Origin of the sequence: Agrobacterium tumefaciens, from assembly GCF_031801495.1 — a bacterium.
In the GTDB taxonomy this organism is placed as follows: domain Bacteria; phylum Pseudomonadota; class Alphaproteobacteria; order Rhizobiales; family Rhizobiaceae; genus Agrobacterium; species Agrobacterium tumefaciens_K.
Map to the genome: position 1 here is coordinate 456,401 of NZ_JAOEGC010000002.1, position 113,544 is coordinate 569,944.

General features: G+C 58.6%; 111 protein-coding genes and 2 tRNA genes (1 of these 113 running past the window's edge). 64 read left to right on the plus strand and 49 right to left on the minus strand.

Annotated features, from left to right (window positions below; genetic code table 11):
• Positions 1 to 428 carry the start of a UDP-N-acetylglucosamine 1-carboxyvinyltransferase gene (murA, locus tag N7578_RS11620; protein ID WP_311110484.1) on the minus strand. 865 nt of this gene lie to the left of the window's left edge, so the window shows 428 of its 1,293 coding nt (coding positions 1–428); the start codon lies at positions 426 to 428; its stop codon lies beyond the left edge, outside the window.
• A 117-nt stretch (positions 429 to 545) separates the two neighbouring features.
• The gene (locus N7578_RS11625; protein WP_311110485.1) at positions 546 to 779 is read right to left on the minus strand and encodes a hypothetical protein; all 234 of its coding nucleotides are present in this window, start codon (positions 777 to 779) and stop codon (positions 546 to 548) included.
• A 155-nt stretch (positions 780 to 934) separates the two neighbouring features.
• Between N7578_RS11625 and N7578_RS11630 the strand changes: the two genes are divergently transcribed.
• Positions 935 to 1,009, plus strand: a tRNA-Thr gene (locus N7578_RS11630).
• 198 nt (positions 1,010 to 1,207) lie between these two features.
• Here the strand turns inward: N7578_RS11630 and N7578_RS11635 are convergent.
• From N7578_RS11635 to N7578_RS11715, 17 genes are all read right to left on the minus strand, one after another.
• Positions 1,208 to 2,419, minus strand: coding sequence for a flagellin (locus N7578_RS11635; RefSeq protein ID WP_311110486.1), 1,212 nt, complete (start codon positions 2,417 to 2,419; stop codon positions 1,208 to 1,210).
• Between the two features lie 264 nt (positions 2,420 to 2,683).
• Positions 2,684 to 3,895: a flagellin gene (locus tag N7578_RS11640; RefSeq protein ID WP_311110487.1), complete on the minus strand. Its 1,212-nt coding sequence runs from the start codon at positions 3,893 to 3,895 to the stop codon at positions 2,684 to 2,686.
• Positions 3,896 to 4,232: 337 nt separating this feature from the next.
• Positions 4,233 to 5,402, minus strand: coding sequence for a flagellin (locus tag N7578_RS11645; RefSeq protein ID WP_311110488.1), 1,170 nt, complete (start codon positions 5,400 to 5,402; stop codon positions 4,233 to 4,235).
• A gap of 343 nt (positions 5,403 to 5,745) precedes the next feature.
• Positions 5,746 to 6,483: a flagellar type III secretion system pore protein FliP gene (gene fliP / locus N7578_RS11650; RefSeq protein WP_311110489.1), complete on the minus strand. Its 738-nt coding sequence runs from the start codon at positions 6,481 to 6,483 to the stop codon at positions 5,746 to 5,748.
• A complete protein-coding gene (locus N7578_RS11655; protein WP_311110490.1) occupies positions 6,480 to 6,986 on the minus strand; it encodes a flagellar basal body-associated FliL family protein in 507 nt (168 codons plus the stop codon). Before N7578_RS11655 ends, fliP begins: the two co-directional genes overlap by 4 nt.
• 28 nt (positions 6,987 to 7,014) lie before the next feature.
• Positions 7,015 to 7,731, minus strand: a complete 717-nt coding sequence (flgH, locus tag N7578_RS11660; RefSeq protein ID WP_311110491.1) for a flagellar basal body L-ring protein FlgH — start codon at positions 7,729 to 7,731, stop codon at positions 7,015 to 7,017.
• Positions 7,728 to 8,264, minus strand: coding sequence for a MotE family protein (locus N7578_RS11665; protein ID WP_311110492.1), 537 nt, complete (start codon positions 8,262 to 8,264; stop codon positions 7,728 to 7,730). Before N7578_RS11665 ends, flgH begins: the two co-directional genes overlap by 4 nt.
• Entirely contained in the window at positions 8,261 to 9,382 is a 1,122-nt protein-coding gene (locus N7578_RS11670) for a flagellar basal body P-ring protein FlgI (RefSeq protein ID WP_422646704.1), read from the minus strand. The genes N7578_RS11665 and N7578_RS11670 overlap by 4 nt, the downstream gene beginning before the upstream one ends.
• Positions 9,379 to 9,864 (minus strand): flagellar basal body P-ring formation chaperone FlgA, encoded by a 486-nt coding sequence (gene flgA, locus N7578_RS11675; RefSeq protein ID WP_311110493.1) that lies wholly within the window; start codon positions 9,862 to 9,864, stop codon positions 9,379 to 9,381. Before flgA ends, N7578_RS11670 begins: the two co-directional genes overlap by 4 nt.
• Before the next feature lie 20 nt (positions 9,865 to 9,884).
• A complete protein-coding gene (gene flgG, locus N7578_RS11680) occupies positions 9,885 to 10,673 on the minus strand; it encodes a flagellar basal-body rod protein FlgG (RefSeq protein WP_311110494.1) in 789 nt (262 codons plus the stop codon).
• Between the two features lie 20 nt (positions 10,674 to 10,693).
• Positions 10,694 to 11,029 carry a flagellar hook-basal body complex protein FliE gene (locus N7578_RS11685; RefSeq protein ID WP_311110495.1) on the minus strand — a complete coding sequence of 112 codons (336 nt, stop codon included), beginning with the start codon at positions 11,027 to 11,029 and terminating at the stop codon, positions 10,694 to 10,696.
• The gene (gene flgC, locus N7578_RS11690) at positions 11,026 to 11,445 is read right to left on the minus strand and encodes a flagellar basal body rod protein FlgC (protein WP_311110496.1); all 420 of its coding nucleotides are present in this window, start codon (positions 11,443 to 11,445) and stop codon (positions 11,026 to 11,028) included. Before flgC ends, N7578_RS11685 begins: the two co-directional genes overlap by 4 nt.
• A gap of 4 nt (positions 11,446 to 11,449) precedes the next feature.
• Positions 11,450 to 11,842 carry a flagellar basal body rod protein FlgB gene (flgB, locus tag N7578_RS11695; protein WP_311110497.1) on the minus strand — a complete coding sequence of 131 codons (393 nt, stop codon included), beginning with the start codon at positions 11,840 to 11,842 and terminating at the stop codon, positions 11,450 to 11,452.
• A 161-nt stretch (positions 11,843 to 12,003) separates the two neighbouring features.
• Positions 12,004 to 12,564 (minus strand): hypothetical protein, encoded by a 561-nt coding sequence (locus tag N7578_RS11700; RefSeq protein WP_311110498.1) that lies wholly within the window; start codon positions 12,562 to 12,564, stop codon positions 12,004 to 12,006.
• Positions 12,565 to 12,568: 4 nt separating this feature from the next.
• Positions 12,569 to 13,975: a flagellar protein export ATPase FliI gene (fliI, locus tag N7578_RS11705; protein WP_311110499.1), complete on the minus strand. Its 1,407-nt coding sequence runs from the start codon at positions 13,973 to 13,975 to the stop codon at positions 12,569 to 12,571.
• 11 nt (positions 13,976 to 13,986) lie between these two features.
• The gene (gene flgF / locus N7578_RS11710) at positions 13,987 to 14,721 is read right to left on the minus strand and encodes a flagellar basal-body rod protein FlgF (protein ID WP_311110500.1); all 735 of its coding nucleotides are present in this window, start codon (positions 14,719 to 14,721) and stop codon (positions 13,987 to 13,989) included.
• A 1-nt stretch (position 14,722) separates the two neighbouring features.
• Positions 14,723 to 15,502 (minus strand): DUF1217 domain-containing protein, encoded by a 780-nt coding sequence (locus N7578_RS11715; RefSeq protein WP_311112481.1) that lies wholly within the window; start codon positions 15,500 to 15,502, stop codon positions 14,723 to 14,725.
• 183 nt (positions 15,503 to 15,685) lie between these two features.
• Between N7578_RS11715 and motA the strand changes: the two genes are divergently transcribed.
• The 29 genes from motA to folD all read left to right on the plus strand — a co-directional run bounded on the left by motA (position 15,686) and on the right by folD (position 43,202).
• Positions 15,686 to 16,558: a flagellar motor stator protein MotA gene (gene motA, locus N7578_RS11720; RefSeq protein ID WP_311110501.1), complete on the plus strand. Its 873-nt coding sequence runs from the start codon at positions 15,686 to 15,688 to the stop codon at positions 16,556 to 16,558.
• On the plus strand, positions 16,555 to 17,514 hold the full coding sequence (locus tag N7578_RS11725; RefSeq protein ID WP_311110502.1) for a FliM/FliN family flagellar motor switch protein: 960 nt from the start codon (positions 16,555 to 16,557) through the stop codon (positions 17,512 to 17,514). The genes motA and N7578_RS11725 overlap by 4 nt, the downstream gene beginning before the upstream one ends.
• 65 nt (positions 17,515 to 17,579) lie before the next feature.
• On the plus strand, positions 17,580 to 18,134 hold the full coding sequence (gene fliN, locus N7578_RS11730; RefSeq protein WP_311110503.1) for a flagellar motor switch protein FliN: 555 nt from the start codon (positions 17,580 to 17,582) through the stop codon (positions 18,132 to 18,134).
• Between the two features lie 27 nt (positions 18,135 to 18,161).
• Positions 18,162 to 19,205, plus strand: coding sequence for a flagellar motor switch protein FliG (gene fliG / locus N7578_RS11735; protein WP_311110504.1), 1,044 nt, complete (start codon positions 18,162 to 18,164; stop codon positions 19,203 to 19,205).
• 128 nt (positions 19,206 to 19,333) lie between these two features.
• Positions 19,334 to 20,416 (plus strand): flagellar biosynthesis protein FlhB, encoded by a 1,083-nt coding sequence (gene flhB / locus N7578_RS11740; RefSeq protein ID WP_311110505.1) that lies wholly within the window; start codon positions 19,334 to 19,336, stop codon positions 20,414 to 20,416.
• Between the two features lie 4 nt (positions 20,417 to 20,420).
• Positions 20,421 to 20,858, plus strand: a complete 438-nt coding sequence (locus tag N7578_RS11745) for a hypothetical protein (protein WP_311110506.1) — start codon at positions 20,421 to 20,423, stop codon at positions 20,856 to 20,858.
• 319 nt (positions 20,859 to 21,177) lie between these two features.
• Positions 21,178 to 22,470, plus strand: a complete 1,293-nt coding sequence (locus tag N7578_RS11750) for a flagellin (RefSeq protein WP_311110507.1) — start codon at positions 21,178 to 21,180, stop codon at positions 22,468 to 22,470.
• A gap of 241 nt (positions 22,471 to 22,711) precedes the next feature.
• Entirely contained in the window at positions 22,712 to 23,362 is a 651-nt protein-coding gene (locus tag N7578_RS11755) for a hypothetical protein (RefSeq protein ID WP_311110508.1), read from the plus strand.
• Positions 23,359 to 24,681: a MotB family protein gene (locus N7578_RS11760; protein ID WP_311110509.1), complete on the plus strand. Its 1,323-nt coding sequence runs from the start codon at positions 23,359 to 23,361 to the stop codon at positions 24,679 to 24,681. Before N7578_RS11755 ends, N7578_RS11760 begins: the two co-directional genes overlap by 4 nt.
• Complete coding sequence (gene motC / locus N7578_RS11765) at positions 24,678 to 25,973, plus strand: chemotaxis protein MotC (protein ID WP_311110510.1); 1,296 nt, start codon at positions 24,678 to 24,680, stop codon at positions 25,971 to 25,973. The genes N7578_RS11760 and motC overlap by 4 nt, the downstream gene beginning before the upstream one ends.
• A complete protein-coding gene (locus N7578_RS11770) occupies positions 25,970 to 27,340 on the plus strand; it encodes a flagellar hook-length control protein FliK (protein WP_311110511.1) in 1,371 nt (456 codons plus the stop codon). Before motC ends, N7578_RS11770 begins: the two co-directional genes overlap by 4 nt.
• On the plus strand, positions 27,288 to 27,854 hold the full coding sequence (locus tag N7578_RS11775) for a lytic transglycosylase domain-containing protein (RefSeq protein WP_311112482.1): 567 nt from the start codon (positions 27,288 to 27,290) through the stop codon (positions 27,852 to 27,854). Before N7578_RS11770 ends, N7578_RS11775 begins: the two co-directional genes overlap by 53 nt.
• Before the next feature lie 283 nt (positions 27,855 to 28,137).
• The gene (locus N7578_RS11780) at positions 28,138 to 28,809 is read left to right on the plus strand and encodes a response regulator transcription factor (RefSeq protein ID WP_311110512.1); all 672 of its coding nucleotides are present in this window, start codon (positions 28,138 to 28,140) and stop codon (positions 28,807 to 28,809) included.
• Positions 28,810 to 28,914: 105 nt separating this feature from the next.
• The gene (locus N7578_RS11785) at positions 28,915 to 30,222 is read left to right on the plus strand and encodes a flagellar hook protein FlgE (RefSeq protein ID WP_311110513.1); all 1,308 of its coding nucleotides are present in this window, start codon (positions 28,915 to 28,917) and stop codon (positions 30,220 to 30,222) included.
• 20 nt (positions 30,223 to 30,242) lie between these two features.
• A complete protein-coding gene (gene flgK, locus N7578_RS11790) occupies positions 30,243 to 31,721 on the plus strand; it encodes a flagellar hook-associated protein FlgK (RefSeq protein ID WP_311110514.1) in 1,479 nt (492 codons plus the stop codon).
• Between the two features lie 3 nt (positions 31,722 to 31,724).
• Entirely contained in the window at positions 31,725 to 32,828 is a 1,104-nt protein-coding gene (locus N7578_RS11795) for a flagellar hook-associated family protein (RefSeq protein ID WP_311110515.1), read from the plus strand.
• Positions 32,829 to 32,862: 34 nt separating this feature from the next.
• Positions 32,863 to 33,207 carry a flagellar biosynthesis regulator FlaF gene (flaF, locus tag N7578_RS11800; RefSeq protein ID WP_311110516.1) on the plus strand — a complete coding sequence of 115 codons (345 nt, stop codon included), beginning with the start codon at positions 32,863 to 32,865 and terminating at the stop codon, positions 33,205 to 33,207.
• Positions 33,204 to 33,653 carry a flagellar biosynthesis repressor FlbT gene (gene flbT / locus N7578_RS11805; RefSeq protein ID WP_311110517.1) on the plus strand — a complete coding sequence of 150 codons (450 nt, stop codon included), beginning with the start codon at positions 33,204 to 33,206 and terminating at the stop codon, positions 33,651 to 33,653. The genes flaF and flbT overlap by 4 nt, the downstream gene beginning before the upstream one ends.
• A complete protein-coding gene (gene flgD / locus N7578_RS11810) occupies positions 33,644 to 34,111 on the plus strand; it encodes a flagellar hook assembly protein FlgD (protein WP_311110518.1) in 468 nt (155 codons plus the stop codon). Before flbT ends, flgD begins: the two co-directional genes overlap by 10 nt.
• Before the next feature lie 48 nt (positions 34,112 to 34,159).
• Entirely contained in the window at positions 34,160 to 34,426 is a 267-nt protein-coding gene (gene fliQ, locus N7578_RS11815) for a flagellar biosynthesis protein FliQ (protein ID WP_311110519.1), read from the plus strand.
• Between the two features lie 160 nt (positions 34,427 to 34,586).
• Positions 34,587 to 36,674 (plus strand): flagellar biosynthesis protein FlhA, encoded by a 2,088-nt coding sequence (flhA, locus tag N7578_RS11820; protein WP_311110520.1) that lies wholly within the window; start codon positions 34,587 to 34,589, stop codon positions 36,672 to 36,674.
• Entirely contained in the window at positions 36,671 to 37,426 is a 756-nt protein-coding gene (gene fliR / locus N7578_RS11825) for a flagellar biosynthetic protein FliR (RefSeq protein ID WP_311110521.1), read from the plus strand. Before flhA ends, fliR begins: the two co-directional genes overlap by 4 nt.
• Positions 37,427 to 37,441: 15 nt before the next feature.
• The gene (locus tag N7578_RS11830) at positions 37,442 to 37,861 is read left to right on the plus strand and encodes a hypothetical protein (RefSeq protein ID WP_311110522.1); all 420 of its coding nucleotides are present in this window, start codon (positions 37,442 to 37,444) and stop codon (positions 37,859 to 37,861) included.
• A 114-nt stretch (positions 37,862 to 37,975) separates the two neighbouring features.
• Complete coding sequence (locus tag N7578_RS11835) at positions 37,976 to 38,533, plus strand: rod-binding protein (RefSeq protein WP_311112483.1); 558 nt, start codon at positions 37,976 to 37,978, stop codon at positions 38,531 to 38,533.
• Between the two features lie 29 nt (positions 38,534 to 38,562).
• A complete protein-coding gene (locus tag N7578_RS11840) occupies positions 38,563 to 38,931 on the plus strand; it encodes a hypothetical protein (protein WP_311110523.1) in 369 nt (122 codons plus the stop codon).
• Positions 38,931 to 39,467, plus strand: a complete 537-nt coding sequence (locus N7578_RS11845; protein WP_311110524.1) for a flagellar basal body-associated FliL family protein — start codon at positions 38,931 to 38,933, stop codon at positions 39,465 to 39,467. The genes N7578_RS11840 and N7578_RS11845 overlap by 1 nt, the downstream gene beginning before the upstream one ends.
• A gap of 176 nt (positions 39,468 to 39,643) precedes the next feature.
• Positions 39,644 to 40,318, plus strand: a complete 675-nt coding sequence (locus N7578_RS11850; RefSeq protein WP_311110525.1) for a WecB/TagA/CpsF family glycosyltransferase — start codon at positions 39,644 to 39,646, stop codon at positions 40,316 to 40,318.
• Positions 40,319 to 40,431: 113 nt separating this feature from the next.
• On the plus strand, positions 40,432 to 42,213 hold the full coding sequence (locus N7578_RS11855; protein ID WP_311110526.1) for a hypothetical protein: 1,782 nt from the start codon (positions 40,432 to 40,434) through the stop codon (positions 42,211 to 42,213).
• An 89-nt stretch (positions 42,214 to 42,302) separates the two neighbouring features.
• Positions 42,303 to 43,202 carry a bifunctional methylenetetrahydrofolate dehydrogenase/methenyltetrahydrofolate cyclohydrolase FolD gene (gene folD / locus N7578_RS11860; protein ID WP_311110527.1) on the plus strand — a complete coding sequence of 300 codons (900 nt, stop codon included), beginning with the start codon at positions 42,303 to 42,305 and terminating at the stop codon, positions 43,200 to 43,202.
• A gap of 40 nt (positions 43,203 to 43,242) precedes the next feature.
• Here the strand turns inward: folD and N7578_RS11865 are convergent, their stop codons facing one another.
• The gene (locus N7578_RS11865; protein ID WP_311110528.1) at positions 43,243 to 44,268 is read right to left on the minus strand and encodes a LacI family DNA-binding transcriptional regulator; all 1,026 of its coding nucleotides are present in this window, start codon (positions 44,266 to 44,268) and stop codon (positions 43,243 to 43,245) included.
• A gap of 290 nt (positions 44,269 to 44,558) precedes the next feature.
• Here N7578_RS11865 and N7578_RS11870 point away from each other — a divergent pair, with 290 nt between their 5' ends.
• From N7578_RS11870 to N7578_RS11895, 6 genes are all read left to right on the plus strand, one after another.
• Positions 44,559 to 45,920: an ABC transporter substrate-binding protein gene (locus N7578_RS11870; RefSeq protein WP_311110529.1), complete on the plus strand. Its 1,362-nt coding sequence runs from the start codon at positions 44,559 to 44,561 to the stop codon at positions 45,918 to 45,920.
• Positions 45,921 to 46,033: 113 nt separating this feature from the next.
• Entirely contained in the window at positions 46,034 to 47,047 is a 1,014-nt protein-coding gene (locus N7578_RS11875) for a sugar ABC transporter permease (RefSeq protein ID WP_311110530.1), read from the plus strand.
• A gap of 1 nt (position 47,048) precedes the next feature.
• Entirely contained in the window at positions 47,049 to 48,209 is a 1,161-nt protein-coding gene (locus N7578_RS11880) for a carbohydrate ABC transporter permease (protein WP_311110531.1), read from the plus strand.
• A 37-nt stretch (positions 48,210 to 48,246) separates the two neighbouring features.
• Positions 48,247 to 49,902 (plus strand): alpha-glucosidase family protein, encoded by a 1,656-nt coding sequence (locus tag N7578_RS11885; protein WP_311112484.1) that lies wholly within the window; start codon positions 48,247 to 48,249, stop codon positions 49,900 to 49,902.
• A gap of 21 nt (positions 49,903 to 49,923) precedes the next feature.
• On the plus strand, positions 49,924 to 51,012 hold the full coding sequence (locus N7578_RS11890; RefSeq protein WP_311110532.1) for a sn-glycerol-3-phosphate ABC transporter ATP-binding protein UgpC: 1,089 nt from the start codon (positions 49,924 to 49,926) through the stop codon (positions 51,010 to 51,012).
• Between the two features lie 202 nt (positions 51,013 to 51,214).
• Positions 51,215 to 51,571 carry a hypothetical protein gene (locus tag N7578_RS11895; protein WP_311110533.1) on the plus strand — a complete coding sequence of 119 codons (357 nt, stop codon included), beginning with the start codon at positions 51,215 to 51,217 and terminating at the stop codon, positions 51,569 to 51,571.
• A 180-nt stretch (positions 51,572 to 51,751) separates the two neighbouring features.
• Here N7578_RS11895 and N7578_RS11900 read toward each other — a convergent pair whose 3' ends face one another.
• From N7578_RS11900 to N7578_RS11925, 6 genes are all read right to left on the minus strand, one after another.
• Complete coding sequence (locus tag N7578_RS11900) at positions 51,752 to 53,116, minus strand: metallophosphoesterase (protein ID WP_311110534.1); 1,365 nt, start codon at positions 53,114 to 53,116, stop codon at positions 51,752 to 51,754.
• Between the two features lie 175 nt (positions 53,117 to 53,291).
• A complete protein-coding gene (edd, locus tag N7578_RS11905; protein WP_311110535.1) occupies positions 53,292 to 55,109 on the minus strand; it encodes a phosphogluconate dehydratase in 1,818 nt (605 codons plus the stop codon).
• A 122-nt stretch (positions 55,110 to 55,231) separates the two neighbouring features.
• Complete coding sequence (gene pgl / locus N7578_RS11910) at positions 55,232 to 55,930, minus strand: 6-phosphogluconolactonase (RefSeq protein ID WP_311110536.1); 699 nt, start codon at positions 55,928 to 55,930, stop codon at positions 55,232 to 55,234.
• A gap of 12 nt (positions 55,931 to 55,942) precedes the next feature.
• Positions 55,943 to 57,418, minus strand: a complete 1,476-nt coding sequence (zwf, locus tag N7578_RS11915; RefSeq protein ID WP_311110537.1) for a glucose-6-phosphate dehydrogenase — start codon at positions 57,416 to 57,418, stop codon at positions 55,943 to 55,945.
• A gap of 140 nt (positions 57,419 to 57,558) precedes the next feature.
• Complete coding sequence (locus N7578_RS11920) at positions 57,559 to 58,845, minus strand: FAD-binding oxidoreductase (RefSeq protein WP_311110538.1); 1,287 nt, start codon at positions 58,843 to 58,845, stop codon at positions 57,559 to 57,561.
• A 10-nt stretch (positions 58,846 to 58,855) separates the two neighbouring features.
• On the minus strand, positions 58,856 to 60,292 hold the full coding sequence (locus N7578_RS11925) for a glutamine synthetase family protein (RefSeq protein ID WP_311110539.1): 1,437 nt from the start codon (positions 60,290 to 60,292) through the stop codon (positions 58,856 to 58,858).
• A gap of 137 nt (positions 60,293 to 60,429) precedes the next feature.
• Here N7578_RS11925 and N7578_RS11930 point away from each other — a divergent pair, with 137 nt between their 5' ends.
• The 4 genes from N7578_RS11930 to N7578_RS11945 all read left to right on the plus strand — a co-directional run bounded on the left by N7578_RS11930 (position 60,430) and on the right by N7578_RS11945 (position 63,503).
• Positions 60,430 to 61,611, plus strand: coding sequence for an NAD(P)/FAD-dependent oxidoreductase (locus N7578_RS11930; protein WP_311110540.1), 1,182 nt, complete (start codon positions 60,430 to 60,432; stop codon positions 61,609 to 61,611).
• 157 nt (positions 61,612 to 61,768) lie between these two features.
• Positions 61,769 to 61,915 carry a hypothetical protein gene (locus N7578_RS11935; RefSeq protein WP_311110541.1) on the plus strand — a complete coding sequence of 49 codons (147 nt, stop codon included), beginning with the start codon at positions 61,769 to 61,771 and terminating at the stop codon, positions 61,913 to 61,915.
• 251 nt (positions 61,916 to 62,166) lie between these two features.
• Entirely contained in the window at positions 62,167 to 63,033 is an 867-nt protein-coding gene (locus N7578_RS11940) for a LysR family transcriptional regulator (protein WP_311110542.1), read from the plus strand.
• A gap of 146 nt (positions 63,034 to 63,179) precedes the next feature.
• On the plus strand, positions 63,180 to 63,503 hold the full coding sequence (locus N7578_RS11945; RefSeq protein ID WP_311110543.1) for a hypothetical protein: 324 nt from the start codon (positions 63,180 to 63,182) through the stop codon (positions 63,501 to 63,503).
• 45 nt (positions 63,504 to 63,548) lie between these two features.
• On the opposite strand, the gene N7578_RS11950 is transcribed toward N7578_RS11945, so the two are convergent.
• Complete coding sequence (locus tag N7578_RS11950) at positions 63,549 to 63,794, minus strand: hypothetical protein (protein WP_311110544.1); 246 nt, start codon at positions 63,792 to 63,794, stop codon at positions 63,549 to 63,551.
• 378 nt (positions 63,795 to 64,172) lie between these two features.
• Here N7578_RS11950 and N7578_RS11955 point away from each other — a divergent pair, with 378 nt between their 5' ends.
• The 5 genes from N7578_RS11955 (at position 64,173) to N7578_RS11975 (ending at position 69,857) form a co-directional block, all read left to right on the plus strand.
• The gene (locus N7578_RS11955) at positions 64,173 to 65,585 is read left to right on the plus strand and encodes a short-chain fatty acyl-CoA regulator family protein (protein WP_311110545.1); all 1,413 of its coding nucleotides are present in this window, start codon (positions 64,173 to 64,175) and stop codon (positions 65,583 to 65,585) included.
• A 151-nt stretch (positions 65,586 to 65,736) separates the two neighbouring features.
• Complete coding sequence (locus N7578_RS11960; RefSeq protein ID WP_311110546.1) at positions 65,737 to 66,834, plus strand: polyamine ABC transporter substrate-binding protein; 1,098 nt, start codon at positions 65,737 to 65,739, stop codon at positions 66,832 to 66,834.
• Between the two features lie 128 nt (positions 66,835 to 66,962).
• The gene (locus N7578_RS11965) at positions 66,963 to 68,120 is read left to right on the plus strand and encodes an ABC transporter ATP-binding protein (protein WP_311110547.1); all 1,158 of its coding nucleotides are present in this window, start codon (positions 66,963 to 66,965) and stop codon (positions 68,118 to 68,120) included.
• Positions 68,121 to 68,131: 11 nt separating this feature from the next.
• The gene (locus N7578_RS11970; protein WP_311110548.1) at positions 68,132 to 69,040 is read left to right on the plus strand and encodes an ABC transporter permease subunit; all 909 of its coding nucleotides are present in this window, start codon (positions 68,132 to 68,134) and stop codon (positions 69,038 to 69,040) included.
• Positions 69,041 to 69,044: 4 nt separating this feature from the next.
• Entirely contained in the window at positions 69,045 to 69,857 is an 813-nt protein-coding gene (locus N7578_RS11975; protein ID WP_311110549.1) for an ABC transporter permease, read from the plus strand.
• Positions 69,858 to 70,173: 316 nt separating this feature from the next.
• Here N7578_RS11975 and N7578_RS11980 read toward each other — a convergent pair whose 3' ends face one another.
• Positions 70,174 to 71,826 carry an iron ABC transporter permease gene (locus N7578_RS11980; protein ID WP_311110550.1) on the minus strand — a complete coding sequence of 551 codons (1,653 nt, stop codon included), beginning with the start codon at positions 71,824 to 71,826 and terminating at the stop codon, positions 70,174 to 70,176.
• An 83-nt stretch (positions 71,827 to 71,909) separates the two neighbouring features.
• Entirely contained in the window at positions 71,910 to 75,626 is a 3,717-nt protein-coding gene (locus N7578_RS11985) for an ATP-binding protein (RefSeq protein WP_311110551.1), read from the minus strand.
• 340 nt (positions 75,627 to 75,966) lie between these two features.
• On the opposite strand from N7578_RS11985, the gene N7578_RS11990 reads away from it, so the two are divergent.
• The 3 genes from N7578_RS11990 to N7578_RS12000 all read left to right on the plus strand — a co-directional run bounded on the left by N7578_RS11990 (position 75,967) and on the right by N7578_RS12000 (position 78,581).
• A tRNA-His gene (locus N7578_RS11990) sits at positions 75,967 to 76,043 on the plus strand.
• A gap of 220 nt (positions 76,044 to 76,263) precedes the next feature.
• Positions 76,264 to 77,841, plus strand: coding sequence for a Ppx/GppA phosphatase family protein (locus tag N7578_RS11995; protein WP_311110552.1), 1,578 nt, complete (start codon positions 76,264 to 76,266; stop codon positions 77,839 to 77,841).
• On the plus strand, positions 77,838 to 78,581 hold the full coding sequence (locus N7578_RS12000) for an RlmE family RNA methyltransferase (protein WP_311110553.1): 744 nt from the start codon (positions 77,838 to 77,840) through the stop codon (positions 78,579 to 78,581). The genes N7578_RS11995 and N7578_RS12000 overlap by 4 nt, the downstream gene beginning before the upstream one ends.
• 91 nt (positions 78,582 to 78,672) lie before the next feature.
• Here the strand turns inward: N7578_RS12000 and N7578_RS12005 are convergent, their stop codons facing one another.
• Complete coding sequence (locus tag N7578_RS12005) at positions 78,673 to 80,070, minus strand: MDR family MFS transporter (RefSeq protein WP_311110554.1); 1,398 nt, start codon at positions 80,068 to 80,070, stop codon at positions 78,673 to 78,675.
• A 193-nt stretch (positions 80,071 to 80,263) separates the two neighbouring features.
• Here N7578_RS12005 and N7578_RS12010 point away from each other — a divergent pair, with 193 nt between their 5' ends.
• The 5 genes from N7578_RS12010 (at position 80,264) to N7578_RS12030 (ending at position 85,641) form a co-directional block, all read left to right on the plus strand.
• A complete protein-coding gene (locus N7578_RS12010) occupies positions 80,264 to 81,262 on the plus strand; it encodes an MBL fold metallo-hydrolase (protein WP_311110555.1) in 999 nt (332 codons plus the stop codon).
• Between the two features lie 180 nt (positions 81,263 to 81,442).
• Positions 81,443 to 82,948 (plus strand): IMP dehydrogenase, encoded by a 1,506-nt coding sequence (guaB, locus tag N7578_RS12015; protein ID WP_311110556.1) that lies wholly within the window; start codon positions 81,443 to 81,445, stop codon positions 82,946 to 82,948.
• A 120-nt stretch (positions 82,949 to 83,068) separates the two neighbouring features.
• The gene (locus N7578_RS12020) at positions 83,069 to 83,470 is read left to right on the plus strand and encodes an MAPEG family protein (RefSeq protein ID WP_311112485.1); all 402 of its coding nucleotides are present in this window, start codon (positions 83,069 to 83,071) and stop codon (positions 83,468 to 83,470) included.
• Positions 83,471 to 83,602: 132 nt separating this feature from the next.
• Positions 83,603 to 84,631 (plus strand): alcohol dehydrogenase AdhP, encoded by a 1,029-nt coding sequence (gene adhP / locus N7578_RS12025; protein ID WP_311110557.1) that lies wholly within the window; start codon positions 83,603 to 83,605, stop codon positions 84,629 to 84,631.
• A 134-nt stretch (positions 84,632 to 84,765) separates the two neighbouring features.
• Positions 84,766 to 85,641, plus strand: coding sequence for a dienelactone hydrolase family protein (locus N7578_RS12030; protein ID WP_311110558.1), 876 nt, complete (start codon positions 84,766 to 84,768; stop codon positions 85,639 to 85,641).
• A 59-nt stretch (positions 85,642 to 85,700) separates the two neighbouring features.
• On the opposite strand, the gene N7578_RS12035 is transcribed toward N7578_RS12030, so the two are convergent.
• Positions 85,701 to 86,651, minus strand: a complete 951-nt coding sequence (locus tag N7578_RS12035) for a LysR substrate-binding domain-containing protein (protein WP_311110559.1) — start codon at positions 86,649 to 86,651, stop codon at positions 85,701 to 85,703.
• 226 nt (positions 86,652 to 86,877) lie between these two features.
• On the opposite strand from N7578_RS12035, the gene N7578_RS12040 reads away from it, so the two are divergent.
• Entirely contained in the window at positions 86,878 to 87,159 is a 282-nt protein-coding gene (locus N7578_RS12040) for a DUF1127 domain-containing protein (RefSeq protein ID WP_311110560.1), read from the plus strand.
• Positions 87,160 to 87,316: 157 nt separating this feature from the next.
• Here N7578_RS12040 and N7578_RS12045 read toward each other — a convergent pair whose 3' ends face one another.
• The 7 genes from N7578_RS12045 to N7578_RS12075 form a co-directional block, all read right to left on the minus strand.
• A complete protein-coding gene (locus N7578_RS12045; protein WP_311110561.1) occupies positions 87,317 to 88,690 on the minus strand; it encodes a glutamate--cysteine ligase in 1,374 nt (457 codons plus the stop codon).
• A 129-nt stretch (positions 88,691 to 88,819) separates the two neighbouring features.
• Positions 88,820 to 89,557: a 16S rRNA (uracil(1498)-N(3))-methyltransferase gene (locus N7578_RS12050; protein ID WP_311110562.1), complete on the minus strand. Its 738-nt coding sequence runs from the start codon at positions 89,555 to 89,557 to the stop codon at positions 88,820 to 88,822.
• A gap of 18 nt (positions 89,558 to 89,575) precedes the next feature.
• The gene (locus N7578_RS12055; RefSeq protein ID WP_311110563.1) at positions 89,576 to 91,081 is read right to left on the minus strand and encodes an inorganic phosphate transporter; all 1,506 of its coding nucleotides are present in this window, start codon (positions 91,079 to 91,081) and stop codon (positions 89,576 to 89,578) included.
• Positions 91,082 to 91,241: 160 nt separating this feature from the next.
• On the minus strand, positions 91,242 to 91,682 hold the full coding sequence (locus N7578_RS12060; protein WP_311110564.1) for an NUDIX hydrolase: 441 nt from the start codon (positions 91,680 to 91,682) through the stop codon (positions 91,242 to 91,244).
• A 208-nt stretch (positions 91,683 to 91,890) separates the two neighbouring features.
• Positions 91,891 to 92,637: an HAD-IIB family hydrolase gene (locus tag N7578_RS12065; protein WP_311110565.1), complete on the minus strand. Its 747-nt coding sequence runs from the start codon at positions 92,635 to 92,637 to the stop codon at positions 91,891 to 91,893.
• Positions 92,634 to 93,980 carry a glycosyltransferase family 1 protein gene (locus N7578_RS12070; RefSeq protein ID WP_311110566.1) on the minus strand — a complete coding sequence of 449 codons (1,347 nt, stop codon included), beginning with the start codon at positions 93,978 to 93,980 and terminating at the stop codon, positions 92,634 to 92,636. The genes N7578_RS12065 and N7578_RS12070 overlap by 4 nt, the downstream gene beginning before the upstream one ends.
• A gap of 103 nt (positions 93,981 to 94,083) precedes the next feature.
• Positions 94,084 to 94,857 (minus strand): FadR/GntR family transcriptional regulator, encoded by a 774-nt coding sequence (locus N7578_RS12075; protein WP_311110567.1) that lies wholly within the window; start codon positions 94,855 to 94,857, stop codon positions 94,084 to 94,086.
• A gap of 266 nt (positions 94,858 to 95,123) precedes the next feature.
• Between N7578_RS12075 and N7578_RS12080 the strand changes: the two genes are divergently transcribed.
• A complete protein-coding gene (locus N7578_RS12080; protein WP_311110568.1) occupies positions 95,124 to 96,398 on the plus strand; it encodes a DUF3422 family protein in 1,275 nt (424 codons plus the stop codon).
• 7 nt (positions 96,399 to 96,405) lie between these two features.
• Here N7578_RS12080 and N7578_RS12085 read toward each other — a convergent pair whose 3' ends face one another.
• Entirely contained in the window at positions 96,406 to 97,305 is a 900-nt protein-coding gene (locus N7578_RS12085; RefSeq protein WP_311110569.1) for a LysR family transcriptional regulator, read from the minus strand.
• Positions 97,306 to 97,416: 111 nt separating this feature from the next.
• Between N7578_RS12085 and N7578_RS12090 the strand changes: the two genes are divergently transcribed.
• From N7578_RS12090 to glcF, 3 genes are read left to right on the plus strand one after another with little or no spacing between them, the layout of a single operon-like run.
• Positions 97,417 to 98,856, plus strand: a complete 1,440-nt coding sequence (locus N7578_RS12090; protein WP_311110570.1) for an FAD-linked oxidase C-terminal domain-containing protein — start codon at positions 97,417 to 97,419, stop codon at positions 98,854 to 98,856.
• Positions 98,856 to 100,058, plus strand: coding sequence for an FAD-binding protein (locus tag N7578_RS12095; RefSeq protein WP_311112486.1), 1,203 nt, complete (start codon positions 98,856 to 98,858; stop codon positions 100,056 to 100,058). Before N7578_RS12090 ends, N7578_RS12095 begins: the two co-directional genes overlap by 1 nt.
• A gap of 17 nt (positions 100,059 to 100,075) precedes the next feature.
• A complete protein-coding gene (glcF, locus tag N7578_RS12100; RefSeq protein WP_311110571.1) occupies positions 100,076 to 101,383 on the plus strand; it encodes a glycolate oxidase subunit GlcF in 1,308 nt (435 codons plus the stop codon).
• A gap of 284 nt (positions 101,384 to 101,667) precedes the next feature.
• On the opposite strand, the gene N7578_RS12105 is transcribed toward glcF, so the two are convergent.
• Positions 101,668 to 102,441, minus strand: coding sequence for a L,D-transpeptidase (locus N7578_RS12105; RefSeq protein ID WP_311110572.1), 774 nt, complete (start codon positions 102,439 to 102,441; stop codon positions 101,668 to 101,670).
• 230 nt (positions 102,442 to 102,671) lie between these two features.
• On the opposite strand from N7578_RS12105, the gene N7578_RS12110 reads away from it, so the two are divergent.
• Positions 102,672 to 103,301, plus strand: coding sequence for a DNA-3-methyladenine glycosylase I (locus N7578_RS12110; RefSeq protein WP_311110573.1), 630 nt, complete (start codon positions 102,672 to 102,674; stop codon positions 103,299 to 103,301).
• A complete protein-coding gene (locus tag N7578_RS12115) occupies positions 103,298 to 103,741 on the plus strand; it encodes a hypothetical protein (RefSeq protein WP_311110574.1) in 444 nt (147 codons plus the stop codon). Before N7578_RS12110 ends, N7578_RS12115 begins: the two co-directional genes overlap by 4 nt.
• A 5-nt stretch (positions 103,742 to 103,746) precedes the next feature.
• Here N7578_RS12115 and N7578_RS12120 read toward each other — a convergent pair whose 3' ends face one another.
• On the minus strand, positions 103,747 to 104,790 hold the full coding sequence (locus N7578_RS12120; protein ID WP_311110575.1) for a YeiH family protein: 1,044 nt from the start codon (positions 104,788 to 104,790) through the stop codon (positions 103,747 to 103,749).
• An 82-nt stretch (positions 104,791 to 104,872) separates the two neighbouring features.
• Between N7578_RS12120 and N7578_RS12125 the strand changes: the two genes are divergently transcribed.
• Positions 104,873 to 105,790, plus strand: coding sequence for a LysR substrate-binding domain-containing protein (locus tag N7578_RS12125; RefSeq protein WP_311110576.1), 918 nt, complete (start codon positions 104,873 to 104,875; stop codon positions 105,788 to 105,790).
• A 49-nt stretch (positions 105,791 to 105,839) separates the two neighbouring features.
• On the opposite strand, the gene N7578_RS12130 is transcribed toward N7578_RS12125, so the two are convergent.
• From N7578_RS12130 to N7578_RS12155, 6 genes are all read right to left on the minus strand, one after another.
• Complete coding sequence (locus N7578_RS12130; RefSeq protein WP_311110577.1) at positions 105,840 to 106,220, minus strand: CopM family metallochaperone; 381 nt, start codon at positions 106,218 to 106,220, stop codon at positions 105,840 to 105,842.
• Between the two features lie 62 nt (positions 106,221 to 106,282).
• Positions 106,283 to 106,657, minus strand: coding sequence for a hypothetical protein (locus tag N7578_RS12135; RefSeq protein ID WP_311110578.1), 375 nt, complete (start codon positions 106,655 to 106,657; stop codon positions 106,283 to 106,285).
• A gap of 42 nt (positions 106,658 to 106,699) precedes the next feature.
• A complete protein-coding gene (locus N7578_RS12140) occupies positions 106,700 to 107,464 on the minus strand; it encodes a hypothetical protein (protein ID WP_311110579.1) in 765 nt (254 codons plus the stop codon).
• Positions 107,465 to 107,528: 64 nt separating this feature from the next.
• Positions 107,529 to 107,774 (minus strand): DUF2798 domain-containing protein, encoded by a 246-nt coding sequence (locus N7578_RS12145; protein WP_311110580.1) that lies wholly within the window; start codon positions 107,772 to 107,774, stop codon positions 107,529 to 107,531.
• 171 nt (positions 107,775 to 107,945) lie between these two features.
• Positions 107,946 to 108,215 (minus strand): type II toxin-antitoxin system RelE/ParE family toxin, encoded by a 270-nt coding sequence (locus N7578_RS12150; protein WP_311110581.1) that lies wholly within the window; start codon positions 108,213 to 108,215, stop codon positions 107,946 to 107,948.
• Positions 108,199 to 108,426, minus strand: a complete 228-nt coding sequence (locus tag N7578_RS12155; RefSeq protein ID WP_013635548.1) for a type II toxin-antitoxin system RelB family antitoxin — start codon at positions 108,424 to 108,426, stop codon at positions 108,199 to 108,201. The genes N7578_RS12150 and N7578_RS12155 overlap by 17 nt, the downstream gene beginning before the upstream one ends.
• Positions 108,427 to 108,586: 160 nt before the next feature.
• Between N7578_RS12155 and hisS the strand changes: the two genes are divergently transcribed.
• The 3 genes from hisS to hisG are packed head-to-tail and all read left to right on the plus strand — an operon-like array spanning position 108,587 to position 111,924.
• Positions 108,587 to 110,101, plus strand: coding sequence for a histidine--tRNA ligase (gene hisS, locus N7578_RS12160; RefSeq protein ID WP_311110582.1), 1,515 nt, complete (start codon positions 108,587 to 108,589; stop codon positions 110,099 to 110,101).
• Between the two features lie 3 nt (positions 110,102 to 110,104).
• Positions 110,105 to 111,226, plus strand: coding sequence for an ATP phosphoribosyltransferase regulatory subunit (locus N7578_RS12165; RefSeq protein WP_311110583.1), 1,122 nt, complete (start codon positions 110,105 to 110,107; stop codon positions 111,224 to 111,226).
• Positions 111,223 to 111,924: an ATP phosphoribosyltransferase gene (gene hisG, locus N7578_RS12170; protein ID WP_311110584.1), complete on the plus strand. Its 702-nt coding sequence runs from the start codon at positions 111,223 to 111,225 to the stop codon at positions 111,922 to 111,924. The genes N7578_RS12165 and hisG overlap by 4 nt, the downstream gene beginning before the upstream one ends.
• A 69-nt stretch (positions 111,925 to 111,993) precedes the next feature.
• On the opposite strand, the gene N7578_RS12175 is transcribed toward hisG, so the two are convergent.
• Entirely contained in the window at positions 111,994 to 112,440 is a 447-nt protein-coding gene (locus N7578_RS12175; protein ID WP_311110585.1) for a DoxX family protein, read from the minus strand.
• Between the two features lie 168 nt (positions 112,441 to 112,608).
• Positions 112,609 to 113,031, minus strand: coding sequence for a hypothetical protein (locus N7578_RS12180; RefSeq protein WP_311110586.1), 423 nt, complete (start codon positions 113,029 to 113,031; stop codon positions 112,609 to 112,611).
• Positions 113,032 to 113,544 lie beyond the last annotated feature (513 nt).

Here is a 113,544-nt window from a genome sequence, read left to right on the forward strand (position 1 = left end):
AGCGCCTGCAGGCCGTCGATGAAGAGATCGACAGGACGGGTGCCGATGGCGCAACCGCCCGGCAACGAAACGCGCGCTCTGCCTTCACGTGCCAGCAACGGGCCGATGACCCAGAAGCTTGCGCGCATCTTGGATACCAGCTCATAGGGAGCGGTCGTATCGACGATGGTACGGCAGGTGAAATGAATGGTGCGGGAATAGGCTTCGCCCTGGCTTTCGCGACGGCCATTGACGGAGATGTCGACGCCATGGTTGCCGAGGATACGGACGAGCTGCTCGACGTCCGCCAGATGCGGCACGTTTTCCAGTGTCAGCGTATCGCTGGTCAGAAGCGAGGCGATCATCAACGGCAGTGCGGCGTTTTTAGCTCCGGAAATCGGTATGATGCCATTGAGTTTATTGCCACCCGTAATTCTGATGCGATCCATTCGTCCCTACGGGCGTGCGCCCGCCTTTCTTTGCGTGCCTTGTGCGGAAAGTGCGCGTCTTTAGCCGAATTTCCGCGGCGTTTCAATTTTTTGCCCTTCCGGGCGTTTTACAATTCTCTATGACGATGATTCGTCCGTTTTTGCGGCGGGCAGACCATTCGTCTCATCCGCATCTCCGGCGCGTCGCGCCCGTGCCTGCTGTTTGCGCCGTTGGAGGTTTTCACGAAGCTTTTTCGCGGCGCGGGCTTTTCTTTCCGCTTCGCGTTGCTTCGCCGTATCGCCCGGCCCCGCCTGCTGTTTGCCGCTCGCAGGCGCGTGGTGCGGTTCGTTGTCTGTCTGATTGTCGTTCATGGGCTGAGCAATAGCCGAAAATTGAAGTTTTCAACAGAGGGTGACGTTTTTTGTCCCTCTCATTGATTTAGTCGCAATTTGCGACTTGCGCTCGCCAGATACCTATGGCATTAGGCGCCACGCTTGATGTTGAAGCAAACGCTTCGGCACCGGATGCTGCTATAGCTCAGGGGTAGAGCACTCCCTTGGTAAGGGAGAGGCCGAGAGTTCAAATCTCTCTAGCAGCACCATTTTCCCCAATAAATCAAAATCTTATGTAGAGCCTGTGTTCTGCCGCGTGTCCGCGTCTGCCTAACCGCTTACGCGTTTTTTTGCGTTTGCTTGTCCCAAACGCGAAAACCGCGCTTCGATGAAGCGCGGTTTCCGTATCCGAGATATTCTGTTGCTGCCAGAGCGGGACGAAACCGCCCGTAGCCATTGGGCGCCGCTTACTGACGGAATAGCGACAGGATATTTTCGGAGCTGCTGTTTGCGATGGAGAGCGACTGGATTGCCAGCTGCTGCTGCGTCTGGAGAGCCTTGAGGCGTGTGGATTCTTCGTTCATGTCGGCGTCAACCAGACGACCGATACCGCTGTCGATCGAGTCTGTCAGCTTGGAAACGAAGTCTTCCTGAAGGTCGATACGGGTCTTGATCGAGCCGAGATCGGAAGCCGCGCTCGTCATGGTTTCGAGTGCAGTGTCGACCATGGTGATCAGGCCGTTGAGCTGATTTTCCGTGGTGTTACCGTCGATGATGAAGGTCGAAACCGTCGTCTGGCTGGTCGATGCCGCCGTGTTGGTGGTGTCAACGGCCCAGGTTGCGCTGCCCGAGTCCGTCGCCGCGACTTCCTGCGTTGGAACCGTCGTCTGGTCAACGGCTGCAACCCACTTGTCGTCGCCGACCTTGACGTAGTTGGCAGCAACGTAGCCAGCCGTGCCGGGGGTGCCGACGACTGTCGCGCCGGTCGCGACCTTGCCGCTGGAGTCGAAAGCTGCGCCGTTGGCGATGACCTGCTCGGTCGTGTAGGTCTGGACGTTAGCGGACGTGACCGTACCGCCAATGTTGATGTTGAGGACCGCGCCATCGCCTTCGATGTTGTTCAGCTTGTCGAGGATACCGGACTTTGCACCGGCGGTCGTGTCGAAGAGAACGTTCTTGTCGGTAAAATCATACTCGACCTTCTTGACGGAAACGCCACCGGAGGAGTCGCGGACGAAGGAGGCGACGACGTTGGCGGAGGTGTTGACTTCAGCCTTCAGCCAGTTTTCACCGGAGAAGGAAGCGGCTTCGGAAATGCTCGTCAGCTGCTGCTGAAGCTGGGAAATTTCTTCCTGGATCTTCGTCTTGTCGACGCCGTCTTCGGTTGCTGCAACCAGCTTGTTCTTGATTTCCTTGACGACTTCAACAGCCGATTCCATGCCGGAGTAAGCGGTGTCGATCTTGGCGGCGCCGAGGCCGAGGGCGTCCTGCACGGCGGAAAGTGCGCCGTTGTCCGACCGCATGGTGGTCGCGATCGACCAGTAAGCGGCGTTGTCGGATGCGGTTGCAACGCGCAGACCGGAAGAGACGCGCCCCTGTGTTTCTTCCATGCTCTTGTCGATGGAGCGCAGCGTCTGGAGAGCCGACATTGCTGCGATGTTGGTAAGAATGCTCGTCATGGTAAGTGCCCCTTGATTGGCTAAAGGAAAAGGGACATTCCGGATTTCGCCGGTGAACGAAAGAGCGGCCTGATGCCTGTTAACCTCTGCTTCGTCTTGGTTAACCAATCGTTTCGATGGGGCTTTTGTAAGTCGCGATTGGTTAACAAAAACTAAAGCGGGGGATGGAAAAATTAATAAACGGGCGCGTGGCAGCGTAAAAAATTAAAAAAGGGCCGCGCTTGCGAGAAGCGCGGCCCTTTTTTCGTGATGTGACTGTTACGATTAACGGAACAGCGTAACGATGTTCTGCGAGTCGCTGTTTGCGATGGACAGAGCCTGGATTGCCAGCTGCTGCTGCGTCTGCAGAGCCTTGAGGCGCGTGGATTCTTCGTTCATGTCGGCGTCAACCAGACGGCCGATACCGCTGTCGAGCGAGTCGGTCAGCTTGGAAACGAAGTTTTCCTGGAGGTCGATGCGGGTCTTGATCGAGCCGAGATCGGAAGCCGCGCTCGTCATGGTCTGATAGGCCGTGTCGACCATGGAGATCAGGCCATTGAGCTGGTTCTCGGTTGTGGTGCCGGTGATTGTGAAGCTCGAAACGGAAACGTTCGGAGTGGTCGCAACTGCCGTGTTGGTGGTGTCAACGGCCCAGGTTGCGGTGGTCGAGTCCGTTGCGGCGACTTCCTGCGTTGGAACCGTCGACTGGTCAACGGCTGCAACCCACTTGTCGTCGCCGACCTTGACGTAGTTGGCAGCAACGTAGCCAGCCGTGCCGGGAGTGCCGACCACTGTCGCGCCGGTCGCGACCTGACCGTTGGTGTCGAAAGCTGCGCCGTTGGCGATGACCTGTTCGGTCGTGTAAGTCTGGACGTTAGCGGACGTGACCGTACCGCCAATGTTGATGTTGAGGACGACGCCATCGCCTTCGATGTTGTTCAGCTTGTCGAGGATACCAGCCTTTGCGCCGGCGCTCGTGTCGAACAGGACGTTGGTGGCGTCGAAGTCGTAAGCGACCTTCTTGACGGAAACGCCACCGGAGGAGTCGCGGACGAAGGAGGCGACGACGCTTGTGGAAGTTCCGACGTCGGCCTTCAGCCAGTTTTCGCCGGAGAAGGAAGCGGCTTCGGAAATGCTCGTCAGCTGCTGCTGAAGCTGGGCGATTTCTTCCTGAACCTTCGTCTTGTCGACGCCGTCTTCGGTTGCTGCAACCAGCTTGTTCTTGATTTCTTTTACGACTTCGATTGCCGATTCCATACCGGAGTATGCGGTATCAACCTTTGCGGCGCCGAGGCCGAGAGCGTCCTGAACGGTAGAAAGCGCTTCGTTGTCGGAACGCATGGTGGTCGCGATCGACCAGTAAGCGGCGTTGTCGGAAGCTTCGCCGACGCGCAGACCGGAGGAAACACGGCCCTGCGTGGATTCCATATCCTGGCCGATGGTACGCAGCGTCTGGAGAGCCGACATTGCTGCGATGTTGGTAAGAATGCTCGTCATGATAAGTTGCCCCTTTAATGGCGTACTGAGAAGGGACATTCCGGAGTGTCACCGGGAAAAGGCGTGCAGCGTCATGCCTGCTAACCATTTAATAATTAAGGTTAACTCGCCGTTTCTCTGAGGACTAGCTAACCCCCGTTTAGTTAATGAACACCTAAACGGCAGAGAAAATGATGCATCTTTTGATTTAAATTTTCAACTCTCGCGTGCGCGCGCGTAGCAGATCGGATTTAAGAAACGGTGAAGGCCGCCGCTGTTTCCAGCGGCGGCCTTCATTGTTTTCTGTTCATGCCTTTGGTCGGCCCCCCAGCCCCTGAAGGCTATGAGACTGTACCGATTAACGGAACAGCGACAGAACGTTCTGCGAGTCGCTGTTTGCGATGGACAGAGCCTGGATCGCCAGCTGCTGCTGCGTCTGGAGAGCCTTCAGCTTGGTGGACTCTTCGTTCATGTCAGCATCAACCAGACGGCCGATACCCTTGTCGAGCGAGTCGGTCAGCTTGGAAACGAAGTTTTCCTGAAGGTCGATACGCGAAGACAGCGAACCGAGGGTCGATGCTGCGCTCGTCATGCTCTGGTAGGCGTCGTCAACCATGGAGATCAGGCCATTGAGCTGAGTTGCCGTGGTGTTGGCGTCGATCGAGAAGGTCGAAACCGACGTCTGGTTGGTCGAAGCCGCGGTGTTGCCCGTATTGATGGCCCATGCAGTGCCATCCGTACCGGTTGCGGCGACTTCCTGCGTGGAAACCGTGCTCTGGTCTACAGCCTGAACCCAGGTGTCGTCATCCAGCTTGACGTAGTTGGTGGCGCCGGTGGCAACCTTGCCGTTGGCATCGAAGGTCGCGCCGCTGGCGATAACCTGGTCGGTCGTGTACTTGTTGACGTTGACCGACGAAACGGTGCCGGCGGTGTTGACGTTGACGACGATACCATCGCCTTCGATGTTGTTCAGCTTGTCGAGAATGCCCGACTTTGCACCGGCGTTCGTGTCGAACAGAACGTTGGTGGCGTCAAAGCTGTAGTTTACCTTCTGAACGGATACAGCGCCGCTGTCGTTACGAACGAAGGAAGCGACAACGCTCGTCGTTGCACCGACTTCTGCCTTCAGCCAGTTTTCACCGGAGAAGGAAGCGGCTTCGGAAATGCTCGTGAGCTGCTGCTGCAGCTGAGAAATTTCTTCCTGAACCTTGGTCTTGTCGATACCGTCTTCGGTAGCGGCAACCAGTTTGTTCTTGATCTGCTTGACGACTTCCAGTGCCGATTCCATGCCGGAAGCAGCAGTGTCAACCTTTGCAGCACCGAGACCAAGGGCGTCAGAAACAGCGCCGAGGGCTTCGTTGTCGGAACGCATGGTGGTGGCGATCGACCAGTAAGCGGCGTTGTCAGAAGCCGAACCAACACGCAGGCCCGAAGAAATGCGGTTCTGGGTATCTTCCATGTTGGAGGAGATAGAACGCAGCGTCTGCAGAGCGGACATTGCATTGATGTTGGTGAGAATGCTTGTCATGATATTCGTGTCCCTTGGTTTACGAAATACGGAGTTGGGGACATTCCGGACTTACGAAAATTACCGGTCACAGCGATTCGGCATCATGCCACTCGGCTCCGCGTTTCTTTCGCGACGGAGGCCAAACCCGCTGTGTGTGAGAGGCAATTTCGCAGCCAAGCATTGCCGGTTTCTTAACGCGCTGGGTTTCGCACGCACCGAGATTTAATATGGTTTACATAGGCTTAGGGTATATGGTTAGCCAGAAGCTGACAAAGATGGTTAACGCGTAAAGACCGCGTTGCAGAACAGCACAAAGCAGCCCCACGTCATGCGCGGAGCTGCTTTGCTGCGATCTGAAATGTCAGTTGAACGATCTGACGAGGCTGCCGACGAGCAGGTTCCAGCCGTCGATCAGCACGAAGAAAAGAATCTTGAACGGCAGTGAGATCGAAGTCGGCGGCAGCATCATCATGCCCATGGCCATGGTGATGGTGGCGACGATCAGGTCGATGACCAGAAACGGCAGAATGATGAGGAAACCGATTTCGAAGCCACGACGGATTTCCGAGAGCATGAACGCCGGAACCAGCACACGGTAATCGATGACGTTTTCCGTCATGACTTCCTGTCCGCGTTCACGAGCGATGTCCACGAACAGTTTCAGGTCCTTGTCACGGGTATTGGCCGACATGAAGGTCCGAAAAGGTTCGGCGATGCGGCTCACCGCCTCCTGCTCGTTGATCTGGTTCTGCAACAACGGCTGTACGCCGTCCGTCCAGGCTTTGTCGAACGTCGGCGACATGACATAGAAGGTCATGAACATGGCCATGGACAGCACGATCATGTTGGACGGTGTTGTCGCCAGTCCCATGCCTGAACGAAGGATCGAGAACGCGATCACGAAGCGGGGGAAGCTCGTGACCATGATGAGGATGCCGGGGGCGACCGAAAGGACCGTAAGAAGTCCGAACGTACGGATGATCCATGCAGCCACGGAGCCGTCCACCTGCGTATTGAACAGCTCGGACGGGAATTGCTGGGCGTTGGCAAGACCCGGCAAGACGAGAAGGACGGCGAGGGCTACAAAAAATCGAATCATTCGATGACAAAGGTCCGGAACATGACCTTGGATACGCGCCCCTGGGAGCGCAGGTCAACTCGTTCCTGAATGTCATCCTTAAGATATTGAAAGCCGCGTGGCCCTTCGAGTTGCTGCAGGGACACAGTCCTTACATAGGCGAGGATATCCTGGTGGATATCTTCCGCCATTCCCACCTCTACCGGTCCCTTGAACATGAGCGCCACTTCGAGCCGCACCCAGTTGGTGGAAGGGTAGGCCAGATTGGTCGTGATGGGGTCGAGCTGCACGATGCCGTTGGGTTCGGCAGGTATCTTGGGGATACCTTCTTCCGTGCCTTCGCCGTGGCCACCCGCCGCTGCCTGCTCATGGGCGGTAGCTTTGGCCTTGGCGATGTTCGGTGCAATCATCCCGCCCAAAAACCAGCCGCCGCCACCGCCCAGAACGGTCAGAATGGCAATGCCGACGATGGTCATGACCAGAGGGGAGGATTTCTTCTTGCCCTCTGCCTGTTCGTTTTCCATGGGTCAGTCCCGCTCCCGCATGCCGGCGTCAGATGGGCGAGAACAGGTCGACGACCTGCTGCCCGACCGGGGGTTGCTGCACTTCCGTCAGACGTCCGCGGCCGCCGTATGAGATACGGGCCTCGGCGATGCGCTCGTAGGAAATCATGTTCTGCGCATCGACATCCTGCGGACGAACGATACCGGCCACGTTGAGGATACGGATTTCATGATTGACGCGCACTTCCTGCGAGCCGCTGATGATGAGGTTGCCATTCTCCAGAATGCCGGTGACGACGGCAGCGACGAGCAACGTCAGCTTTTCTGAGCGCTTGGTCTTGCCCTTGCTCTGCGTGTCGGTATCCGAACCGTAGGTGATGCTTGAGTCCGCCTGCGGGTTCCAACCGAGAATTTCGGCATTGGCCTTCCAGTTCAGGCCGCTGGCGTTGGTGCGGTTCCGCTCCGTCTCGTTGTCGAAATCGGCCTTGTCGTTGATCTGGATGTTCACGGTCAGGATGTCGCCGATGTTGAGCGCACGAAGATCCTTGAACAGCGCACCCTGGGAATCGCTCCACAGCGAATAGCCGCTGGCCATGTGCTTGGGCTGCTTCGGATACATGCCCATCTGCGGCGTCTGACTGAACTGCAGACCGCTGCCGATCGGGCTCATCGAAGGCGCGTTGCCGATTTCCTTCAGGGTCTGGTTGTTCTGGCAGCCGGCAAGCAAGGCGAGCGGCAAAAGGAGGGCCGGAATACGCGAGGTCATGAAGGGTCCTTCGAGGTGTTCGGGTCGGTTGCCTGCGACATGATCCCGGCGACGGTGGCCGCTTTTGCGGCGTCCATCTCGCTGAGGATCAGGCCCGACTGGCGTGGGGGAAGCTGCATGATGATCGCTGCCGCGATTTCCTCATGCATTTTCTCGAGCTGGGGTGCGGCCGCATCGGCTTTCATCGTCTTGTAGACGTCAACCAGATTGGCTTTTGCCTGATTGAGGAAGTGGTTGCGGCGCGCCAGCCAGTCCTCGTATTCCGCCTTGCGGTTTTCGAGAACGGTAATGCGTTCGTTGACATCCGCCTGCAGCTTTTCGAGTTCCTGTTTCTGCAGGAGATAACGCTGATCGCGTGCCGCATCGGCGATATTGGTGCAGAAACGCTGGATCTCGTCCTGGGTGCTGAGCTCGGAGACAACATTCTGCTGGCTTTCCGCCCCGGCCGCAGGAAGCAGGAACAGCAGGGAAGCGACCGCCGCGAACCGGCAGAGCTTATCGGAAAGACTGCTATTGTGTTGAACGTTCATCATTGCAGCACGAGCTCCGCCTGAAGGGCGCCGGCGGATTTGATGCCTTGCAGGATGGCGATGATGCCGTCCGCCTTGAGCCCGATGCTGTTAAGACCGGCAACCAGTGTGCGAAGGTCTGGACCTTCCACGATGGCAACCTTGCTGCCTTCCTGCATTGCCATGATATCCGTCTGCGGCTGCATCGCGGTTTCACCACGTGAGAAGGGCGCTGGCTGGATCACCTGCGGCGACTCGGTCACCTGCACTGTCAGCGTACCGTAGCTGACCGCGACGCGGGAAATGCGCACGTCCGCACCGATCACGATGGTGCCCGTCCGTTCGTTGATGACGACCTTGGCAGGCGTATCGGTTTCCACTGTCAGGTTTTCGATCTCGGCCATCAGGCGCGTCAGGTCTGCCGTACGCGGCTTCTGAACGCCGATTTCCTGTGAATCTCGCGGCTCGGCAATCGCGTCGCCATATTTTGCGCGGGCAAAGGCGTTGACGACATCCGCCACTCTTACAGCGGTTGAAAAATCGGGGTTACGAAGCTGCAGAACGAGATTGACAGAATCCTTGAACTTGGACGGCAGCTCGCGCTCGATGATGGCACCGTTGGGAACGCGTGCCGAGGTCGTGACACCCTGTGTCAGCGTTGCGGCATCACCCTGCGCGGAAAAACCGTTGACGATCAGGGCGCCCTGCGCGACGGCGTAGATCTGGCCGTCCGCGCCCGAAAGCGACGTCATGATGAGCGTGCCGCCGCGCAGCGACGATGCGTCGCCAAGCGAGCTGACGCTTACGTCCACACGGCTTCCGGGGCTGGCAAATGGCGGAAGGTTTGCCGTCACCATCACCGCTGCGATGTTTTTCGCGTTGGACTGACCGCCCTGAGTCGTGATGCCGAGGTTCTGCAGCATGGCGCGCATCGACTGCTCGGTGAAGGGCGAAGAGCGCAGGCTGTCGCCCGTGCCCTGCAGGCCCACGACGAGGCCGTAGCCGATCAGCTGGTTGTCACGACCCGCCTGAAGCGACGCGATGTCCTTGATCCGCGAAGTATCGGCCTGAACCGGAAACGCAGACAGGAAGGGGAGGGCAGCGGCCAGAAACGCCGTGGCCAGAATACGCAAGCTTCTCATTTCGCCATCACCTGGATAGTGCCGTCCTTCATCACCGTGCCATTGACGATGACGCCGGAATCGATGTTGCGCACACGCACCACATCGCCCATCGAGCCATCGGTCATTGGTGTTCCGTTGGCCATGAGCGTCATGTTGCCGATCGTGAAGACGAGTTTGACGTTGGTGCCCCTTGTCACGAGCGAAGGCTCGCGCAGGGCGGCAATCGGAATGGTCCGTCCGGGCAGCAAGGTCTGTTTTGAAATCATGCCTTCGACTTCGCTGACGTCGCTGGCGTAACCCGACGAGATGTTGGGGTTGGTCACTTCCACCGGCTTGACCTGATCGGGCGAGATGGTTTCGCCAGGATAGATCGTGCGTGTCGGAACAAGTGCCACCGGCGTCTGCGCCGCAGCGGCCATGGCCGTCAATGAAATGGCGGACGTCAGGAACAAACGGACGAACGCCGTTCTGTAGCTGCTATTCTTCTGGCTAAACCTCATGTCCGCCCGCCTTTCCGTTTTTACTTCAGATTCTTGCTGACAATCGACGCCATTTCGTCGGCCGTGGTGATGACCTTTGAATTCATTTCGTACGCGCGCTGCGCCGTGATGAGGTCGGTGATTTCCTTGACGGCATCGACGTTGGAGCCTTCGAGGTAGGACTGCTTGATGTAGCCGAAGCTCGGATCGTCCGGTACGGCGACCACAGCGTCGCCGGAAGCGGGCGTCTGCGCGAAGAGGTTATCGCCGAGCGGCTTCAGGCCGGCCTCGTTGGCGAAGTTTGCAATTGTCAGCTGGCCGAGTTCCGTGAATTCCGCCGCATTGCCGATACGTGCCGTGACCTGTCCGGTCCGCGTGATGGTAATGTCCTGCGCGTCGGTCGGAATGTTGATATTCGGAATGACGTTATAGCCGTCGATCGTCACAAGATCGCCATCCGCATTCTTGTTGAATGCGCCGGCGCGGCTGTAGAGCGTCGAGCCATCTGCGGCTTCGATCTGGAACCAGCCCTGTCCGATGATCGCCACGTCGAGCTTGTTGCCCGTCTCGATCAGGTTGCCCTGCGTGTGGATGTTACGAACGGCGGACGTCTGCACGCCAAGGCCGATATTCGCGCCTTCGGGAACGATCGCCTGGTTGGCGCGGTTTGGCACGCCCTGCATACGCTCGGTCTGGTACAGAAGGTCGGTAAACTCCGCACGCGCGCGCTTGTAGCCGGTGGTGTTGATGTTGGCGATGTTGTTGGCGATGACTTCCAGGTTGGTCTGCTGGGCGTCCATACCGGTGGCAGCGATGGCAAGAGCTCTCATGTCTTTAACTTTCCCTGGTGCTAGATTTGCATCTTGGTGATGTCGAGGTAAGCCGACACGATTTTGTCGCGGATCGCGATCGCGGTCTGCAGCGACTGTTCGGCCGACAGCATCGCATCAACGACTTCGCGGGTATTCGCCTTGCCCTGAATGCCTTCGAAGGACGAGACTTCCGCCTTTTTCAGGCTGTTCATCGCATCCACGGACATGTTGCCGAGAACACTCGCGAAGCTCATTCCCGTCTGCTGGCCGGGCGATACCTGCTGGCCGCCGAGAACATCGTCGGTCAGCGAGGAGACGCCGTTGACACCACGTGTCAGGGAGAGGGAGCTGATCTGCTTGATACCGTCAATCATTGCGATGCTTTCAGAAGGTCGATGGTGGAGGCAACGAGGTCGCGTGTCTGGCGGATGACCTGAAGATTGGCGTCATAGCTGCGGTTTGCCTCGCGCATGTCTGCCATTTCGATCAGGATGTTGACGTTTGGCATCTTCACCATGCCGTTCGTGTCTGCCGCCGGATTGCCGGGATCGTATTCGTGAATGAAGTCGCCCCGGTCCACGCCGAGCTTCTTGACCGCCACGCGCTCGACGCCGCTCGCACGGTCCAGTTCGGTGCCGAAGGTTACTGTCTTGCGGCGGTAAGGATCAGCGCCGGGAGTGTCGCCGGTCGATCGGGCGTTGGCGATGTTTTCCGAAACGATGCGCAGGCGGGTGGACTGTACTTCCAGTCCGCTGCCGGCGATCTTGCTTGCCGCGCTCAAGGGATCCATGAGTTTACCTCTTTACCGTCATCAACATCATGCGATGGAAGGATTTGACGAGATTGGTGCTCAGTTCGTACTGACGCTTGATCTCGCCGGTCTTGGTCATTTCGGCAGCCAGAGCGACGGTGTTTCCGGACTCCTGCACACCGATTTCGTCATTGGCCTCTGTCTCTCTCAGTTCGACGTTGTCGCTGAGATTGCTTGCGCCGAAATGAGCTGGATGGGTCTTTGCCATGCCCACCTGCTGGCCGGTGGACTGCATGACAGCCTCAAACGGGCTGATGTCCTTCGCGCGGTACTTGGGGGTGTTGGCGTTGGCGATGTTGGTCGCCACGACTTCCTGCCGCACGCTCAGCCATTCCGCTTGGCGGGATGCCAGTTCGAATAGTTGAATCGGTTGCATAGACTTCTCCATTTCGTATGGCCCGAACCTACGGGGCCAATCTTGCGTCAGACTTACGGACGGGACGAAGATGGAGAAGAGACTGAAAAGCTGCCGCTTCATCATCCTTGAAAACAAAAAAGCGCGCCGACGGCGCGCTTTTCAATTCGAAGCCGGACGGTTTATTCCCCGGGGTAATACGTTCTGCCGGAAGATGTTTCGATCAGCCACTCGCCGTCGCGCTGTTCGATCTTGGTCAGCTGCGTGTTGTCGGGCATCGTGGAGCCGATACGGACCATGTACATCCCTGAGCCGTCCTCGATCAGCGCACGACCGTTCGAGACATGCAGCAGCCGGAAGGAGGTCTTGCCCGGAAACGGTTGGTCAGCCCGTGCGGCTGCAAGGTCGTTCTGTTTTTCCTTGCCGTCATCGTTCACGGTTGCCGTCGTCAGCATGTCCGGCAGTTCGGCGGGCGGGATATCAGTCTTGTTCCGGTTGGTCATCGCCAGGGGAGAAACGCTGAAGACTTCGCGTGGTCCCGTATGCGGCAGATCGCGCGTGCGATCTCCCTCCGCGACCTTTATCGCGAACTTGTCCTCATTGAAGAACACGTACCAGGGAAAGAATGCCGCTGCGGCGGCAAGCCCGATACCCGTCCAGGCAAGGATGCGATCCGGGGTGAAGAAGACCTTCTGCACCTGTTCCGGCGCGTTTTCTTCGATGTTTTCCTGTGTCTGTTTCACGGGGTCAGCCCCTCATTCTCTGGTTGGCCTGCGCCTGGGGGTTCTGCGCGCCGCCACGCAGGGCGGTTGCGAGATCGGCGTAGGCATCCTGTGCGGATGGTTCGCTTGGAAGCTGTTTCAGCGTTTCGTAGATGATGGGAACCTGCTTTACCGCCATGTCGAGGTCAGGATCGGTGCCCGGCCTGTAGCCGCCGATAAGGCGAAGATCGCGGGTTTCCTCGTAGCGGTGCACCAACGATTTCAGCCGCGACACGAGTTTTTCCTGATCCGGTGTCCATGCCTTTTTTGCAAGACGCGAGATCGAGGCCAGCGGGTTGATCGGCGGATAACGACCTTCTTCGGCGAGGCTGCGATCCAGCACGATATGCCCGTCGAGGATACCGCGGGTGGAATCGGCGATAGGGTCGTTATGATTGTCGCCGTCGACCAGGATCGAGACGATGGCGGTGATCGTGCCGGTGCCTTCGGCACCCGGACCGGCGCGCTCCAGAAGGCGCGGCAGTTCGGTGAATACCGAAGCCGGATAGCCACGCGCGACCGGCGGCTCGCCGGACGCGACAGCCACCTCGCGGATAGCGTGGGCAAAACGGGTCACGCTGTCGATGATGAGAAGGACGTCGTCGCCCTTGTCACGGAAATGCTCCGCGATCGTCACGGCCGAAAGCGAGGCCATCTTGCGCAGCATCGGGCTTTCATCACTGGTCGCGACGACGGCGATGGATTTCGCCATGTTCTCGCCCATCGTGTCCTCGATGAACTCGCGCACCTCGCGTCCGCGCTCGCCGACGAGTGCGATGACCACCTTGTCGAAGGCATCGGCCTTGGCCAGCATCGAAAGCAGGGTGGACTTGCCGACGCCCGAGCCGGCGAAGATGCCGAGACGCTGGCCGAGGCAAAGAGGCGAGAAGATATCGATGGCCCGCACGCCCGTCTTGAACGGCGTCTCCACGCGTTTGCGCGTCATCGAGGGTGGGGCGTTGTTGGAAATCGAGCGGCGATCCGTACCGGAGGCGAGAGGACCGCCGCCGTCGATCGGTTCGCCGAGCGCATTGATCGTGCGCCCGCACCAGCTGTCGTCCGGTGCCACGCGGAAAGCGCCCTTGCGGATGACCGTGTCATGGATGCCGATCGGCTCACCGGGTTCGATGGGGCATACGTAGCAGATATCCGGCTCCACACGCACCACTTCGCCCAGATGAATACCGGTCGCGCTGCGATGAGCGACGAACTCGCCGAGCCTGACATGCCGCGAGAGGCCAGAAACCGTATAGTGCCCGGCTGCGATCGTGCGGACATGCCCGCCAGGCGCAACGGAAAACTCCGGGCTTGCGTAATGTGCGGCAAGGCTTGCGAGCTGGGCGAGTTTCGGGGAAACGGCATCCGCCGTCAGCAGGGATTCCGGCATTGTCATGCGTCAGGTCCTCAGCGCGCGCCGCCCAGTGTCTTGATACCCTCGCTGAAGGTGGATTCCGTGTCGCGCATCAGCGAAGAGATGCTCTCGAAAGCACGGTTGACCTGGATGAGCTGCGTCATCTGGGAAATGCCGTTGACGTTGGATTCCTCGAGATAACCCTGAACGATACCGACCTCGTGGTTGTTCACGACCGGAACCGGCTGGGCCACGGTGGATACGCCGCTGTTGGGATGACGCAGGAAGCCCTGCGAGAAATCTGCCTGAAAGATGCCGAGGGTGGCAGCGATGTTGTCGTTCTGGCGGATGGCGCCATCAAGACCGACAGTGATGGGGCCACCGTTCGGATTGAGCTGGATGGGTCCGCCGCCTGCGTCGAGAACCGGATAACCACTCGAGGAAACCAGCGCGCCATCCGGACGCATCGTGAAGCGACCGTCGCGCGTCAGAACCTGGCCGTCGGGCGTGTCCAGCGAAAACCATGCATCGCCCTTGATGGCGAAATCGAACGAGTTGCCGGTCTGTTCGAACGCACCCTGCCGGGTGGACAGGTAGTCGTTGCCCTGTGACACGAACGCGATCTTGGCGTTCATGTCGTTACGGGTCTTTGCGATCATCTCATCGAATTTAACTTCGGAGCCGCGAAAGCCGACCGTGTTCACATTCGCCATGTTGTCGGAGATTGTGGTGAGACGACGCTCAAGCGCGATCTGCGAGGAAAGGGCGACGTAAAGTCCGGATTGCATATCATTTGCCTCCGAGTTTCAGGGAATTGATGGAAATAAGCAGGTCCGGCGAAATGCCGTAGCCGCTGGAGGAGCCGAAAACGGCAAGGGGATCGTAGCTTGTCGAGGGATTTTGCATTTCCCACATGATGGTGAAGCGCTCCAGCAGCTTGCCCACCTTTTCAGGATCTTGCAGATCCTTGATATTGATGGTCTTTTCGATCAGCGCGGCCTGTTTGTCGACATCGGTTGCGGCAAACTCGTCGGGCAGGTTGAACGTGGTGCGAAACACCTGCGCCAGCGCGTCGTCGGTCAGAAAATCCATTCCGGACGTAATCGTCGGCGCCATCCGTTCGAAATAGAGGGCAAGCCGCACGCCGGTATTGTCGTCACCGGCTTCCTGCTCCAGCGTCGAGCGCGTGTATTTGCTGACGATGCCGGCCTTCGCCGCTTCGGTCGAGGTTGCGTCGGCGCCATCCGCGGCGAAATTCAGAGACTTCGCCAGATCCGCGTACCGGCTGTCGGACAGCTTGTTGGCGAAAGCATCCTTGTCCGTCACGCCTTCGGTGAGAACCTTGCGGATAAAAGCCTTGGCATAGGCCATGTCTTCGAGCCCGTGGGCCTTCAGTGCATAGTTATAAAGCCGTGTGTCGGCCATGAAGTCGTCGATGGATTTCACGTCGGAAATCTTCGACAGATAGTATTCGGTTTCGCGCGCCACATCCGGTTGCCTGGACACACGGTCGAGAGACTTGCCGATGTCCTGGCTGATCAGTTGGTAGCTGGTGTAGGTCGACGTCACGGGGAATACCGTTCTCTTGTTGATGACAGGGCGCAGATCCGCCTTTGCATCCATTGTGGCGTCGGTTGCTTGCGCGAAGCTGTTTGGTCGGAACGGTCAGGAATGATGGGTTACGGACAGGTTCACGCAAGCCACATTTTCTAGAGATGGTCGCATGGAACACTGTTCGGGCGTGGTCGATCAATGAATATCGTAATTGGACTTATAATCACATTCGGCTGCATCATCGGCGGCTACATGGCAATGGGCGGTCATCTGGACGTTCTTTTTCAGCCTTTCGAACTGGTGATTATCGGCGGTGCCGGTCTTGGCGGCTACATCATGGCAAACCCCATGAAGGTCGTTAAGGATTCGGGCAAGGCGCTGGGCGAGGCCTTCAAGCACTCGGTCCCGAAAGAGCGTAACTATCTCGACGTGCTGGGCGTTCTTTATTCGCTGATGCGCGACCTGCGCACGAAATCGCGAAACGAGATCGAAGCGCACATCGACAATCCCGACGAATCCTCGATTTTCCAGGCCGCGCCGTCGGTTCTGAAGAACAAGGAGCTGACGTCGTTCATTTGTGACTATGTGCGCCTGATCATCATCGGCAATGCCCGTAGCCACGAAATCGAAGCGTTGATGGATGAGGAAATCGAAACCATCCTTCATGACAAGCTGAAGCCGTATCACGCCATCACCACGATGGGTGACTCTTTCCCGGCTATCGGTATCGTCGCGGCGGTTCTCGGCGTTATCAAGGCCATGGGCAAGATCAACGAATCGCCTGAAGTGCTCGGCGGCCTCATCGGTGCCGCACTCGTCGGCACCATGCTCGGTATCATTCTGTCCTACTCGATCTGCAACCCGATTGCGTCACAGGTCAAGATCGTCCGTACAAAGCAGCACCGCCTCTACATCATCGTCAAGCAGACGCTGATCGCCTACATGAACGGCTCTGTGCCGCAGGTCGCACTCGAATACGGCCGCAAGACGATCTCCAACTACGAGCGTCCTTCGATCGATGCCGTTGAGCAGGAAATGATGAATCCTGGCGGCGAAAACAAGGCGGCATGACCATGGCAAAAGCTGCACAGCAAAGAGCACCGGCAATCGATAGCGCGCTTCTGGCAAAATTGACGGGCGGTCTTTCTGACCGCAAGACGGTTGCCAAGATCGGTACGGATATCGGTCGCCTCTATAGCGAGTTTCTTCCGGATATCTTTCACAGCGAAACCGGTATCGCCATCGAGGTGGAATATATCGGGTCCGAATCCGGACTGATGACCGATCTGATCGCCAATATCGGCGAGAACTTCTCGGTCGCCGACTGCTCGCTGCGCAACTGGTGCCCGAATTTCATGATGGCCGTTGGCAACGGCTTTGTCATCGCTCTTATGGAGCGCATGCTGGGTGCTGCACCGGACACCATTGGTGAGCCCGACGAGCGCAGCCTGTCGCACATCGAGATCGATCTTGCGGCCATGGTGCTCGGCCGTATCGGCGGGATTCTCCGCTCCGGCGTCAATGCTCCGGGCGGCTTTGAGGCGACGATCGACCCGCCTTTCAATTCCAACGGCAAAAGCGCTTTCGATGAGCAACTTGCTGGCTTGTACGGCATGACGATCCGGATGAAGATCGACATCGGCAAGGTGTCTTCGGAATTCGTTCTTATCGTTCCGCAGCGCCCGCTGTTGAAAACGTCCATCGTCGCTCCCAAGCCTTCAGCCCAAGCGTTGAAGAAGCAGGAGGAATGGATGGAAATGATTTCGGAGCAGGTGAAGAGATCGCAGGTTACGCTTGAAGCCCGGATCACGCTTGAGACGTTGACGCTGAAGACAATCTCCCGATTGATGGTGGGTGACGTCATTCCATTCCAGGCTGCCAAGCAGGACGACATAGGCGTGGAGGTCAGCGCCAATGGCTCCAAGCTCTACAATTGCGAATTCGGCAAGTCCGGCGAACGCTACATGGTTCGTGTCAAAAACAATGTCAGTACGGATGACGAGATCCTACGACATTTGATGAGTTAAAACTTGGCCCGCCCTTTTCGGGTTTTGGGCAGGCTGACGCAAGTTTCAAAGGGAATAATCAGCGCATGGCTACGAAGAAAACACCTGTGACCGACGATGCGGCGTTGCCGTCACTAGATGACGGTAACGAAATCGATCAGGCTATCGGCGATCTGCGCGGCGTCCTCAAGACGGACGCTGAGGGAGCTCTGTCCGCTTTTGGCGACTTCGGAGATTTCGCGGACGCAGGCGATACTGCGCAGGATACAGATCTGTCGGCCTTCGGCAGCAGCGCGGAAAGTTTCGGAGCCAGCAGCTTTGCAATGGACGATTTCTCGGCGGCGCCGGAAATCGGCGGCATCAAGGCACCGCTTGGCAGCGGGCTGTCCGACAACCTCGATCTCATCATGGACATCCCGATCGATGTCCAGATCGTTCTTGGCACAAGCCGTATGCTCGTGTCGGGTCTGATGAGCCTCGAAGAGGGTGCAACCATCGCCCTGGATCGGAAAATCGGAGAGCCGGTCGAGATTATGGTCAACGGCCGTCGCATCGCACGCGGCGAGATTACGGTTCTTGAAGACGACGATACGCGCTTCGGCGTGAAGCTGATTGAAGTAATGAGTACGAGAAAAGCCTGATCCCTGTGGGGACGGAGAGGAAAGACCATGATGGACTTTGAGGATTTCGGTAACCCGGTGGCAGGGAAGCCGTTGTCTCAGGCCGACAAGGCGGCCGCGGTGCTTCTGGCCATGGGGAAGGGCGTTGCAGGCAAGCTGCTGAAATTTTTCACGCAGCATGAACTGCAGATGATCATTTCCTCGGCCCAGACACTGCGCGTCATTCCTCCCGATGAACTGGCGCAGATCGTTGCCGAGTTCGAGGACCTGTTCACGGAAGGAACGGGTCTGATGGACAACGCCAAGGCCATCGAAAGCATTCTCGAAGAAGGTCTGACACCTGAGGAAGTGGATAGCCTTCTCGGTCGCCGCACCGCTTTCCAGGCATATGAGGCATCCATCTGGGATCGTCTTCAGGACGCCGAGCCGGATTTTGTCGGCAAATTCCTGCTGCGCGAACATCCGCAGACCATTGCCTATATCCTCTCCATGCTGCCGTCCTCCTTCGCAGCGAAGGTTCTTCTCACCATCCCTGAAGAACAGCGCGCCGACATCATGAACCGTACGGTCAACATGAAGGAAGTCAGCCCCACCGCCGCGCAGATTATTGAAAAGCGCGTCGTGAACCTGATCAATGAAATCGAAGCCGAGCGCAATGCAGGTGGTTCGACGAAGGTGGCCGACCTCATGAACGAACTCGACAAGCCGCAGGTCGATACGCTGCTCAGCTCGCTCGAAACGCTCAGCAAGGAAGCAGCCAACAAGGTCAAGCCGAAGATCTTCCTCTTCGACGACCTTATGTTCATGCCGCAGCGCAGCCGTGTCATGCTGCTCAACGACGTTTCCGGCGATGTTCTCACCATGGCGCTGCGTGGCGCCACGGCGGAAATCAAGGAATGTGTCCTGTCGAGCATCAGCCCGCGCCAGCGCCGCATGATCGAATCGGACCTTGCCGTACCGCAGGCGTCGATCAACACCCGCGAAGTGGCGATCGCACGTCGCGCGGTCGCGCAGGAAGCCATCCGTCTCGCCAATTCCGGACAGATCCAGCTGAAGGACGTCACGGAAGACGCACAACCGGCGGCCGCCTGAGCGGAAGCCGGTTGATAACCTGGCAGGTTACCGGAACGGCCGTTGCGATCCGCGGCCCTGGTCGTTAGTTTCCTCATAACGGGCCTGCCGGAATCGGCGGGCCTTTTTTTGATCGCAGGGAACGTGCCGTGTCGGACGATCAGGACAAGGACAGTAAAACAGAAGATCCCACGGAGAAAAAAATCCGTGATGCGGCCGAAAAGGGCAATCTGCCTTTTTCGAGGGAAGTGCCGATCTTCGCCTCGTCGCTTGCCTTTTATTGTTACCTGGTTTTCTTTCTTCCGGAAGGCGCCGGTCGTATCGGTGAAACACTGAAGGATCTTTTCGGCCAGCCCGAGCAATGGAACCTGTCGGCGCGCACGGATGCGATTTCGCTTCTGTTTTTCCTGAGCAAGGCGATGGCATACCTGCTGTTGCCTGCCATGCTGCTTTTCATGGTTTTCGGCCTTGGATCGTCTATTCTCCAGAACCTGCCGTCACCTGTTCTGGAGCGGATCAGGCCACAATGGTCGCGTGTATCTCCCGCAAAGGGTTTCACCCGCATTTACAGCAAGCAGGGTTTTGTCGAGTTCGGCAAATCCATCTTCAAGATCCTGATCGTATCGATCATCATGTTCTTCTCGCTGCGTGGCGAGTATTACAACATCATCGATCTGATGTTCTCCGATCCGCAGGTCATTTTCGTCAAGCTCATCGAAGTCGTCAAAAAAATGATGATCGTTATCCTTTTGTCGACAGCGCTGCTGGCGGCGGTGGACGTGCTCTGGACGCGTCACCACTGGTTCAGCCAGCTGAAGATGACCAAACACGAGGTGAAGGAGGAGTTCAAGCAATCGCAGGGTGACCCGGTGGTCAAGTCGCGCCAGCGCTCGATTGCTCGGGACCGGGCCCGTCGGCGCATGATGAACAATGTTCCGCGCGCCACGCTCGTGATCGCCAATCCGACGCACTTCGCGATTGCGCTTCGTTATGTCCGGGAAGAAAACGACGCGCCCGTCGTCGTTGCCAAGGGGCAGGACCTTATCGCATTGAAAATCCGCGAGATTGCGGAAAAGAACGATATCCCCGTTTTTGTCGATCCTCCACTTGCACGCTCCATGTTTGCGCAAGTCTCGGCCGATAGTGTGATTCCACCAGTCTTTTACAAGGCTGTCGCTGAACTCGTTCATCGGGTTTACGCCAAGAAGTCACCGACATTACGGGTTCAATAACTAAATGAAAAAATGCCCTTTTTCTGAACAGCGGGAAATGATTGTTGCAGAGGCTATCAACCCTATCGCAACGGAATTGCGCCTGCTCGACCCGGCTGATTTGATTTCATTGCTCAGATTCGAGTGCTACGGCAGCATCGCCGACCTCGTGTCCTCAGCCGCGGAGCTTTATTATCATCCCGGCACCATCAATTTTGGTGCTGGCGGCGAATACAGATTGGAATGGGAAGGCGTTCCGGAGATCGTTCTCGATCTGGAACTGAAGCCGAAGGGCGCCACGGTTTATGCGCAATTGACCCTGGCAGCCGAGCATGCGGCGATCGAGATCAATCACATCTCGTTCCAGAACCCTTCTGAAAATCCGGATGAAAATACGGAATTTCTCCGCCGGAGCTTCCAGGAAGCACGTTTCGTGCCCACCCGGCAGGATGAAACTGCCTGATTCTTCACGCGCTTTTCATTGAAAATCCGCTGCGTCTGCCGGAAGGGTAGGCGCAGCGTTTGGCTGCGGACGGCTGTTTCTCGCGTGGAAGAAGCGCTCTAGCTTGCCTGAAGCCTGTCATGTCGATTGAATTAGTTAACGAAATTCAAGGAACGGCTTGCAAATCAGCGTAGTTGTTTGTTACGTATCGTATTAACGATTTGTTAACGAACGACAGGTCGCGATGGCTCGTTTAAGCTGTCGCTGATGCGCATGATGCTTCTGGTCGTTTCCGGCACGGCTCCGGATTTCTCCTGACAGTACAAACTGGGCGGAACTCATGACCAGCATTTTGACCAATGCGGCAGCTATGGCTGCGCTGCAGACACTTCGCATGATCGACAAGAACCTTGAAATGACGCAGGCGCGTGTTTCCTCGGGTTATCGTGTTGAAACTGCGGCTGACAATGCGGCTTACTGGTCCATCTCCACCACGATGCGCTCAGACAATTCCGCGCTCTCCGCGGTGCAGGATGCGTTGGGTCTCGGCGCGGCCAAGGTCGATACCGCCTACGATGCGCTTGAAAGCACCATCGAAGTGGTCAAGGAGATCAAGTCCAAGCTCGTTGCGGCCTACGGCGTCGGCGCCGATCGCGTCAAGATCCAGGACGAGATCAAGCAGCTTCAGGAACAGCTGAAGAGCATATCCGAATCGGCTTCTTTCTCCGGTGAGAACTGGCTGCAGGCCAGCATCAGCAATGGTGGTACGCCCCCGGCGCTGGAGCCGATTACGAAGAAGGTCGTTGCCTCGTTCACCCGAACCGGTTCGGGCAGCGTTAATGTCACAACCGTTAACTACGTCCTCGACGGCAGCGCCATTCTGTTCGACCTGAGCGGCGGAAAACTCGGAATTCTGGATAAGAACGCCGTGTTCGTCCAAGCCAACGAATACGAAGTGACCGAAACATCCACGGATACCGGGGTGACGACAGCGACCGGATACGTCGTTCCAAAACTGACGGATGCCGAGATTGGTGTCCTCAACGCCACGACGGCGGATACGAATGCGGACCCGTCCGTGTATAGCGACGGCACGAACACTTATCTGCGCATGGCCGAGAACGTCTGGGTGCCGGTCACCGACATCGACCCGTCGACTGGCACGGCCACGATTTCACCGGCTTATACCGACACGAGCAATACGCCGTGGTACTACGATACGGCCGGTGCCGAGCTTTCCACTGACAGGTCGCTGAATTTCTCCGTCTCGACACTCTCGCTTGACAACCTCGATGTCGTCGCGGCGGCCATGAGCACGTTTGCTGGCGGCTCCACGGCCTACACCGGCGAGGACGCCATCGACGTCATGATGCAGTTTGTCGACAAGCAGCTTGAGGCGATGACCAGTACCGCCTCCAGTCTCGGTTCGCTGCAGAGCCGTATCGACATGCAGGAGAATTTCGTTTCGAGCCTGATGGACGTGATCGACAAGGGCATCGGGCGTCTTGTCGATGCCGACATGAACGAGGAATCGACAAGGCTCAAGGCGCTTCAGACCCAGCAGCAGCTCGGTATTCAGGCTCTGTCTATCGCAAACGCGAACGCGGAAAACATTCTCCAGCTCTTCAAATGATTGATCGACGTGTGGCTGAACTAAAGGCGCCATAGGGGAAACGGCCTCATCTTCATCCTCGCACAAGTTTGGGCACCTAACGTCATCGCAATGTCGAATAGGCCGCTTTGTGTGAGCTGGCGGAAAATGTCGTTGAAGAGACGGGCAAGGTAGCAAGAATGACGGTGATGCCGCTGAACGGCTTTGATCGCGAGAAACAGGATAAATGCCCGACCTCCGGCGTGATGTGCGGAGGCCGGGCATGAGCGCTTCCATATCGAGATATCTGAAAGACTTCGGCGATGCCCAGCCGAGCAACCTGCCTTTCGGCAGCCCGTCGGACGATGCCGACGTATTCGGTGATTTTCCGGACGTCTCGTCGGATTTTGGCGGTGTCGAAACCGTCGATATCGAAAGCGAAAAGCAGGCCGCCTATGCCAGGGGTCACGAAGACGCTACCAGTGAGCTCACGGAGAAGATGCAGGCTGAACGCGACGCGCTTGTTGCCGCTCATGCCGCCGAACTCGAGACGCTGCGTTCGACCTATCTCGATGAACTGGCCACCCGCGTCGTTTCCCAGCTTCGCGAAGGCGTCGATGCAATCGCGACGAACCTGAGCGAACAGACCGCAGCTATCCTTGCCCCCATCCTCACAGAGGAACTGTCGACGAAAGCGGTTGCTGCACTCGCCGATGTCGTGCGCGCCTCCATGCCGGATGGCGAGGGCGTCACGCTTGTGGTGAAAGGCCCGCAGAGCCTTTTTGACACCCTCAAGGCGCAACCGGGCTTTGACGAGGCCGGCATAAAGTTTACCGAAAACACAGATATCGATCTTTCTGTCGAGGTTGGCGAAAGCGTCTTCGTGACGCGTATGTCGGCCTGGGCTTCCAGCCTTCGCAAGGTGATGAAATGAGTGAAGGCGAAAATCACCACCACGGCAAGAACGAGATCATCATAGTCAAACGCCACAAGGGCGATCATGATGGTGCGCATGGCGGTGCCTGGAAGATCGCCTATGCCGACTTCATGACGGCGATGATGGCATTCTTTCTCGTCATGTGGCTGGTCAATGCCGCGAATGAGGAGACGAAGGCGTCCGTTGCGAGCTATTTCAACCCGATCAAGCTTTCGGACGAAAAGCCATCCTCGAAGGGGCTGGAGAAGCCGGTCGACAAGGAAGAGGGCATCGAGAAAAACGAGCGCTCGGACGTCAAGGCCGAGAAGGTCACCAATGGTTCGGCCGCAGCGACGGGCGAAGATCTGACCTCGCAGACCGGCGAGCAGGCCAATTATTCGGAAGCGGATTTCTTCGAAAATCCCTATTCGGTTCTTGCTGAGATCGCACAGGAAGTCGGGCAGCAGGCGAATGTCAGCGCCAAGGGCGAGGGCGGCGCAGCAGACTCCGGTCCGGCGACAGGCGCAAACGGTGGCGACGCGTATCGCGATCCGTTCGATCCCGATTTCTGGACGCAGCAGGTGAAGATCACCCGAGCGGATCAGCAGCAACAACAGCAGCAGCAGGCCGAGCAAACCGAAAACTCGACCACGGAGAAGCCCGCCGAGGCTGCATCTGCGAACGCTGCGCCTGCGAACGCGGCGGCGGCTTCGACTGCTGCGGCTGCACAGCAAGGCAAGCAGGAAAATCCCTCGAACGAAAAGCCTGTCGAAGTCGCTGTGGCGGTGCCGCAGCAGAGGCCGGACGAGGCCGAGCAGGCTGAGCTTTCCAAGATGGATGCGGCGGCGCAGTCGCAGCCGAGCGAAGAGCAGAAGGAAGAGGCCGAAGATCTTCGCGAGGAAATCGAGAAGCAGATATCGGGCGTCACCGGCAAGCTTGCCGAGGGACTGGTGGTTACGCCTGCCGAAGGCGGGGTTCTGCTGACGATCTCCGATCAGGCGGAAACGCCGATGTTCAATGTCGGCTCTGCCGTACCGAAGCGCGAGATGGTCCTCGCCATGGAGAAGATCGGCAAACTGCTGCAGGAGCGCGGTGGCAGCGTGGTGATCCGCGGCCATACCGACGGACGGCAGTTCAAGAGCGAAGCCAATGACAACTGGCGTCTGTCCATGGACCGCGCCCACAGCGCCTATTTCATGCTGGTTCGGGGTGGATTGACAGAGGACCGCGTGAAGCAGGTTTCCGGCTTCGCGGATCGCAGATTGCAGGTGCCGGAAGATCCCATGGCGGATGCGAACCGGCGTATCGAAATCCTGCTTGAGGCTGATCGGGGGTGAGTGTGACAAGATCCTCCAGACATTGGCTTTTTCTGGTCGTGGCGCTCTGTGGCATGGGGAGTGCGCCTGTAAAGGCGCTTGCCCAGTCGCAGGAGAATCTGACGCCCTATGCGATGCTGCGGTCGCTGCAGTTCGTGCAGGATTCCGTTGCCATGGGCGACCATTCGGCTGCCGAAATGCAGCGTTTTCTGCTGCAGACGATCGATGAACGCCTGAAGAGCGCGCCGTCGGCCATATTCAAGGATCCGCGCAATGTGGATGCCGCGCTGGTCTATGCGATGAGTGGCGGCAACCCGGCAACACTCGAATTGCTTGTCGCGCGCGACGTGGACGGTAATTTCGACAGCCGTGTCGCTGACGTGTTGCGCAAATATTTGTCCGGTAAGGGAACGCTCGTTGCGCAGAGCATCGCGACGATGATCCCGGAATATCGCGGTACGACGCTTGGGGCCTATCTGGCGCTGATTGGCGGTAACGTCACGATCCCCAGGGATCCCATCGCGGCTCTTGGCTTTTACGACATTGCCCGGCTGGAAGCCCCCGGCACGATTGTCGAGGAGGCGGCGTTGCGCCGCTCGTTGGCCATTGCGACGGAAGACGGAGATGCCCGCAGAGGCTTTCTCTATGCGCAACGATATGCACGTCGCTTCCTGCATTCGCCTTATGCCAGCCAGTTTGCGGACCTGCTGGTCGCGTTGGTGGTCAAGCGCTCCGACTCGATCAGCGAGGCTGAGATTCAGGAAACCTTCGCCTTGATGGACATCGAGCGGCAGAAGGAAGCCTATCTGCGCCTGTCTCGCGTGGCTGCGATCGGCGGTAAGGATTCGCTTGCCCGTATGAGCGCGCTGAAGGCCAAGTCGCTGTCTGCGACGATGCCCCAGTCGCCCGAAGCCCAAGCCAATCTCTACGAAAGCCTGTCGAATATCGGCACGCCGGATGTGGTCAGCGCGATCGAGACGATTGGGCAGATTCCAGAATCGGAACTCTCGGAGCGCGACAGGGCGTTGCGGGACGCTGCCAAGGCCATTGCCGACCAGGTCGTGCGGCTGCCATCGGCGGGCGAAGGCCAGCCACAGGCAAAGTCCGCCGAAGAAACGATAACGCCTGAACAGGCGAAGACACAGGACGCTGAAGAAGGCGGGGCGCCAGACGCCGCGGCGAAAAGCATATGGCGTAATGACGAAAACAAGGCTGATGATCAGGGCGAAGAGTTCCGGCAGCTCGTTACGAGTGGCCGAAGCAAGCTCGATGAGATCGATAGCCTTCTGAAGAAAGGCGAGGGGGCTCCATGATCGAGGCAAGCATCAGTACGACGGTCAGTGCACCGTATTCCGATCCGCGTGCAGGCAATTCATCGGTTAAGGACGATGGCCGAGGCGGCAGCTTCGGTGACGCCCTGTCGACGGTCAAGGATGACCGCCACCAGCAGGCGTCGCACTCCAAGGCGGAGACCGACACCAAGGCGTCTGGGCAAAAGCACGACGACCAGCCGGATGAAGGCGCAGAAAAGTCCAACGCTGCGACCAGACGCTCGGCCAGTTTTCTGGATGCCATCGCGGCCGAACGGACCGTGGAGGGCAAGGATGCTCGTTTGCCTTCGGAGTTTCACAAACCGGTAAAGTCCGATCGTACGTTGCAGGAAAACGGCAAGACGGGAAAGAAGGGTAAGGAAGAGGCCGAAGAGAAGGCCGAAACTACCGATGCGGGCAGCATCGACCCGAATTTGACCGTTGCGAAGCTTTTCCCTGCACAGGCTGGTGACACCACCGGCGCGAGAAGTGCTCTGGACGATATTGCGCAAGTGCTGGGCGGCAAGGCTGACACAGCTAAATCTCAGAAGGTCGGGGACGCGAAGGAAAAGATCGATCCTTCCCTCAAGGACATATCGGCTGCGCTCAAGGTAGCCAGCAACGAGGACCAACCTGAAGCCGATAACAGCGGTGATGCATCCGGATTCCGCTTTGCATCCTCCCGATCCGGCGCTGGCCGCTCCCTCGATATGAGCACGGTTCAGCGTGAAGGAAAGGTGGATTTCGAGGTTAAGGACAGTGCTGTCGGCAAGGGTGCCGATACGATAGCCGTGCTCGATTCACGTCGTTTCATCGGTCTGGCTCCTTCCACGAATGCATCTGCATTGACGGGCCTGATTGCCAATGACCCGGAATGGGTCAGCGCCATGCAGCCGGGATCGTCTCTTTCCAACGCTGCGGCGCAGAGCAGCACCGGCAAGGTGGTCCACACCTTGAAGCTTCACATGACGCCAATCGAGCTCGGTTCGGTAACGATGTCGTTGCGTCTGGCTGGCGATGAACTGGCCGTTCACATGACCGTTGAGAGCATGGCGGCGTATAAGAAGCTCCAGGAAGACAGCAAAAGCATTCTGGATGGCCTCAAGGCGCAGGGGCTGACGGTCGATAGCATCTCGATCAGCATCGCTTCTTCCGACAAGAGTGACCAAACTGGCACACAATCCAACAATCAGCAAAACCAGCAGACACAGCAGCAGGGCCATCAGGCCGCCAGCGGTCGCAACCGGGACGAGTCCGGTGCGCGTGGCGGACAGCAGGGCGGCAGGGACGTTTCGGGGGTGAGCAATGAAGGCATGGATGGCGCTGCGGGTTCTTCCCGTGCTGCTGGTGACACTGGCGTATACCTCTAACGAGGCACACGCTTCTGCAACGTCTGGCGCTTGCGAGCGCGAGATTCAGTCCGCCGCCCATAAGTATGGCGTGCCGGAAGGTATTCTCTATTCTGTCGGCTTGACGGAAACGGGACGAAAGGGAAAGCTCGATCCTAACGCTATGAATATAGACGGAAAAACGGTGTTTGCGGCCTCCACTGAAGAAGCGCTGACGACGTTTGAGGCAGCAAAGCGGTCAGGAGCGAAGCTGATTGATCTCGGCTGCATGCAGATCAATCACTATTTCCACGGTGAACATTTCACCTCGCCGCGTGAAATGTTCGATCCCAGGCGCAACGTCGAATATGCGGCGATGTTTCTTCGTAATCTCCATAACAGGCATGAAACCTGGACAATGGCAGTCGCGCGCTATCACGCTGGTCCGAACAACGACCCCGCTCAGAAGAAGTACGTCTGTCGTGTGATCGCCAACCTGGTGGCGACGGGCTACGGGAAATGGACTCGCAATGCGAAAGATTTCTGTGACGGTTGACAACTATTGATTGTATTTTCGTGAGCCCGAAGCGGTAACCCTCATTGTGGCGACAGAAAGACAAGAAAATGGCGATGCAAGTCGCATTTTAACGATTTTTGCGTTTTTTACACAAAAAATTTGTGCCGATGTTGGTTAATACCCACTAGATATAGATCAAATCGGGACAAAATAGTTAATCAATTATTAATTTCTGCCGATGATTTCCTACAGTTGTCGCTGAATCCCTCGATTCGTACCAATGCCGCATTGGAAAACACCACAGTGATTCGGAGGCGGACGAATGATCGTAGTGGTTGATGAGCGCGAGCTCGTTAAGGACGGCTATACATCTCTATTTGGGCGCGAGGGCATTCCCTCGACAGGATTTGATCCGGTCGAGTTCGGGGAATGGGTTTCGACGGCGGCAGAAACTGACCTCGCAGCAGTCGAGGCTTTTCTGATCGGTCAGGGCGACCGCAACTTTTGTTTGCCGAAGGCGATCCGGGATCGCTCGATGGCCCCTGTGATCGCGGTCAGCGATCAACCTTCTCTGGAGGCGACTCTGGCGCTTTTCGACAGCGGTGTCGATGACGTCGTTCGCAAGCCGGTTCATCCTCGCGAGATTCTGGCGCGTGCGGCGGCGATCCGTCGCCGGCTTCAGGTCATCTCGAACTTCACCGATGCGGGTCCTATCCGGGTATTCTCGGACGGTCGCGATCCGGAAGTGGGCGGCGAAGTGTTTCCGCTGCCGCGTCGTGAGCGTCGCATTCTTGAGTATTTGATTGCCAACCGCGGTCGCCGCGTTTCCAAGGCACAGATATTCAATGCCATCTACGGCATTTTCGATGATGACGTCGAAGAGAACGTTGTCGAAAGCCATATCAGCAAGCTGCGCAAGAAGCTGCGGAAGAAACTGGGTTACGATCCTGTCGATTCCAAGCGTTTCCTTGGCTACAGCATTGATTGGCAATGATTTTCGAAAATTAGCATAATCTGTCTGAAACGCGGCGTTTCAGACAGCTTCACGCAAGCCCCAAGCTTTACCTTCTCCCTGAAAGACGACCACGAGGGTTTTTGAATGAGTATTTTCGGCACTATGCGAACCGGTGTCTCCGGCATGAATGCGCAGGCGAATAAGCTTGGCACCGTTGGTGACAACATCGCCAATGCCAGCACGACCGGCTACAAGCGTGCGTCGACATCTTTTTCGTCACTTGTTCTGCCCTCGACATCCGGCAGCTACGCCTCCGGTGGCGTGCAGTCCAACGTTCGTTACAGCATCTCGGAGCAGGGCAACCTGTCCTACACCACGTCGAGCACCGATCTGGCCATTCAGGGTAACGGCTTTTTCGTGGTTCAGGATGAGGCGGGTACGCCTTATCTCACCAGAGCCGGTTCCTTCGTGAAGAACGCTGAAGGATATCTGCAGAACTCGGCCGGCTTCCTTCTGATGGGTTATCCGTACGGTGCAAATGCTCCGGCGGCTGTTGTCAACGGCTTTACCGGTCTTGAGGCAATCAACGTCAACAACTTCGGTCTGACGGCATCGCCATCCACGCAGGGCAGCTTCCCGGCCAACCTCAATCGTGACGATACTGCGGTTGCAGCTGGCTCGCGTCCGAGCGACAACGTCGCAACGGCAACGGTGGGTGCAAAGACGTCGTTGACGGCGTTCGACAGCGGCGGCGCGAAGGTGCTGTACGACTTCTATTACACCAAGACGGCTGACAATACCTGGGAAGTGGCGGTTTATCGTCAGGATCAGGCGACGGACGGCGGCTTCCCCTACACGGCGACGGCACCAGATACGCTGGTGCAGGAAACCGTTACGCTGACCTTCGATCCCACGACAAACAAGCTCCAGAAGGCTGTTGCGGGACCGCCAGCCGTCCCGGCTTCGCCCACCTCCCTTACCATCAACGATGACAACAGCGGTGTTGCGCAGGCGATCAATATCGATCTGTCCGACATGACGCAGTTCTCGTCGGCGTTCACTCCGGGTACCGCAATCCTGAACGGCAACGGTCCGAGCCAGATCAAGGACGTCGAAATCGGCAAGGATGGTGTGGTCACGGCAGTTTACCAGGATGGTGGTCGTACGAACATCTACCAGCTGGCTTTGGCCACGGTGCCGAGCGTCGACAATCTGAGCCCGCAGAACGGCAACGTTTATCTGCCGAGCAACGAGTCCGGGGTTGTCACCATCGGTTTCCCGCAGTCGGGCAGCTTCGGTTATATCCAGAAGGGCGCGCTTGAAGGATCGAACGTCGATATCGCAAGCGAACTCACCGACATGATTGAATCTCAGCGCATCTATACCGCGAATTCGAAGGTCTTCCAGACCGGATCGGATTTGATGGACGTCCTGATCAATCTGAAGAGATAATACTTCTAAAGGACAAATGAATGTCGCTCACGTCAGCAATGATTACTGCGCAGTCGATCTTCAATAACACAGGCAAGCAGACAGACGTTACTTCGAAGAATATTGCCAATGTCGGCAATGCGAACTACGTCAAGCGAACCGCCATTCTCGGCACTACCATGTATGGTGCGAATATCGTCACCAATGGCCGTGCCCAGAATGAAGGCCTTCTTCGGCAGACTATTGCCAGTGCTTCCCTTGCTTCCGCTCAGACAACGGTTTTGAGCGGTCTTGAGGAAATCAAGAGCATTTTCGGGGGCAATGACTACGAAAGCTCCCCGGCGCAATACATGAAGGAGCTCATGGAGAGTCTCAGTGGTTACGCCGCCAAGCCCAGCGATGCTGCGCTGGCTGCGACTGCGGTGAGCTCGGCCGTTGATGTTGCCAATTCCCTGAACAATGCTTCCTCGGAACTGCAGGCTATCCGTCTGCGCGCCGACAAGGAAATCACCCTTCAGGTCGAGAAGCTTAACGACCTTCTCGCCAAATTCGAAGAAGCGAATAACGAGGTCAAGGCGCAGACGGCGATCGGCGGCGATCCCAGTGACGCGCTCGACCAGCGCGAGACGCTGCTGAAGGACATTTCCTCGATTATCGGGATCAATGTCGTCACGCGCGAAAACAATGACGTGGCCCTTTACACGTCGCAGGGCGCGACCCTGTTCGAGGTCGTGCCGCGCAAGGTTACGTTCAAGAGCCAGCCAGGTTATGACGCCAACACGACGGGCAATGCCGTCTATGTGGACGGCGTCGCGATCAAGGCGGGTGATGGCAGCAACACCACGGCGGCTGGATCGCTGGCTGGCCTCATGCAGCTTCGCGACGATTACGCGACGACGATGCAGAGCCAGCTTGACGAGATTGCCCGCGGCCTCATCACCATGTTCGCGGAGAAGCCTGCTGACCCTCTGAGTGGCTTGCCGGATATGCCGGGCCTGTTCACTTACGGCTCTCCGCTGGCGACGACCATTCCGGCCGACGGGGTTGTATCACGCGGTCTCGCCGCCACAATTGCCGTCAACCCCGCGTTAATTATTTCGCAAAGCGGCAACCCGGAATTGTTGCGTGACGGTGGTATTAACGGTATCGCTTACATAAAGAATACCCCGGCCACTGGCGGAACAGGTTATTCGGCGCTGATCGACAGCTATGTCACCGCATTCGACGCGCCCATGAATTTCGACGCGTCGACGCGTATCGATACCAATACAAGCATCCTGAAATACGGCAGCAATTCAATGGGATGGCTGGAACAGGAGCGGTCGGGAGCGACCTCGGCAACCGAGGCGAAGAGTGCGCTCTATGAGCGTTCGGCCTCCTCCTATTCGAACAACACCGCTGTCAGCCTCGATGAAGAACTCTCGCTGCTGATGGATATCGAGCAATCCTACAAGGCTGCCACGAAGCTGGTGACCACCATCGACGAAATGCTGAAGTCGTTGATGGATATGGTGAGGTAAAAGATGAAAACGTCCTTCATTTCATCTCTGGCGATGCAGAACAGCATGCGCACGACGATCCTCAAGGCTCAGCTTGAGATGACGAACCTCAATACCGAACTGACAACCGGCAAGCATGCCGATCTCGGTGTGACGCTCGGGGCAAACACGGCCCGCAGTCTCGATCTCAATCGCGACGTTGCCCGCATCAGCTCGATTGTCAGCGTCAACTCCATTGCCACGCAGCGCCTTCAGGCGTCGCAGCTGGCTCTGGATGGCATGGCGAAGGCTGCCCAGGAAATCCAGAAGGTTCTCGTTCCCAACACCAGCAGCGAGCAGCCGACACTTTCCACGGTCGTACAGACGATCTCGAATGCCTTCAATAATTTCACCAGCTTTGCGAACACGGCGGTAAACGGAGAGTTCCTGTTCGCCGGTATCAACACCGACGTGAAGCCGGTTGACGATTACTTTGCTGACGATTCCAAGCTGAAGGCCGCCTACGATGTGGAGCTGAATGCCTTCATGGCGGCCCAGACGCCAGCGGTCGGCAATATTGCTGACCTTTCAAAGGATCAGGTCAGCGCCTTCATGACGCATATCGAAGGTGTCTTTGCCGGAACCACGACTGTAACGAACCCGCCGCACACCGATCTCACGGCTGGCCAGAACTATGACTTCTGGACGACCTACGGTTCGCAGGCGAGCGACGTCAACATGACGAGTCGCATCACCCAGAATGAGGTGGTCGAAACCTCGACGAACAGCAATTCCCAGGGAATTCGCTACTTCGCGATGACGGCCATCACGACCATGACGTTCCTCGACGAGAACGTCGACAGCGAAATCCGCGAGATGGTCGCCACCCAGTCGGTGACGAACATCAACGTCGCGATCAGCGGTATCAATCAGCAGCAGAGCAAGCTCGGTCTGTCCGAAAGCCGTGTATCGAAGGCGAATGATGCGCTGTCTGCGCAGAAGAAGATCATCGAAACACATCTCGCCGATATGGAGGGTATCGATACCTACGAGGCCAAGACCCGCCTCGATCTGCTCCAGCAGCAGCTTGAAATCGCATACAGCCTTACATCGCGTCTGCAGCAAATGAGTCTGGTCAACTACCTCTGATGAACAGAGGTGGCGGCAGATAAAGGATACATGAATGTACCAGTTTTCCTACGCCGAAATCATGGAGGATGGTGTCGCCAACGCGAAGGATCGCGAGCGGCAGGCGTTGACCAAATCGATCGATCTTCTTGCAGAGGCAAAGGATTCATCTTCCCAGCGCCATACGATTGAAGCACTTTTTTACACCCGTCGGGTCTGGATCCGCTTTATCGAGGATCTCAAGCAACCCGACAACCAGCTGGCTGCGGAACTCCGCGCCAATCTGATTTCAATCGCAATCTGGATTTTGAAAGAGTGCGAACTGATCCGGAAGCGTCAGTCGACAAATTTCCAGGGCATTATTGACGTGACAACCATCATCAGGGATGGACTGAAATGAAAAGTACACTTCGGATTTCGCTGAAATCGGGCGAAAAGATTTTTATCAACGGCGCGGTTTTGCGTGTGGACCGTAAGGTAGCGCTGGAGTTTCTGAACGATGTCACGTTCTTGCTTGAAAACCATGTGCTTCAGCCGGAGCAGGCGACAACGCCGCTGCGTCAGCTGTACTTCATCGCACAGATGATCCTCATCAACCCGGAAGGGCGTGAGCAGTCGACGAACATGTTCCGCAAGTCCGTGAGCATGCTTCTGAACTGCTTCCAGCACGAGGAAGTTCTGGCGGAACTCAAGCGTATCGATGCCCTGGTTGCGACCGGCAAGGCCTTCGAAGCGCTCAAGGCGATACGTGGCCTGTACCCGATCGAGGAAAAGATCCTCAACAATCAGGAAATGGCACCGGCAACGATCGAACAGATTCGCAAGGAGATCGCACCATGGCGGTAGATGCAGTCAGCGCAGCGGCGTCAAACCCCTGGGCCAATGCCGGAGCGACCAGTTCCGACAGCAGCGCAGCGTCGCTGAACTATGACAGCTTCCTGAAACTTCTGATCGCTCAGATGAAAAATCAGGATCCGACCTCTCCGATGGATGCCGGTGAGCAGATGTCTCAGCTCGCCAGCTTCTCGCAGGTCGAGCAGACGATCAAGACCAACAACCATCTGAAGAGCATGCTCCAGGCCGAAGCACTGACAAAGGCCTCCGATCTCGTCGGCAAGACGATCAAGAGCGCCGACGACACGGTGACGGGCGTTGTCAAAGAGGTTGAGGTCTATTCGGACGGCGTTGTCGCTATCACCGAAGCCGGTGATAAAGTCCTGATCCAGGCTGGCGTCACCTTCTCCAACGGTCCTATCAAGAGTACAGATACAGCGACCGAATCGGACACTTCCACCGATTCCTGAGATGAAAGGGCGGTATGACGCCGCCTTTCCGAAATAAAGGATGCGACGATGAACGAAGCAGATGCGCTTGATATCATGCAGGCGGCAGTCTGGACGGTTCTCGTCGCAGCCGGTCCCGCCGTTCTGGCGGCGATGCTCGTCGGTGTCATCATCGCCTTTATCCAGGCCCTGACGCAGATTCAGGAAATGACGCTGACATTTGTGCCGAAAATCGTCACCATCATGGTGGTGCTCGGTGTAGCTGCCCCGTTTATCGGCGCGCAGATTTCGCTTTTTTCCAATCTTGTCTTTTCGCGCATCCAGTCCGGTTTCTAGATCGGGCGATTTGCCTGTGCCATTTTCGCGCAAGCTTCAGCCGCTAGTGATGCTCTGAAGCATGGGCCCGAAGAGCGCGAACGCGCTTGCGGATTCTATGCTCCGGAAACGTGCGACGGCTGTTCCGTCGCCCTTCTCATGAAGAGACAGGACGAGATTTATGGCGCAACCACCAGTCATATCATTGCCGAAGGTAAGCCCGAGTACCCGGGATGTCGGCTTCGCACTGGGTATCATCACCATCCTGTGCGTGCTGTTCCTGCCTATTCCGGTGATCATGGTGGATATCGGGCTGGCGTTCTCCATCGCCTTTTCCGTTCTTATCCTGATGGTGGCGCTGTGGATTCAGAGGCCGCTGGATTTCTCGTCCTTCCCGACAGTTCTGCTGATCGCAACGATGATCCGCCTCTCGCTGAACATCGCGACGACACGTGTCATTCTTTCTCATGGGCATGAAGGTCATGACGCCGCCGGCGGTGTCATTGCCGGTTTCTCAAGCCTCGTCATGTCCGGCGATTTCGTGATCGGTCTGATCGTCTTTCTGATCCTGATCACCGTCAACTTCATCGTTATTACCAAGGGTGCCACCCGTATCGCGGAAGTCGGCGCCCGCTTCACCCTCGATGCCATCCCCGGCAAGCAGATGTCGATCGACGCCGACCTTTCCGCTGGCATCATTGATGAAAAGGAAGCCCAGCACCGCCGTCGGGAACTGGAACAAGAAAGCTCCTTCTTCGGTTCGATGGACGGTGCGTCGAAATTCGTACGCGGCGACGCGGTTGCCGGCCTCATCATCACGGCGATTAACGTCTTCGGCGGCATCATCATCGGTTATTTCCGCCATGGCATGCCGATCGGCGAAGCCGCTGACGTCTTCGTCAAGCTCTCCGTCGGTGACGGTATCGTATCGCAGATCCCGGCCCTGATCGTTTCTCTGGCCGCTGGCCTTCTCGTCTCGCGTGGTGGAACCGCCGGATCAACCGATCAGGCCGTTATCAATCAGCTCAGCGGTTATCCGCGTGCGCTGATGGTTTCCGCCATGCTGATGGGCCTTCTGGCCGTCATTCCCGGCCTGCCTTTTCTGCCGTTCATCGTACTTGGCGGCATCATGGCCTTCGGTAGCTGGTACATCCCCCGCCAGACGGAGGCAGAAAACGCCCTGCGCCGTGAGGAAGAAGAAAAGAAGGTCATGCAGAACACGGAAGCCGAAAAGGATTCCGTCAAGCAGGTCCTCAAAACCTCGGAAATCGAGCTGGCGCTTGGCAAGCAGGTCTCGACACGCTTGCTCGGTGCCCATCAGGAACTGGCCTTCCGGGTTGGCAAGATGCGCAAGAAATTTGCGACGCAATACGGTTTCGTCGTGCCGGAGATCAAGGTTTCCGATGACATCATGATCCCGGAAAAGGCCTACCAGATCCGTGTCCATGGCACGACGATCGCATCGAGCAACCTTCGTGTCGGAGATGTTCTGGTGGTGACCGGGGCAGGGCGCAAGCCAAGCATTCCGGGCGACGAAATCCGCGAACCGGCGTTCGGTATGCCTGCCGTGTCGATTCTCGAAACCTTTACCGAAGATCTGAAACGCGAGGGCTTCCACCCGATCGACAACGTCTCCGTCGTTCTCACGCACCTCAGCGAAGTCATCCGCAACAACCTGCCGCAGCTTCTCTCCTACAAGGACGTGAAGATCCTCATCGACAGGCTGGATCCGGAATACAAGAAGCTGGCCGACGAGATCTGCTCCTCGCACATGTCCTACTCCGGTCTACAGGCTGTTCTCAAGCTTCTGCTGGCGGAGCGTGTTTCGATCCGCAATCTCCATCTCATCCTGGAAGCTGTCGCTGAACTCGCACCGCATGTTCGCAAGACTGAGCAGATCGTCGAGCATGTCCGCGTGCGCATGTCGCAGCAGCTTTGCGGCGACCTTGCGGACAACGGTGTGCTGCGCGTGCTCCGTCTCGGCAACAAATGGGACATGGTTTTCCATCAGGCGCTCAAGCGCGATGCCAAGGGTGAAATCGTCGAATTCGATATCGATCCGCGTCATCTGGAGGAGTTCTCCGAGCAGGCGTCCAAAGTTATCCGTGAATTCATGGACCGCGGCCTGCCCTTTGTCCTTGTCACGTCGCCTGAAACACGGTCCTATGTGCGTATGATTATCGAGCGACTCTTCGCGACCCTTCCTGTTCTTTCGCATGTCGAGCTGGCAAAGGGGCTGGAGATCAAGATTCTGGGCGCCATTTCATGATAACCGACCCGCAAGGGACCATCATTGCGTTGTTCCTTGCGATTTGCCGAATTGGCGGCTGTTTCATGACCATGCCGGGCTTTTCCAGCGCACGCATTCCAGGGCAGATCCGCATGCTGCTCTGCGTGGCCGTGTCGATGGCGCTTCTGCCGGTCTTGTGGAATTCGATCTATCCGAATGTTTCCGGCGCAAGCCAGGGCACGATCGTCGGGCTCATTCTCTCCGAAATCCTGATTGGCGCGATGTACGGGCTGATCGCGCGTTTTTACACGCTCGGTCTTCAGTTTACGGGTGCGCTCATTGGTGCATCGATTGGCTTCAGTGCGCCGGGCGGTGCTGACGTCATTGAAGACGTTCAGGAGAACCAGATAGCGAACTTCATTACCTTTGGTGGTCTTCTGGTTCTCTTCATGCTGGATTTTCACCATGTCGTTTTGAAAGCGCTGGTGGATTCCTATACCGCGACGCCGGTCGGCGCGCTTGTCAGTACCCAGAAGATGCTGATTACCCTGACGGATACGCTGCGCGCTTCAACAACCATCATGCTGCGTCTGGCCAGCCCCTTCATCATCTACGGTCTGATGTTCAACGTCGCGGTCGGCCTCATCAACAAGCTGGCGCCGCAAATTCCGGTTTACTTCATTTCCACCCCCTTCGTTCTCGCAGGCGGGCTGTTCATGCTGTATCTTTCCGTCGCAGCCCTCATCCGACAGTTCGTGGATGGCTTTGGGCCGGTTTTCATCGGTTTCTGATCGGGAGGGATTTTCATGGCTTCGGACAAGCGCTCTGACAAACTCAAGCGACTCACGGCCGTGCAGCGCCATATGGAAAAGATGGCCGAGGTCGAGCTGGCCGATACCACGCGCGTTCGCTCGGAGGTGTCGCAATCCATGGATAACGTGCTTGAAGCAATGAGTTCCATGGATCCCCTCCATCAGATGTTCTCCAAACATTACTCGGACCGTTACGGTCGTCTGATCGTCAAGGACCGTCAGCTCGCAGGTGTTCAGCAACTGCAGGAAAACAAGGTGCTGAAAGAAAAGACCAAGGCTGACAGACTTCAGGAAAAGATGCTTGGCGCCCGCGATCTCGAAGATCGTGAAGCCGATGATAATGCCATCTACGAACTCCTTGAAATCATCAACGTTACTTCGACACCAGCCTCCAGCAAGGTTGGCGATTCATAGTCTCTCCCAGTGTTGCACCGGCGTCGTTTTTGAAAACGTCGTTTGGTGTTTCTGGATTGCGCGAACATGCTGCGGTTTTCCGCGGTCGGTTCGTCAGGACGGGAGATCGAAAACGTGGCGATATCGGTAATTAGCGATCTGGTAATGGATGTGGTTCGCGCTGCGGATCCGCAGCAGGTCCAGGTTGCCCAGGAAAAACTCAAGGCCAACAAGGCGGCCTTTGCCGCGACCAGCCTTGCGGATGCGGGCAAGGGTTTTGGTGCAGCGATAGACGTGCTGGATTCGGCAGCTTCCAAGGCGGGTCTCGGAGACACCGATATCCGCGCCAAGCGTACGGAAGTTCCCGAGACATATCGCAAGTTCGAAGCCTCCGTGCTGCAGACATTTGTGTCCAGCATGCTGCCGAAGGAAGCCGAGGACCTTTATGGAAAGGGCAACGCCGGGGAAATCTGGAAGAGCATGATGGCCGAGCAGATCGCGGACGTCATTTCCAGAGACGGCGGTGTCGGCATTGCCGAGCAGGCTTACAAGGATGCTCTGCGAAAGGTCGAGTCCAAAGGGCTGATGGAAGTTTCCGAAAACGATAAGGATCACAATGCCGCGCTGCGAATGGTAGCCGAATTCGAGCGGCAGGTTCTTGGTGTTTCCAACGAAAAGACTGACAAGGCTTGAAAATGAATAACTACAAAGAGGAGACAAGCATGGATCTTATGTCGAACGACCACCGTATCAAGTCCGTTCTCGGCCGTCTTGAAATGATCATTGACAACGAGAACGAGAATATCGGCAAGGATCCGAAGTTTGATTTCAAGGTCTCCAACGCACATAAAAGCCGTTGCCTCTATGAACTGACCATGCTTTTCCGCGACACCCCGCGTGAGGATATCGCTGCCGGTCATCTGGCACAGGTTCGCGGCATCAAGGGCAAGCTCGCCACCAATGCCAGCCGTGTCGAGGCGCATCTGAATGCAGTCCGTGCGGTCGCTGACCTGCTCAAGAACGCGATCCAGGAAGCCGACACCGACGGCACCTACTCGCAGGAACAATTTCTCTACGGCGCAGCTGTCTGATGTTGAAACTTCTTCTTACCGGCGTTTGGGTTTGCGCGGTCACGCTCGGCGCGGTGTATTTCTCCGTTCAGATGGCGACTGCACCCGCGCCGGGAGATGAAGCGGAAGCAAAAAAGGCAAACCTTCAACTGGTGAAGGGCGAAAGCATCACGATCCCGGTCATCAACGATGGTGGGGTGAACGGCTATTTCTTGAGCCGTATTTCGTTGCGGGTCGACAAGGAAAAAATGGCCCAGATCGAGTTGCCGGCGACGCAGCTCGTGACGGATGAGCTGTTTACGCTGTTGGCGGGTTCATCCATGGTCAACATCGCAAATGTGTCCAACTTCGACCCGGAGGCGTTCAAGCAACGCATCCGCGAAGGCCTGAACGGCAAGCTCGGCGAAGAGATCGTCGAGGACGTGCTGATCGAGCAGCTCGACTATCTGTCCAAGGCCGACATCCGTGCCCAGAGTGGCAACGGTTCGCCCCGTTCGATCAAGATCGTTGAAGGCGAAAAAGTCGAAGCCGTACCTGCTGCTGCGGCGGGTCACTGACGCAGGGAACGGTTACCGGTCTGGTTAATGCCCGGTAACTTTGGAACGGGAAATTTGACCGGCTGCTTTCAGTCTAACTTCAACCCACTCGTGTATAAACCGCTGCAAGGCTGATTACTCCGGCGCAACCTTGGTCCGGATGACAGCCAATGTCATCGGGCTTGGGGAGCAGGGAAATGAAGGTCGCTGGAAGTTTTGCGTCGTCCGGATCGCAGCCGCAGGTATACGGTCTGCCGGTATGCGATCTCGATTGGAACGGTGCGCTCGATCTGGTCAGCGAGAGAGCCGGCGGACTTGAAGGCTACACGTTTCTTTCCTTCCTGACGCGTGAAAAGGCCAAGCGTTCGCAGGTGGAACCCGTTTACCGCGAAATTCTTGAAAGCTGTATGCTTCTGCCGCAGGGCAAGGCTATGAACGTAGCGCTCAGAAAGCAGAATGGAAAAGTGTTTCCTGCTGGCGCCGACGAGCTTTCTTTTGTCATGGCGCTTTTGACCTACATGGCGACACCGAGGCGCATCGGCGTCGTCGGAGACAATCCGGCTCAGGTCGGTGAGACGCTCGCCAAGCTGCGCGCTCATGCGCCGTGGCATGATTTCGTGATGATCCACAAATCCATGCCTTGTGCCAAGGTGGACGTGCTTCTGGCCGGAATGCTCGGCGAAAATCAGGAGGAATGGCTGCATTCCAACGTCAGCCGGGAGACGGCGCGTGTCGTCGTTGCTGTCGGGCCGCTTTTCAAGATCCTGTCCTCCGAGCTATCCGGCATGCCGGAAATTTTCCGCAAGCTGCATATGACCTGGCTTTACAGTCTTTGCGCCGAACCCTGGCATATTGCCCTCGGAAAGCACTGACGCGATATCGCTTTATCGCCGTTAACCATTTGTTTGCCACGATCCTTTAACCTCTCGTAAGGATTTGAGAGCTGGCCCCTTCGGGCTGCGATCAGGGCGGCAGGCGACTTCAGATGGTTGAACGCGATTCAGATATGATGGCAGAAGGCCACATCACGGACGGCGAGGCGACGCCTCCCGTTGCCGAGTGGCGCAAGCGTGTCGAACGCCTGCTGACGATCGGTTGCGTGGCAACTGCCACGGCGGTTGGCGCGGGTCTGCCTGTTCTGCTGACCGATGCCGGTTTCCGGGGTTATGTTTCCGAAGCACGGGTCGAAATCACCCAGACAGGTTACGATGCGCCCGATTCCGGACGTTTCCTGACCATGGCCCGCAGAACATTGCTGTCGCCATCCGGGCTTGACAGAATTTCGAGCGATCTGAAGCTCAAGCCGTCGGACGTAATCGGTGTTCACAGCCAGACCGAACTGGGTCTTCTTTACGATCTCCTGACGGGCGCGGCAGCACGGCCGCTTTCTCCGCGTGAAGCACTCAATACCGCGGTTGGAGAAGCAATCCGGCTGGAATTGACCCCCGATGAAAACACGCTGGTCGTCACATCACGGGCCGCGACTGCCGATGCGGCGATGCGGCTTTCCGACTATGTATCCATGCGCGTGATGGCGGACGGCAAGGCTGGCACCATGACACCCGCCATGCGTGAGGCGGAGCGGGCAAGAACCGCGCTCGACAAGGCGGAGGCAGCGGTCAACGGTTTCCAGATGCGCCATGGCGACACGGCGCTGCCGGAAATCCAGCAGCTTGAGCAGCGGCTTCACGATATCGAAAACGCCCGTGGCAGCACTTTGGAACGGCAACAGGCAGCCGAGGCTGATCTGGCGTCTGCGTCAGCGCTCAAGGCGAACGATGTTCTTTCAAACCCGCTCCCGGCCAGTGCGGCATTTTCTGCGCTGGAAGATATACGCCAGCGTTACGCTGCGGCAAATATGAACTTGACCAATGTGTCCATTGACTATGGACCGAAGCACCCGCGCCGTATCGCCGCGCAGAACGCCGTTGATGATGTGCGGAGCCAGGTCGCGCCTGCCCTGCGTCTTGTTCTCGACGGATTGAAGCGGGATGGCGCGCGCCTGGGGGACGAACTTGCGAAAGCCGAGGGCGAGCGAAAGAAAATCCTTGATCGGCTGAATGGCCTGGGGGTTGTTCCGGGCGAATTCTCAAGGCTTCAGGGAGAACTGGAAGCGGCGAGAAACACCTATCTCGATGCGACGGAGCGGCAGGATGCCCTGTCGTCGGCCACGCCTTTGATCGAAACGCGCCTGTCGAAAAAGGCAGGTCCGGGAGAGTTGTCGCGCGATATGCTGCAGGTGGGTCTGCTGGCGGGTGGCGGCGCTCTGGTTGGCCTGCTGGGTGGCCTTTATCTCCTGAGCTATCGGCGGGAAGGCGACGAGGCCGAGGCGGGCCAGGCTGTCCATGACGTAACGCAGGCCAATGTTCCGGCCGAAACCGGGATCACGCCGGTAGAGGAAGAAGCATTTGAGCAGTTCGAGCCGGCCGTTTTCGACGACATCGATGGCGTGGCAACGTCCGAGGAAGACTATATCCATCAGGCCGAGTTCGGGACATCTGGCTATGTCGAGGCCGCAAATGATGCCGACGACCTGCCGCTCGATGAGCGCGTTCGTCAGGTTCTCATGGGCAACCGCATCATCTACGGGCGGGGCGAGGGAGCGCCGCAGATGCCGCCGCTGATGGAGGATGCGCTGTCGGGCCAGTTCGACCATGAACAGGCCGAGGCGGAAGAACTGCTCGAATTGCGCCGCGAACTGGCGCTCCTCAAAGAGCATCTCGCTGACTATGCCGAGCGCCGTGAGATCTATCGCAAAACAGGCTGAAACAGAACGCGTTTCGGTGCATTTCCTCTTGCATTCCTGTGCACCCGGCACCATACGGGGCCACACGTAATCCAGCAGGAGCAGAACGCATGGCAGTTGTGATTGACGGGAAGGCAAAGGCGGCATCCGTGACGGAAGCGGTGCGGGTTTCGGCGGAAGCGCTCGAAATGACAACCGGTGTAAAGCCGGGTCTGGCCGTTCTCATCGTTGGTGATGATCCAGCCAGCCATGCCTATGTGAACTCCAAGAGCAAGATGGCGAAGCAGTGCGGCTTCAACTCCATTCAGCACACGCTGCCGGAGCAAACGACGCAGGCGGACCTACTGGCGCTCGTGGCGGAACTCAACGCCGATAAATCCATCCACGGCATTCTGGTGCAATTGCCTCTGCCAAAACATTTCGATTCCGAAGCCGTGATCCAGTCGATCCTGCCGGAGAAGGATGTGGATGGCCTCAGCATCCTGAACGCGGGCAAGCTGGCGACCGGCGATCTTGAAACCGGCCTGATTTCCTGCACGCCCGCCGGTGCGATGCTGCTTGCACGCGGCATTCACGGCGATGACCTGTCCGGCCTGAATGCCGTGGTGATCGGTCGATCAAATCTGTTCGGCAAGCCGATGGGGCAACTTCTGCTCAATGCCAATGCCACGGTCACGATGGCGCATTCCCGCACGAAGGATCTAGCAGCCATCTGCAGGTCGGCCGATATTCTGGTGGCAGCAGTCGGCCGTCCGGGCATGGTGAAGGGCGATTGGGTCAAGCCGGGCGCAACGGTTATCGACGTCGGCATCAATCGTATTCCTGCGCCTGAAAAGGGTGAGGGCAAGTCGAAGCTGGTCGGCGATGTTGCCTACGACGAAGCAAGCGCGGTTGCGGCTGCGATCACGCCGGTACCCGGCGGTGTCGGACCCATGACGATCGCCATGCTGATGGCAAACACTGTCATCGCGGCGCATCGCGCAATAGGAAAAACCGCTCCGAAATTCTGAGCGGCCTCCCCAGAGCGTTTCCATTTAACAAGGAAACGCTTTACTCCGTGGGGGCTGGTCCTGTGGACGCGCGCACCACGAGTTCCGCCTTCCACAACTCCTGCTGCGGCCGGCTTTCGTTGAACTTGATCTGGTTGATCAGGCGTTCGCCTATGCGGACGCCGGCAGCCCTGAGCGATGAACGGGTCGTGGTCAGCGGCACGGAAAAATTGTCCGGTTTCAGCAGCGGCAGAACGTCATCGTGGGCGATCAGCGACACATCCCGGCCGGGTGTTAATCCACGCTCATTGAGGGAGCGAACGGCGCCAAGCGCCAGTGCGGTACTGGCGCAAAGCACTGCGGTTGGTCGCACTGCCTGTGAGAGAAGTGCTTCCATGCCGAGATATCCCTCCTCATCTGTCATGCTGCCGTGGCGAACGAAATCCGGTCGCAATGGCAGGCCGTGAGAGGCAAGCGCGCTCTCGACACCAAGAAAGCGCCGGTACGTGAAGTCATATCCCTCGGGCCCGTTCAGGATACCGATGCGTTTGTGGCCGAGTTGCAAAAGAAGCCCCGTCGCATCCCTGAACGCGCCTTCATTGTCGACATCGAGAAACGGATAGTTTTCCTCCAGTCCCCATGAACGGCCATGCACGAGAAAGGGAATGGACAGAGAGCGCATCATTCCTATGCGCGGATCGTTTCTCTTCATGTAGGCGAGATAGATGCCGTCAACGCTGCCGCTGGCGGAAAGTCCGCGCAAGGCTTCTTCTTCCCGCTCCAGTTCCGTCGGCATGATGACGAGGTGAAAGCCATTGCGGGCGGCTTCTTCCCCAAGACCGCTCAGAAATTCGCCATAGTGGACGTCGGAGCGATGATGCACGCCGATGGGCATGACAAGGCCGATCGATCCCACCTTGCCCGTCGCCAGCCGTTGTGCAGCGGCGTTCGGCTTGTAACCGGTTTTCTCGGCAGCCTCCATGACGCGGCGGCGCGTTTCCGCACTCACTTCCGGATATCCGTTCAGTGCGCGGCTGACGGTGGTCTGTGAGATGCCGAGCAACTGCGACAATTGTTTGAGATTCATCTTCGCAAGCTCCTCCACCCAATTTTTTGGCGTCCCGGAAGCCGCATCTCTCCTCCGCGACGGCCCAAAACGCTTTGGATTTTTACCAAGCATCGTTGCAGTTCACAATTGAAATCTATCACGAGTTTTCGGTGCAGCGCCTATATTGCGCTGCGCAACAAATACTGTAACGTTACAGTTCGGGAGGGGGCTTGACTCCCTTTCGCTGTCAATGAGATGAATAGGCAGCCAAAGCGCTTTGATTGATTTCAATGACCGCTTAGCGATTTATGTGATGGGAGGTAAATCACATGCATAAGGTTCTTTTGACGACGGTGGCCGCGGTGACGCTTCTGTCGGGCGCAGCCTCTGCTGCCGATCTCAAGTTCGCACCCGGTCAGGATGCCAAATTCAATTGGAAAAGCTACGAGGATTTCAAGGCGGCGCATGCTGACCTTAAAGGCCAGACTCTGACGATCTTCGGCCCCTGGCGTGGCGAAGACGAAGCGCTGTTCCAGTCGGTGCTCGCTTATTTTGCCGATGCGACCGGCGTGAACGTCCGTTACTCCTCGTCGGAAAACTACGAGCAGCAGATCGTTATCGACACGCAGGCCGGTTCTCCGCCGGACATCGCCATCCTGCCGCAGCCGGGCCTGCTGGCCGATCTGGCTGCCAAGGGTTTTCTGGTGCCGCTGGGTGACGATACCGCCAACTGGGTGAAGGACAACTACGGCGCCGGCCAGTCCTGGGTCGATCTTGGCAGTTACAAAGGCAAGGATGGCAACAAGGCCTATTTCGCTTTCCCCTTCAAGGCGGATGTGAAGTCGCTCGTCTGGTATGTGCCGGAGAATTTTGAAGAGGCCGGGTACGAGGTTCCTGAAACCATGGAAGACCTCCTCAAGCTGACGGATCAGATCGTCGCAGATGGTGGTACGCCATGGTGCATCGGCCTTGGTTCGGGTGGTGCGACCGGCTGGCCGGCAACGGACTGGGTGGAAGACCTGATGCTGCGCACGCAGCCGCTCGATGTCTACCAGAAGTGGACGACCAACGAGATCAAGTTCACCGATCCGGCCGTCGTCGAGGCGATCAACGAGTTCGGCAAGTTCGCCAAGAATGAAAAATATGTCAGCGGCGGCGTTGCGGCTGTCGCTTCCACCGATTTCCGTGACAGCCCGAAGGGGCTCTTCGACATTCCGCCGAAGTGCTACCTGCATCATCAGGCATCTTTCATTCCTTCCTTCTTCCCGGAAGGCACGAAGGTCGGTACGGATGCGGACTTCTTCTACATGCCGACCTACGCCTCCAAGCCGGACCTCGGCAAACCGGTGCTCGGGGCCGGAACGCTGGTGACGGTCACGAAGGAATCGCCATCCTCGAAGGCATTCGTGGAATTCCTCAAGACCCCGATCGCGCATGAGGTCTGGATGGCGCAGTCCAGCTTCCTGACGCCTTACAAGGGCGTGAACGTTGACACCTATGCCAACGAACAGATGAAGCGTCAGGGTGAAATCCTGACGACGGCGACTAGCTTCGGCTTCGACGGTTCTGACCTGATGCCGGGCAAGATCGGTGCTGGTGCGTTCTGGACAGGCATGATCGATTTCGTCGGCGGTAAGTCTGCCGATCAGGTTGCCGCGGACATCCAGAAGGCCTGGGACGGCCTCAAGTAACGTCAGTCGGGCTTGGCCCGGTGGAGCATATCCGCCGGGCCTCTTGCCAACGAAACGGCTCCGGCGATCGCTGAAAAACAGGGCGACGCGGATAAGTATAAAGGGAGGGGAAAATGGCTGCCCAACTCGTCTCAGCGATAGGCGTCATGGTTGCCGGTGTTTTTGCCTGTGCCGCCTATTACTGGTTATCCGACAAACTGTTGCAGGTGATCTTTCCTGTACGGTCGGGCGATGTCATTCACGCATCGCGTAACCTCAACCGTCGTGCCGCCGTCAGGCCGTGGCTTTTCATCGGTCCGGCCGTTCTTCTTCTTCTTGTCTATCTCGTATATCCGGTGATCGCGACGCTGATCCTGTCGTTCTATGATCGTACCGGCAACGAGTTCGTGGGCCTCGCCAACTACCACTGGGCACTGTCCGATGCCGGCTTCCGCCAGTCGATCTTCAACAATATCCTCTGGCTTGCCGTCGTGCCTGCGGCCTGCACCTTCTTCGGCCTCGTCATCGCCGTGATGACCGACCGCATCTGGTGGGGCAACATCGCCAAGTCTATCGTCTTCATGCCGATGGCGATCTCCTTCGTCGGTGCGTCGGTCATCTGGAAGTTCATCTATGAATATCGTGCCGAGGGACAGGTCCAGATCGGTCTGCTGAACGCCATAGTTGAATTCTTCGGCGGCAATCCGCAGGTGTGGATTTCCATGCCGTTCTGGAACAACTTCTTCCTGATGGTCATCCTCATCTGGATACAGACCGGCTTCGCCATGGTCATCCTGTCGGCCGCATTGCGCGGCATTCCGGAAGAAACCGTAGAAGCCGCCGTCATCGACGGTGCAAACGGCTGGCAGATTTTCTGGAAAATCATGGTGCCGCAGATCTGGGGCACTATCGCCGTGGTCTGGACGACGATCACCATTCTGGTGCTCAAGGTATTCGATATCGTGCTGACCATGACCAACGGGCAATGGAACACCATGGTTCTGGCCAACCTCATGTTCGACTGGATGTTCCGCGGCGGTGGTGACAGCGGGCGAAGTGCCGTGATCGCGCTCATCATCATGGCGGCGGTCACGCCGATCATGGTCTGGAACATTCGCCAGGCCAACCGCGAGATGGAGGGTCGCTGACATGGATATCGCAAAGCGCATCCGTCGCGTCGGCCTGCCGCGCCTCATCGTTCACGCCAGCGTTTTGTTCGTCGTACTGCTCTGGCTCCTGCCCACGCTCGGCATTCTGGTCAGTTCGCTGCGCGACAAGGATCAGATCACCGTATCCGGCTGGTGGACGGCTTTCTCCAGCTCTGAACAGACCGCAGCCGTTCGTCTGGCGGATGCTACCGTGCAGAAGCAGGACGGCAACCGCTATGTCATTTCCGGTAATGTCTTTGAAAACGGTGCAGGCGGGAAAGTCTCGGCCTTCGGTGTCCGGGTGCAGGAACCGCGCGCATTCAACGCTGGCGAGCCGGCCGATATCGGTGATGGTGAAACGTTGCTCGTCAATGCCGATGGTTCCTACGAATACAGCAAGGCGTCCAGCTTCGAGGGCGCCCGCGGTAAGCGCGTCTATATTTCCGTCGCCACGCCGCCGGTCTTCACGCTCGACAATTATCGTACCGTCCTGACGTCGGAGGGTATCGGCCAGTCCTTCGTCAACTCGCTGACGGTTGCTGTTCCCGCAACCGTGATTCCGATCCTCATTGCCGCCTTTGCCGCTTACGCGCTGTCGTGGATGAGCTTTTCCGGGCGCAATCTTTTGATTGCCATGGTCGTGGGCCTGATCGTCGTACCGTTGCAGATGTCGCTGATTCCGCTTTTGCGGCTCTACAACGAAATCGGCAATATTTTCGGCGTTCCCTCCAAGACCTATGCGGGCATCTGGCTGGCGCATACGGCATTCGGTCTGCCGCTCGCCATATATCTGCTGCGCAACTACATTTCCGGCCTGCCGAAAGAGATCATCGAAAGCGCCCGTGTCGATGGTGCGAGCGACTTTGAAATCTTCGTCAGGATTATTTTGCCGCTTTCTTTCCCGGCGCTAGCCTCCTTCGCCATCTTCCAGTTCCTGTGGACGTGGAACGACCTGCTTGTCGCAATGGTCTTCCTCGGCACACAGAAGGATGAGCTTGTGTTGACGGGCGCGCTGAACGCGCTGCTCGGCTCGCGCGGCGGCAATTGGGAAATCCTTACCGCATCGGCTTTCGTCACCATCGTCGTGCCGTTGCTCGTCTTCTTCGCTCTTCAACGTTACCTCGTGCGTGGCCTGCTCGCAGGCTCGGTCAAGGGAGGCTGACAATTTCATGAACGCACATACCACACAGGACAAGACAATGACCGCTTCGGTGACTTCCGCTTTGACGCCTAACAAGGACTGGTGGCGCGGCGCTGTTATCTATCAGATTTACCCCCGGTCCTATCAGGACTCGAACGGCGACGGCATCGGCGATCTGAAGGGCATTACGGATCGTCTGGAATACATCGCGAATCTCGGTGCCGATGCGATCTGGATTTCGCCCTTCTTCACCTCTCCGATGAAGGATTTCGGCTACGACGTGTCGAACTACGTTGATGTCGATCCGATGTTCGGCACGCTGGCCGATTTCGACGGACTGATCGCCGAAGCTCATCGGCTTGGTGTCCGCGTCATGATCGATCTCGTCATGTCGCACACCTCCGACCAGCATCCATGGTTCGTGGAAAGCCGGTCCAGCCGCAACAATCCGAAATCCGACTGGTACGTCTGGGCCGATGGCAAGCCGGATGGCACGCCGCCGAACAACTGGCTCTCAATTTTCGGCGGTCCGGGCTGGCAGTGGGATCCGACCCGCATGCAGTATTACATGCACAACTTCCTGACCTCTCAGCCGGACCTCAACCTGCACAATCCGGAAGTGCAGGAAGAACTGCTGAACACAGTCCGTTTCTGGCTGAAGCGCGGCGTCGATGGTTTCCGCCTCGACACCATCAACTTCTATTTCCACGACAAGCTGCTGCGCGACAATCCGGCTCTTGCTCCGGAACGCCGGAATGCGTCGACCGCTCCGGCGGTGAATCCGTATAACTTCCAGGAACATATCTACGACAAGAACCAGCCGGAAAACATCGAGTTCCTGAAGCGCTTCCGCGCCGTGCTGGAGGAGTTTCAGGACATCGCCGCCGTTGGTGAAGTCGGCGACAGCCAGCGCGGCCTTGAGATCGTCGGTGAATACACCTCCGGCGATGACAAGATGCAGATGTGCTACGCCTTCGAGTTTCTGGCACCGGATGCGCTGACACCGCAGCGTGTAGCCGACGTGCAGGCGGATTTCGCGAAAGCTGCACCGGAAGGCTGGGCCTGCTGGGCTTTCTCCAACCATGATGTCGTGCGTCATGTCAGCCGTTGGGGTGCGGATGTCGAGGACAACGACGCTTTCGCGAAGGTTCTCTCCTCCCTGCTTATGACGCAGCGCGGTTCCGTCTGCATCTATGAGGGCGAAGAGCTTGGCCTGACGGAAGCGGATATCGCTTTCGAAGACTTGCAGGATCCCTACGGCATCCAGTTCTGGCCGGAATTCAAGGGCCGCGATGGTTGCCGCACGCCGATGGTCTGGGATGCAGGCCATGCGCAGGCTGGTTTCTCCACCGCCGATAAGGCGTGGCTGCCAATTCCCGCCGAGCACAAGCAACGCGCTGTCAGCAGCCAGCAAGGCAACGAGGCGTCCGTTCTGGAGCATTACCGCCGGTTCCTTGCATTCCGCAGGCAGCATGCGGCTTTCGCGAAGGGCGGCATCGAGTTCCAGCCGGTTGAAGGCGACGTGCTGACCTATAGCCGCACACTCGGCAACGAAACCATTCTGTGCGTCTTCAACCTTTCTCCCAGGGCGGCAGAAGCTGTGCTTCCGGAAGGGAAATGGGAAGCCCTGAAGGGGCATGGTTTCACAAGCCACGTGAACGGCAACAGGGTCGAGCTACCGGCATGGGGCGCATTTTTCGCCCGCTACGCCTGACAAGATAGGGAGGAACGCTGCATGACTAGTCTCGTTCTAAAGGATATCCGCAAGTCCTACGGGCAGGTGAAGGTCCTGCATGGCATCGACCTGAACATCGAACAGGGCGAGTTCGTCGTCTTTGTTGGACCTTCGGGCTGCGGTAAATCCACGCTTCTGCGCATGATCGCCGGTCTTGAGGAGATTACCGGCGGTGAGATGTATATTGACGGCCAGCTCGTCAATGAAATCCCGCCATCACGCCGCGGCATTGCCATGGTATTCCAGTCCTATGCGCTCTATCCGCACATGACGGTTTACGACAACATGGCTTTCGGCATGAAGATTGCCAAGGAAAGCAGGCAGGAAATCGACCGCCGCGTTCGCGCCGCCGCCGAAATCCTGCAGCTGACCCAATATTTGGAGCGTCTGCCGAAGGCGCTCTCAGGCGGTCAGCGCCAGCGTGTGGCCATCGGCCGCGCCATTTGCCGCAACCCGAAGGTCTTCCTGTTCGATGAGCCTCTTTCGAATCTCGATGCGGCCCTGCGTGTCGCCACCCGCATCGAGATCGCCAAGCTGTCTGAGCAGATGTCGGATACGACGATGATCTACGTCACCCACGATCAGGTCGAGGCGATGACGCTGGCGGATCGCATCGTGGTGTTGAATGCGGGTCGTGTCGAGCAGGTGGGAGCGCCGCTGGAGCTTTACGAAAACCCCGCCAATCTTTTCGTGGCACGCTTCATCGGCTCACCCGCCATGAACATCATCGCTGCGAAAATCGCCGCGACCGGCGAGAAAACCGTGATCGAACTGGCCGGCGGGAAGACGCTCACTCTTGACCTAGCCACGCCATCGGCCGAGCAGGGCAAGGCCGCGAGCTTCGGTGTCCGGCCGGAAGATCTCAGCCTCGTCACGGGCGATGACTATCTGTTCGAGGGCAAGGTTGCGATTGTCGAGGCACTCGGCGAAGTGACGCTGCTTTATCTGGAGGCGCCAAGCGGACAGGAACCCGTCATCGTCAAGCTGCCGGGCATCGTACCCGTCCATAAAGGTGAAACATTGCGCTTTGCTGCCCCGCGCGAAAAACTGCATCTTTTCGATTCAGACGGGAAAACGTTTCGCCGGTAAGATGGCGTGAACGAGCGATACGGAACAAGCCCGGAATGTACCACGTTCCGGGCTTGTTTTTTGGCCGTAGGCAACAGCCCCGATATGAATTGTTAAAGACTGCGCGTTACTCTCTGGTCGTGTAGTGCGTACAGGAGTATCGAAGTTGCAGAGCGGTGCTGGCAGTTTCAAAAACAGTTATTTGAGCAAGGAAGAATCTTTCATGTACGACCGCGAAGGTCGTTTCCGCATGGAAGACACGATGAACGCGGCGCGGATCGAATATACGGAAAAGGCCGTCATGCACATGGCGGCGCGTCGCTGCGATGTGATCAAGATTTCACAGACGGAAGCGGTACTGGCGCTGCTCACCCAGTACAATCTGCCGAACCAGTTCTACCTGGATATTCCCGATGCCCGCATCACCAAGATCGGCTGTATGCTGCTGCGCGTGAATGCCAACAACACCATCCACGTCCGTTTCCTGAGCATGCTGGCGCAGAAGGAACTAGACCGGATTTTCGTGTTCAGCACACACCCGGCCCACAGGGACCGGAAGCTGGATATCCGCTCGTTCTGATAGGTTGAAGATTGCGAAGCTGCGCGCGTCCATTTCGGTTGCGCGCATGCATTTAGGGCGCCCAAAGCCACGCTCCGACGTGTGGAATCCTTGCATGTGCTTGCCCAGCAATCGATTTCGATTTTCAGGCCGATGCGTCGGGGTAGGGCGGTTTCGCCACCGCCAACCGCCGAGGGTTGCTTAGCTCAGGCTTTCCAGGACGATCTGTTTTAGCTTGATGTCCGGCACTTCAGCGAATTTGAGATCGCTGCGGCCGAAATAGGATTTCTGGTTCATGGCGGACCAGTCGTTGCAGACGAGCTTGTAGCGCTGCTTCGTTTCCGTCTTTTCCGGCATCGCGTAAAGATAATCACCCGTGCGGCTGGAAAGCGGAATATCGCCATCCTGATTGCAGCGTGTGAGAATATCCGCAAGCACCTCGCCATCGACTTCCGTGACCATCAGTTTCCCGTCGAAACGCAGTGATGCGTTGAAATCGTACCGCCGTATATCGCCTTTCGGCAGGCCGGCCCCGAATGAGGTATGGCCGATGAAGCCGACATCCGCTCCGGTCTTCGTGGCGATGGACATGGCTGCGTGCCGCCCGGCCTGACTGACGGTCAATGCTGCCGAGGACTTGCCGACCACGGCCTTTTCTTCATCTGTTAGATGCCGGTCCAGCGTCTGTTCTATCAATGCCCTCAGGGTCTGCGACGCAAGAGCGCCGTTGTCTATGGAAACAGTCTCGACAGCCGGTGCGGTGCCGGGCGCAGCAAAGGTCGCGACGGCCATCGACGTGCACCAGGAACCGGTGTGGACATAGCGCGTGGCGTGCTGCTCATGAACGAAATTCAGATGATCGTGGCCGCCGACGAGCAATGTGCCATCCGGCAGGATTGGCAGGATTTCGCGGTCGGCAACAACGCCCGCGTGGCTGAGAACGATGTTGATTGCATCCTGCCTGACGATTGCCGGAAGGTTGTCCTTCGCCCATGCCGTCGGCTCGGGAATATCCAGCGTGTCCCGCGTCGCCTTGGGGTAGGTGTTGATCGCATTGGTCGCAACACCGGCAACGATGACTTTCCGCTCGCCCACAGTCAGTTCGGCATGGGCCGGTGCATAGGGAGCGCCACTGCGCTTGTCGATGATGTTGCTGAGAACGGTAATGCCGAGTGTGTGCGCACGCGTGACAAAGTTGGCAAGGTCATTATCGATATCGGGTTCGTGGTTGCCGATGTTGATCACGGTAGGGGCAAGTTTGGAAAGCGCCGAGAGGAAGGCCCATTCGATTTCACCTGCCGAGCGTACCGCCACCGCATTGCCGCTTTCGAACAGGTCGCCGTTCAGCAGAATGATGTGGGGTGTTTTATTGGCGACGATGCGTGTTTCGATCGCTGCGAGAAGCTGGCCGATGCGCTCGTAGGCTGAATGCAGGTCGGCAATCACGATGGCGCGTATCGTGGTTTCTTGTGCGATCGCTGCTGTGGCTGCGATCATCACCGGCAGGATGGTTGTCCCCGCCATAAGCTTCAGAACGTCGCGGCGCGTACTGGAGAAAATTGTCATCTAATCTGGTCCCATTCCATCCAGCCGCCTGATCATGTGCGGCTGGGTGAGGAGGGACTATAGGGCAATCATCACAGTTGGATGACAAGTTTTTGTTCCGGCCGTGACAGGTCGGAAGCTGTAGATGTCGGGAGGCATGAAGATGACGGAAGCTCTTGGTTTCCGTCATTCTCGCTCAATGGAAAACGCTGGCGCCCTGATCGGCAGGGCCGGCATTGCGCCGGAAAGTCGCGAACAGTTCGCGGCCCATACCCCACTCATTGCCGGAAAGATCGGCCTGCGCCGGCTCGCGTTTTGCCAGTTCAGCGGCGGAAACGAGAACTTCCAGCGTGCCGGACACGGCGTCGAGGCGGATGATGTCGCCGTCGCGGATGAGCGAGATCGGCCCGCAGTCGGATGCTTCCGGCGTGACGTGGATGGCGGCAGGCACCTTTCCGGATGCGCCGGACATGCGCCCGTCGGTCACGAGAGCCACCTTGAAACCGCGATCCTGAAGCACACCGAGCGGTGGCGTCAGCCGGTGCAGTTCGGGCATGCCGTTGGCCTTCGGTCCCTGGAAGCGGACAACGGCGATGAAATCGCGGTTGAGTTTGCCTTCCTTGAACGCGTCCTGAAGTTCCTGCTGGTCGTGGAAGACGATGGCGGGTGCTTCGATGATATGGCGTTCCGGCTTCACGGCGGAAATCTTGATGACCGACTTTCCAAGGTTGCCGGTGAGCATCTTCAGGCCGCCGGTCGGCTGGAACGGCGTTTCGATGCTGGCGAGAACCTTCGGATCGTGGCTCTGCTCGGGCGAAGGTTCGCGTGTCACGGCGCCGTTCTCGTCGAGTTTCGCATCGATGGTATAGGCCTCAAGGCCATGACCGAAGACGGTGCGAACATCGTCATGGACGAAGCCATGCTTCAGTAGCTGCTTGATGAGGAAGCCCATGCCGCCAGCGGCATGGAAGTGGTTCACGTCGGCCAGTCCGTTCGGATAGACGCGGGCCAGCAGCGGAACGGTATCCGAAAGGTCGGAAATGTCCTGCCATGTCAGGATGATGCCAGCCGCACGCGCCATCGCGATCAGGTGCATCGTGTGGTTGGTCGAGCCGCCGGTCGCATGCAGGCCGACCACGCCGTTGACGATCGAGCGCTCGTCGATCATTTCGCCAGCGGGTGTGAATTCGTTACCCTGCGCGGTGATTGCCAGCGCACGTTTCGTCGCTTCGCGTGTCAGCGCATCGCGCAGCGGCGTGTTGGGGTTGACGAATGAGGAACCGGGCATATGGAAGCCCATGATTTCCATCAGCATCTGGTTGGAGTTTGCGGTGCCGTAGAAGGTGCAGGTGCCGGGACCATGGTAGGACTTGGATTCGGCCTCCAGCAGTTCGGCGCGGCCAACCTTGCCCTCGGCGTAAAGCTGACGGATGCGGGATTTCTCGTCGTTCGGCAGACCGGAGGTCATCGGGCCGGCGGGAATGAAGACGGACGGCAGATGTCCGAAGGACAGGGCTGCTATGACGAGACCGGGAACGATCTTGTCGCAGACGCCGAGATAGACTGCGGCGTCGAACATGTTGTGCGACAGGCCGATCCCCGCTGCCATGGCAATGGCGTCGCGCGAAAACAGCGAAAGCTCCATACCGGGCTGGCCCTGGGTTACGCCGTCGCACATCGCCGGAACAGCACCCGCGACCTGTGCCACGCCGCCTGCTTCCTTCGCCGCGTCGCGAATGATCGCCGGGAACACCTCATAGGGCTGATGAGCCGAAAGCATGTCGTTATAGGCGGTGATGATGCCGAGATTGGCAACCCGGTCGCCGGCAAGGAGATCCTTGTCGGCGGGGGAACAGACCGCAAATCCATGCGCTAGATTTCCGCAGGACAGCATCGAGCGATACACGCCCTTGGAAACCTGCAGGCGAAGCCGCTCAAGATAGGTTTCGCGGTAGGGTTTGGAGCGTTCGACGATACGGGCGGTTATAGCCTGAATGCGGGAATCGGCGGCCATGGGCGTTCATCCTGTTCGTTGGTCGGCAACCGGCCCCTCCTTGGGAGGTGAAAGGCCGGTTGTCGTGTTTCTGTCTTACGTCGCAAGGGCACTTTTACGGGCTGCTCAAAACAGCCTCAGTCTTATGGCGCCCAATAAATGTCGACCGGCGTTTCGGCTCTGTTGAGTACGGCGCGGATCGGCATTTCGTCCTCGTCCTCGGCGGTTTTCGCTTTCTCCAGCGTCGCTTTCTTGGCGGCGCCTTCAATATGCAGCACCAGAAAATTCGCATCGTGAAGACTGGAGAAATTGAACGTCAGCCGTTCTTCTCCGGCGTTTTCAGCCGCCATCGTCAGCACGCCACGCGGTTCGTCCAGATCAAGCGCCTCGTACAGATTGTCGCCGCCGGGAAAGAACGATGCCGTATGCCCGTCCGTTCCCATGCCAAGGATCACCACGTCGAACGGATCGCAGATCGCCTCGGTCTTCACGGTTGCAAGCGTTGCCGCATCTTCGGGAGATGCGGCAGGCTGGAACAACGGGATGAAATAGGCGGCTGCCGCTTCGTTCTGGAGCAGATTATCCGCAACCAGCTTGTGGTTCGAGCGCTCGTTATCGGCAGGAACGAAACGCTCGTCGACGAGCGTGACGCTAATGTTGGGCCAATCGAGCTTGTGACGGGAAAGCGCCTGGAAGAACAGCTTGGGCGTGGAGCCCCCGGAAACGGCGATGCTCGCCGTCCCGCGCTCCTGCGCGGCGCTTGCCAGACGGCTGGCAACGTCCGCCGCCAGTGCCGTCGCCAGGTCGGCTGAGTTATCGAAGATATGCATGGTTTCGCTCATCTCCGTTCACCCTTAGTCGGCATCGTGCCAGGTGCGGCCATCACGCTCGATCAGCGCGATCGATCCGCTCGGACCCCATGTGCCTGCCGTATAACCCTGTACGCCCTGTCCGGTTTCTTCCCAGCTCTTGAGGATAGGGTCGACCCAATCCCATGCGGCTTCCACTTCGTCGCGACGCATGAACAACGTCTGGTTGGAGCGGATCGTATCCATCAGCAGGCGCTCGTAAGCGTCCGGGCTGCGCACATTGAAAGCCTCCGCAAAGCTCATGTCCAGGGAAACCTGACGCAGGCGCATGCCGCCCGGACCCGGATCCTTGATGAGCAGCGACTGCTTTACGCCTTCGTCCGGCTGCAGGCGGATAACCAGCTTGTTGGCTTCGATCTTGCCGGCGGCATCATCGAAGATCGAGTGCGGGATCTGCTTGAACGTGACGACAATCTCGGAAACGCGGGTTGCGAGGCGTTTTCCCGTGCGGATGTAGAAGGGGACGCCAGCCCAGCGCCAGTTGGCGATTTCCGCCTTGATGGCGACGAAGGTCTCGGTGTTGGAAACGCCGCCTTCCAGCTCTTCCAGATAACCCCGAACCGGACCGCCAGCGGAAGCGCCAGCGCGGTACTGACCGCGCACGGTCTGCTTTTCGACATTGCTGGTGTCGATCGGCTTCAGCGAACGCAACACCTTCAGCTTTTCGTCACGCACGGCTTCTGCATCCATCGACGCGGGCGGTTCCATCGCGACAAGGCAAAGCAGCTGCAGGATATGGTTCTGAACCATGTCGCGCAGTGCGCCTGCCTTGTCGTAATAACCGGCGCGGCCTTCCAGACCGACGGCTTCCGCAACGGTGATCTGCACGTGATCGATATGTGCGGAGTTCCACAGCGGCTCGTAGAGCGCATTGGCGAATCGCAGCGCCATCAGGTTCTGAACGGTTTCCTTGCCCAGATAGTGGTCGATACGGAAGATCTGTTCTTCCTTGAAGACGTGACCGATGGTGTCGTTCAGTTCCTGCGCCGAGGCGAGGTCGCGACCGATCGGCTTTTCAACCACGATGCGGGTGGACTTGGTAATCAGCTTGTGTTCGCGGATCTTGTCGGCAATGTCGCCGAAGATGCCCGGTGCGACGGCGAGGTAGAAGGCGCGAACGCGCTCCTTGCCTTCGTCCAAGAGCTTCTTCAGCGTATCCCAGCCGTTTTCGCCCTTGGCGTCGACAGGAACGTAGAAGATACGTTCCAGGAAGCGTGCGACCTGTTCGTCGTCATATTCTCCCGTCTTCAGGTGCTCCTTGAGGGCATCCTGTGCGAACTTGCGATATTCCTCATGGCTCATCACCGAACGGGACGCCCCGATGATGCGGGTCGGGTCGGTAAACTGGCCTTCGATCTGGCGGTGATAAAGAGCTGGAAGCAGCTTGCGCTCCGCCAGGTCACCTGTGCCGCCGAACACGACACAATCAAAGGGGTCAACGGGAATGATCTGACTGCTCATCTCGATTCTCTCGATCTTTAGGGTTGGGGGCATCAATAATCTAATCGATTTAAAAATGCCAGTCTCAGTGGAGCGAAATTGTGAACTTTGATTCTCGAGCCGGAGACTCACGCGGCCTCCGGTGATTTGCAAAAGGTTTCCTAAAATCTGTCCCTAAGCGCAAACCACGAAAGCGCAAGGAAAAGTAGAGGAGCCCTGAACGTTGCTCCGCCTGGAAATGCCGGCACTTTAAGCCTGGCGAACGGAGCAAGCAGATCCTGCCGCCCGAGCACCATGTCGGCATAGAGCTTGCCGCAATAATTCGCGAGCATCACCCCGTGGCCGGAATAACCGCCGATGGACATGACACCCGGCATGACCTCCCTGACGAAGGGTTGCCTTGGCATGGTGATGCCGACGGAGCCGCCCCAGGAATGGGTGATTTCGACATCTTTCAGTGCCGGATAGATTTCGGCGATCTGCTTGCGGATGTGGACGGAGATGTCACGTGGCGAATCGGCCGTGTAGGCTTCGCGGCCTCCGAACAGCAGCCGGTTGTCCGGCGTCTTGCGGAAATAGCGAACCACGAAACGGGAATCGGCGATCGCCTCCTTGCCGGGAATGACGTCCGGATAATCTTCGAGCGGCATGGTCGCACCGATGAAGGAGCGGATCGGCATGATGTGCGCGGCCGTAACCGGTTCCAGATTGCCGATATAGGCGTTCGTGGCAATCAGCGTCTTTTTGGCCGTTATGGTTCCGTAGGGCGTTTCGATGATGGTTTTGCCGCCCGATTGCCGGATGGATGACGCGGGCGTCATTTCGAAAATGTCGGCCCCCGCTGCTTTTGCGGTCCTTGCAAGCCCGACCAGCAGTTTAAGCGGGTGGATGTGGCCGGTGCCGATATCACGCGTTCCGCCGAAATAGTGGTTCGAGCCGACACGCTCTCTCGCCTCCGCCTGCTCCATGAAGGAGATGTGCGGATAGTCATAGCGCTCGTTCATGGCGATTACGCTTTTGCGGTAGTCGTCCTCGTAGGCCGCCTTATGGGAGACGTTGAGCTGCCCCGGCAGATAATCGATGTCGATGCCCCGGTCCCTCGCAAAATCGAGGACATAGTGTTTTGCGCCCTCGGCGATATCGAACAGCAATTTCGATTGTTCGAAGCCGATAATTTCTTCCAGTTCGTCCGGCCAGGAGCGCTGACCGGTGCCGAACTGTCCGCCATTGCGGCCCGAAGCGCCGTCGCCGAAACGGTTCGCCTCAATCAGGACGACGGGGACGCCATTGGCGGCCAGATTGCAGGCGGCCTGAAGACCGGTATAGCCGCCACCGATGATGGCGACCTCCGTTTCCTTCGAACCATCCATGCGCGGATATTCCGGCCGCTCGCCGACGCTTGCCTGATACCAGGAAATACCCGGTGCGATCGGACTTTGCCATGCCATGCCGAAGTCCTCACACGTTGAGAAGCAGGAATTCCCGCTCCCACGGGCTGATGACCTGCATGAAGGTTTCGAATTCCCCGCGTTTCAGGCCCGCATAGAGCCCGACGAATTCATGGCCGAAAACCCGGTCGAACTGTTCTTCGGCTTCGAGAAGCGCCACGGCTTCGAGAAGTCCGCGCGGCAGGTCGATGGAGCCTTCGTTTGCCGTCTCATAGGTGGGCTCGGTCGGTTCGATATTGTTCATGATGCCGAGCCAGCCGCAGCCAAGCGATGCCGCAAGCGCGAGGTATGGGTTGGCGTCGGAGCTTGGCAGACGGTTTTCCACGCGCCGCGCCTGCGGTCCGGAGATCGGCACGCGGAAAGCCGTCGTGCGGTTGTCGTAACCCCAGGCATTGTTCACCGGGCAGGCCATGTCCGGTGTCAGGCGACGGTAGGAATTCACGTAAGGAGCAAGCATCACCAGCGCGTTCGGCACATAGCGCTGCATGCCGCCGACAAACGAGAAGAATTCCTTGGAAGGGCTGCCGTCCTTGTTGGAGAAGATGTTCCTGCCGCTGTCGATCTCCACCACGGATTGATGGATATGCATGGCGGAGCCGGGTTGGCCCTGCATTGGCTTGGCCATGAAGGTCGCATAAATGCCGTGCTTGAGCGCGGCTTCGCGGATGGTGCGTTTGAACAGGAACACCTGGTCGGCCAGTTCGATGGGATCGCCATGGCGCAGGTTGATTTCGAGCTGCGCCGGTCCCTCTTCATGGATCAGCGTATCGATCTCAAGCCCCTGTTTTTCGGAGAAGTGATAGATGTCGTCGATCAGTTCGTCGAACTCGTTGATGCCCGCAATGGAGTAGCTCTGGCCACCGACGATGGAGCGGCCGGAGCGGCCCTTCGGCGGATGCAGCGGATAGTCCGGGTCATCGTTCATGGCAACGAGATAAAACTCGATCTCCGGCGCCACAACGGGTTTCCAGCCCTTTTCCTCATAGAGCGAAAGCACGTTCTTGAGAACGTTGCGCGGTGTGTAGGGCACGGATGCGCCTTCGGCATCCACCACGTCGCAGATGACCTGTGCGGTCGGATCGCTTTCCCACGGGACGACGGAAAGCGTCGACAGGTCGGGCACCAGCTTCAGGTCGCTGTCGCGCGGCTCATACCGGAAATTCGCCGTCTCGTCGGGATATTCACCGGAAATCGTGTGGCGATAAAGCGCAGACGGCAGGGCAAGCGAGGTGTCGCCCGTGAACTTCGCCGTCGGCATCATCTTGCCGCGTGCAACGCCTGCAAGGTCGGGCGTGATGCATTCGATATCCTCGATACCGCGTGCTCTCAGCCACTGCGCAGCTTCGCGCCAGGAGGAAACACCACGGGTTGAGGAAAGGTCGAGAGGGGGTGTCTTTGCCATGGTTGCCGGCTTTTTCGGGCGGAGCATGGTTTTCTTGGGGGGCATGTATCACCGGGTCTCAGTTTCGACTGGCGGCATCATAACCAGAGTTTGGCAATTGGCGAGGGGGAAAGCGCCATCGCGTGCCATTGACAACCGGCTCCGCTTCGAAAAGAGGAGGGAGACAGAACAAGGAATAATCGATGGCTGAAAAATGTGATGTGCTGATTCTGGGAGCGGGAGCTGCCGGCATGATGTGTGCCATCCGCGCCGGACAGCGCGGCCGATCGGTCATCGTTCTGGATCACGCCAAGGCGCCGGGCGAGAAAATCCGCATCTCCGGTGGGGGGCGCTGCAATTTCACCAACATCCATGCTGGCCCGAAGAACTATCTCTCCGCCAACCCGCACTTCGCCAAGTCGGCGTTGGCCCGCTACACGCCGCGCGATTTCATCGCCCTTGTCGAAAAACACGGCATTGCCTGGCATGAAAAGACGCTCGGCCAGCTTTTCTGCGACGACAGCGCCAAGGATATCATCCGCATGCTGCTGGCCGAAATGCAGGCAGCGGGTGCGAAACTGAGGCTCCAGACGGAAATATCGGCGGTTGCCCATGACGGTCAGCGGTTTCGCGTGACGACACCGTCGGGCGTGATCGAGGCCGAAAGCCTTGTCGTCGCGATGGGCGGAAAATCGATCCCGAAAATGGGCGCAACCGGTTTTGCCTATCATATCGCCGAACAGTTCGGCTTGCCGCTTCTGGAGCCACGTCCCGGCCTCGTGCCGTTGACGCTAGATCCTGCCCTGCTGGAAAAGCTTTCTCCGCTTTCCGGTGTTGCGGTCGCCGCCGAGGCTTTCCATGGCAAGACCTCCTTCCGGGAGGCGCTGCTCTTTACCCATCGCGGCCTTAGCGGCCCATCCATTCTGCAGATTTCGTCCTACTGGCGAGAAGGCGATGCGATCCGGCTGAAGCTGGAGCCCGAGATAGACATCCTGTCCCATCTGAAGGATGCCAAACGGGCAAACGGGCGGCAGTCCGCCCAGACAGCTCTTTCCGAAATTCTGCCGAAACGGCTTGCTCAGCATGTTGTCGAGAAGGCCGCGATCACCGGCAATCTCGCCGACATGTCCGACAAGGTGCTGGCGAAGCTGGCAACGGAAGCGCAGGAGTGGCACATCAAGCCCGCCGGTTCCGAGGGCTATCGTACCGCCGAGGTGACGCTTGGCGGCGTGGACACGACGCATCTCGATTCCCGCACCATGGCGGCGAAATCTCTGCCGAACCTCTTTTTCATCGGCGAATGTGTGGATGTGACCGGCTGGCTCGGTGGCTACAACTTCCAGTGGGCGTGGGCGTCCGGCCATGCGGCAGGCGAATTCGCGTGAAGCCGGGGGCTTTAATACCGTGTTAACAGACACGGAGTCATCCTGAGCGAATGCCAGCAAAGCCGGTGTTTCATTGCCGGGCTTGCACATGATGTCACGCTGGACGCCCTCGGAAGAAGGCATGGATCGGTCGAGTATTTCGTCAGGAAAACCGCGTATGAACAGATCCGCACACCTCCACCCTGTCCGTCGCCCTCGGGCGATTGCCGTTGCCCGCGCTGCCAGTGACAACACGCAGGCCGCTTTCCGCCTGGCCATGATTGCAGCCGGTGCGCTTGCCGCACTGTCGGTCCTTCTGTTCTGACCAGCCAGTCAACCTCTTCATCGTTCTGAGAAATCCTGTACAGAATCGCCAGAAGCGCGAGGCTTCTGCCATGTCGGCGTAGAATTTCTCTTCCTGACGTATAGCCTCCCGTCGCGTGCGCGGTTGCTGGTTTTCGATGATGGCGTGTGCTGAATAAAGTACGTGCATGTCACTCTCCTTGGTCGGTGAGAACATGATGAACGTCGTTTTTTGTTTTATCTGCGCAAGATAATGCACTACATTTTTCATCTATGAAAAACGTGACATGGGACGCCTATCAGCTTTTCCTTGATGTTTCGCGATGCGGCGGCCTGACGGGCGCAGCAGCGCAGGCCGGTCTGAGCCCTGCGACCATCGGCCGCCGTATGGTGGAGCTGGAAGAACGACTCGGCAAGGGTCTGTTCCAGAGAAGCCAGACGGGGTACGCGCTGACGCCGGAGGGCAGGGCGCTGTTCGATCGCCTTCAGGCAATGGAGAGTGCGGCGAAAGAGGTGGAGAACTGGCAGAAATCGTCCGCGGCTTCTTCTCTTGTGCGTATCGCGCTCGGGACATGGAATGCGTGGCTGCTGACGGCGAATTTCGCGGCGATCTGCACGGAGCGGGACGATTTTCGCGTCGACCTGTTCATTGCCGAGCAGAGAGCGGCACTGGCCCATCGCGAGCACGATATCGGCATCCGTGCGTTCGAGCCGGAGGAACGCAATCTCGCTGCGATCAAAACCGGCGATGTTGCCTACGCGCCCTACAGGCTGCGGAATGCGGCGGCCTCGGTTTCAGATCGCTGGATTGCCGTGTCGCAGGAGCAGGCGATCTCGAACTACTTGCGATGGCCGCACGAGCAAAAGTCCGACCGTCTGGTCGTGACGGTCAACAGACCGACGGCCTTGCTGGATCTGGTGCGGGCAGGCGCTGGGGTGGCTGTGCTGCCCTGTTTCGTGGGCGATGCGGATGCGCAGCTGATGCGAGACGGCGGGGAAATCGAGGAGCTGCGGCATCGCCAATGGATCGTCATGAACAATGACGATCGCCACCGCCGCGAGATACGCACGGTGGCGGACCGGATGTCCCGCCTGATCAAGGGGCATGCGGATTTGTTTGCCGGACGATTCCAGTCCTGACGTCACAGATCTGTTCTATGGTTGCATTCTGTCAACATAGTCAATTTTTGATTGCATTCAGTCAAATAACCTATAGATTGTTTTTCTGTGAATTAAACTCTTGGGTTGAGGTTGTTATGATAATTTCACCGTCATATGTAAGTGCAATGTCTGCAGCGACGACGCCGGAAGAAGCAGCCAAGATTTTTTATGCAGCAGTGAGCAAGGGTATCGCGTTCGTCGTTGCTGACTCTCTGTCCAAAGCCGTGGCAGCCCACGCGCCGACAGTTGCAGATGCCAGGATTGCCGGTTGGCAAAAGCTCATCGGCGGCGTCGCAATGCAGCTGGCATGGGAATCTCCCGCCATCCTGAAGCCAATCCCTTTGACACAAATTGCCTGCTTCGCGCCGTACGGGCCTGAATTGCAAGGCAATGTGGAGCCGATGGGTGTGAATGTCAGTATTGGCGTCTCTGTGTCGGCAAGTTTCTGATGACTGCGCCCGGCATGCGGTCGCCGCATGCCGGGCTTTTATATCTCAGGCCGCAGAGTTTCCTTGCGCAACGATGACGGGAATAAGAAGATCGCCCCAGTTGCCGCCGCCGCCATGGTGGCGGGCCGAGCGAACCAGTTCGACGGAAACGCCTGCTTCGACAGCTTTCATGACCGCTTGGTTCAGCCTGTGCAGGTCGTTTGCCAACATGCGGATGGCTGCCTGCTGATCCTGGTTCATGGCAGAGGATTGTTCGTCTGCCCGTTCTCTAACTCTCGAAATCGAAGCCATTTTTTCCTCCGTTAATCTGGCTTTTTTTAATTCATTTCACAGGCGGGCGGAGCAGGCCGCCATGTCTCAATTCTTGTTGCCGTTCCATGTCGCCATCGCGGCTCCGTTGTACAGGCACACAATTTTGTAAAAATCAGTCATGCTTCCCTGCAGCCATGTGGCGGTTCGGGACGCTGGCGTCTTTTATTTTTTCCGACGTGCTTTTCTGATGTGAATACTTTTACATTTTCTCGAGCTGCAGCGCCAGAAAAAACATAAAAACAGTGACTTGAAAGATGTTATCCTGTAGCGTGCGTGACAGGGTGGAGCTGTAAAAATGTAAATACTGTAAAAGGGCGCGCCCGGTAAAACTTGTAACAAGTTTGCAAAGGTGAGGATGTGTCCGAGAACAAGATTTTCGCAGGCCCACGCGTACGCCGTGTCCGCAATGGATTGGGCCTGACGCAGACGGCGATGGCCGAAGCGCTGGCGATCTCGCCATCCTATCTCAACCTCATCGAGCGTAACCAGCGCCCCTTGACGGTGCAGCTGCTGTTGAAGCTGTCTTCCGTCTTCAAGGTGGATCTGGACGATCTGCGGGGAGAAGGTGCCGGGTCTGCCGGCCAGCTGAGGGAGGTGTTTGCCGATCCGCTGCTAGCAGGTGAGGTGCCGTCGCAGCAGGAGCTGGTGGAGGTGGCGGATGCCGCGCCGAATGCGGCAAGCGGCATCGTCAAGCTGTACCGGGCGTACAGGGAGCAGGCCAAAAGGCTGACGGATCTTTCGGAACTGCTGGCGCGTGAAGGACATGAGACGGCCCTGTCTGCGACGCGCCTGCCGATCGATGAGGTCCGACACGTGTTTGAAAACAGGTCGTCCTATTTCCACCGTATCGACGTAGCGGCGGAGGCTCTGCACAGGGAGCTGTCGACGGGCGAGGATCTTGCCTCGGGACTGCGTGCCTGGCTTCAGAAAAACCAAGGCATCGTTGTCCGGACGCTTCCGGTTCACGCCATGCCCAATCTTCGCCGACGGTACGATCGCCATTCCATGCGTCTGTTCATTTCCGAACGCCTCTCGCTGCCCGACCAGCTTCGGGAAATGGCGATGGAAACCTGTCTGCTGGCACTGCGGGAGAAGATTGACGGAGAACTGGACGGTCTTGGTCTGGCAGGCGAGGAGGCGCGGCGCATTGCCCGCTTCGAACTGGCGCGGTATGCCGCGCACGCCTTGATCATGCCGTATGGTGTGTTTCTGGCTGCGGCGCAGCGGGCGAGATATGACCTGGATGTTCTGCGTTCCCGCTTCAACGTTTCGTTCGAGCAGGCGGCGAATCGCCTCGTGGCGCTGCAACGGCCATCGGCTGCGGGCATCCCGTTTTTCCTGATGGAAATCGACAATGCGGGCAACCGATTCCGGATGGCGGGTGCGCAGGGCTTTCCCCGCGCGCGCTTCGGCGGGCTCTGTCCGCGGCTCAACATTCACGCCGCCTTTGCACAACCGGGACAGATACTGGTGGAAAAGGTGGAAATGCCTGACGGCGACGCCTTTCTGACGATGGCGCGAACGCTTGAAGGCCCGCAGGTCGGGTTTGGTGAACGCATAAGGCGAACGGCGCTCCTGATGGGCTGCGATGCGGCGCAGGCCGGCGAAACCGTTTATGGCGCGGCGCCGGGCGCAGCTGCTGTTCCGGTCGGGCCGTCATGCAGGCTGTGTGAGAGGCAGGGTTGTCTTTCCCGCGCCGAAGCGCCGCTGACACGGCCGCTGGGGCTGGACGAGATGGTAACGGGACTGAGCGTCTTCGACTTCCAGTAGCTTTTTGCCCGGATTCCCGGTGCCTGGAACACATTCTGTTGAAAATGCTGTGCTGCACATTTCCCGCTTGCTACCGCCAGTTTTCCTTTCTAGTCTCTCCTCAAAAAGGGGATCCCGCGCTCGCTGCGAGGATGCGTAAACAGGAGAAATCATGAAGTACCGTTCGCTCCGCATGACCTTGGCCATGACCTCCGCGCTTGTTGCAGCGGGTTCCGCTATGGCTCAGGAGAAGGTCGTTCACGTTTATAACTGGTCCGATTACATCGACGAATCGATTCTGGCCGATTTCACCAAGGAAACCGGCATCAAGGTCGTCTATGACGTTTTCGACAGCAACGAGCTCGTGGAAACGAAGCTTCTGGCTGGTAGCTCTGGTTATGACGTCGTTGTGCCCACCGCGCCTTTCCTGGCTCGTCAGATCACCGCGGGCGTGTTCCAGAAGCTCGACAAGTCGAAGCTTCCGAACCTGAAGAACATGTGGCCGGAAGTGTCCGAGCGTCTGGCGAAATACGATCCCGGTAACGAATATGCCGTGAACTACATGTGGGGCACGACGGGCATCGGTTACAACGTCGCCAAGGTGAAGGCTGCCCTCGGCGATGTTCCGGTCGACAGCTGGGATATTCTCTTCAAGCCGGAAAATGCCGAGAAGCTGAAATCCTGCGGCATCAACATTCTCGATGCGTCTGACGAAACATTCGCGATTGCCATGAACTACATTGGCAAGAACCCCGACAGCAAGGAAACGGCTGATCTGGAAGCGGGCGGCGACGTCTACATGAAGATCCGCCCCTACGTGAAGACTTTCAACTCCTCCGCCTATATCGATGAGCTGGCCAATGGCGACAGCTGCATCACGATCGGCTGGTCGGGCGATATCCTTCAGGCCAAGAGCCGCGCCGAAGAAGCCAAGAACGGCGTGGAGGTGAACTACGTCATCCCGAAGGAAGGCACCTACATGTGGTTCGACAACCTTGCGATCCCGGCGGATGCCAAGAATGTCGATGAAGCCCATGCCTTCATCAACTATCTGATGAAGCCGGAAGTCATCGCCAAGGCGTCCGACTATGTGCAGTATGCCAACGGCAACCTTGCCTCACAGCCGCTGATGGATGAGGCGGTTTCCAAGAACCCGGCGGTTTATCCGGATGAGGCGACGATGAAGAAGCTCTTCACCATCTCTCCTTACGGACCGAAGGAACAGCGCGTTCTGAACCGTGTCTGGACGCAGATAAAAACCGGTAGCTGATCCGTCCGCTCGCTGGTTGGGGAACGGCCGGCGGGCGCGTTCCCCGGCAGAAACCTCGGTCAGCGGGTCAATGATCTGCTGACGGCTTGCCCGCCTTATTGCAGATCAGTGATTTGAGGGTAGGGCGAATGGCGAAAACTCTGGGGCCGGTAAAGCGGAAATTCAGTCCTTGGAACAGTCCAGATGCTGTTCCGTTCATCCGGTTCGAGAACGTCACCAAGCGTTTCGGCGATTTTGTCGCCGTCAATGACCTGACCCTTGATATTTACGAACGCGAGTTCTTTTCGCTGCTTGGCCCGTCCGGCTGCGGCAAGACGACGCTGATGCGCATGCTGGCCGGTTTCGAGGAGCCGACCGCTGGCCGCATCCTGTTGCAGGGCAAGGATATTTCGGGTGTGCCGCCCTACAAGCGCCCGACCAACATGATGTTCCAGTCCTACGCGCTGTTTCCGCACATGACGGTGGAAAAGAACATTGCTTTCGGTCTGGAGCAGGACGGTCTGCCTAAAGCGGATATCGACAATCGCGTCGGGGAGATGCTGCGGTTGGTCAAGCTGACCGAATTTGCCAGGCGCAAACCCAGCCAGCTGTCCGGTGGGCAGCGGCAGCGTGTGGCATTGGCGCGTTCGCTTGCCAAGCGGCCGAAGGTGCTGCTGCTCGATGAACCGCTTGGCGCGCTGGACAAGAAACTGCGCGAGGAAACGCAGTTCGAACTGATGGACCTGCAGCAGACACTTGGCCTGACCTTCCTGATTGTCACGCACGACCAGGAAGAGGCGATGACCGTTTCAGACCGTATTGCGGTGATGGATAAGGGCATCGTCGTGCAGGTGGCGACGCCTGCGGAAATCTACGAGGCGCCGAACAGCCGCTATGTTGCTGACTTCATTGGTGACATCAACATTTTCGACGCCACGGTGGCCTCGACCGATTCCGCCATTGGCAAGCCCGGAGTGGTGAAGCTGGATTGTGATGGGCTCTCTGTCGCCGTCGAGCAGGAATGCGCGGCCGTCGTCGGAAACCAGGTGGCCTTTGCCATCCGGCCGGAAAAGGTGCGCATCTCGCTTGACCAGCCCGCCGACGTAACGGTCAATGCCGCTTACGGCGAGGTCTGGGATATCGGTTATCTCGGTGACTTTTCGATCTTCATCGTCAAGCTCGCTGACGGTCGCGTCGTTCGCGCCGCTCAGGCCAATGTCTCGCGTCTGGTGGATCGCCCGATCACCTTCGGCGATATGGTGTGGCTGAAATGGACGCCGGACTCCGGCCTTGTCCTGACGCGCTGAGGGAGGCTGGCATGGCGATCTCCACTCCTGAAAACCGGCAAAGCCCCTGGCGATGGCTGGTGGTTGCGGTTCCGTATTTCTGGCTGCTGCTGTTCTTCGCCGCACCGTTTCTCATCATCGCCAAGATATCCCTGTCCGACACGGCAATCGCGATGCCGCCCTATACGCCCGTCTTCGAAGGTTTTTCGAAGATCGGCGAATTCTTCTCGGAACTGGATTTCGAGAATTATCTCTTCCTGACCGAAGATCCGCTTTATCTGGATGCCTATCTGTCTTCGCTGCGCATCGCGGTCATCTCCACGTTCCTGCTGTTGCTCATCGGTTATCCGATGGCGCTGGCCATGGCGCGGTCGCCCTCCAGCATTCGGCCAACGCTGGTCATGCTCGTCATCCTGCCGTTCTGGACGTCTTTCCTGATCCGGGTCTATGCGTGGATCGGTATTCTGAAACCGGAAGGTCTGCTGACCGTTCTGTTCCAGTGGCTCGGTTTCCTCGGGCCTGACCAGCAGGTCAACATCTTCCGCACCGAAACCGCTATATTCATCGGCATCGTCTATTCCTATCTGCCCTTCATGGTTCTGCCGCTCTATTCGGCGCTCGAGAAGCTGGACAACACGTTGCTGGAAGCGGCGGCCGATCTCGGTTGCCCGCCTTGGAAGGCCTTCTGGAAGATCACTTTTCCCCTATCGTTGCCCGGTGTCGTTGCCGGGTCGATGATCTGCTTTATCCCGATCACCGGCGAATTCGTCATTCCCGACCTTCTGGGCGGCGCGCAGACGCTGATGATCGGCAAGACGCTCTGGACCGAGTTCTTCGGTAACCGCGACTGGCCGCTGGCCTCCGCCGTCGCCGTTCTGCTGTTGTTGCTGCTGGTCGTTCCCATCGCAATTTTCCAGAACCAGCAGAAGAAGGTGGGTTGAGGCCATGAAGCGCGGCAAATTCGATATCACCGTCCTGACGCTCGGCTTCGCGTTCCTCTATATCCCGATCATCATCCTGATCGTCTACTCGTTCAACGCTTCCAAGCTGGTCACGGTCTGGGGCGGGTTTTCGCTACAATGGTACGCCGCCATGTGGTCGAACCAGGGCTTGATGGATGCTGCCTGGGTCACGCTCCGAGTTGGCCTGCTCAGCGCCACGATAGGTACGATCCTCGGCACGCTGGCCGCATTGTCGCTGACACGGTTCGCGCGGTTTCCAGGTAGGGTGCTGTTCTCAGGTATGATCTACGCGCCTCTCGTCATGCCGGAAGTCATTACCGGTCTGTCGCTGCTGCTGCTTTTTGTCGCCGTCGGCGTCGACCGAGGCTTCTGGACCGTTGTGATCGCCCATACGACCTTCACCATGTGTTATGTGGCGATTGTCGTGCAGTCACGACTGTTGACCTTCGACCGCAGCCTTGAGGAGGCCGCGCTTGATCTTGGTTGCCCGCCGGTCAAGACGTTCTTCCGCATTACCCTGCCGCTCATTTTCCCTGCTGTCATCGCAGGCTGGATGCTGGCCTTCACACTGTCGCTGGATGACCTGGTGATTGCCAGCTTTGCAACCGGTCCCGGTGCAACCACGCTGCCGATCAAGATCTATTCTCAGGTTCGTCTTGGCGTGACACCGGAAATCAATGCGATTTGCACGATCCTGATCGGCTTGGTCACCATTGGCGTCATTGCCGCTTCGGTCGCCTCCAAGCGGACTGAACTTCAGCGGATGAGAGACGAACATGCGGCAGCAAGAAACTGAAAAAAACTATGTCGGGCGCTAGGTTTCAGCAACTGCCAACACTGTCTCGGATCGGGAGTTTGTCGCAAAGCGGGGCGCTCCACGGTATCGAAATAGGATTTTTCGCCCGTAATTGATCGATTTCAGTTTTAACTGCTTGTTAAGACGGGTTGGCGGAAAGTAAATCCAACGCAGGGTCGTCCTTCTTGTGATGACCGGGGCTCATGATTTTCGAATTGCGAGACTATTCCCCTGACTCTCGTTGAAAAGCACACCTGATACAGGCGGTCGAAAGACCGCCTTTCTTTTTGTTGTGGCTGGTTTTTCGCAAGACCCGTTATTCGGGGTGATCCATCGATTTCGAGACTAGCAGAACGGGCAGCAGTCCGGCGACGATGATGATGATCGCCGGGACGGAGGCATCCTGCACTTTTGCGCGCGAGGCATTTTCGTAGACAAGCGTTGCCAGCGTGTTGAAGCCGAAGGGCCGCAGCAGAATGGTGGCGGGCAGTTCTTTCATGGATTCGATGAGAACCAGCAGCGATGCCGTGAGCGCGGCAGGACGGATGTTCGGCAGAAGAACGCTGAAGAGGGTCTGCAGCCGGTTTCGGCCGAGCGTTCTGGCCGCCATGTCTATATGCGGTGAAAGTTTGTGAAAACCGGCATCCAGTGTGCCTTCCGCCATGGTCATGAAACGCACGGCATGGGCATAGATGATTGCGAATGCGCTGCCGGAAAGCAGAAGCCCGCTGGAAAAGCCGAAGTGGGAGCGGAAAAATCCATCCACACGATTGTCCAGTCCCGTAAGCGGAATGAGTACGCCGATGGCCAGCACGGTGCCGGGCACGCCATATCCCATCGAGCCCAGCCGCGCTGCAATCTTCGATGTGGCAGAGCGGTTGACACGTAGCGCATAGGAAAAGACGAACGCGGCAACGAGCGTGAGGAGCGCGGCCGAGATTGAAACTTCAAAGCTGTGTGCCAGCGCCTTCAGCATGCGCGGCTCTAGCAGCATCTCCAGCCGCTTGGCCGCATAACTGCCAAGCACGCTGACGGGAATGAAGAAGCCGCTGAGAAGCGGCAGAACGCAGAACAGCGTAGCGGACCAGCGCCGCCAGCCATCAAGGCTTTTAAGCGTATGGCGCTGTGCCATGCTAGTTGCTTTGGGCGCCGCGAAGCGCTGCTTTTCGCGAGCATTGCGCTCGACGACGATCAATCCGCCGACAACCAGGAGAATGACGGCGGCAATCTGCGTTGCATTGGCGAGGTTGCCGCGATTGAGCCAGGTTTCGTAAATCGTGAAGGTCAGTGTCTGTACGCCGAGATATTCCACCGCGCCGATGTCGTTCAGCGTTTCCATCAGGACGAGAGACAGGCCGATGGCGATTGCCGGACGTGCCATCGGCAACTGGATCCACCAGAAGACGCTCAGCGGTTTTGCGCCAAGTGTTCTGGCGGCTTCAGCCGCAAAACGGCCCTGCATGGAAAAGGCGGCGCGGGCGGAAAGATAGACATACGGGTAAAGAACGGAACTCAGAACCACAACGGCCCCACCCAGCGACCGCACGTCTGGAAACCAGTAGTCGCGGATGCTGTGATAACCGAAAAGGGCGCGGATCGCGCTTTGCACCGGACCGGTGAAATCGAGAAACTCGCCGAAGGCATAAGCGGCGATATAAGCTGGGATTGCGAGGGGCAGAACCATCGCGAAAGATAGAATGCGACGCAGCGGAAACTCGAAGGTCGTCACCAGCCAGGCGCATACAATGCCAAAAAATGCGGTGGTTGCAGCCGTCATCAAAAGAAGCAGAAACGTGCGCATGCCTGCCCGTGGCAGCACATTGGTCAGCAGATGGTGCCAGCCCTCCGTACTTCCGGTCAGCGCCAGCCAAAAAATCGCCAGAATGGGTATGGCCGAAATGGCGGCCACGACCACGGTCGTAACGGGCAGCGCCGTATAACGTCTTGCTGCCGGAAGAGAAACCGCCATGGAAGTGCCAGCCTGTCGTCGTGTCGAAACCCGAGGCAGCCGCGAATGCGACTGACCCTACGGGTAACTAACTCCGCTTGACCCTAGTTCGCAAGGACGCGCTGCGAGGGAAAGGTAATTTCCACCAGCGTTCCTTCGTTTGGTGTGGAGGTGATGGAGAAGCTGGCGCGGTTGGCGTCCACCATTGCCTTGGTCAGGGGAAGGCCAAGGCCGGTTCCGTCGCCGCGAACGCGCTTTGCGGAAGATGCCACCTGCCGGAACGGCTTCATGGCCTGATCCAGTTCTGAACGAGTCATGCCGATACCGGTGTCGCGGATGCGCAGTGTCACGCTGCCATTCGCTTCATAGGCCGTGGATACGACGATCTGGCCACCTGACGGGGTGAAGCGGATGGCGTTTGACAGAATGTTGAGAACGATCTGCTTGATCGACCGAAGATCGGCAACGATCTGAGGCACGGACTGGGAAAGAGCGGTGCGGATGATAACGCGCTGGTTGTTCGCCTGCGGCTGCACGAGCGAAACGGCCTCCGCGACAGTCTCGTTCAGGGCAACGGCGACGAAATCCACCTCCATCTGGCCCGCTTCGATCTTGGAAATATCCAGGAGATCGTTGACGATATCCAGAACGTGCCGGCCGGAGCGGCCGATGTCGTTGGAATATTCGACATAACGTGGATGGCCGATCGGGCCGAAGCGCTCGGTCGCCATCAGATCGGCAAAACCGATGATGGCGTTAAGCGGCGTGCGGATTTCATGGCTGACACGTGCCAGAAAATCCGTCTTGTGGGCGTTTGCGGTTTCCGCTGCCCGCTTCGCATTGCGCAGTTCCTCTTCGGTGCGCTTCCACTGCGTGATATCGCGGATCACGACGCAATAGCCATGCGTGGACTTGAGCCTGCCGATGGTCATGAACAATGGCAGGAAGCCGCCGGACGCTTCGCGGCCGATGACTTCGCGCCCGTCGTTCAGCACGCTGGCAACGCCGTTGTTGGCAAGGCCCGAGAGATAGTCGAGCACGGCGCGCTGGCTTTCATGCGCAAACAGCGTCACGAACGGCTTTCCGGCAATCTCGTCATTGTCGTAGTTGAAAAGTGCGCTGGCCGAGCGGTTCAGCGAGCGAATCTCGCCGTCCTCTCCCAGAAGAACGACGCCATCGGTCGCCGTTTCCAGAATGGAATGCAGCTCCTCGACCTCGCCCTGCAACAGGGAAAGGCTCTCCTGCGCGTCGTCCACGGTCGCAGCCTGTGTATTTTCGTTGGCTGCCGTAGCAGATACGGTCGTATCGCCAACCGGAATGAGTGAGAGCATCAGCGCCGTCGCCTCTTCCCAGCGGATGGATTGCAGGCGTGCTTTGACCGGAATGACATCGTTTTCGGCATTGACGATTGCCATGCCACCTTCATGGCCTGGCATATCCTCAAGCTCCTGCCGTTGCAGCAACGCGTCCAGCCCGCCGACTTCTTCGAGCTCGCTGATGGAACCGTAGCCCGTCATCCGCAGGAAGTCCGGGTTCGCGTGGATCAAACGGTCGCCGGCGTGAACGAGAAGGGCAACGGGCATCTGATCCAGCGTTTCCGCGGTCAGGGAATCGGTGGTACGGGTGCGGGCGGGCAGGATCTCTGCCGGAACATTCGCAACGGGGGCCATCGCGGTGTCATCGGTCGAAATTTCGGTCACGACCTCGGCATGCGTGGTCGCGGGTTTCTCGCCGCGCACGTAATCAGCAAACAGATCGTCTTCCTCCGCATCCGGCTCGGAGACAGCTTCATGGTCTTCCGGCACCGGTGAAGCAGCGGTATCGAGTACTGGCTCAACCGGTTCCGCTACGTCATTCTCAGCCGTGCTTTCCGGATTGGACGGGGCGGCGGAAAGATCGGCAGGCGTCAGATCCTCGGAGGAAAGGGTTCTGCCGATTTCACGGAACGCGGCCTGCTCGCTGGCACTCAGGGCTTCGCGGGAGCGTATGCGCCTGTCTTCGAGCTGAACCACCTTGTCGGAATAGCGGCGTCCGGGCGTGGGCGTGATGTCCAGCACCGGAACCTCGAAGGCTGGAGGCTCATAGCTGCGGCCGGGTTCGTCGCTCGTCCTATCGTTAATATCGACGGCGTGTACGGGGTCAATGTCATCGATATGCTCAACGGTTTCGTCGTCGACAGGAGCAGCCTCAGGTTCACCGAAGGCTTCATCGAGGAAGCTCAGCGGCTCGTGGCTTTCCTCAACACTCTCGTCCTCCGACGCGACGTCTGGAGCGGCATCGCGGGCTTCGGTTGCTTCTGCGAATGTCAGGCCGATGCCGTTCGGATCTTCGACCGCATCCGCCAGCCGCACGATGCCGAAGCCGCGAAAACCGTCGAACTCGCGCGAGCGCGTGTAGGTCGGCAGGGCTGCAAGATCGATGGGAACGACAAGCGAGGTGTTCTCCACCGGCCAATAGATGGTCTTGCCCGACCATGTGTCGCGGCGACCGAGAAGCTCACGGATCTTTCCGTCTGCATCGAGGTTGAAGAGGGCGGCGACGTCCGCGAAATTCATGCCGTCGACAGCTGCCGCTTTCGGGCCGACCGCCTCGGCGAACTCATGCGAGATCGAGCTGAAACGCCCTTCGGCGTCAATTTTCCAGACGAAACGTGAGGCGCGAGACGACGGATTGAAGACGAAGCCGCCGTCGCCGTCGCCTTTTGTTTCCGTCTCCGGGGCAGCGGGTGCTTCTTCCGTCGCGGGCGTGACAGGTGCTACCTCCGGTTCTTCGGCAAGCGCATCAGCTGCTTCGTTCAGCGCGACGGCGGGTTCTTCCAGCGCCTCGGCGTGGTCGATATCATCTGCTTCCGGGTTGCTTTGCTCATCCTCGAACTCGGAAATCACCTCGCGCTGCACGTCGTGATTCTCAAGCGATTCGATAGCCAGGCTGATGTCTGCAGTCGCGCTGGTCGCAACCTCATCTTCCGCGGCCGCAAGGAATTCCTCAACCTCGTCCACGTCTTCGATATCGGCGACGGCATCGAGAATCGAGGAGAACGCGGCGTTCTCAACGACGGGAGTCGAAACCTCTTCGGCCTGCGGAGCTGGCGTCGGTTCGCTCCTGGGCTGCTCAGGCTGGTCGTCAGCAAAATCACTGACGGGATCCATCCGGCCTAGCGCCGTTTCGACCACGAAAAGCAGGTTAAGTTCGGGCGATTGCGTGATCTGTCCCGTCGCGGCGGGCAGGTAACCCTTGCCGGTCGGGACGGGGCGCTTGACCAACCGTCCCGACTGGTTCGACGCCATGGTCACAAGTGTCTTGGCCGTGCTTGGCGTGATGCCGAGAGCGGAAAAACCCGTCGATGCCGCGATGATCGCGGATCTGCTATCCAGAACCGCCATGTGAATGTCCGGATCATCGAAACCCTCGATCATGCGGCGGGCGCATTCCGCCACATCGGGTGGCGTCTGATCGGTAAGGGCGGAAAACAGAATGGCATTGTGGCCGGGTTCCGCCTCGATGACTTCAACCTTCGCCTGGACGGGAAGGCTTTTGAAACCGGCATTGATGCGAATGGTGACGGGGAGACTGTCGCCGGTTCCGGAAAGGCGCGCGGCCATTGCCCCCAGTTGCCGGAACGTCACATCCTGCCGTTTCGGCCCTTGCTCGAGAAAATCGTAAACCATCGGGGTACCGAAGAGCGCCGCGCCGCGCCCGTTCGCCCACAGAACGTTTTCCAGATTCATGGAAAACAGCGCCATTGCCTCGCCGCGGCCGAAACCGTCACGCACGCGTTCATGCACTGCGATATCGATAAAGGGATATTGAACGGCGGGCATGTCGAAACCTATTCTGGCACTACCGGACCTCGTGCGGTTTCAGTCTTCTTCATGAAGCCGAAAGGTAAAGCCGCACGGGCACCACGTTAACAGAATTTTAAATAACTTCACAGGGCCGCACGGTCCATGGTCCTGCGGATGAATTGCTAAACAGAGTTAACATGAACAGGGTCTCCGGCCCTCTGAAAAGAAACGGCGGCTTGCCTGCGGAAGGCGTCCCGGCATCGCAAAAACACCTTGCCTTTCGAAAGCTTTTTCCGCAAAATTTAATATGGGTCTTGCAAATAGGAAAAACACCTTTTATGTGACCCTCCACGACGGCGCTGCGGCGCGTTGGTGTGCGGTTGTAGCTCAGTTGGTTAGAGCGCAGGTTTGTGGCACCTGAGGTCGGTGGTTCGACCCCACTCAACCGTACCATTCTCCCCTCTTTGAAAGTTCAGTCACTTAGGAACTTCCAAGGAGGGGAGAGATTTCCCCTTCTGTCGATTTCTTCCATCAGCATTATTTCCTGCGTCCCTTGAGGCCACGGTCCTGCTTGGCAAAAACCATTTGGCTAAAATGCCTTGCGCTGGTATTGTCGCGCCAACGAAACCTAATGAGAGCCAGCTGCATAGCGTAGACGCTTGTGCGCGGCGAAATGGACAAGACAGTGATCGACCCCGGAAACGGCCCAAAGCCGTCGGAACAAGGGGCGTCAGTGGTGGACAAAGGGAAGGCGAAGCGTTCCCGTCGTGGCAAGAAGAACAGGCGTAACGGCAAGCCCCGTGACGCCTCTGTCTTGTCGCATGATGTTGTCGCTGATGTTCCGGCCGGTTCCCAATTTGCGTCGGCTCTCGGGCCGGATGACGAACCACGCAAGAGAAAGCGTCGTCGGCGTTCACGTGGGAAGGGAACTTCCCAGCAGCCAGCTGCTCCTGTTGTGAACGCGAAGCAAGCCTCCGATACGTCTGCGCAGACGCCAAACTCCCCGGGTGTGCCCGCAGGGAGCAGGAAGTCGCGCAATCGCAAGCGCGTTCACCGGGACCCGCAGGGACGCCCACTCGTTCCGTCGCATGCACCCAAGCACGTTGCCAAGACCAATGGCCGTGGCAATGGGGTAGCGGTCGCGGAGCAGCAGAAGAAGCATTCGGAGCAGTTCGGCCGCCACGCCTCCAAATTTCATGACCATGGCGCCGACGCCGGCGCAGACATGTATGCGGCGCTCGATCTCGGAACGAACAATTGCCGCCTCCTGATTGCTCAGCCGACGCGGCCGGGCCAGTTCCGGGTTGTCGATGCGTTTTCGCGTATCGTTCGCCTGGGTGAAGGTCTGGTGTCGAGCGGGCGGTTGTCCGACGACGCGATGGATCGCGCCGTGGAGGCGCTGAAGGTGTGCTCCGCGAAGCTTTCGGGCCGTCCGATACGCCGCATGCGGCTGATTGCGACGGAGGCGTGCCGTGCGGCTACCAATGGCGAGGAATTCCTGGCGCGCGTCACACGCGAGACCGGGCTGAAGCTCGAGATCATCAGCCGCGAGACGGAAGCGCGTCTTGCCGTTTCCGGTTGCGCGTCTCTTGTCGGCCGTGAGGCACGGTCCGTGGTGCTGTTCGATATCGGCGGCGGTTCTTCCGAAATCGCTGTCATACGGGTTGGTGAAAACCGCTCGAACCGGCTCGCCAATCACATCACGCACTGGACATCGCTGCCGGTCGGCGTCGTCACTCTTTCGGAGCGTCACGGTGGACGCGATGTCACGCCGGATGTCTTCGCCGCCATGGTGCGGGAGGTTGAGGGGCTTCTGGATGCGTTCCATTGCCCGCCGGTCGGCGGTCAATCCGCGCATGAGGATTTTCACCTCATCGGTACCTCCGGCACCGTGACGACCCTTGCCGGGGTACATCTCGATCTGCCACGCTATGATCGCCGCAAGGTGGATGGTCTGTGGCTTTCCGATGCGGAGGTTACGGCCATGCAGGACAAGCTGCTGGCCTGGGATTTCGCTGGTCGTGCCGCCAACGCCTGCATCGGGCCGGACAGGGCCGATCTGGTTCTGGCGGGATGCGCCATTCTGGAGGCGATCCGTCGCCGCTGGCCCGCTCGCCGCATGCGTGTGGCCGACCGCGGCTTGCGTGAGGGGCTGCTGACGGACATGATGGCGGATGACGGTGCATGGCGGCGTAACCGGATCAGGCGCATGCAGACGGCGCGGCAGGAACGAACAGAAGGTTTGACATGAGCAAGGCGCCGACAAGCAACAACCGTACCGGACGAAAGATCGGCCAGAAGGTCAAGAAGACCAAGCTCAAGGCATCGTCCCGCCGCTGGCTCGAGCGGCATATCAATGATCCTTACGTGCAGCGCGCCAAGCTCGAGGGCTATCGTGCCCGCGCGGCTTTCAAGCTGCTTGAGATCAACGACAAGCATCAGATCCTGAAGGATGCACGCCGCATCATCGACCTTGGTGCGGCTCCGGGAAGTTGGTCGCAGATCGCCGCCAAGGTGACGGACTCGACAGAGGACGACATCCGCGTTGCGGCTATCGACTTCCTTGAGCTGGACCCTATTCCGGGCGTGAAGATATTGCAGCTCGACTTCCTCGATCCGACCGCTCCGGAAAAGCTGATGGAAGCCGTCGGCGGTACGCCCGATCTGGTGTTGTCCGACATGGCGGCGCCAACGACCGGCCACCAGAAGACGGACCATATCCGCACCATGCATCTGTGCGAGGTCGCGGCCGACTTTGCCGTTCAGGTGCTGGCGGAAGGCGGTCATTTCCTTGCAAAGACCTTCCAGGGCGGCACGGAAAAAACTCTGCTCGACATGCTCAAGCAGAACTTCAAGCAGGTTATTCATATCAAGCCCGCATCGTCGCGGTCTGAATCGGTCGAGATGTTCCTGCTGGCCAAGCACTTCAAGGGCCGCAAGGCCGCGGTGCAAAGCCACGAAGACGATCAGGACGTGGCGGCAGGCGAGTAAGCTGGGCCGGAAAGACAAAAAAGGGGATCGGTCCGGCCGGTCCCCTTTTTCTTTGAGCGACGTTGCTGAAAACCGCGTTCCGGACCGGCAATTATTCCGCTGGCTGCGAAACCTTGCCGCGATGGCCGGAGACGGCGGCGCCCGCGTTGCGATCCATGCGGATGATCGGGATGATCGCGAAAAGCGAAACCACGGCCACGATGGCGAAGGCGATATGGAAATCGGCCAGCTGCAGGTGCGAGCCCGAAATCATGGCGCTCACTTCCAGTATCGAGGCGGCGAAGGCGACGCCAAGGGCAAGACTGATCTGCTGAAGCACGGATGCCATCGAGGTGGCCTGGCTTGCCTGGTTGTCCTCGATATCCGAATAGCTCAGCGCATTCGATCCCGTGAAGAAGAACGAGCGGGCGAAACCAGCGGTCACGAGGAAGATCATGATCAGCGGGTAGGGCGTGTCCGGGGTGAAGAAGCTGTTGGCGAGCGTCGTGAACCCGCCTACGATACCCGCGCCGATCAGGGTCGATCGGAAGCCGGTTGAGGCAAACACCCGCTTTGCCATGAATTTTGTGGTGATTGCGCCAATGGCGCCCGCAAAGGTGATCATGCCCGACTGGAACGGATTGAGCCCGAAGCCGATCTGCAGCATCAGCGGCATGAGGAAGGGTATGGCGCCTGTCGAGATGCGGAAGATCGTGCCGCTGACGGAAGCAGCCCGGAACGTGGCATTCTGGAAGATGCGAAAATCCAGAATGGGCGCGGGATGTTTCGCGGCGTGGCGCATGTAGAGAATGCCGCTGATGAAGCCGATAACCGTCGAGGCGATGCCGATGGCAGGCGGCAGGGCGGGAAGGCTGACGACGGAGAGGCCGAAGACCACGCCGGAAGCCGCAACGCCTGAAAGGACGAAACCCTTGCCATCCATCGGCGGTGGGTTCGTCGTCTCGATCTCGGGCAGGAAGATCGTCGACAGCCAGATGCCGATCACGCCGATCGGCACGTTGATGAGGAAGATCCAGTGCCATGAAAAATAGGTCGTGATGAAACCGCCGATCGGCGGACCGGTCAAAGGGCCGACCAGTCCGGGGATCGTCAGCAGGGCCATGGCAGACACCAGCTCGCTGCGTTTCGTGGTGCGCAAAAGGACAAGACGCCCGACCGGCGTCATCATCGCTCCGCCCATGCCCTGCAGGAAACGCGAGACGACGAACTCGAAGACCGAGGAGGATACGGCGCAGCAGATCGACCCCACCACGAAGACACCGATGGCGATGCGGAATATTTTCTTTGCACCGAACTTGTCAGCCATCCAGCCGCTTATGGGAATGAAGATCGCGAGGGCCACCATATAGGCCGTCAACGCCAGCTTCAGCGTGATCGGGCCGACATTCAGGTCGGCGGCAATCGCGGGCAGCGATGTTGCAATGACGGTCGAATCCATCTGCTCCATGAATAGAGCGACGGCGAGAATGAGCGGGATGATGCGATTCATGTGGCTGCCTGCGGTTTTCCGCTGCGACAAGGGGCTGGCCTCCTCCTACGCCTGATAGGCGGGCTTGCCAACTGTATATTTCTTAATTTTCGTCCACGATCAAACCTGCGTGAGGCCGGTTTCCTTGTAATTTTCTTCGCTTATTGTTCGCTGGCACGAGTTTCCGTGATTGAACGATATCGGGAGAAAGATCATGACTCAATTCTTGCCTCTGAGCAGGCGCGGCCTCATCGGAGCCGTTGGCGCCGGCGCTCTCGGTGCACCGTTCCTTATGACGCGGGCTGTCGCTCAGACAGCCCAGCCGCAGACCTCCATGGAGATCGATCACGCCATGCCGCCAGAAACGAATCGCTTCAAGCTGGGAAAGTTCGAGGTTCTGGTCGTGAAGGACGGCGCGCGCGCCGCCCCCAATCCCGGTGAAACCTTCGGAACGGATCAGTCGGCGGAAACCGTCGGCAAGCTGCTGGAAGACAACTTCCTGCCGAAAGATCAGTTCGTCAATTCGTTTTCTCCGGTCCTCGTGAATACGGGATCGGATCTCGTGCTGTTCGACACCGGTTTCGGTGAAGCCGGACGCGGTGCGGGCAACGGTCGCCTGATCGAAGGCATGGCGGCGGCTGGTTATGCGCCGGAAGATGTGACCGTCGTTGTTCTCACCCATATGCATGGCGACCATATCGGCGGCCTCATGGAAAAGGGCGCACCTGCATTCTCCGAGGCGCGTTATGTGTTCGGCCAGGCGGAATATGATTTCTGGACGGACGAAAAACGCGTCGGCACGCCTGCCGAGGGTGGCCACAAGGGCGTGATTGCCAATGTGAAGCCACTGGCGGAAAAGGCGACCTTCATCGGTGACGGTGCAGACGTCGTTTCCGGCATCACCGGCGTCGCGGCATTCGGTCACTCTCCCGGCCACATGATCTTCCGTGTCGAATCGGAAGGCAAGCAGCTCATCCTCACCGCAGATACGGCAAACCATTTCGTGCTGTCGCTGCAGCGACCGGACTGGGAAGTGAAGTTCGACATGGACAAGGCTGCTGCCGCAGCCTCCCGTAAAAAAACCTTCGACATGATCGCGACGGACCGTCTGCCGTTCCTCGGTTATCACATGCCGTTCCCGGCGGTCGGTTACGTGGAGAAACTGGATGCGGGCTATCGGTTCGTGCCGAAATCCTACCAGTTCGATCTTTAATTCTGCTGCAATGCAGCAACAGAAGAGACCCGGAATGGCTTTCCGGGTTTTTTCTATTCCCTTCCTGTCATGAACGTGTTACCAGCCCTCGCCAACTTCCACGCAATCCTTGCAGGACCGCCGGGGTGAACTTATCGTTCCGGAACGGCCATGCATTTTTCAGTCTGAAGGAATTTGGCCATGGCACGCATCATTCAAACACCCACTGGTTTGGACGCGCTCACATTTGACGATGTGTTGCTGCAACCCGGACATTCGGAGGTCATGCCTGGCCAGACGAATATATCCACCCGCATCGCCCGCGACATCGACCTGAACCTGCCGATCCTCTCCTCCGCCATGGATACCGTGACGGAAGGCCGTCTTGCCATCGCCATGGCGCAGGCCGGCGGCATCGGCGTCATCCACCGCAACCTCACGCCCATCGAGCAGGCCGAGGAAGTCCGTCAGGTCAAGAAGTTCGAAAGCGGCATGGTCGTCAATCCGGTAACGATTGGCCCGGATGCGACACTGGCGGAAGCTCAGGCGCTGATGAAGTCGCACGGCATTTCCGGCATTCCTGTCGTTGAGAACGGTGGCACCGGCGGTCACAAGAACGGCCGCCTCGTCGGTATCCTCACCAACCGCGACGTGCGTTTCGCTTCTGATCCGCAGCAGAAGATCTATGAGCTGATGACCCGCGAAAATCTGGTCACTGTCAAGGAAAGCAGCGTCGATCAGCAGGAGGCGCGTCGCCTGCTGCACAAGCACCGCATCGAAAAGCTTCTGGTCGTTGACGCCAAGGGGAATTGCGTCGGTCTCATCACGGTCAAGGATATCGAGAAATCGCAGCTGAACCCGAACGCGACGAAGGATGCGCAGGGCCGTCTTCGTGCCGCGGCCGCCATCAGCGTTGGCGCAGACGCCATCGAGCGTGCCGAGCGTCTGATAGACGCCGGTGTCGACCTTCTGGTCGTGGACACGGCGCATGGGCATTCGCAGCGCGTTCTGGATGCCGTCGCCCATGTGAAGAAGATGTCGAACTCGGTTCGCATCATTGCTGGTAACGTCGCAACAGCGGAAGGCACCAAGGCGCTGATCGATGCCGGTGCGGATGCGGTGAAGGTCGGTATCGGTCCAGGCTCGATCTGCACGACGCGTATCGTTGCCGGTGTCGGCGTTCCGCAGCTTGCCGCCATCATGTCGGCGGTCGAGGCGGCGCAGGCTGCCGATATTCCGGTCATCGCCGACGGCGGCATCAAGTTCTCCGGCGACCTTGCCAAGGCGATTGCCGCCGGTGCATCCGCCGTCATGATCGGTTCGCTTCTGGCCGGCACGGATGAAAGCCCAGGTGAGGTCTTCCTTTATCAGGGCCGCTCCTTCAAGGCCTATCGCGGCATGGGCTCCGTCGGCGCCATGGCGCGCGGCTCGGCAGACCGTTACTTCCAGGCGGAAGTGCGTGACACGCTGAAGCTCGTTCCGGAAGGCATCGAAGGCCAGGTTCCTTACAAGGGTCCGGTTTCCGGTGTTCTGCACCAGCTGGCAGGCGGTCTGAAGGCTGCCATGGGTTACGTTGGCGGCGGCACCATCAAGGAATTCCAGGAGCGCGCCACCTTCGTTCGCATTTCCGGCGCTGGCCTGCGTGAAAGCCACGCCCATGACGTGACGATCACCCGCGAAAGCCCGAACTATCCCGGCGCGGTTTGATCTTTCTAGGCGAATCCTTAAAAGGATTGCCTGACTACAACTATTCGGCGCTCTCCGATTCCAGCCGGGTCGGGGAGCGTTTTCGTGATTGAAGGAGAAAACATGTCACCGACGACCGCAATGTTCTGGCCGATGATTGCCCATGTCCTACTTGTTTTTTCCCTTTACGCCCTGCTTTTCTACCGCCGCAAGAAGTACTCCCTCGTCGATCGCGATGCCGTGTTGCGATATAAGGAACGCGGAGAAGAAGCGCGTGAAAGCCTTCTCGTGAACCGCAATATCGCCAACCAGTTCGAGCTGCCGGTTCTGTTCCACGTGGCTTGCCTGCTGCTTTACATCACCGATGCGGACAATATCGTCACTGTCGTTCTGGCATGGCTTTTCGTGCTGTCCCGCTGTGGTCATTCCTTTGTGCATGTCACGAGCAACAGCCTGCGTTACCGCGCGCCGCTGTTTGCCGCGGGCTTTGCCATTCTCGTCTGCCTCTGGGGCTGGCTCGCCATCTGGTTGGCGCTGGAATGAAACAACACTGCCGGGTTGCCGCATAACTGAGACAATCCGGCCGCCAAAACATTCCGATTTGCGCCATGTCAATTCCACAGCTCGCTTTCCTCGCTAATCTCTCCCCGTTGGTAGAGATTTAGGGAGAATGTGATGGCAAAAACGATGAAGGCGGCTGTTGTCCGCGCATTTGGAAAACCGCTGACGATCGAGGAAGTGCCGATTCCGGATCCCGGTCCCGGTGAAATTCTCATCAACTACAAGGCGACGGGCATTTGCCACACGGACCTTCACGCCGCGACCGGCGACTGGCCGGTCAAGCCCAACCCGCCGTTTATTCCCGGCCATGAGGGTGTCGGTTACGTCGCCAAGATTGGTGCTGGCGTCACCGGCATCAAGGAAGGCGACCGCGCTGGCACGCCGTGGCTTTATACGGCTTGCGGTTGCTGCGTTCCTTGCCGCACGGGCTGGGAAACGCTTTGCCCGAGCCAGCAGAATTCCGGTTATTCGGTCAATGGCAGTTTTGCGGAATATGGTCTTGCCGATCCGAAATTCGTCGGCCGCCTGCCGGACAATCTCGAGTTCGGTCCCGCCGCGCCCGTGCTGTGCGCCGGTGTAACCGTTTACAAGGGCCTCAAGGAAACGGAAGTACGACCCGGCGAATGGGTCGTCATCTCCGGCATCGGTGGCCTGGGTCACATGGCCGTGCAATATGCCAAGGCCATGGGCATGCATGTGGTGGCCGCCGATATCTTCGATGACAAGCTCGAGCTTGCGAAGAAACTTGGCGCGGATGTCACGGTCAACGGCCGCGCACCCGATGCGGTCGAGCAGGTCCGGAAGGCGACCGGCGGCGTGCACGGCGCGCTGGTTACGGCGGTATCCCCCAAGGCTATGGAGCAGGCTTACGGCTTCCTACGCTCCAAGGGCACCATGGCGCTGGTCGGCCTGCCGCCGGGCTTCATCTCCATTCCGGTGTTCGACACGGTGCTGAAGCGCATCACGGTGCGCGGTTCCATCGTCGGCACGCGGCAGGATCTGGAAGAAGCGCTGACCTTCGCCGGTGAGGGCAAGGTGGCGGCCCACTTCTCGTGGGACAAGCTCGAAAACATCAACGACATCTTCCACCGGATGGAAGAAGGCAAGATCGATGGCCGCATCGTGGTGGATCTGGCCGCCTGATGAAAAGATGTAAGTCCTGAATTCTGGCGGCGGCACTTCACGCAAATGTGTGCCGCCGCTTTCATTCGCGCCGATCTTGCGCGGGCCGAACCGCGTTATTCTCCCGCCATCATGCGTTGAGGGAGGAAATGGCAATGGACAAACCGAAGATTACGCAGGCCATGATCGATGCCTATGACGAATACACCCATCTGAGCCTCGATCGCCGCAAATTCATGGAAAAATTGACCGTTCTGGCCGGTTCGGGTGCCGCTGCGGCGACAATCGCGCCGCTGCTTTCCGCCAATAGTGCCAAGGCCGCGGTCGTGGCTGCCGATGATGAGCGGATCGTTTCCGAAGACGTCACATATCCGGGCGCAACGGGCGAGATGAAGGGTTATCTCGTCACGCCGAAATCGGCCCCGGGTCCGCTCGGGTCGGTCATAGTCATCCACGAAAACCGCGGACTGAACGATCATATCCGCGATGTCGCGCGCCGGGTGGCGCTGGAGGGCTTCCGGGCGCTTGCCGTCGATTTCCTTTCGCCACAGGGCGGAACGCCAGCCGACGAGGAGAAGGCGCGGCAGATGTTCAGCGGCCTAGACATGGACGCGACCGTGGCCAATGCCGAGGCAAGTCGCGTATGGCTGGCGGCGCGGCAGGGCGCCAATGGCAAGGTGGGCGCCATCGGCTTCTGCTGGGGTGGTGGGCTCGTCAACCGTTTCGCCACCAGATCCGAGGGACTGAATGCTGGCGTTGCCTATTACGGCCAGCAGGCGCCGGCAGCCGATGTGCCTGCCATCAAGGCGCCGCTGCTGCTGCAATATGCAGGGCTTGATGAGCGGATCAATGCGGGAATAGACGCCTACAGGAAGGCACTGGAAGAAAACGGCAAGACGTTCGAGATATTTGTCTATGAGGGCGTCAATCACGCCTTCAACAACGACACCTCGTCGGCACGCTACGACAAGGCCGCCGCCGATCTGGCCTGGAGCCGCACCACGGATTTCTTCCGCAAATATCTTGCCTGAGCGGGGCCGCGTCTTCAATAGAAAGCCGGGGCATGTGCTCCGGCTACGCCTTTCTGCGTCTACCAGCCCGGCAGCATGTGGCCTGCCCTGAGACGCGGCAGTTTGGGATAGTTCTTCACGTCGCTGTCCAGTTCATCGGCAACACTCATAGGCGAGATGTTGTCGAGGCATGCCGTGATGTGATCGGTGATCGCGTTGACGAGCGATGGCGAGAGCCCGGGTCGCTTCATCAGGCCAATCTGAACGGGCGGGAGTGGCGGGAAGCCGTCTGCTGACGTCAGTACCTTCATGCCACTTCGCAACGCTGATTCCGGCAGGACCGAAACGGCCATGCCCGCGAGGACGGCGGCAGCGACAACCGTGGAAGACCAGCTTGTGAAGAGAATCTGATAGTCCCGGCCATCCGCATCGAGTGCGGAGCAGGCAAGCTGCCTCCAGTGACAGTCGCGGCGTCCAACGGCGAGAGGCACAGGCGCATCGTCCTTGAGCGGATGATTAGCGGACGCGACCCAGCAGAGCGGCTCCGTCCGCACCACGTCCGAAGAGCGGGCGCGGGGATTATGCGTTACCAGCGCTATATCAAGCTCACCGCGCGCCATTTTCTCGCTGAGGCTGACGGACGGTTCGCAAACGATGTACAGCTCGACATTCGGGTGCGTCTTGGCGAAACGCCCGATGATCTCCGGCATGTAGCGATCGGCGTAATCGTCCGGCGTCCCGATGCGCAATGTCCCTTCCAACCGGTTGTCATCGAAGGCGGCGATCGCCTCGTTGTTCAGCCGGATGATACGCCGCGCGTAATTCATCAGCTTTTCGCCTTCCGCCGTCAGGCGGTTACCACGCCCGTCCTTGGCGAAAAGCTGTTTGCCTATCCGCTCTTCAAGCCGCCGCATCTGCATGGAAACGGCAGATTGGGTCTTGAAAACGCGATCTGCCGCCTTGGTGAAGCTGCCGGTATCAACGATCGCGATGAAGGTATGAAGCTGGTCTATGTCGAGGGGTGCGGACATGGATGTTCATCCATAAGAGCTATTGATGGCTTACATTAGAAACATTCGTTGGACTGATCAATAGTCTTGCGACATTTTGACGCCAGCAAATCAATTCAAACCCCGGGGCGCAGACATCGTGTTTCGCCCCTCAGCAAAGGCAGCTTTCCGCGCGTGGTGCGCCGGGGGCGGTGCCGCATCGTGCCGTTACGAAAGGACTTGTGTTATGCGCACGGCAGAACGGAGAATGGAACTGGAACTCGCAACCACCCGGCAGAGCGACACATGGGTTCGCATCGCCTTGCGAGGCGCTTCCTCTGTGAAAACGTTTCTGCGGCGCATTGGCAATCGACTTGTCGCCAATCAGTTGACGGAGCTCGATGATCGGCTGCTTGCCGATGTTGGCCTTGCACGTTCGGATGTTGTGGACGCGCTGGACAGCGGTCTTTTTGAAGACCCGACCGCACATCTGACACGGGCCGCAAGATTGCGCGCGGTGTCTAGGTTCGAAGCGCTTCGTCGCGATTGAGGTCTGCTGCTCAAAACTGCTCAGCGGTTTTGCGATAGCGGAACGCTTTGAAAGATTTTCCCCGCAGGGTGATTTGCCAATAACCCTGCCTTTGCCCGGTGTACGGCCAGCCCGGCCTCACCGGGCTTTTTTGTTTACAACGACCGCAAAGCTCTGCTCAATACTGATATTCTTCAAAAACCGGCAGAACGGAGCCGTTCCAGCGACCGTTGTAGAGGGATATCAGATCTTCGGCGAGCGTGGTCTTCTTGGCAATGACCTCATCGAGCGACGAAAGGAAGACGCCTTCATCCTGCCCATCGCCGTTCAGGCGGTTGCGTCTCTTGAGGCCGTTGCGGGAGATATCGACGACTTCGCGTGCAACGTCGAGCAGCGATTGGCCTGCGACTTCGGTGTTCAGCCCCTTCCCCGGGACGGCATCCCGAAGTGCCAGAACATCGTCATAGCTCCAGTTTGCGGTGAGCGCATCGGCTGCCGAGAGCGCATCACCGTCATAGAGCAGGCCGACCCAGAAAGCGGGAAGGGCGCAGATACGACGCCAAGGTCCACCGTCCGCGCCGCGCATTTCGAGGAAGCGCTTCAGGCGCACGTCGGGGAACAGCGTCGAAAGATGGTTTGTCCAGTCACCCATGTTCGGTGGCCAGTCGGCAACTTCGCCCTTCAGTGCACCGTTCATGAACTGACGGAAGGTCACATGCGTGCAGTCGTGATATTTTCCGTCGCGCACGATGAAGTACATCGGCACGTCCAGCGCCCACTCCACGTAATCCTTGAAACCGAAATCCGGCTTGAATGTGAAGGGCAGAACGCCGGAGCGCTGGTTGTCGGTGTCGCGCCAGATATCGCCACGCCAGGAAACGAGGCCATTCGGCTTTCCTTCGGTGAACGGCGACGAGGCGAACAGCGCGGTTGCGAGCGATTGCAGTTTCATTGAAACACGCATCTTCCGGCGCATGTCGTCTTCGGAAGAAAAGTCGAGGTTCACTTGAATGGTACAGGTGCGATACATCATGTCGAGACCCTTGGTCCCGACCTTCGGCATGTAGCGCGTCATGATCGCGTAACGCGATTTCGGCATGCGCGGCGTTTCCTCGAAACTCCAAAGCGGGCTGCCGCCTATCCCGAGGAAACGGATCCCCATCGGCTCGGCCACTTCACGCAGGGTCGCCAGATGCTGGTTGGACTCCTTGCAGGTCTGGTGCAGGTTTTCCAGTGGTGCGCCGGAAAGCTCGAACTGTCCGCCCGGCTCGATCGAGATCGCGCCCATCCCGTGCTGTTCGCCAAGCCCGATGATGTTCTCGCCGTCCATGATCGGCTCCCAGCCGAGCTTTTCCTGCATGCCTTTCAGAAGTGCGGAAATGCTGGCATCGCCAAAATAGGGAACTGGACTGTTATCCTTGCGGAAAAACGCGAACTTTTCGTGCTCCGTGCCGATGCGGAAGTCGGCTTCCGGTTTGCAGCCACCGGCCAGATAATCTGTAAGCTCCGTAACGGAGGAGAGGGGTGTCTGGTCGGTCGTATCGCGTGCCATGGCTTACCTTGTTATGCGGTGTCTGTTGCGGCGAGGCATATGATTGGCAGATATCGCCGGATACGACGCCGAGGCAAATGAATTTCTTTCAAAGATGCATAAAGGGCAAAAATCATACGGTCCTGACGTTTATTTCCAGTCCCCTATCGTGGCCTGGATGACCGCCAGTGCAGCAACTGCGGCCGTGTCGGCTCTGAGGATACGCGGTCCGAGCGGTATCGGTGTCACAAAGCTGCTGTCACGCAGCATGTCCCGTTCCTCTTCCGAAAAGCCGCCTTCCGGGCCAACCAATAAGGCGAGTTTCGTTTCGGTAATGCGGCCGAGAAGGGGAAGGGGATTTTGTCCTTCGTCGCCCTCGTCGCAATAGATGATCCGGCGATCCCGTGGCCATGTCTCCAGCAGATCCCTGAGTTTGACCGGCTCTGCCACATCCGCGATGGAAAGAATGCCGCACTGCTCCGCCGCTTCGATGGCATTGGCGCGCAGTTTCTCGGTGTTGTGGATCTTGCCCTGAACATGCTGTGTCATGACCGGCTGCAGCAGTCCGGCGCCCATCTCGACCGCCTTCTGCACGAGATAGTCCATGCGCCCGACTTTAAGCGGCGCGAACAGATAATGCAGGTCGGAAGGCGACGGCTGCGGTCGGGTCTGCTCGAAAGGGATGAGGCTGATCTTCTTGCGGCTTGGAAAGGAAACCTTTGCCTTCCACTCGCCGTCGCGGCCATTGAACAGCAAAATCTCTGCGCCATCGGTCATCCGCAGCACGTTGGCGAGGTAATTGAACTGCTCGGCATTTGCCTCGTACGTTACACCCGCTTGTAGCGGTGCCTCGACGAACAGGCGTTGCATACGGAAATTTGCGCGCATCGGAATACTTCGGTCTTCTCAGATAAACAGCGTATACATAAGCCAATAAAGAACGGCTGCAAGCGATGCGCTCGCCGGAACGGTAATAACCCAGGCCGCGATGATCGTCATGAAATGGGAGCGGCGCACCAGATGTCGGCGGCGCACTTCGGATGGGTTTTCCCAATATATGCTGGCCCTGGCAGTCTGGGTGGCTGAAGTCTGGGCGGCTTCCTGTCGTCGTCTCGAGGCATTGGTGTACCACTCGCGGAAGAAGCCGACGCCGAAGACGGCGCCGATTGCCGTGTGTGTGGTGCTGACCGGAAGGCCTAAACGGGAAGCGACAAGCACCGTCGCCGCCGTTGCCACGGAGACGCAGAATGCGCGCATCGGGTTGAGTTTGGTGATCTGTTCACCGACGAGATGGATGAGGCGTGGGCCATAGAGCAGGATGCCGCAGGAGAGGCCGAGCGCGCCGATCAGCATCACCCATAGCGGCGCGCGCTCCGATGTGCTCACCACTTCGTCGTGCACGGCCCGCACGATCGCGACCACCGGGCCGATCGCGTTCGAGACATCGTTGGCTCCATGCGCGAAGGACATCAACCCGGCGGCCAGAATGAGCGGCCACCGGAAGAGGATCCGCAGCGACTGATTGCGGTTTTCCAGACCTTCCGATTGTTTGCGGATAACAGGAACGCACACACGCCAAGCCAAAAGGCCAGCTCCCAGCCCGAAGCCGCTCGCCTGGCCCAGGGAGACATGCACGACCTGCCGCAACCCGACCCAGATGAGGTAGACGCTGAAAACGCCCGTCATCAATCCGATGAGAACCGGCACCCACTTCCTCGCGGACTGGATCTTGTCCTCGCGATAGATGATGAACTCCTTGATGAAGGCAAGGATGGCAACTGCGATGGCGGCACTGATGAAGGGAGCAAGCATCCAGGCAAACGCGATGCTGCCCAGCGACAACCAGTCGACGGCGCTGATGCCGTAGGCAGCCATTCCCGCGCCTGCCACGCCGCCTACGACCGTATGCGTGGTAGAAATAGGCGCCTTTGTCCACGTCGACACATTGACGAGAAGACCGGCCGCCAGAAGCGCGGCCAGCATTGCCCAGGAGAAAGCGGTCCTGTGTGGAATGGTATCGATATTGATGATGCCGCTGGAGATCGTTTCCACCACGTTGCCGCCAGTGATGAGCGCGCCAGCGATCTCGCAGGCGGCGGCGATCAGAAGTGCGGCCGTAAGTGGTATCGCCTTTGCGCCAACGGCAGGTCCGACGTTGTTCGTCACGTCGTTCGCGCCGATATTGATCGCCATATAGGCGCCAACGATCACGCCTGCGAGGATGACGACCGCGCCGGGCGTGCCGGTAACGAACGCGCTCGCAAACAGGGTTGCGAGAATGACGAACATCACACCTGCGCCAAGACCCGCCAGTTGTCGCGTTACGTGTAGGGTCGCTTCCTCGACGCGGGTGATCTTGTCGAGATCCTTGTCGAGTGTCGGTTTCATGTTCGAGGGCGGTTTTGTCGCCATTCAGACCTCGGTTGCCAGAATTCCTTTTCGTCCGGCAGTTTCGCGGGCTGAAGGTAAGATTACGGAGAATCGCTCCATCTCTTATGGCTCCATACAGGATAGGCCTCAAAGACTGGAATCGTAAAATGTTTGCAAGATTGGCAGTTTTTGGGCGACGGCGCTATTGCGATTGCGTCATCTGCTGGCCGAAAGCCTTCATCAACGCCTTGAGTTCCGGTTCGTTGACGCGTCGGGCCGCTTCATCTGGCGTAACCCACTCCAGCGTCCGGCTTCCCTTTTCGCGGAAATCCTCGGCCAGTTCGGCGACTTCGAGCAGGTGGACCTGCACACGGCATTGTACGTTGACGCCGCTGTTCAGTTTCTTCTGGTACTCGTAGAAGCCGAAGGGCGTCTTTTTGACCCTGCCTCGAACGCCTGCCTCTTCGAAGGCTTCCTGTTCAGCGACGGCATGGGCTTTCTTGCCGCCCATCGGCCAGCCCTTGGGAATGACCCAGCGCCCGGTATCACGGCTCGTCAGCAGAAGGACATCCGGTGTCGCGCGCTTTTCGGAGAATCGATAACACAGCGCGGCATATTGCTGCCGCGGTGGTCTGCGGAGCATCAGGCTGACTTCTGTTGCCAATCGATCCAATATGTTCAATCCCGGAGAGCCTTTTTCTATTTACCTGTATAAATGCTAATATAATGTATTCGTGATCAGGACCAATGGTGCTCCCGATCACGATACGCGCTTGATTCGTTATTTTCCTATCGCTGGGATACCCCGTCAATACGGGGTTGCATTATACACGCGCGGCTTCGGGTGGCGCTTAAAGATTGTGCAGACCCCAGTGGCAAAGGCCGTCCATCACGCCATCTGCTTCCTGTTTTCTAGACAGAAACACGCGCCTGTCTTCTGTCGACAGCGCGACCAGCTCTGGAAGGGCGTTGGCGACCACGATCCCGCGGACGCCCTTCAGCTCGAACATGGCGCTGTCATTGCCGGTGTCGCCGGCAACCGCCGTTTCATCGAGGCCGATGCTCAGCTCTTCGCAGAGCCAGGCAATGGCCGCACCCTTGTCCGCCGCCTTTGGCAGAATGTCGAGATCGCGGGCGCTGGAATAAACGATCCGGGCGTCAACGCCCGCTCGTGCCAGTGCGTTTTCGACATCCAGCAGTGCCTGCTCGTCGGCATCGTGCATGAACCAGCTCGATTTCAACCCGTGCTGGTAGCGTTCGGGCTGTCTGACCACATCCCGCATGCCGGTCATTACGTTGCCGATCACATCGACGTTGAAGCCGCTACCGAGTGATCGCGTATATGCGTTCTCGAGATCGGTGCGTCCTCTTGCGTGCAGCATCGTGCCTACGCCGCCGATAATGTAATCCGGGCGGGGCAGCGGCACCTCTTCCAGCAGGGAAAGCTGATCATCGATCAGCCGCCCGCTGTTGAAAACCAGAACGGGACGTCTGTCGTCGGGCAGGGAATACCAGAAATCGCGGAAGCGCCGTGTGGCGTCGTTGTTGCCGACGACGGTTCCGTCGAGATCGGTGGAAAAAAGGCGAAGCGGTTTCAATCGCCGTCGTTCCATGGTTCGGCCCAGTCGGATTCTTCCAGAACCGGCATCATCGTCCTGCCTTCCACCAGCGCGAGCAGCTGCTGCGCAATGCCTGTCCATGTGAACAGACTGCGCGCCTTGTGTGCGCCCATGCGGGAAAGCCGCCCGTAAAGCCGCTCGTGCTTGAACGGTTTCATCATGGTGATGCCGAGGTCTTCCTTGTCGAAAGGATCGGCGAAAAGGGCATGGCGGCCATAGCTGATGGCGCGGAAAAGACCGCCGTGGATCGTAACGACAGTCGGCGTACCAGAGGCCATCGCCTCGATTGCCGTCATGCCGAAAGGTTCATAGCGGCTGGAAAGCACGAAGAGATCGGCTGCACGGTACATGTCCGGCAGGTCTTCGTCGGAAACGTAGCCGGAGAAAGCAACCTTGTCTTCCAGCCCGAGTGACTTCACCCGTTCCTTCAGCTGGTTGAGAATGGTGGTTTCCTGCTCGTCCATGTTCTCGCCGCCGACGGCGAGGTGAAGACGCGCCTCCGGTTCGCGCTGCGCCAGAACCGAAAAGCCATCGATCAGCAGGTCGTAGCCCTTGTTGGTGGCGAGCCGCCCGAGCGCCAGAACCGTTTTGCCCTCGAAACCGAAGCGCTGGCGGATCATCTGGCGAGATGCATCCGAGACCGGAAAGAAGCGGTTGTCATCGTAGCCCGGCGGGATCATGTGGATATGTTTGCGCTTGAGGCCGTAGTCCTCGATCAGCACATCGAGTTGAACCGGCGTCGTGGCGATCACCATGTCGCAGCTGCGGTAGATGATAAGTTCGTGCTGGATGCGTTCCTTGAAGTTGAACTCCAGCTCGAACGTGTCGGCCTTTTCCGGGTAGTCCGTTTCCATCTGGCGCTTTTTCCAGATACCGATGGAATGCGGTGTGTGAAGATGTGGGATTTTGAGCGCTTCGGAAAGCCGCTGCCCGGCGACACCTGCATCCCAGTAATGGCTGTTGATGAACGAATAGGTCAGTTCGTTTTTCTTGATGAAACGCAGAGCGTTCTCGCACCATTCCATCAGGTGGCGGTGCAGGTATTCCTTCGGGATGAAATCGCGTCCGCCGCATGGAATGCGCACGACGCGGACGCGCTCGTCCACCTCGTCGAATTCCGGTTGGTCTTCGAAGCGCCGTGTGTAAAGATCGACCTTGTAGCCGAGCTGTCCAAGTTTCCGCGCGAGTTCGAGGACATAAACCACCTGTCCTCCCGTGTCCGCTGCGCCGAGGGGAGGATGCGCGGCGACATAGCCATGCGTCGATATGAGAGCTATCCTTGGATAGCGTTCAGTTTCGCTCGTGGTTATCATGGGTCCCATCTTGGTAAATTTTTTCAATCAACCAGATAAAAATGCCCTTTGACCCGAAAGGTTCCATCAAGAACTGAATGGAAACTTCGCGCGGCAGTTCGCGGCGCGTGTTTTAAGCGTTACGTTGCAGCATACGCAGCCGCGAAATCCGGTCCCACTCTTTGGCCTGATGCGCTTTGGCCGTCGTTTCCACGATGAAGTCGATATGCGCTTCAGCTGCGGCTCTGGCGGCCGGCGCATCGCCGCGCGCGATTGCTTCCTGAATGGCCACGTGCTGCTGCAATACGGCGTCGTGCGCGCCAGCCAAGGCAAAGATGAGGTGGCGATTGTAGAAGATGTCGTCGCTCAGAAGCCGGTAGCAGGAGCGCAGCGTATGCATCAGCACGATATTATGAGCAGCCTCCCCAATGGCGTTGTGAAACTCCACGTCGCTTGCCAGTTCATCCTCGAACCGGCCGCTTTCGTGCGCGTTTCGCATCGTCTCGATTATGGCGGCGAGGTTCTGCCTGTCCGGCTCCGTGGCGCGCTGTGCGGCCAGTTCTGCGGCCATGCCTTCGATATAGCGCCGGTATTCCAGGAAATCGCGGGTTGCCCGGCTGTGGCGGGTGATCAGGGCACTCAGCGGATCGGAAAACACCTCGCCGACGATATCGGCGACGAAGGTGCCGCCGCCGTGCCTGCTGACAAGCAGTCCGCGTGTTTCCAGTTCCTTCAGAGCTTCCCTCAATATGGGACGGGACACGTTTAGTCGTTCTGCAAGTTCACGCTCGCCGGGCAGCCGGTCGCCGTCGCGCAGCACGCCATCGAGAATTAATTCCTCGAATCGCAGCACGACTTCTTCGGATGTTCGTGTGTGCTGTATCTGCGCAAAAAGCGTCTCGTCCATGGCAGCATTCTCTCGCCGAAATCCTTCAGAAACTATCAGTGAAGCGTTGCACTGGTCAAATATTCTATCCAGTTCGTGCCGTCCCCCTGCGGCAAAGCGGCATATGCCTTTCCGAACTCGCTTTTGTTAAAGCGGAAGTGAGGTCAGCGCCGTGCGTTTTTTCTTCGAAAATGCTTCGAAACGGATACACCGCGCTGCTCCGGCAATTTTGCCGACAAAGAAGTTGGTTTAAGCCGGTCTGTGAACCGGGCAGGAGACTGATCGCAATGGCCAAGGGAAGATTTGCATTCGCGAGCGCGCCGGAACGGGCGCTGGCCCTCGGTGAGGTTCACGCCAGACCCACCGTGCTTCTGGCGCCGTCGCGCATCATCATCCAGCTCGCCTTCATGATGGACGGTGGATCGTCTGTGCACCATGCGGTCATTGCCGAAATGTCGCGCAGCCGCGGTGTCGCGCCGCCGGAGCGGGACGCCCGCCATCATGCGATGCCATGGGGGCAGGGCACGTTGCGCTGGGAGCAGCACACGGAGTTTTCGACCTGGTTCTGGGATGGTCCCGCGCCCGAAAAATTCGGAGGCGATATCGTCGGTGATCCGTTCGGCGATGGTTTCTCGCCGCCCGGCACGCTGATCTCGGGTGTGCGTCTGGAAGTTCGTGCGGATATCGAGACTGTTTCGCATGCCGAAGCCGCTTTCGATCCGACAAGCTTCTGTCACAGCGATGTGCGCGGCGGGGAGGCTGCGATCCTCACCGACTTCCGGCAGGATCGCGACGGCCTGACCCAGATCCTCGTGATCGACCGTGGTTTGAGCAACCACGGACGCGGTGCGCTGGTGCAGAGGGTTCTGGATATAGAAACATATCGCACGCTCGCGATGCTTGGCCTTCCGATGGCGCAAACCCTGTCGCCGGAAATCCGCCGTATCGAGGATGGCCTGACCGGTATCACCCAGCGCATGAAGAACGGCGCGCGTGACGAGGCGGATGCCCTGCTGGCGGAAATGACCCGGCTTGCGGCTGAACTGGAGGCGAACGCGGCGCTCAGCCTCTACCGCTTCGGCGCAAGCCGCGCCTATGACGGCATCGTCCGCGAACGCATCCGCGCTCTGGCCGAAACACCTGTGCAGGGCCATGAAACCATGGGCAGCTTTCTGGAGCGTCGCATGGCGCCCGCCATGCGGACCTGCCAATCGGTCGAGGAACGGCAGGCGAACCTGTCGCGCAAGCTCTATCGTGCCACTGCACTGGTCAGAAGCTGGATCGACGTGGAACTGGAGCGCCAGAATACAGTGCTTTTGAACAACATGAACCGACGCGCCGCCATGCAGCTGCGTCTGCAGCAGACGGTCGAAGGCCTGTCGGTCGCCGCCATCTCCTATTATGTGGTCGGCCTGATCGGTTATCTCACCAAGGCGATCAGCCATGATGTGCTGAAGCTCGATCCCGCCATCGTCACCGGCATTTCGGTGCCCTTTGCGGTTCTCGGCGTCTGGTGGGTGGTGCGGCGCATCCGCCGCTCCCATGCCGAGGGCGTGCACTGAGAACGCTCTAGCTCCGCTCCCAATACGGCGTCGGGCCATAAAGCTCTGCGAGATAATTGATGAAAAGCCGTACCTTCGTCGGCAGGAACTGGCGGCTTGGGTAAACGGCGGAAAGCGTGACGTTCTTCGAACCCTCGTAACCGGGTAGCACCCGCACCAGCTTGCCACTGCGCAGTTCGTGGCCGATATCCCAGGTCGAGCGCAGGGCGATACCGAGGCCGGAAATCACGGTTTCCCGGATCACCTCGCTCGAATTGGTGATGAGCATTCCTTCGGGGCGGATGCTGAAAGCGCCATCCGGCCCCTCCAGTCGCCAGACCTCGTTATTGTGGGCTGGCAGGCACCGATGACGCTTCAGGTCTTCGATCGTTTCCGGCATTCCATGTTCAGCGACATATCCGGCCGAGGCGCAGAGAACACGGCGAACCGGTGCAAGCCGACGCGCCACGAGGCTCGAGGAATTGAGGTCGGCAATGCGGATTGCCAGATCGTAGCCTCCCTCGATGATGTCGATGAACTCGTCGCTCAGGACCAGATTGATCGAAAGCTCAGGGTGGCGCTCCATGAATGTCTTGAGATGCGGCGCGACGTGCATGCGTCCGAACGAGGTGGAGGCCGAGATTTTCAACGTGCCGTTGACTGTGTTGGCGCGGCCGGACACGAAATCCTCCGCTTCTTCCAGCCCTTCCAGCACGGCGCGTATGCGCTCATAAAACCCCTGTCCGGCTTCCGTCAGCGATATCTGGCGGGTGGTGCGCTGGAACAGTCGCGCCCCGAGCTTTTCTTCCAGCCGCTTGATACGCTTGGAAATCACCGCAGGCGAATAGCCAAGCTCCTTGGCGGCATGTGACATGCTGCCCGAGGCGGCAACGGTCGCAAAGACTTCCAGATCGCCCAGGTTCGTCACAGTTGGCTCCTTATTCTTTCCGGAATGGAAAAAATCCATAGCATTTGCCTACGCTCAATCAAAGTGGTAAACAAACAATACCACTTAGAGGATTGTGCAGCGGGAGGAACGATGACGCAGCCGATCAGGTTTCTGGAGCCGCGCCCCGCCGTGCTTTCAAGGCGCGATCTTATCGTGGCGGGCCTGAGCGAAATCCTGCCCGCCGACTGTCTTGTGCACGAGGCGCGGGAACTTGTGCCGTTCGAGACGGATGCCTTCGTTTCCTATCGTCGACTGCCGCTCGCCGTCGCGCTGCCGAAAACCACCGAGCAGGTATCGGCAGTCCTGAAATATTGTCACGAAAACGGCGTTCCGGTTGTACCGCGGGGAGCAGGCACGTCACTGTCCGGCGGCGCGATCCCCCAGGAAGATGCCGTGGTGATCGGTCTTTCGAAGATGTCTTCGATCCTGGAACTGGATTTCTATAATCGTACGGCGCGTGTCCAGGCGGGTGTTACCAATCTCGCGATATCCGACGCGGCGAGTGCCGAAGGGTTCTTTTATGCCCCGGATCCGAGTTCGCAGCTTGCCTGCACCATTGGCGGCAATATCGGCATGAATTCGGGCGGCGCGCACTGTCTGAAATACGGCGTCACCACAAACAATCTGCTCGGTGTGAAGATGGTGCTGGTCGACGGCACGGTTCTGGAACTTGGCGGCAAGCATCTGGACGCCGCTGGTTACGACCTTCTGGCGCTCGTCTGTGGTTCGGAAGGCCAGCTCGGCATCGTCACCGAGGCGACAGTCCGGCTGATTGCCAAGCCGGAGGGCGCGCGTCCTGTTTTGTTCGGTTTTGAAACCTCGGAAGAGGCCGGTTCCTGCGTGGCCGATATCATCGGCTCCGGCATCATTCCGGTCGCGATCGAGTTCATGGACAAGCCCGCCATCGAGATTTGCGAGGCTTTCGCCAAGGCCGGATATCCGCTGGATGTCGGCGCACTGCTGATCGTCGAGGTCGAGGGTTCCGAGGCGGAAATGGACGCCATGTTGGCCGATATCGTCGCCATTGCCAGAAAACATGCCGTGAAAACCGTGCGCGAATGTCAGTCGGCCATGGAGGCGGCGGCAATCTGGAAGGGCCGTAAATCCGCTTTCGGCGCAACGGGTCGCATCGCCGACTACATCTGCATGGATGGCACGGTGCCTCTGTCGCAGCTTTCCTATGTGCTGAAAAGGACGAGCGAGATCACCGACCGGCTCGGCCTGCGCGTGGCGAATGTCTTTCATGCCGGCGATGGCAACATGCATCCGCTCATTCTGTTCAACGCCAACGATCCGGACGACGCTGCGCGCGCCGAAGAGGCGGGCAACGAGATCTTGAAGCTCTGCGTCGATGCGGGCGGCTGTCTCACCGGCGAACATGGCGTAGGCATCGAAAAACGCGACCTCATGCGCCACCAGTACAGCGAGGCTGATCTCGACCAGCAGATGGCGGTTCGCGCCGCCTTCGACGAAGCCTGGATCATGAACCCTTCCAAGGTGTTCCCGCTGGAAGGACGGAAAAGCATATGATGGATGTTTTTACTCCGGAGACGGAGGCTCAGGCAGCCGCTATCGTGCGCGATCATGCTGCCCGCAAAAGCGCGCTGCGCATCGTTGGCGGGAACACACGCGCCGGTTTCGGCAATACGGTGACGGCGGATGCCACACTCTCGTCCAGCAATCTTTCCGGCATCGTCGCCTACAACCCGGCAGAAATGGTCATGACCGTGAAGGCGGGAACGCCTGTTTCCGTGGTCGAGGCAGCCCTTGCCGAAAAACGTCAGATGATGGCTTTCGAGCCGATGGATCATCGCGCCATCATGGCAACGGCCGGAGAGCCGACCATCGGCGGCATTTTTGCCGCCAACGTGTCGGGTCCACGCCGTTACGTGGCAGGCGCGGCCCGTGACAGCCTGCTCGGCGTCCGTTTCATCAATGGAGGGGGTGAGGTCATCAAGGCCGGTGGGCGGGTGATGAAGAACGTGACGGGCCTTGATCTTTCACGCTTTCTGGCTGGCTCCTACGGCACGCTAGGTTTTCTGACGGAAGTGACCTTCCGGGTGCTGCCAAAGCCGCCAACGGAAACAACCGTGGTCATTTCGGGACTGGATGACGAACTGGCCACCACGGTCATGGCCGGAGCGATGGCGCTCAGCGTCGAAGTTTCGGGTGCTGCCCATCTTCCCGAGAGCGTGCGGTCACGCTTCCTCGACGGTGCCTTGCCGGAGGGACCGGCGAGCGTCCTGCGTCTGGAAGGGCTTGTTCCGTCCGTCGAGGCACGGGTGCAGAAGCTGCTTTCGGTGATGGACCGGACAGGGCCATGGGCCTTGCTGGAGAAGGAGCAGAGCAGCCAGCTCTGGCGGGAGGTCCGGGACGTTAAGCCCTATCAGGGGCAGGCGGGCAAGCCGCTCTGGCGCGTCTCAGTTGCTCCCGGCGCCGGACACAGGCTGGTTGCGGCCCTGCGCATGGAAGCAGGCATCGATGCCTTCTACGACTGGCAGGGCGGGCTCGTCTGGATGCAGATGGAGGCCGACCCGGAAGCGGATCTGCTGCGCGGCGCGATCCGGGCGTTTGGCGGTGGCCATGCCACACTTTTGAGGGCGCCCGATGACGTCCGTGCGACCGTCGACGCCTTCGAACCGCGCCCTGCGGCAGAGGTTTTGCTCTCGGCGCGTATCAAGGAAAAGCTTGATCCGGCTGGCATTTTCAATCTCGGCAAGATGGCACGATAACAGGGGCAGCCTGAACCATGCAGACATCCTTCACGCCTGAACAGCTTGCCGACCCGCATGTGGCGGAATCCGAAAAGATCCTGCGCAAATGTGTGCATTGCGGGTTCTGCACGGCAACCTGTCCCACTTATGTCACGCTCGGCAACGAGCTGGATAGCCCACGTGGACGCATCTATCTCATCAAGGACATGCTGGAAAACAGCCGCCCGGCCGACAAGGAGGTGGTAACCCATATCGACCGTTGCCTGTCCTGTCTGGCCTGCACCACGACATGTCCGTCCGGCGTGGACTACATGCACCTTGTCGATCACGCCCGCGCCCATATCGAAAAGACCTACAAGCGCCCGCTCATGGATCGTCTGATCCGTAACGTGCTTGCCTTCGTGCTTCCCTATCCGGCACGGTTCCGGGCGGCCTTGCGGCTGGCGGGGCTGGCGCGGCCTTTTGCAGGAGTGTTTGCGAAAATCCCTGCGCTCAAGCCAATATCTTCGATGCTTGCCCTTGCTCCGGCAAAAAATCCGCGGGCTTCGGCATCCGTCCGGCCCGGCGCGCTTGCCGTGGAAGGCAAAAGGTACGGACGTGTCGCGATTCTCACCGGCTGCGCTCAACCCGTGCTCGATCCGACCATCAACGAGGCGACGATGCGCCTTCTCGCACGTTTCGGTATCGAGGTTGTCGTGCCAAGGGGTGAGGGATGTTGCGGTTCTCTGGTCCATCACATGGGCAGGGAAGAACAGGCGCTGGTTTCGGCACGGCGCAATGTCGACGCCTGGATGCGGGAGATCGATGAGGACGGGCTGGATGCCATCGTCATCACCGCCTCCGGCTGCGGCACGACGATCAAGGACTATGGCCATATGCTGCGGCTTGATCCTGCCTATGCAGAAAAGGCGGCGCGCGTCTCGGCGCTGGCGAAGGATATCACCGAATATCTGGCGACGCTGGAATTGCCGCTGCGGGAAAGAAACGGCCTCACGGTCGCCTATCATTCCGCCTGTTCCATGCAGCACGGCCAGAAGATCACCATGGCACCCAAGCTGTTGCTGAAAGCGGCGGGTTTTACCGTGCGCGACCCGGCGGAAGGCCATCTCTGCTGCGGATCGGCCGGAACCTACAACATCATGCAGCCGGAGATTTCGGCGCAGCTGAAGGCGCGCAAGGTGAAGAACATCGAGGCGACAAAGGCGGATGTGATCGCAACCGGCAATATCGGCTGCATAACGCAGATCGCCACAGGTACGGATATGCCGATCCTGCACACCGCGCAGTTGCTGGACTGGGCCTATGGCGGGCCGAAGCCAGCCGCACTTGCCGCCCGGACTTAGCAGTAATGCAGATGTTTGAAGGGGAAGCCGCAGCCGGATAACGGCAAGAGGTAATGCCGTGCAATCGGGACGATGTGAAACGAAAAACGGGTGGCCAAAGACCACCCGTTTCAAGGCCGTTCCATCATCCCCCTGAGAGAGGTCTGGCGCCTGGCGTCCCCCGCCAAGTGATTTTCAGTGGTTTTTCCACCGTCCGTTGAACCCTAGCGTTCTGAACCACGGTTTCAAGCGGAGAATGTGGTTTTGTACTGCCGCGTGGTTGCGGAATACTGCAACCGTTGCCTTCAGATCACAATGACCTTGGTGCCGACGTTCACGCGCTCGTAAAGATCGGTGACGTCCTCGTTGCGCATGCGGATGCAGCCGGAGGAATTGTTGCTGCCGATTGTCCATGGCTGGTTGGTGCCATGGATGCGGTAGAGGGTGGACCCGAGATACATGGCGCGGGCACCCATCGGATTTGCCGGACCTCCTTCCATGAAGGCAGGAAGGTAATGCCCCTTGGCGGCTTCACGCGTGATCATCTCTTTCGGCGGCGTCCAGCTTGGCCATTCCGCCTTGCGGGTAACCTTGTGCGTTCCCGCCCATTCGAAACCCGGCTTGCCGACACCGACGCCGTAGCGGCGCGCCTTGCCATCTGCCATGACGAGATAAAGAAAGCGGTTCGGCGTATCGATGACGATAGTGCCGGGCTTTTCATTCGTCTCGTAGCTGACGATCTGCGGCAGGAATTGCGGCGCGATCTGCGTGCGGGCTGGTGAGTTGGGCCGTACGGCGGCAGTCTGGACCCGTGCCGGCCGCTGTGATGTGACGCCGGCGCTTGGGCGCTGCGGCATCGCAGCCTGCTGCTGGCGGTAAACGGGCTGGCGGGCAGCGGGTGCGCGTGGGTAGACGACGGGGCGAACATTGGCACCGCCGAGTTGCGTCACCCAGGGAGCCGAAAGGTCGGGGCTGACCACGACCGGAGGGCGCTCGCGGTAGCGGTCATTGGCCATCGCGGCAGTCGCGGAAAAAGTGGACAACAGGCTCAGTGCCAGAAAAACGGATTTCATCGTCATCGGGTGGACTCTTTGTACATGACGCCGCAAGAAAGATCGCCGGACCATCGGCCCGCATATGAAGGATACGTTCGCACCTCGGGACCAGCGAATGGTAAACGCTCATTCATGAAAAGACGTTCTTTGGGTGAAACCTGTCGTTAGGGTTAGCGTGCGGTTTTAAAACATGGTGAATCAGTGGTAAGTGCGCATCTGGCCGGTGGTCGGCCGAAGCTGAAGGTGACTGCCGGATGAGTGAAACGGGACTTCATACGGGTGTGGATGGCAAGATCCGCTGCTTCTGGCAGCAGGGACTTGAGGACTACAGCCGCTACCATGACGAGGAGTGGGGTTATCCGGTCACCGACGATCACCGCCTTTTCGAGAAGATCTGTCTTGAAGGTTTTCAGTCCGGTCTTTCGTGGTTGACTGTGCTGCGCAAGCGCGAGGCGTTCCGCGCTGCCTTTGCCGGTTTCGACTTCGACAGGGTGGCGGGGTTCGGCGATTCCGACATCGAACGTTGCCTCGCCGACAAGGGCATCATCCGTCATCGCGGCAAGATCGTTTCGACGATCAACAATGCACGCCGCGCCGTCGAGATGAGAGACGAGTTCGGCTCGCTGGCGCGCTATTTCTGGGGTTTCGAACCAGCCGCCGCAGAAAGGCCGCAAAAGGTGGACTATCCCACCTTGCGGGCCAACCCGATCACCGCTGCTTCGACACGTCTTTCAAAGGATCTGAAGAAGCGCGGCTGGACATTTGTCGGCCCCACTACGGTTTACGCGTTCATGCAGGCTATGGGCATGGTCAACGATCACATAGAAGGTTGCCATTGCCGGGAGCCGATCGAGGCGCTGCGGCGGGAGTTTGCACGTCCATGAAGAAAACGACCCTCCTTCTGGCCGTGGCCATGACCGTTTCGGCTCTGCCGGCCCCATCCTTTGCTGAAAGTCGCAATGTCGATGGCATCTGGCTGGACGATGGCGAGCGTCTGAAGGAAGTCTCCCTGCCACCGGCGGGCCCGTTGAAGCTGGACGGCTGGACGCGCCGCGGCCGCGGCGAAGTTTACCGGCTGAAGGTCAAGGCCGGGCAGACAGTGAAGATCGAGCTGGCCTCGTCTTCCGAATTTGTGCTGATGGCAATCTTCGATTTTTCCACGCCGGATGAGGACGCGATCTTTTTCAGCGATGCGGAAGGCAAGACCGCCGTCCTGACGCCCAAGGCGGATACGGACTGGCTGATCCGCCCGACCCTCATTCTCGGCTCCTCTCGCCGCGGTCTGGGCGCGCATTACACCCTGACCGTCAGTACCCAGAAATAATCGTATCAGACCGTTTGCGTCAGCGCGATCAGCCCGAAGCTGAGGACGCCGAGGACGACGAGTGACAGGCTGGCGGCGGCGATGACCTTGCCGCCCGCATGGCGCAGGCTGCGGATATCGACCGAAAGACCGAGTGCCGCCATGGACATGATGGTCAGCACGTTGGAAACATGCGCGATGGGTGCAAGCAAGGCCTCGGGGATCAGGCCCAGAGAGCGCGCCATGATCATCAGCACGAAAGAGATGATGAACCACGGAACCATCTGCTGCAGTTTCAGGCGTCCCTTGCTCGACTGGCCGTGGATGAGCGACAGCGTGGCAATGACCGGCCCCAGCATCAGGACGCGGATGAGCTTGACGATGGTGCCGGTCTGTACGGCCAGCGTGCCAAGCGGTGCGGTCGCCGCCAGGACCTGTGGTACGGCGTAGACCGTCAGGCCCGCAAAAATGCCGTATTGCGTGGCATCCAGCCCGAGGAGCTGTGGCAGGAACGGCATCAGCAGAACGGCGGCGACACCGAGAACCGCAGTGAATGCAATGGATGCGGCAACATCTTCAGGTTTCGCGCCGATGGCGGGTGCCGCAGCGGCGATGGCGGAATTGCCGCAGATGGAGTTGCCGCAGGCAATCAGCGTAGCGAGTTTCGGCGGAAGCCCTAGCATGCGGCCGACGCCATAGCTGACGATGAGCGACAGGGCGACGATGAGCGCAATACCGCCGATGAGAAGTCCGCCCGCGCCCTTGAGCAGCGAAAGGCTGAGCGATGCGCCTAACAGCGCGACGGCAATTTCAAGCAGGGTTTTGGCGCTGAACTTGATGCCGGCCGATGCAATCGCCGGCAACGTGACCAGTGAGCGCAGTGCCGTGCCGAACAAAATCGCCAGGACCAGATCGCCAAGCCAGGCATGGCCCATGAGACGCGCCTGAAAGGTTTCCGCGGCAATCGCGACACCACTGACGGCGGCGCACAGAAGAATGCCCGGCAGTAGCGGCGTCAAGCGGCGGAAAGAAAGATGAACTGGTTGGGCGGCGGCACGATGATTTTGCATGCGTCGACAATGCCGGACGTGGATGTTTTATTCTATCAAATAATATGGCATAAATCGTTCTGCAAAATCGAATGAATGAGTCATGACCTTCGAACAGCTGAAAATATTTGTCGCAGTTGCCGAGCGCGAGCATCTCACAAGAGCGGCGCAAGCCATCGGGCTAACCGCCTCCGCAGTTAGCTCCGCGATCAAGAATCTCGAGGCGTTCTATAACGTCGAACTCTTCCATCGGGTTGGCCGCAACATAGAACTGACCGAAAGCGGTCGGGTCTTTCTGGGCGAAGCGAGGGCCACGCTGGCGCGTGTCAGGAACGCCGAGTTGATCCTGTCCGAAATGGGTGGTTTGACGCGGGGTGAGATTACCGTCTGCGCCAGCCAGACCATTGCCAGCTACTGGTTGCCGCCGATCCTCATGCAGTTCAAGAAACGTTACCCTGGCGTCACGCTGAAGCTCGACATAGGCAACACTAAGACGGTGACGCAGGCGGTACTCGAAGGGCTGGCTGAGGTCGGCTTCATCGAAGGTGTGATCGATGAGCCGTCCTTGCATGTTCAGCCCGTCGTTGCGGACAAGCTGCTGGTGGTGACCGGTTCGGCGCATCCTTTCGCCGATGGTCGCCACCTGACAGCGCTCGACATGCTTTATGGAACGGCATGGGTGCTGCGCGAACAGGGATCGGGAACGCGCTCGGCTTTCGAGGCGGCGGTCAGGCAGATGGGCGTCGATCCGGATGACCTGACGGTCATGCTGGAGCTGCCGTCCAACGAGGCCGTTGTCACGGCCGCACGCGCCGGCGGCGCTGCGACGGCCGTTTCCGCTTCCGTTGCGTCACTCTTCCTGCGTCAGGGAATGTTGGTGCGTGCGGGCATCGATCTGCCCGCACGCAGTTTCGCCTTGCTGCGTCATAAGGAGCGCCACACCAGCCGTGCTGCGATGGAACTGGAGCGCCTTAGCAGGGCGGCATCGGAAGACTACAAGGCAGGACTTGCCGGTCTTTGACGGATCAGGCAAGGAGCGCCGTTCCCGGCGCCCCGGTGTGTCTCGGGGTCTAGTAGCCCTTTGACTTCAGCCAGGCTTTCATCATGGCGATTTCGCCTTCCTGCGCCTTGATGACCTCTTCGGCCAGCTTGCGGATTTCGGGATCCTTACCGTATTCCAGCTGAACCTTGGCCATGTCGATCGCGCCCTGATGATGCGGGATCATGCCGCGAACGAAGTCGACATCGGCGTTGCCGGTGTAGTCCATCGACATCTCGCCATGCATCTTCTTGCTGGCATCCATGAAGGCCGCGGTTGATCCGCCGGTTTCCGCCGCGGCGCTCTTGGACATGTCGTGTCCGGCATGACCGCTCTTGTCCTGAGCGAGAAGGGGTGCGGCAGTCGCTATGGCAACAAAGGCTGCGACGATGAAAGAGAGTTTCTTGGACATGGGTTATCCTTTCCGTTTCTGACGGAGTGTTTCGATAAAAATTGAAATGGAAGATCGAAACGTCAGGTGCGGGGCGGTGGCAGTGGCGGCGCAAGCGCCTCGCTGACGAAGGCAACACCCGGATCGGGATGAGGATAGGCGTGGATCATTTTGGCCGTTTCGGCAAAAACGGTCTGCGGCACGACAACGACGCAGGCCGCACAGAACGCTGCGTGTCCTATGTTGCCACGGTGCGGACAAGGATCGCCGGTGTTCATGTCATGCGAGGCTGCAGCCATCGCCGATTCCGGTGAATGGCTGCCGTGTCCGGTCTCCGCCGACATCGGCAAATGCGCCTCGCTTCCCGGACCCGGTGCAATGCCAAGGGAAGCCTGCGCCGGCATGTAGCCATAGGCGAGGCACGACAGGATCATCAATGTGCGGATCAGAAAGCGCATGATGGCAAGTCTACAACAAGGATTGTGAAGGAAGAAAGGCGCTTACGTCAGTTCCTTGGCGATGACGTGATGAACGATACGGTAATCCCGGCTTTCTTCTCCGATCGGCGCCAGCGTCCAGTCCCACGCAGCGGCGGGGGCGGCAATTTCGACACCGTGCAACAGGTCGCCCTGTTGCTGGATACTGCCATCCTTGCCAATGACATCGAAAGACGTATCCGTTACCAGGCAGACCTTGCAGGGCAGTCCGGAAAGCGCATCGAGATGCGTGTGGATAAGCCTTGGCAGCATATCCTCCGGCGCATTGGCGGGTTTCTCCCGCTCCAGCCGGTTGCGGGAGCCGGTGCCGATCTGCGACAGCAGGTTTGCCGAAACCACGAGATCGAGATAGGGCACCCGCCGCAGGAAGTCGAGCGGTTCCGGTGGAGTGCCAGCCAGCAGATCGTCGTAGCCCGAAAGATCGCGGTTTGAGATCCGGACATTCTTTTTGGCGTTGGCGCGCAGTCTGAGCTGCAGGCTGGCAATATGCACCAGATCGACCAGAACCACGGTATCGAACATCGCCACCAGCGGACTGTACGGAATATCCCTGAGCAGGCCGGAACCGAGAACCACGGCGGTTCTCCGTTGCTTCAGCTTGCGGGCCGATGGCAGGATGAACTGCTGGCTGTTCTGCTCATGCTCTGCCCATGCCTTGGCACAGCGATTGGCGCGCGACCACAGGTTTACGGAATAACGCACATAAGGCCGGAATTCCTTCGGCGTCATGGCATTGGTGGCTGCGTATTGGATAGCTTCGAGAATCATGATGCTTTTATCGGCTTTTTGCGGGCGGGCGCAAAGGGAAGGACTTCATAAAGCGCGCCGCGCGTCAGCTGCGTTGAGGATCGACGAGAAGTCCGACGATCCTGCGGACGACCGGAAGCACGACAATAAGCGTCGGGAAGGCAATCAGCCAGGACAAGCCCCATGCGGACATCCATTCCAGCAGTGAGAAGTTGGCGAAACCAACGGCCTTGAAAGTGGCGATCAGGGAGACGACGAACGTCATGATGATGGAGAGGATCAGCGGCATGAGGATCGCGGCATATCGCGCTGGCAGGCGTGACAGTTTCATATAGGCGTCGCTTTCTGGAAATTCGTCTTCATGAAGAGCACCTTTATCAGCGCCCTCCGCAAAGGCGAAGGGTTGAGGTGCGTTGCTTGATGTCAGACGCTTACGGTTGGCAATTCAGCCGACTTGGAGGCGGGTACCACGGCCTCACCGGTTTCGTAAGCCGGTGTAACCCTATCGATAGACATCGCCGCGATGGCCGATTTCCACCACCAGCACGACCAGTTTGTGATCCTGAATATCGCAGATGATGCTGTAGTCACCAACCCGGTAACGCCAGTAGTTTCCGAGTTCGGACCCTTGGAGAGCGCTGCCGGTTTGACGTGGATTATCAAGCGTCGCTAGCCTGTCGTGAAGGAAGGTGCGAATACGTTGGCGTATCTGCGGATCCATTTTCCGCATCGTTTTCTGGACCAGAATGTCGTATTCAATTGTCCAGATCACGCCAGAATTCCTCGGCGCTTACGACCTTTGACTCTCCGCGCTGGATACGTCGCGTTGCCTCTTCCGCCAGATAGAGGTCTTCCATATCCTCGATATGTTTCTCTATCGCCTCGCGGATGTAATAGGCGGAGGTGCGACCGGTGCGCTCGGAAAGCGCTTTCAGACGTTCATAGGTTTCGTCCGGCAGTCGGATGGCGGTCTGTTTGCTCATGGCGATTGTCCTCTCCACGCTCAAGGTGGGATACATGCATCCCATATAGCATGAACATCGGCAGGTTTGCCAGCACAAGCGCAGCCTTTGCGGCTTGCCGCACCGGGCTTCATCCTCTAATACACCGGCATAATTTCAGGAAAAATATCGGACCGGCATTATGAGCGAAAAAGCAAAAAAGCCTCAGAAACTGAAAGCCCGCCTGCCGCGCGGCTTCGTGGATCGCTCGGTTGCCGATATCCATGCCACCAATGAGATGATCGAGAAGATCCGCAGGGTCTACGAGCTTTACGGTTTCGATCCCGTGGAAACGCCGCTGTTTGAATATACCGATGCGCTCGGCAAGTTCCTGCCGGACAGCGATCGCCCGAATGAAGGCGTGTTCTCGCTGCAGGACGATGACGACCAGTGGATGAGCCTGCGCTACGATCTGACCGCGCCGCTTGCCCGCCATGTCGCGGAAAACTTCAACGAAATCCAGCTTCCGTACCGCACCTACCGCGCCGGTTACGTGTTCCGCAACGAAAAGCCGGGTCCCGGCCGTTTCCGCCAGTTCATGCAGTTCGATGCCGATACGGTCGGCGCTGCCGGTGTGCAGGCAGATGCCGAAATGTGCATGATGATGGCCGACACGCTGGAAGCGCTCGGCATCAAGCGCGGCGATTACGTCATCCGCGTCAATAACCGCAAAGTTCTCGATGGTGTCATGGAAGCCATCGGTCTTGGCGGAGAGGAAAACGCCGCGCGTCGTCTCAACGTGCTGCGCGCCATCGACAAGCTCGACAAGTTCGGCCCCGAAGGCGTGAAGCTTTTGCTTGGCCCCGGCCGTAAGGATGAATCCGGTGACTTTACCAAGGGTGCTGGGCTTGGTGACGAGCAGATCGAAAAGGTTCTGTTCTTCGTCGGTATCAAGGACTATGCGGCGAGCGCCGACGATCTCGCCAAGCTGGTTGCCGATACGTCGAAGGGCGAGGAGGGTGTTGCTGAACTGAACGTCATCGGTTCTCTGGTGTCCGGTGCCGGTTACGATGCAACCCGCATCAAGATCGATCCTTCCGTCGTTCGTGGCCTCGAATATTACACCGGCCCGGTTTACGAAGCGGAACTGACCTTCGATGTCACCAACGAAAAGGGTGAAAAGGTCGTCTTCGGTTCGGTTGGCGGCGGCGGTCGTTACGATGGACTCGTGTCGCGTTTCATGGGGCAGCCGGTTCCGGCCACGGGCTTCTCCATCGGCGTATCGCGCCTGATGACGGCGCTGAAGAACCTCGGCAAGCTCGGCCAGGCCAAGCCGCTCGCACCGGTCCTCATCACCGTCATGGATGGCGATGTGGAAAGCATGGGCCGCTACCAGCGTTTCACGCAGGCCCTGCGAAACGAAGGCATTCGCGCCGAAATGTACCAGGGCAACTGGAAGAAGTTCGGCAACCAGCTGAAATACGCCGACCGTCTGGGTTCGCCTATTGCCATCATTCAGGGCGGTGACGAGCGCGCCGAAGGCGTCGTGCAGATCAAGGATTTGATCGAAGGCAAGCGTCTGTCCGGCGAGATCGAGGATAACGCCGCCTGGCGCGAAGCGCGCGTGGCGCAGGTTACGGTGTCTGAAGCCGAACTGGTGGCGAAGGTGAAGGAAATTCTTGAGGCGCAGGCCGAAGACCGGCGTCGGGCAGGTTGAGCCATGCCCCTGATCGATATGCCGGAATTTACCGGAGAGCTTCTGGAAGAATTCGCAGCGCGCCGTACCAGCCGTGTGAACACGCCGGTCATTCAGCCGGCCGAGCCTTTTCTGGATATGGCGGGCGAGGATTTGCGCCGCCGTATTTTCATGACGGAAAGTGAAACCGGTGAAAGCCTGTGTCTGCGGCCGGAATTCACCATTCCCGTCTGCCTTCGCCACATCGAAACCGCAACCGGCACGCCGAAGCGCTATTCCTACCTGGGCGAGGTCTTCCGCCAGCGCCGCGAGGGGTCGAACGAGTTTTATCAGGCTGGCATCGAGGATCTTGGCGATCCCGATATAGCCGCATCCGACGCCCGCGCCATCAGCGATGCCACGGCTGTTCTCAGGCGTCTTTTGCCCGGCCGTTCGCTGACAGTCACGCTCGGCGACCAGCAGGTCTTTGAGGCCGTGGTGGCGGCGCTTGGTCTGCCGCTCGGCTGGCAGAAGCGGTTGGTGCAGGCCTTCGGCGATATGGCGCAGCTTGAGGCGCTGCTTGAAAGTCTTGTCAGCCCCAAGCCGATGACGGGTCTGGATGCACGCGTCGCCGGACTTCTCGCCACAGGTGAGGAAAAGGTGCTGGTCGACTATATCGACAGCGTCATGCAGGAAACCGGCTATTCCACCAATGCCAGCCGCTCGCCGCAGGAAATCGCCCGTCGTCTGCGCGAGAAGCTCGCGCTTGCGGCGACCCGACTGCCGGATGAGAGCTTCGGTCTTCTGAAGCAGTTCCTGTCACTGCAGGCGCCATTGCCGGAGGCTTCGAAAACTCTGTCCGAATTTGCCGAAAAGGCGAAGCTGAAACTGGATGGCGCATTGTCTGCATTCGACAAGCGCGTAGCCGCTCTCGCGAACGCGGGTGTGGCGCTGGAAACGGTGACATATCGCGCTGCGTTCGGACGCCCGCTGGATTATTACACCGGTCTGGTTTTCGAGGTGATGGAAGCAGGTGGCGATAGCGTTCTGGCGGGTGGCGGTCGCTTCGACCGGCTGCTGACGCTTCTCGGAGCGAAGGAAAAGATACCGGCTGTCGGCTTTTCGCTGTGGCTGGACCGTATTGAAGCCGCAAGGGGCAAGCAATGACTGTTACCATCGCTTTGCCCTCCAAGGGCCGTATGAAAGAAGATGCCTCCGCTATTCTGGAGCGTGCCGGGCTGAAAGTCGCGGCAATCGGTAACGATCGCTCCTACCGTGGCCGCGTCGAAGGCCGCGACGATATCGAGATCGCCTACCTCTCCGCGTCCGAAATCGCCCGCGAGATCGGTGCGGGAACGGTCGACTTCGGCGTAACGGGGGAAGACCTCGTGCGCGAAGGGCTGACCAATGCCGATGCGCAGGTTGAATTCTGTGCGCGCCTTGGTTTCGGCCACGCGGATGTCGTCGTCGCCGTACCGGAAATCTGGCTCGATGTGGACAGCATGGCCGATCTCGGCGACGTGGCGTCGGAGTTCCGCGCCCGCCATGGCCGCCGTCTGGCCATTGCCACGAAGTACTGGCGGCTGACGCAGCAGTTTTTTTCACGCCAGCACGGCATTCAGCTCTATCGCATCGTCGAAAGCCTTGGAGCGACCGAAGGTGCGCCTGCCGCGGGCCAGGCGGATATCATCGTCGATATCACCTCCACCGGCTCGACGTTGAAGGCCAATCACCTGAAAATCCTTTCGGACGGTATCATCGTCCGCTCGGAAGCCTGTTTTGTCCGGGCTCGCAAGCCCGAACATGAGGACAACCCTGCTGTACGGGAGATCGTCACACGCGTTCAGGATGCCTTGCGTGCATAAATCCCTCCGATAGAAACGACAAAAACCGCCGGATCGCTCCGGCGGTTTTTCTTTGAGGTTGTGGACCGATCAGGCGTGGGAAACGACCGCGCCGCGCTTGGCGTCGACAGAGTATGCGCCTGGGCCGAATGCCACGAGCAGAAGATATGCGCCGGCAAGCGTGATGTTCTTCATCAGCATGATGCTGTTGAGAGCATTGATCCAGCCGAGAGCAGGCTCAGGCCAGCCGGGAACGGCGACGGTGCCGCTGTGGAATACGAGCGCGGTGAAGACGCAGAATACGGCAAGCGCAAGCGCGGCGATCTTGGTCTGGAAGCCAACAAGAATGGCAAGACCGGTCACGAGTTCGAAGAGGCCCGCAGCATAGGCAAGCAGCGTCGCGGCGGGAAGACCGGCGCCTGTGATCATGCCGGCGGTGCCTGCAGGGTCAACGAGCTTTCCGAAGCCGGAATAGATGAAGATGAACGAAAGCAATATGCGAGCGATGAGAACGATGGCGTTCTGGATGTTGGACATGATGATCTCCAGTAGATGGGCGGCACTTTGCCGATGGCTGCAACACAATTTCTGGCGATATAGATGACTCAAAACACGGTCGGCAGAAAGATGAACAATGGAAGACAAATTGTCTTTGTTTGGTGAACAATATCTCGCTGCGTGAGGTGTTTCCGGCGACGGTCGACCTTACACGGCGAAGCGCATGTTCTCGAAACGGGGAAAAAGGAAAAAACCGGAGATCAGCCCATGCCGGCCATCATCGAAGCCGGATGATTCACCCATGCAGACGACGGGCTGCTGCGACGCTGCCGGTGTGGACAGGTTGGTCGAAAAACAGAACCGCGACGGCGCGGTTGATGCCTGCTCGAACAGTTCCAGCACCTTGCCGTGGTGGCGGCGGTCGTAACAGCGGATCAGCGTTAGCAGGCCGCACTCGGCGTCGGGCAGGCCATGCATGAAGCAGGCATGTTCCCCCAGCGTGATGACGCCGCTTGAAAGATCGCTGCTCCATGCTTCCGAAATGAAAAAATTGGCAAGCGTCAAACCTGTTTCCTGCTCATTGGCCGGAAACGCATCACGGGCATCATGGCGTTTTGATATCTTGAACAATTCGCTCCCCGCATGAATTCCATGACAGCCGCTGACCTCTCAGGCCGTGCAGCTGGGTTGAACCCGATGTCGCCGCATCCGCAATCCGCCAGGCCCTGCCAGGGACGTCCGCCCATGGTTCCAGAGGCGTTTTCTACGGTTGGTTTAAGCGCGCTGACTTATAGTTTCTTTTTTGTATGCGACAACAACTTAATCGAGAAAAAATGAGAGTATCATGTATTTTTGCATCAACGTTTCCCGCAAACTGTCAAAAGTGAATCAATAAGTGAATGCTTGCGACAGCAATGCATGAGCGGTGCCATGACGACAGTAGTGATTCGGACAATTATTGCGGGCAGTTATTTCATTTAAAACAAAAGGCGACCCGTCAAGGTTATCCGTGTCCCAAAAGTAAACAATATAGATCGTGGGCGTGGTCGGTCGTGTGTTCCTGATCCCGCAATGACGTGGGCGGTCCGGGTTTTTGGTGCAGGGTGGGCAACAAAAAAGGGTGGTCCGAGGACCACCCTTCCT

Excerpts from the sequence above, each read along its gene's own strand:
- N7578_RS12155 (WP_013635548.1), bottom strand. The coding sequence starts at position 108,426 with ATGAGCAAACAGACCGCCATCCGACTGCCGGACGAAACCTATGAACGT.
- N7578_RS11920 (WP_311110538.1), bottom strand. The coding sequence starts at position 58,845 with ATGGCATGGCAAAGTCCGATCGCACCGGGTATTTCCTGGTATCAGGCA.
- N7578_RS11925 (WP_311110539.1), bottom strand. The coding sequence starts at position 60,292 with ATGCCCCCCAAGAAAACCATGCTCCGCCCGAAAAAGCCGGCAACCATG.
- N7578_RS12010 (WP_311110555.1), top strand. The coding sequence starts at position 80,264 with ATGACTCAATTCTTGCCTCTGAGCAGGCGCGGCCTCATCGGAGCCGTT.
- N7578_RS12135 (WP_311110578.1), bottom strand. The coding sequence starts at position 106,657 with ATGCGCTTTCTGATCCGCACATTGATGATCCTGTCGTGCCTCGCCTAT.
- flgK (WP_311110514.1), top strand. The coding sequence starts at position 30,243 with ATGTCGCTCACGTCAGCAATGATTACTGCGCAGTCGATCTTCAATAAC.
- N7578_RS12110 (WP_311110573.1), top strand. The coding sequence starts at position 102,672 with ATGAGTGAAACGGGACTTCATACGGGTGTGGATGGCAAGATCCGCTGC.
- N7578_RS11755 (WP_311110508.1), top strand. The coding sequence starts at position 22,712 with ATGAGCGCTTCCATATCGAGATATCTGAAAGACTTCGGCGATGCCCAG.
- N7578_RS11750 (WP_311110507.1), top strand. The coding sequence starts at position 21,178 with ATGACCAGCATTTTGACCAATGCGGCAGCTATGGCTGCGCTGCAGACA.
- flbT (WP_311110517.1), top strand. The coding sequence starts at position 33,204 with ATGAAAAGTACACTTCGGATTTCGCTGAAATCGGGCGAAAAGATTTTT.
- motA (WP_311110501.1), top strand. The coding sequence starts at position 15,686 with ATGAATATCGTAATTGGACTTATAATCACATTCGGCTGCATCATCGGC.
- N7578_RS12040 (WP_311110560.1), top strand. The coding sequence starts at position 86,878 with ATGGAACTGGAACTCGCAACCACCCGGCAGAGCGACACATGGGTTCGC.
- N7578_RS11900 (WP_311110534.1), bottom strand. The coding sequence starts at position 53,116 with ATGACAATTTTCTCCAGTACGCGCCGCGACGTTCTGAAGCTTATGGCG.
- N7578_RS11870 (WP_311110529.1), top strand. The coding sequence starts at position 44,559 with ATGCATAAGGTTCTTTTGACGACGGTGGCCGCGGTGACGCTTCTGTCG.
- N7578_RS12130 (WP_311110577.1), bottom strand. The coding sequence starts at position 106,220 with ATGTCCAAGAAACTCTCTTTCATCGTCGCAGCCTTTGTTGCCATAGCG.
- adhP (WP_311110557.1), top strand. The coding sequence starts at position 83,603 with ATGGCAAAAACGATGAAGGCGGCTGTTGTCCGCGCATTTGGAAAACCG.
- N7578_RS12070 (WP_311110566.1), bottom strand. The coding sequence starts at position 93,980 with ATGGGACCCATGATAACCACGAGCGAAACTGAACGCTATCCAAGGATA.
- N7578_RS11895 (WP_311110533.1), top strand. The coding sequence starts at position 51,215 with ATGTACGACCGCGAAGGTCGTTTCCGCATGGAAGACACGATGAACGCG.
- N7578_RS11640 (WP_311110487.1), bottom strand. The coding sequence starts at position 3,895 with ATGACGAGCATTCTTACCAACATCGCAGCAATGTCGGCTCTCCAGACG.
- N7578_RS11930 (WP_311110540.1), top strand. The coding sequence starts at position 60,430 with ATGGCTGAAAAATGTGATGTGCTGATTCTGGGAGCGGGAGCTGCCGGC.
- N7578_RS12175 (WP_311110585.1), bottom strand. The coding sequence starts at position 112,440 with ATGTCCAACATCCAGAACGCCATCGTTCTCATCGCTCGCATATTGCTT.
- flgH (WP_311110491.1), bottom strand. The coding sequence starts at position 7,731 with ATGACCTCGCGTATTCCGGCCCTCCTTTTGCCGCTCGCCTTGCTTGCC.
- N7578_RS12145 (WP_311110580.1), bottom strand. The coding sequence starts at position 107,774 with ATGAAACTGTCACGCCTGCCAGCGCGATATGCCGCGATCCTCATGCCG.
- N7578_RS11965 (WP_311110547.1), top strand. The coding sequence starts at position 66,963 with ATGGCGAAAACTCTGGGGCCGGTAAAGCGGAAATTCAGTCCTTGGAAC.
- N7578_RS11995 (WP_311110552.1), top strand. The coding sequence starts at position 76,264 with ATGGACAAGACAGTGATCGACCCCGGAAACGGCCCAAAGCCGTCGGAA.
- N7578_RS11865 (WP_311110528.1), bottom strand. The coding sequence starts at position 44,268 with ATGAATCTCAAACAATTGTCGCAGTTGCTCGGCATCTCACAGACCACC.
- flhA (WP_311110520.1), top strand. The coding sequence starts at position 34,587 with ATGGCGCAACCACCAGTCATATCATTGCCGAAGGTAAGCCCGAGTACC.
- N7578_RS11875 (WP_311110530.1), top strand. The coding sequence starts at position 46,034 with ATGGCTGCCCAACTCGTCTCAGCGATAGGCGTCATGGTTGCCGGTGTT.
- N7578_RS12005 (WP_311110554.1), bottom strand. The coding sequence starts at position 80,070 with ATGAATCGCATCATCCCGCTCATTCTCGCCGTCGCTCTATTCATGGAG.
- guaB (WP_311110556.1), top strand. The coding sequence starts at position 81,443 with ATGGCACGCATCATTCAAACACCCACTGGTTTGGACGCGCTCACATTT.
- glcF (WP_311110571.1), top strand. The coding sequence starts at position 100,076 with ATGCAGACATCCTTCACGCCTGAACAGCTTGCCGACCCGCATGTGGCG.
- N7578_RS12045 (WP_311110561.1), bottom strand. The coding sequence starts at position 88,690 with ATGGCACGCGATACGACCGACCAGACACCCCTCTCCTCCGTTACGGAG.
- N7578_RS11745 (WP_311110506.1), top strand. The coding sequence starts at position 20,421 with ATGAAAAAATGCCCTTTTTCTGAACAGCGGGAAATGATTGTTGCAGAG.
- fliP (WP_311110489.1), bottom strand. The coding sequence starts at position 6,483 with ATGATTCGATTTTTTGTAGCCCTCGCCGTCCTTCTCGTCTTGCCGGGT.
- N7578_RS12000 (WP_311110553.1), top strand. The coding sequence starts at position 77,838 with ATGAGCAAGGCGCCGACAAGCAACAACCGTACCGGACGAAAGATCGGC.
- N7578_RS11960 (WP_311110546.1), top strand. The coding sequence starts at position 65,737 with ATGAAGTACCGTTCGCTCCGCATGACCTTGGCCATGACCTCCGCGCTT.
- N7578_RS11670 (WP_422646704.1), bottom strand. The coding sequence starts at position 9,382 with ATGAGAAGCTTGCGTATTCTGGCCACGGCGTTTCTGGCCGCTGCCCTC.
- N7578_RS12095 (WP_311112486.1), top strand. The coding sequence starts at position 98,856 with ATGGATGTTTTTACTCCGGAGACGGAGGCTCAGGCAGCCGCTATCGTG.
- flgG (WP_311110494.1), bottom strand. The coding sequence starts at position 10,673 with ATGAGAGCTCTTGCCATCGCTGCCACCGGTATGGACGCCCAGCAGACC.
- N7578_RS12105 (WP_311110572.1), bottom strand. The coding sequence starts at position 102,441 with ATGACGATGAAATCCGTTTTTCTGGCACTGAGCCTGTTGTCCACTTTT.
- N7578_RS12035 (WP_311110559.1), bottom strand. The coding sequence starts at position 86,651 with ATGTCCGCACCCCTCGACATAGACCAGCTTCATACCTTCATCGCGATC.
- N7578_RS11655 (WP_311110490.1), bottom strand. The coding sequence starts at position 6,986 with ATGGAAAACGAACAGGCAGAGGGCAAGAAGAAATCCTCCCCTCTGGTC.
- N7578_RS11830 (WP_311110522.1), top strand. The coding sequence starts at position 37,442 with ATGGCTTCGGACAAGCGCTCTGACAAACTCAAGCGACTCACGGCCGTG.
- N7578_RS11845 (WP_311110524.1), top strand. The coding sequence starts at position 38,931 with ATGTTGAAACTTCTTCTTACCGGCGTTTGGGTTTGCGCGGTCACGCTC.
- N7578_RS11890 (WP_311110532.1), top strand. The coding sequence starts at position 49,924 with ATGACTAGTCTCGTTCTAAAGGATATCCGCAAGTCCTACGGGCAGGTG.
- N7578_RS11885 (WP_311112484.1), top strand. The coding sequence starts at position 48,247 with ATGACCGCTTCGGTGACTTCCGCTTTGACGCCTAACAAGGACTGGTGG.
- N7578_RS11850 (WP_311110525.1), top strand. The coding sequence starts at position 39,644 with ATGAAGGTCGCTGGAAGTTTTGCGTCGTCCGGATCGCAGCCGCAGGTA.
- fliQ (WP_311110519.1), top strand. The coding sequence starts at position 34,160 with ATGAACGAAGCAGATGCGCTTGATATCATGCAGGCGGCAGTCTGGACG.
- N7578_RS11985 (WP_311110551.1), bottom strand. The coding sequence starts at position 75,626 with ATGCCCGCCGTTCAATATCCCTTTATCGATATCGCAGTGCATGAACGC.
- N7578_RS11785 (WP_311110513.1), top strand. The coding sequence starts at position 28,915 with ATGAGTATTTTCGGCACTATGCGAACCGGTGTCTCCGGCATGAATGCG.
- N7578_RS12080 (WP_311110568.1), top strand. The coding sequence starts at position 95,124 with ATGGCCAAGGGAAGATTTGCATTCGCGAGCGCGCCGGAACGGGCGCTG.
- N7578_RS11760 (WP_311110509.1), top strand. The coding sequence starts at position 23,359 with ATGAGTGAAGGCGAAAATCACCACCACGGCAAGAACGAGATCATCATA.
- flgC (WP_311110496.1), bottom strand. The coding sequence starts at position 11,445 with ATGGATCCCTTGAGCGCGGCAAGCAAGATCGCCGGCAGCGGACTGGAA.
- folD (WP_311110527.1), top strand. The coding sequence starts at position 42,303 with ATGGCAGTTGTGATTGACGGGAAGGCAAAGGCGGCATCCGTGACGGAA.
- N7578_RS11665 (WP_311110492.1), bottom strand. The coding sequence starts at position 8,264 with ATGATGAACGTTCAACACAATAGCAGTCTTTCCGATAAGCTCTGCCGG.
- N7578_RS11945 (WP_311110543.1), top strand. The coding sequence starts at position 63,180 with ATGTCTGCAGCGACGACGCCGGAAGAAGCAGCCAAGATTTTTTATGCA.
- N7578_RS12060 (WP_311110564.1), bottom strand. The coding sequence starts at position 91,682 with ATGCTCCGCAGACCACCGCGGCAGCAATATGCCGCGCTGTGTTATCGA.
- zwf (WP_311110537.1), bottom strand. The coding sequence starts at position 57,418 with ATGAGCAGTCAGATCATTCCCGTTGACCCCTTTGATTGTGTCGTGTTC.
- N7578_RS12090 (WP_311110570.1), top strand. The coding sequence starts at position 97,417 with ATGACGCAGCCGATCAGGTTTCTGGAGCCGCGCCCCGCCGTGCTTTCA.
- N7578_RS11935 (WP_311110541.1), top strand. The coding sequence starts at position 61,769 with ATGAACAGATCCGCACACCTCCACCCTGTCCGTCGCCCTCGGGCGATT.
- N7578_RS11625 (WP_311110485.1), bottom strand. The coding sequence starts at position 779 with ATGAACGACAATCAGACAGACAACGAACCGCACCACGCGCCTGCGAGC.
- N7578_RS12050 (WP_311110562.1), bottom strand. The coding sequence starts at position 89,557 with ATGCGCGCAAATTTCCGTATGCAACGCCTGTTCGTCGAGGCACCGCTA.
- N7578_RS11685 (WP_311110495.1), bottom strand. The coding sequence starts at position 11,029 with ATGATTGACGGTATCAAGCAGATCAGCTCCCTCTCCCTGACACGTGGT.
- flgA (WP_311110493.1), bottom strand. The coding sequence starts at position 9,864 with ATGAGGTTTAGCCAGAAGAATAGCAGCTACAGAACGGCGTTCGTCCGT.
- N7578_RS12055 (WP_311110563.1), bottom strand. The coding sequence starts at position 91,081 with ATGGCGACAAAACCGCCCTCGAACATGAAACCGACACTCGACAAGGAT.
- N7578_RS12030 (WP_311110558.1), top strand. The coding sequence starts at position 84,766 with ATGGACAAACCGAAGATTACGCAGGCCATGATCGATGCCTATGACGAA.
- flaF (WP_311110516.1), top strand. The coding sequence starts at position 32,863 with ATGTACCAGTTTTCCTACGCCGAAATCATGGAGGATGGTGTCGCCAAC.
- N7578_RS11725 (WP_311110502.1), top strand. The coding sequence starts at position 16,555 with ATGACCATGGCAAAAGCTGCACAGCAAAGAGCACCGGCAATCGATAGC.
- N7578_RS11770 (WP_311110511.1), top strand. The coding sequence starts at position 25,970 with ATGATCGAGGCAAGCATCAGTACGACGGTCAGTGCACCGTATTCCGAT.
- N7578_RS11970 (WP_311110548.1), top strand. The coding sequence starts at position 68,132 with ATGGCGATCTCCACTCCTGAAAACCGGCAAAGCCCCTGGCGATGGCTG.
- flgF (WP_311110500.1), bottom strand. The coding sequence starts at position 14,721 with ATGCAATCCGGACTTTACGTCGCCCTTTCCTCGCAGATCGCGCTTGAG.
- N7578_RS11635 (WP_311110486.1), bottom strand. The coding sequence starts at position 2,419 with ATGACGAGCATTCTTACCAACATCGCAGCAATGTCGGCTCTCCAGACG.
- N7578_RS11975 (WP_311110549.1), top strand. The coding sequence starts at position 69,045 with ATGAAGCGCGGCAAATTCGATATCACCGTCCTGACGCTCGGCTTCGCG.
- flgD (WP_311110518.1), top strand. The coding sequence starts at position 33,644 with ATGGCGGTAGATGCAGTCAGCGCAGCGGCGTCAAACCCCTGGGCCAAT.
- N7578_RS11775 (WP_311112482.1), top strand. The coding sequence starts at position 27,288 with ATGGCGCTGCGGGTTCTTCCCGTGCTGCTGGTGACACTGGCGTATACC.
- N7578_RS12075 (WP_311110567.1), bottom strand. The coding sequence starts at position 94,857 with ATGGACGAGACGCTTTTTGCGCAGATACAGCACACACGAACATCCGAA.
- N7578_RS11940 (WP_311110542.1), top strand. The coding sequence starts at position 62,167 with ATGAAAAACGTGACATGGGACGCCTATCAGCTTTTCCTTGATGTTTCG.
- N7578_RS11645 (WP_311110488.1), bottom strand. The coding sequence starts at position 5,402 with ATGACAAGCATTCTCACCAACATCAATGCAATGTCCGCTCTGCAGACG.
- N7578_RS12125 (WP_311110576.1), top strand. The coding sequence starts at position 104,873 with ATGACCTTCGAACAGCTGAAAATATTTGTCGCAGTTGCCGAGCGCGAG.
- pgl (WP_311110536.1), bottom strand. The coding sequence starts at position 55,930 with ATGAGCGAAACCATGCATATCTTCGATAACTCAGCCGACCTGGCGACG.
- N7578_RS11880 (WP_311110531.1), top strand. The coding sequence starts at position 47,049 with ATGGATATCGCAAAGCGCATCCGTCGCGTCGGCCTGCCGCGCCTCATC.
- hisS (WP_311110582.1), top strand. The coding sequence starts at position 108,587 with ATGAGCGAAAAAGCAAAAAAGCCTCAGAAACTGAAAGCCCGCCTGCCG.
- N7578_RS12165 (WP_311110583.1), top strand. The coding sequence starts at position 110,105 with ATGCCCCTGATCGATATGCCGGAATTTACCGGAGAGCTTCTGGAAGAA.
- edd (WP_311110535.1), bottom strand. The coding sequence starts at position 55,109 with ATGGCCGCCGATTCCCGCATTCAGGCTATAACCGCCCGTATCGTCGAA.
- N7578_RS11795 (WP_311110515.1), top strand. The coding sequence starts at position 31,725 with ATGAAAACGTCCTTCATTTCATCTCTGGCGATGCAGAACAGCATGCGC.
- N7578_RS11855 (WP_311110526.1), top strand. The coding sequence starts at position 40,432 with ATGGTTGAACGCGATTCAGATATGATGGCAGAAGGCCACATCACGGAC.
- N7578_RS11980 (WP_311110550.1), bottom strand. The coding sequence starts at position 71,826 with ATGGCGGTTTCTCTTCCGGCAGCAAGACGTTATACGGCGCTGCCCGTT.
- fliG (WP_311110504.1), top strand. The coding sequence starts at position 18,162 with ATGATGGACTTTGAGGATTTCGGTAACCCGGTGGCAGGGAAGCCGTTG.
- N7578_RS12140 (WP_311110579.1), bottom strand. The coding sequence starts at position 107,464 with ATGATTCTCGAAGCTATCCAATACGCAGCCACCAATGCCATGACGCCG.
- N7578_RS11950 (WP_311110544.1), bottom strand. The coding sequence starts at position 63,794 with ATGGCTTCGATTTCGAGAGTTAGAGAACGGGCAGACGAACAATCCTCT.
- N7578_RS12115 (WP_311110574.1), top strand. The coding sequence starts at position 103,298 with ATGAAGAAAACGACCCTCCTTCTGGCCGTGGCCATGACCGTTTCGGCT.
- N7578_RS11840 (WP_311110523.1), top strand. The coding sequence starts at position 38,563 with ATGGATCTTATGTCGAACGACCACCGTATCAAGTCCGTTCTCGGCCGT.
- N7578_RS12120 (WP_311110575.1), bottom strand. The coding sequence starts at position 104,790 with ATGCAAAATCATCGTGCCGCCGCCCAACCAGTTCATCTTTCTTTCCGC.
- flgB (WP_311110497.1), bottom strand. The coding sequence starts at position 11,842 with ATGCAACCGATTCAACTATTCGAACTGGCATCCCGCCAAGCGGAATGG.
- hisG (WP_311110584.1), top strand. The coding sequence starts at position 111,223 with ATGACTGTTACCATCGCTTTGCCCTCCAAGGGCCGTATGAAAGAAGAT.
- fliN (WP_311110503.1), top strand. The coding sequence starts at position 17,580 with ATGGCTACGAAGAAAACACCTGTGACCGACGATGCGGCGTTGCCGTCA.
- fliR (WP_311110521.1), top strand. The coding sequence starts at position 36,671 with ATGATAACCGACCCGCAAGGGACCATCATTGCGTTGTTCCTTGCGATT.
- N7578_RS11780 (WP_311110512.1), top strand. The coding sequence starts at position 28,138 with ATGATCGTAGTGGTTGATGAGCGCGAGCTCGTTAAGGACGGCTATACA.
- N7578_RS12020 (WP_311112485.1), top strand. The coding sequence starts at position 83,069 with ATGTTCTGGCCGATGATTGCCCATGTCCTACTTGTTTTTTCCCTTTAC.
- fliI (WP_311110499.1), bottom strand. The coding sequence starts at position 13,975 with ATGACAATGCCGGAATCCCTGCTGACGGCGGATGCCGTTTCCCCGAAA.